The organism is Xanthobacter sp. SG618, from assembly GCF_012932745.1.
GTDB lineage: Bacteria > Pseudomonadota > Alphaproteobacteria > Rhizobiales > Xanthobacteraceae > Xanthobacter > Xanthobacter flavus.
On sequence record NZ_JABBHL010000010.1, the window covers coordinates 115344 to 223687 of the forward strand.

99 protein-coding genes and 1 tRNA gene (1 of these 100 only partly in view) are annotated in these 108344 nt (G+C 68.7%); 51 read left to right on the forward strand and 49 right to left on the reverse strand.

Features of this window, described 5'->3' with window-relative positions:
* On the forward strand, positions 1 to 1293 hold the 3' portion of the coding sequence (locus FHT36_RS22395) for a heavy metal translocating P-type ATPase (protein ID WP_169124677.1). Its footprint begins 591 nt before the window's first position; 1293 of the gene's 1884 nt are visible here — the last part of the coding sequence; its start codon lies beyond the left edge, outside the window; it ends in the stop codon at positions 1291 to 1293.
* A gap of 3 nt (positions 1294 to 1296) precedes the next feature.
* On the opposite strand, the gene FHT36_RS22400 is transcribed toward FHT36_RS22395, so the two are convergent.
* From FHT36_RS22400 to FHT36_RS24620, 4 genes are all read right to left on the reverse strand, one after another.
* Entirely contained in the window at positions 1297 to 2412 is a 1116-nt protein-coding gene (locus tag FHT36_RS22400; protein WP_169124678.1) for a tryptophan 7-halogenase, read from the reverse strand.
* Positions 2409 to 4520: a LodA/GoxA family CTQ-dependent oxidase gene (locus FHT36_RS22405; RefSeq protein WP_169124679.1), complete on the reverse strand. Its 2112-nt coding sequence runs from the start codon at positions 4518 to 4520 to the stop codon at positions 2409 to 2411. Before FHT36_RS22405 ends, FHT36_RS22400 begins: the two co-directional genes overlap by 4 nt.
* Positions 4521 to 4622: 102 nt before the next feature.
* Positions 4623 to 5852: an argininosuccinate synthase gene (locus FHT36_RS22410; protein WP_024280917.1), complete on the reverse strand. Its 1230-nt coding sequence runs from the start codon at positions 5850 to 5852 to the stop codon at positions 4623 to 4625.
* A gap of 85 nt (positions 5853 to 5937) precedes the next feature.
* The gene (locus FHT36_RS24620; RefSeq protein WP_169124680.1) at positions 5938 to 6687 is read right to left on the reverse strand and encodes a phosphatase PAP2 family protein; all 750 of its coding nucleotides are present in this window, start codon (positions 6685 to 6687) and stop codon (positions 5938 to 5940) included.
* Between the two features lie 110 nt (positions 6688 to 6797).
* Here FHT36_RS24620 and FHT36_RS22420 point away from each other — a divergent pair, with 110 nt between their 5' ends.
* The 5 genes from FHT36_RS22420 to FHT36_RS22440 all read left to right on the forward strand — a co-directional run bounded on the left by FHT36_RS22420 (position 6798) and on the right by FHT36_RS22440 (position 11832).
* Positions 6798 to 7412 carry a 2-hydroxychromene-2-carboxylate isomerase gene (locus FHT36_RS22420; protein WP_169124681.1) on the forward strand — a complete coding sequence of 205 codons (615 nt, stop codon included), beginning with the start codon at positions 6798 to 6800 and terminating at the stop codon, positions 7410 to 7412.
* Positions 7413 to 7673: 261 nt separating this feature from the next.
* Positions 7674 to 8804: a glycosyltransferase gene (locus tag FHT36_RS22425; protein WP_169124682.1), complete on the forward strand. Its 1131-nt coding sequence runs from the start codon at positions 7674 to 7676 to the stop codon at positions 8802 to 8804.
* A gap of 138 nt (positions 8805 to 8942) precedes the next feature.
* Positions 8943 to 9641, forward strand: coding sequence for an orotate phosphoribosyltransferase (locus tag FHT36_RS22430; protein WP_169124683.1), 699 nt, complete (start codon positions 8943 to 8945; stop codon positions 9639 to 9641).
* 8 nt (positions 9642 to 9649) lie between these two features.
* Entirely contained in the window at positions 9650 to 10720 is a 1071-nt protein-coding gene (locus FHT36_RS22435; protein ID WP_169124684.1) for a quinone-dependent dihydroorotate dehydrogenase, read from the forward strand.
* 83 nt (positions 10721 to 10803) lie between these two features.
* Complete coding sequence (locus tag FHT36_RS22440) at positions 10804 to 11832, forward strand: proline iminopeptidase-family hydrolase (RefSeq protein ID WP_169124685.1); 1029 nt, start codon at positions 10804 to 10806, stop codon at positions 11830 to 11832.
* 24 nt (positions 11833 to 11856) lie between these two features.
* Here the strand turns inward: FHT36_RS22440 and mscL are convergent, their stop codons facing one another.
* Positions 11857 to 12321, reverse strand: a complete 465-nt coding sequence (gene mscL, locus FHT36_RS22445; RefSeq protein ID WP_169124774.1) for a large conductance mechanosensitive channel protein MscL — start codon at positions 12319 to 12321, stop codon at positions 11857 to 11859.
* A gap of 301 nt (positions 12322 to 12622) precedes the next feature.
* Between mscL and fabA the strand changes: the two genes are divergently transcribed.
* From fabA to FHT36_RS22475, 6 genes are all read left to right on the forward strand, one after another.
* The gene (gene fabA / locus FHT36_RS22450; RefSeq protein ID WP_024280910.1) at positions 12623 to 13165 is read left to right on the forward strand and encodes a 3-hydroxyacyl-[acyl-carrier-protein] dehydratase FabA; all 543 of its coding nucleotides are present in this window, start codon (positions 12623 to 12625) and stop codon (positions 13163 to 13165) included.
* Positions 13166 to 13220: 55 nt separating this feature from the next.
* On the forward strand, positions 13221 to 14438 hold the full coding sequence (gene fabB / locus FHT36_RS22455) for a beta-ketoacyl-ACP synthase I (RefSeq protein ID WP_024280909.1): 1218 nt from the start codon (positions 13221 to 13223) through the stop codon (positions 14436 to 14438).
* 135 nt (positions 14439 to 14573) lie between these two features.
* Positions 14574 to 15422, forward strand: coding sequence for an enoyl-ACP reductase FabI (gene fabI / locus FHT36_RS22460; protein ID WP_169124686.1), 849 nt, complete (start codon positions 14574 to 14576; stop codon positions 15420 to 15422).
* An 11-nt stretch (positions 15423 to 15433) separates the two neighbouring features.
* Positions 15434 to 16057, forward strand: coding sequence for a DsbA family protein (locus tag FHT36_RS22465; RefSeq protein ID WP_169124687.1), 624 nt, complete (start codon positions 15434 to 15436; stop codon positions 16055 to 16057).
* 180 nt (positions 16058 to 16237) lie between these two features.
* Positions 16238 to 16969 carry a DUF4239 domain-containing protein gene (locus FHT36_RS22470; protein WP_169124688.1) on the forward strand — a complete coding sequence of 244 codons (732 nt, stop codon included), beginning with the start codon at positions 16238 to 16240 and terminating at the stop codon, positions 16967 to 16969.
* Positions 16970 to 17119: 150 nt separating this feature from the next.
* Complete coding sequence (locus tag FHT36_RS22475) at positions 17120 to 18010, forward strand: cation diffusion facilitator family transporter (protein WP_169124689.1); 891 nt, start codon at positions 17120 to 17122, stop codon at positions 18008 to 18010.
* A gap of 6 nt (positions 18011 to 18016) precedes the next feature.
* On the opposite strand, the gene mog is transcribed toward FHT36_RS22475, so the two are convergent.
* Positions 18017 to 18550, reverse strand: a complete 534-nt coding sequence (gene mog / locus FHT36_RS22480; RefSeq protein WP_169124690.1) for a molybdopterin adenylyltransferase — start codon at positions 18548 to 18550, stop codon at positions 18017 to 18019.
* Between the two features lie 202 nt (positions 18551 to 18752).
* Here mog and FHT36_RS22485 point away from each other — a divergent pair, with 202 nt between their 5' ends.
* Positions 18753 to 19664, forward strand: a complete 912-nt coding sequence (locus FHT36_RS22485; RefSeq protein ID WP_169124691.1) for a helix-turn-helix transcriptional regulator — start codon at positions 18753 to 18755, stop codon at positions 19662 to 19664.
* A gap of 100 nt (positions 19665 to 19764) precedes the next feature.
* Here the strand turns inward: FHT36_RS22485 and FHT36_RS22490 are convergent, their stop codons facing one another.
* Positions 19765 to 21471, reverse strand: a complete 1707-nt coding sequence (locus FHT36_RS22490; protein ID WP_169124692.1) for an ATP-binding protein — start codon at positions 21469 to 21471, stop codon at positions 19765 to 19767.
* A gap of 439 nt (positions 21472 to 21910) precedes the next feature.
* Here FHT36_RS22490 and FHT36_RS22495 point away from each other — a divergent pair, with 439 nt between their 5' ends.
* From FHT36_RS22495 to FHT36_RS22525, 7 genes are all read left to right on the forward strand, one after another.
* Entirely contained in the window at positions 21911 to 22783 is an 873-nt protein-coding gene (locus FHT36_RS22495; protein WP_169124693.1) for a branched-chain amino acid ABC transporter permease, read from the forward strand.
* Positions 22783 to 23619 carry a branched-chain amino acid ABC transporter permease gene (locus FHT36_RS22500; protein WP_168461421.1) on the forward strand — a complete coding sequence of 279 codons (837 nt, stop codon included), beginning with the start codon at positions 22783 to 22785 and terminating at the stop codon, positions 23617 to 23619. The genes FHT36_RS22495 and FHT36_RS22500 overlap by 1 nt, the downstream gene beginning before the upstream one ends.
* Entirely contained in the window at positions 23619 to 24380 is a 762-nt protein-coding gene (locus tag FHT36_RS22505; protein WP_169124694.1) for an ABC transporter ATP-binding protein, read from the forward strand. The genes FHT36_RS22500 and FHT36_RS22505 overlap by 1 nt, the downstream gene beginning before the upstream one ends.
* 3 nt (positions 24381 to 24383) lie before the next feature.
* Positions 24384 to 25109 carry an ABC transporter ATP-binding protein gene (locus tag FHT36_RS22510; RefSeq protein ID WP_169124695.1) on the forward strand — a complete coding sequence of 242 codons (726 nt, stop codon included), beginning with the start codon at positions 24384 to 24386 and terminating at the stop codon, positions 25107 to 25109.
* Between the two features lie 89 nt (positions 25110 to 25198).
* On the forward strand, positions 25199 to 26371 hold the full coding sequence (locus FHT36_RS22515) for an ABC transporter substrate-binding protein (protein WP_169124696.1): 1173 nt from the start codon (positions 25199 to 25201) through the stop codon (positions 26369 to 26371).
* 89 nt (positions 26372 to 26460) lie between these two features.
* Complete coding sequence (locus FHT36_RS22520) at positions 26461 to 27144, forward strand: DUF2848 domain-containing protein (protein ID WP_169124697.1); 684 nt, start codon at positions 26461 to 26463, stop codon at positions 27142 to 27144.
* 53 nt (positions 27145 to 27197) lie between these two features.
* Complete coding sequence (locus tag FHT36_RS22525) at positions 27198 to 27887, forward strand: GntR family transcriptional regulator (RefSeq protein WP_169124698.1); 690 nt, start codon at positions 27198 to 27200, stop codon at positions 27885 to 27887.
* A 128-nt stretch (positions 27888 to 28015) separates the two neighbouring features.
* On the opposite strand, the gene FHT36_RS24915 is transcribed toward FHT36_RS22525, so the two are convergent.
* The gene (locus tag FHT36_RS24915; RefSeq protein WP_169124699.1) at positions 28016 to 28723 is read right to left on the reverse strand and encodes a 4'-phosphopantetheinyl transferase superfamily protein; all 708 of its coding nucleotides are present in this window, start codon (positions 28721 to 28723) and stop codon (positions 28016 to 28018) included.
* On the reverse strand, positions 28716 to 29417 hold the full coding sequence (locus FHT36_RS22535; RefSeq protein ID WP_169124700.1) for an alpha/beta fold hydrolase: 702 nt from the start codon (positions 29415 to 29417) through the stop codon (positions 28716 to 28718). Before FHT36_RS22535 ends, FHT36_RS24915 begins: the two co-directional genes overlap by 8 nt.
* Before the next feature lie 293 nt (positions 29418 to 29710).
* Here FHT36_RS22535 and FHT36_RS22540 point away from each other — a divergent pair, with 293 nt between their 5' ends.
* The 5 genes from FHT36_RS22540 to FHT36_RS22560 all read left to right on the forward strand — a co-directional run bounded on the left by FHT36_RS22540 (position 29711) and on the right by FHT36_RS22560 (position 35133).
* Positions 29711 to 30520 (forward strand): ABC transporter permease, encoded by an 810-nt coding sequence (locus FHT36_RS22540; protein ID WP_169124701.1) that lies wholly within the window; start codon positions 29711 to 29713, stop codon positions 30518 to 30520.
* Positions 30521 to 30530: 10 nt separating this feature from the next.
* Complete coding sequence (locus FHT36_RS22545) at positions 30531 to 31355, forward strand: ABC transporter ATP-binding protein (RefSeq protein ID WP_169124702.1); 825 nt, start codon at positions 30531 to 30533, stop codon at positions 31353 to 31355.
* A gap of 88 nt (positions 31356 to 31443) precedes the next feature.
* Positions 31444 to 32856: an enolase gene (locus FHT36_RS22550; protein ID WP_169124703.1), complete on the forward strand. Its 1413-nt coding sequence runs from the start codon at positions 31444 to 31446 to the stop codon at positions 32854 to 32856.
* Between the two features lie 31 nt (positions 32857 to 32887).
* Positions 32888 to 34081, forward strand: a complete 1194-nt coding sequence (locus FHT36_RS22555; RefSeq protein WP_169124704.1) for a dihydrodipicolinate synthase family protein — start codon at positions 32888 to 32890, stop codon at positions 34079 to 34081.
* Positions 34082 to 34164: 83 nt separating this feature from the next.
* A complete protein-coding gene (locus FHT36_RS22560; RefSeq protein ID WP_169124705.1) occupies positions 34165 to 35133 on the forward strand; it encodes a hypothetical protein in 969 nt (322 codons plus the stop codon).
* 6 nt (positions 35134 to 35139) lie between these two features.
* Here FHT36_RS22560 and FHT36_RS22565 read toward each other — a convergent pair whose 3' ends face one another.
* Positions 35140 to 35868, reverse strand: coding sequence for an SGNH/GDSL hydrolase family protein (locus tag FHT36_RS22565; protein ID WP_169124706.1), 729 nt, complete (start codon positions 35866 to 35868; stop codon positions 35140 to 35142).
* 334 nt (positions 35869 to 36202) lie between these two features.
* Between FHT36_RS22565 and FHT36_RS22570 the strand changes: the two genes are divergently transcribed.
* The gene (locus FHT36_RS22570) at positions 36203 to 36634 is read left to right on the forward strand and encodes an OsmC family protein (RefSeq protein WP_169124707.1); all 432 of its coding nucleotides are present in this window, start codon (positions 36203 to 36205) and stop codon (positions 36632 to 36634) included.
* 147 nt (positions 36635 to 36781) lie between these two features.
* Here the strand turns inward: FHT36_RS22570 and FHT36_RS22575 are convergent, their stop codons facing one another.
* Both FHT36_RS22575 and FHT36_RS22580 read right to left on the reverse strand, forming a co-directional pair.
* Positions 36782 to 37801, reverse strand: a complete 1020-nt coding sequence (locus FHT36_RS22575) for an LLM class flavin-dependent oxidoreductase (protein WP_169124708.1) — start codon at positions 37799 to 37801, stop codon at positions 36782 to 36784.
* 74 nt (positions 37802 to 37875) lie between these two features.
* Positions 37876 to 38772 (reverse strand): LysR family transcriptional regulator, encoded by an 897-nt coding sequence (locus FHT36_RS22580; RefSeq protein WP_169124709.1) that lies wholly within the window; start codon positions 38770 to 38772, stop codon positions 37876 to 37878.
* A 78-nt stretch (positions 38773 to 38850) separates the two neighbouring features.
* Between FHT36_RS22580 and FHT36_RS22585 the strand changes: the two genes are divergently transcribed.
* Complete coding sequence (locus FHT36_RS22585; RefSeq protein WP_169124710.1) at positions 38851 to 39627, forward strand: MBL fold metallo-hydrolase; 777 nt, start codon at positions 38851 to 38853, stop codon at positions 39625 to 39627.
* Between the two features lie 3 nt (positions 39628 to 39630).
* Here the strand turns inward: FHT36_RS22585 and FHT36_RS22590 are convergent, their stop codons facing one another.
* On the reverse strand, positions 39631 to 41790 hold the full coding sequence (locus FHT36_RS22590) for a histidine kinase dimerization/phosphoacceptor domain -containing protein (RefSeq protein ID WP_169124711.1): 2160 nt from the start codon (positions 41788 to 41790) through the stop codon (positions 39631 to 39633).
* 279 nt (positions 41791 to 42069) lie between these two features.
* On the opposite strand from FHT36_RS22590, the gene FHT36_RS22595 reads away from it, so the two are divergent.
* Positions 42070 to 42759, forward strand: a complete 690-nt coding sequence (locus tag FHT36_RS22595; RefSeq protein WP_169124712.1) for a gamma-glutamylcyclotransferase — start codon at positions 42070 to 42072, stop codon at positions 42757 to 42759.
* Positions 42760 to 42816: 57 nt separating this feature from the next.
* Here the strand turns inward: FHT36_RS22595 and FHT36_RS22600 are convergent, their stop codons facing one another.
* Both FHT36_RS22600 and FHT36_RS22605 read right to left on the reverse strand, forming a co-directional pair.
* Positions 42817 to 43581 carry a helix-turn-helix transcriptional regulator gene (locus FHT36_RS22600; protein ID WP_169124713.1) on the reverse strand — a complete coding sequence of 255 codons (765 nt, stop codon included), beginning with the start codon at positions 43579 to 43581 and terminating at the stop codon, positions 42817 to 42819.
* 746 nt (positions 43582 to 44327) lie between these two features.
* Positions 44328 to 44567, reverse strand: a complete 240-nt coding sequence (locus FHT36_RS22605; RefSeq protein WP_169124714.1) for a hypothetical protein — start codon at positions 44565 to 44567, stop codon at positions 44328 to 44330.
* Here FHT36_RS22605 and FHT36_RS22610 point away from each other — a divergent pair.
* The 3 genes from FHT36_RS22610 to FHT36_RS22620 all read left to right on the forward strand — a co-directional run bounded on the left by FHT36_RS22610 (position 44542) and on the right by FHT36_RS22620 (position 54589).
* A complete protein-coding gene (locus FHT36_RS22610) occupies positions 44542 to 51810 on the forward strand; it encodes a hypothetical protein (protein WP_169124715.1) in 7269 nt (2422 codons plus the stop codon). The genes FHT36_RS22605 and FHT36_RS22610 overlap by 26 nt on opposite strands.
* A gap of 297 nt (positions 51811 to 52107) precedes the next feature.
* A complete protein-coding gene (locus FHT36_RS24630; protein ID WP_169124717.1) occupies positions 52108 to 52755 on the forward strand; it encodes an invasion associated locus B family protein in 648 nt (215 codons plus the stop codon).
* 286 nt (positions 52756 to 53041) lie between these two features.
* Positions 53042 to 54589 carry an adenosine deaminase gene (locus tag FHT36_RS22620; RefSeq protein WP_169124719.1) on the forward strand — a complete coding sequence of 516 codons (1548 nt, stop codon included), beginning with the start codon at positions 53042 to 53044 and terminating at the stop codon, positions 54587 to 54589.
* 10 nt (positions 54590 to 54599) lie between these two features.
* Here FHT36_RS22620 and bchE read toward each other — a convergent pair whose 3' ends face one another.
* A complete protein-coding gene (bchE, locus tag FHT36_RS22625; RefSeq protein ID WP_169124720.1) occupies positions 54600 to 56123 on the reverse strand; it encodes a magnesium-protoporphyrin IX monomethyl ester anaerobic oxidative cyclase in 1524 nt (507 codons plus the stop codon).
* A gap of 124 nt (positions 56124 to 56247) precedes the next feature.
* Between bchE and FHT36_RS22630 the strand changes: the two genes are divergently transcribed.
* Positions 56248 to 57324 carry an SAM-dependent methyltransferase gene (locus FHT36_RS22630; protein ID WP_169124721.1) on the forward strand — a complete coding sequence of 359 codons (1077 nt, stop codon included), beginning with the start codon at positions 56248 to 56250 and terminating at the stop codon, positions 57322 to 57324.
* A gap of 10 nt (positions 57325 to 57334) precedes the next feature.
* Here FHT36_RS22630 and FHT36_RS22635 read toward each other — a convergent pair whose 3' ends face one another.
* The 7 genes from FHT36_RS22635 to FHT36_RS22665 form a co-directional block, all read right to left on the reverse strand.
* The gene (locus FHT36_RS22635) at positions 57335 to 60049 is read right to left on the reverse strand and encodes an EAL domain-containing protein (RefSeq protein WP_169124722.1); all 2715 of its coding nucleotides are present in this window, start codon (positions 60047 to 60049) and stop codon (positions 57335 to 57337) included.
* Positions 60050 to 60121: 72 nt separating this feature from the next.
* A complete protein-coding gene (locus tag FHT36_RS22640; RefSeq protein WP_246702384.1) occupies positions 60122 to 61162 on the reverse strand; it encodes a TRAP transporter substrate-binding protein in 1041 nt (346 codons plus the stop codon).
* A gap of 214 nt (positions 61163 to 61376) precedes the next feature.
* Positions 61377 to 61883: a peptide deformylase gene (locus FHT36_RS22645; RefSeq protein WP_169124725.1), complete on the reverse strand. Its 507-nt coding sequence runs from the start codon at positions 61881 to 61883 to the stop codon at positions 61377 to 61379.
* A gap of 201 nt (positions 61884 to 62084) precedes the next feature.
* Positions 62085 to 63449 (reverse strand): H(+)/Cl(-) exchange transporter ClcA, encoded by a 1365-nt coding sequence (gene clcA, locus FHT36_RS22650; RefSeq protein WP_348644549.1) that lies wholly within the window; start codon positions 63447 to 63449, stop codon positions 62085 to 62087.
* Positions 63450 to 63567: 118 nt separating this feature from the next.
* A complete protein-coding gene (locus tag FHT36_RS22655) occupies positions 63568 to 65310 on the reverse strand; it encodes an ABC transporter ATP-binding protein/permease (protein ID WP_246702385.1) in 1743 nt (580 codons plus the stop codon).
* A 237-nt stretch (positions 65311 to 65547) separates the two neighbouring features.
* Complete coding sequence (locus tag FHT36_RS22660; RefSeq protein ID WP_024280870.1) at positions 65548 to 65760, reverse strand: alkylphosphonate utilization protein; 213 nt, start codon at positions 65758 to 65760, stop codon at positions 65548 to 65550.
* Positions 65761 to 65775: 15 nt separating this feature from the next.
* On the reverse strand, positions 65776 to 67401 hold the full coding sequence (locus FHT36_RS22665) for an acyl-CoA synthetase (protein WP_169124728.1): 1626 nt from the start codon (positions 67399 to 67401) through the stop codon (positions 65776 to 65778).
* Between the two features lie 237 nt (positions 67402 to 67638).
* Between FHT36_RS22665 and FHT36_RS22670 the strand changes: the two genes are divergently transcribed.
* A complete protein-coding gene (locus tag FHT36_RS22670) occupies positions 67639 to 69555 on the forward strand; it encodes a propionyl-CoA synthetase (RefSeq protein ID WP_169124729.1) in 1917 nt (638 codons plus the stop codon).
* Positions 69556 to 69641: 86 nt separating this feature from the next.
* Here FHT36_RS22670 and FHT36_RS22675 read toward each other — a convergent pair whose 3' ends face one another.
* Together FHT36_RS22675 and FHT36_RS22680 are read right to left on the reverse strand one after the other, a co-directional pair.
* Positions 69642 to 69962, reverse strand: a complete 321-nt coding sequence (locus FHT36_RS22675) for a hypothetical protein (RefSeq protein WP_348644550.1) — start codon at positions 69960 to 69962, stop codon at positions 69642 to 69644.
* Between the two features lie 41 nt (positions 69963 to 70003).
* Entirely contained in the window at positions 70004 to 70321 is a 318-nt protein-coding gene (locus FHT36_RS22680) for a hypothetical protein (protein WP_169124730.1), read from the reverse strand.
* 331 nt (positions 70322 to 70652) lie between these two features.
* On the opposite strand from FHT36_RS22680, the gene FHT36_RS22685 reads away from it, so the two are divergent.
* From FHT36_RS22685 to FHT36_RS22695, 3 genes are all read left to right on the forward strand, one after another.
* Positions 70653 to 71360, forward strand: a complete 708-nt coding sequence (locus FHT36_RS22685; RefSeq protein ID WP_024280865.1) for an outer membrane protein — start codon at positions 70653 to 70655, stop codon at positions 71358 to 71360.
* Between the two features lie 204 nt (positions 71361 to 71564).
* Positions 71565 to 72479, forward strand: a complete 915-nt coding sequence (locus FHT36_RS22690) for an MBL fold metallo-hydrolase (RefSeq protein ID WP_169124731.1) — start codon at positions 71565 to 71567, stop codon at positions 72477 to 72479.
* Positions 72480 to 72496: 17 nt separating this feature from the next.
* Positions 72497 to 73219, forward strand: coding sequence for an SOS response-associated peptidase (locus tag FHT36_RS22695; protein ID WP_169124732.1), 723 nt, complete (start codon positions 72497 to 72499; stop codon positions 73217 to 73219).
* A gap of 3 nt (positions 73220 to 73222) precedes the next feature.
* On the opposite strand, the gene FHT36_RS22700 is transcribed toward FHT36_RS22695, so the two are convergent.
* Positions 73223 to 74002 carry a DUF1499 domain-containing protein gene (locus tag FHT36_RS22700; protein ID WP_169124734.1) on the reverse strand — a complete coding sequence of 260 codons (780 nt, stop codon included), beginning with the start codon at positions 74000 to 74002 and terminating at the stop codon, positions 73223 to 73225.
* A 41-nt stretch (positions 74003 to 74043) separates the two neighbouring features.
* Positions 74044 to 74787, reverse strand: coding sequence for an HAD family hydrolase (locus FHT36_RS22705; protein ID WP_169124735.1), 744 nt, complete (start codon positions 74785 to 74787; stop codon positions 74044 to 74046).
* Positions 74788 to 75365: 578 nt separating this feature from the next.
* On the opposite strand from FHT36_RS22705, the gene FHT36_RS22710 reads away from it, so the two are divergent.
* Positions 75366 to 76343, forward strand: coding sequence for an extensin family protein (locus tag FHT36_RS22710; protein ID WP_246702401.1), 978 nt, complete (start codon positions 75366 to 75368; stop codon positions 76341 to 76343).
* Between the two features lie 154 nt (positions 76344 to 76497).
* On the opposite strand, the gene FHT36_RS22715 is transcribed toward FHT36_RS22710, so the two are convergent.
* Positions 76498 to 77100, reverse strand: coding sequence for a L,D-transpeptidase (locus FHT36_RS22715; RefSeq protein ID WP_210257932.1), 603 nt, complete (start codon positions 77098 to 77100; stop codon positions 76498 to 76500).
* Between the two features lie 313 nt (positions 77101 to 77413).
* On the opposite strand from FHT36_RS22715, the gene FHT36_RS22720 reads away from it, so the two are divergent.
* Entirely contained in the window at positions 77414 to 77617 is a 204-nt protein-coding gene (locus tag FHT36_RS22720) for a hypothetical protein (RefSeq protein WP_024280859.1), read from the forward strand.
* A gap of 254 nt (positions 77618 to 77871) precedes the next feature.
* The gene (locus FHT36_RS22725) at positions 77872 to 78846 is read left to right on the forward strand and encodes a magnesium transporter CorA family protein (protein ID WP_169124738.1); all 975 of its coding nucleotides are present in this window, start codon (positions 77872 to 77874) and stop codon (positions 78844 to 78846) included.
* Between the two features lie 9 nt (positions 78847 to 78855).
* Here the strand turns inward: FHT36_RS22725 and FHT36_RS22730 are convergent, their stop codons facing one another.
* Together FHT36_RS22730 and pdxH are read right to left on the reverse strand one after the other, a co-directional pair.
* Positions 78856 to 79572: an SDR family NAD(P)-dependent oxidoreductase gene (locus tag FHT36_RS22730; protein ID WP_169124777.1), complete on the reverse strand. Its 717-nt coding sequence runs from the start codon at positions 79570 to 79572 to the stop codon at positions 78856 to 78858.
* Positions 79573 to 79677: 105 nt separating this feature from the next.
* Positions 79678 to 80319 (reverse strand): pyridoxamine 5'-phosphate oxidase, encoded by a 642-nt coding sequence (gene pdxH / locus FHT36_RS22735; RefSeq protein WP_169124739.1) that lies wholly within the window; start codon positions 80317 to 80319, stop codon positions 79678 to 79680.
* 96 nt (positions 80320 to 80415) lie between these two features.
* On the opposite strand from pdxH, the gene FHT36_RS22740 reads away from it, so the two are divergent.
* From FHT36_RS22740 to pap, 4 genes are all read left to right on the forward strand, one after another.
* Complete coding sequence (locus FHT36_RS22740) at positions 80416 to 80823, forward strand: RT0821/Lpp0805 family surface protein (RefSeq protein ID WP_169124740.1); 408 nt, start codon at positions 80416 to 80418, stop codon at positions 80821 to 80823.
* Between the two features lie 127 nt (positions 80824 to 80950).
* Positions 80951 to 81901, forward strand: a complete 951-nt coding sequence (locus FHT36_RS22745; RefSeq protein ID WP_169124741.1) for a DnaJ C-terminal domain-containing protein — start codon at positions 80951 to 80953, stop codon at positions 81899 to 81901.
* A gap of 121 nt (positions 81902 to 82022) precedes the next feature.
* Positions 82023 to 82475: a MaoC family dehydratase gene (locus tag FHT36_RS22750; RefSeq protein ID WP_029555753.1), complete on the forward strand. Its 453-nt coding sequence runs from the start codon at positions 82023 to 82025 to the stop codon at positions 82473 to 82475.
* A gap of 42 nt (positions 82476 to 82517) precedes the next feature.
* Positions 82518 to 84005, forward strand: a complete 1488-nt coding sequence (gene pap / locus FHT36_RS22755; protein ID WP_169124742.1) for a polyphosphate:AMP phosphotransferase — start codon at positions 82518 to 82520, stop codon at positions 84003 to 84005.
* On the opposite strand, the gene FHT36_RS22760 is transcribed toward pap, so the two are convergent.
* Positions 84002 to 85009, reverse strand: a complete 1008-nt coding sequence (locus FHT36_RS22760; protein ID WP_169124743.1) for an MBL fold metallo-hydrolase — start codon at positions 85007 to 85009, stop codon at positions 84002 to 84004. The genes pap and FHT36_RS22760 overlap by 4 nt on opposite strands.
* Before the next feature lie 61 nt (positions 85010 to 85070).
* On the reverse strand, positions 85071 to 85445 hold the full coding sequence (locus FHT36_RS22765) for a helix-turn-helix domain-containing protein (RefSeq protein ID WP_169124744.1): 375 nt from the start codon (positions 85443 to 85445) through the stop codon (positions 85071 to 85073).
* A gap of 178 nt (positions 85446 to 85623) precedes the next feature.
* Between FHT36_RS22765 and FHT36_RS22770 the strand changes: the two genes are divergently transcribed.
* Entirely contained in the window at positions 85624 to 86640 is a 1017-nt protein-coding gene (locus tag FHT36_RS22770; RefSeq protein ID WP_169124745.1) for a zinc-binding alcohol dehydrogenase family protein, read from the forward strand.
* Between the two features lie 15 nt (positions 86641 to 86655).
* Here FHT36_RS22770 and FHT36_RS22775 read toward each other — a convergent pair.
* The 6 genes from FHT36_RS22775 to meaB all read right to left on the reverse strand — a co-directional run bounded on the left by FHT36_RS22775 (position 86656) and on the right by meaB (position 92197).
* Positions 86656 to 86730: transfer RNA gene (locus FHT36_RS22775), tRNA-Gln, on the reverse strand.
* A 769-nt stretch (positions 86731 to 87499) separates the two neighbouring features.
* Positions 87500 to 88282, reverse strand: a complete 783-nt coding sequence (locus FHT36_RS22780) for an enoyl-CoA hydratase-related protein (protein ID WP_169124746.1) — start codon at positions 88280 to 88282, stop codon at positions 87500 to 87502.
* A 473-nt stretch (positions 88283 to 88755) separates the two neighbouring features.
* Positions 88756 to 89571, reverse strand: a complete 816-nt coding sequence (locus tag FHT36_RS22785; RefSeq protein ID WP_169124747.1) for a TIGR02186 family protein — start codon at positions 89569 to 89571, stop codon at positions 88756 to 88758.
* Positions 89568 to 90494 (reverse strand): sulfite exporter TauE/SafE family protein, encoded by a 927-nt coding sequence (locus FHT36_RS22790; RefSeq protein WP_169124748.1) that lies wholly within the window; start codon positions 90492 to 90494, stop codon positions 89568 to 89570. The genes FHT36_RS22785 and FHT36_RS22790 overlap by 4 nt, the downstream gene beginning before the upstream one ends.
* Before the next feature lie 88 nt (positions 90495 to 90582).
* Complete coding sequence (locus FHT36_RS22795) at positions 90583 to 91206, reverse strand: peptidase C15 (RefSeq protein ID WP_169124750.1); 624 nt, start codon at positions 91204 to 91206, stop codon at positions 90583 to 90585.
* Positions 91207 to 91210: 4 nt separating this feature from the next.
* Positions 91211 to 92197: a methylmalonyl Co-A mutase-associated GTPase MeaB gene (gene meaB / locus FHT36_RS22800; RefSeq protein ID WP_169124751.1), complete on the reverse strand. Its 987-nt coding sequence runs from the start codon at positions 92195 to 92197 to the stop codon at positions 91211 to 91213.
* Between the two features lie 93 nt (positions 92198 to 92290).
* On the opposite strand from meaB, the gene FHT36_RS22805 reads away from it, so the two are divergent.
* Complete coding sequence (locus FHT36_RS22805) at positions 92291 to 92497, forward strand: CsbD family protein (protein WP_168457651.1); 207 nt, start codon at positions 92291 to 92293, stop codon at positions 92495 to 92497.
* A gap of 64 nt (positions 92498 to 92561) precedes the next feature.
* Here the strand turns inward: FHT36_RS22805 and folK are convergent, their stop codons facing one another.
* The 5 genes from folK to FHT36_RS22830 form a co-directional block, all read right to left on the reverse strand.
* Entirely contained in the window at positions 92562 to 93059 is a 498-nt protein-coding gene (folK, locus tag FHT36_RS22810; RefSeq protein ID WP_169124753.1) for a 2-amino-4-hydroxy-6-hydroxymethyldihydropteridine diphosphokinase, read from the reverse strand.
* Positions 93056 to 93892, reverse strand: coding sequence for a dihydropteroate synthase (gene folP, locus FHT36_RS22815; protein ID WP_169124755.1), 837 nt, complete (start codon positions 93890 to 93892; stop codon positions 93056 to 93058). Before folP ends, folK begins: the two co-directional genes overlap by 4 nt.
* Before the next feature lie 151 nt (positions 93893 to 94043).
* A complete protein-coding gene (msrA, locus tag FHT36_RS22820) occupies positions 94044 to 94700 on the reverse strand; it encodes a peptide-methionine (S)-S-oxide reductase MsrA (RefSeq protein WP_169124756.1) in 657 nt (218 codons plus the stop codon).
* Between the two features lie 139 nt (positions 94701 to 94839).
* Entirely contained in the window at positions 94840 to 95154 is a 315-nt protein-coding gene (locus FHT36_RS22825; RefSeq protein ID WP_169124757.1) for a hypothetical protein, read from the reverse strand.
* 89 nt (positions 95155 to 95243) lie between these two features.
* Positions 95244 to 96608, reverse strand: coding sequence for a bifunctional diguanylate cyclase/phosphodiesterase (locus FHT36_RS22830; protein WP_169124758.1), 1365 nt, complete (start codon positions 96606 to 96608; stop codon positions 95244 to 95246).
* Between the two features lie 376 nt (positions 96609 to 96984).
* On the opposite strand from FHT36_RS22830, the gene ssuD (FHT36_RS22835) reads away from it, so the two are divergent.
* The 3 genes from ssuD (FHT36_RS22835) to FHT36_RS22845 are packed head-to-tail and all read left to right on the forward strand — an operon-like array spanning position 96985 to position 100020.
* Positions 96985 to 98154 (forward strand): FMNH2-dependent alkanesulfonate monooxygenase, encoded by a 1170-nt coding sequence (gene ssuD / locus FHT36_RS22835; RefSeq protein ID WP_169124759.1) that lies wholly within the window; start codon positions 96985 to 96987, stop codon positions 98152 to 98154.
* Between the two features lie 20 nt (positions 98155 to 98174).
* Positions 98175 to 99188 (forward strand): ABC transporter substrate-binding protein, encoded by a 1014-nt coding sequence (locus tag FHT36_RS22840; protein WP_169124760.1) that lies wholly within the window; start codon positions 98175 to 98177, stop codon positions 99186 to 99188.
* 10 nt (positions 99189 to 99198) lie between these two features.
* A complete protein-coding gene (locus FHT36_RS22845; protein WP_210257933.1) occupies positions 99199 to 100020 on the forward strand; it encodes an ABC transporter ATP-binding protein in 822 nt (273 codons plus the stop codon).
* Positions 100021 to 100107: 87 nt separating this feature from the next.
* Here FHT36_RS22845 and FHT36_RS22850 read toward each other — a convergent pair whose 3' ends face one another.
* Positions 100108 to 100503 (reverse strand): hypothetical protein, encoded by a 396-nt coding sequence (locus FHT36_RS22850; RefSeq protein ID WP_210257934.1) that lies wholly within the window; start codon positions 100501 to 100503, stop codon positions 100108 to 100110.
* Between the two features lie 205 nt (positions 100504 to 100708).
* On the opposite strand from FHT36_RS22850, the gene FHT36_RS22855 reads away from it, so the two are divergent.
* The gene (locus tag FHT36_RS22855) at positions 100709 to 101578 is read left to right on the forward strand and encodes an ABC transporter permease (RefSeq protein WP_169124761.1); all 870 of its coding nucleotides are present in this window, start codon (positions 100709 to 100711) and stop codon (positions 101576 to 101578) included.
* A gap of 67 nt (positions 101579 to 101645) precedes the next feature.
* Here the strand turns inward: FHT36_RS22855 and FHT36_RS22860 are convergent, their stop codons facing one another.
* From FHT36_RS22860 to FHT36_RS22875, 4 genes are read right to left on the reverse strand one after another with little or no spacing between them, the layout of a single operon-like run.
* Complete coding sequence (locus tag FHT36_RS22860; RefSeq protein ID WP_169124762.1) at positions 101646 to 102461, reverse strand: ATP-binding cassette domain-containing protein; 816 nt, start codon at positions 102459 to 102461, stop codon at positions 101646 to 101648.
* The gene (gene ssuC, locus FHT36_RS22865) at positions 102461 to 103342 is read right to left on the reverse strand and encodes an aliphatic sulfonate ABC transporter permease SsuC (protein WP_169124763.1); all 882 of its coding nucleotides are present in this window, start codon (positions 103340 to 103342) and stop codon (positions 102461 to 102463) included. The genes FHT36_RS22860 and ssuC overlap by 1 nt, the downstream gene beginning before the upstream one ends.
* Before the next feature lie 21 nt (positions 103343 to 103363).
* Positions 103364 to 104323 carry a sulfonate ABC transporter substrate-binding protein gene (locus FHT36_RS22870; RefSeq protein ID WP_169124764.1) on the reverse strand — a complete coding sequence of 320 codons (960 nt, stop codon included), beginning with the start codon at positions 104321 to 104323 and terminating at the stop codon, positions 103364 to 103366.
* A gap of 25 nt (positions 104324 to 104348) precedes the next feature.
* Positions 104349 to 104921: a flavin reductase family protein gene (locus FHT36_RS22875; RefSeq protein ID WP_169124765.1), complete on the reverse strand. Its 573-nt coding sequence runs from the start codon at positions 104919 to 104921 to the stop codon at positions 104349 to 104351.
* Between the two features lie 221 nt (positions 104922 to 105142).
* On the opposite strand from FHT36_RS22875, the gene ssuD (FHT36_RS22880) reads away from it, so the two are divergent.
* A complete protein-coding gene (ssuD, locus tag FHT36_RS22880) occupies positions 105143 to 106366 on the forward strand; it encodes an FMNH2-dependent alkanesulfonate monooxygenase (RefSeq protein ID WP_169124766.1) in 1224 nt (407 codons plus the stop codon).
* A gap of 27 nt (positions 106367 to 106393) precedes the next feature.
* Positions 106394 to 107878: an FAD/NAD(P)-binding protein gene (locus FHT36_RS22885; RefSeq protein ID WP_169124767.1), complete on the forward strand. Its 1485-nt coding sequence runs from the start codon at positions 106394 to 106396 to the stop codon at positions 107876 to 107878.
* A 283-nt stretch (positions 107879 to 108161) separates the two neighbouring features.
* On the opposite strand, the gene FHT36_RS24235 is transcribed toward FHT36_RS22885, so the two are convergent.
* On the reverse strand, positions 108162 to 108344 hold a 183-nt coding region (locus FHT36_RS24235; RefSeq protein ID WP_210257936.1), incomplete at its 5' end, for a hypothetical protein.

Consider the following 108344-nt stretch of genomic DNA (forward strand, 5'->3'; position numbering starts at 1 on the left):
AATGCTGGCGATGCCTTCGATCTCGCCATCGTCAGGCCGGCGGCGGAAAGCACCTATGCGGGCATCGTGCGCCTCGTGGAGGAGGCTGCATCCAGCCGCGCGCCCATGGTGCGCCTCGCCGACCGCTACGCGCTCGCCTTCCTTCTCGTCTCTTTGGCCCTCGCCATCGGTGCCGCGGTGCTGGCGCACGATCCGCGCCGGGCGCTGGCGGTGCTGGTGGTGGCGACGCCCTGTCCGCTCATCCTCGCCGTGCCGGTGGCGCTCATGGCCGGCCTGTCGCGGGCGGCCAAGCGCGGCGTGCTGGTGAAGAGCGGCGGCGCGCTGGAGAAGCTCGCCCGCGTCCGTGCCCTGGTGGTGGACAAGACCGGCACCCTCACCCACGGGCGGGCCGAGCTGGAGGAGGTGCGCACCGCGCCGGAGTTCGAGCCGGACGACGTGCTGCGCCTTGCTGCCTCCCTCGATCAGGCCTCGAGCCATGTGGTGGCGCAGGCGCTGGTCGGCGCCGCGCAGGGCAGTGGCCTTGCGCTCTCGCCGCCCCTCGGGGTGAAGGAGGATGGCGGCGCGGGGCTCGAGGGATGGGTCGAGGGCCGGGCGGTCGCGGTGGGCGGCACGGCCTATGTGGCCGCGCGTTCGTCCGGCGACTGGAGCGAACTCAGGGCGCAGCTTCCCTCCGCGAGCGCAGTGGTTGCGGTGGCCGTGGATGGCCGGCCGGCGGGGCTGCTGCTGTTCGCCGATCCGGTGCGCGACGATGCCCCGGAGATGATTGCCGCGCTGCGCCGGGGCGGCGTCACCTATGTGGCGCTGGCCTCGGGCGATCGGTCGGAGGCGGTGGATGCGGTCGGGCTGGCCCTCGGCCTCGACGCCTGGACGGGAGAGCTGACGCCGCAGGGCAAGATCGAGCACATCGCCTTGGCGCGGGAGACGGTCAACGGCGGCGGCGTGATGATGGTGGGCGACGGCGTGAACGATGCTCCCGCCCTCGCCGCCGCCGACATCGGCGTCGCGCTGGGCGCGCGGGGCGCGGCGGCCTCCGCCGAGGTGGCGGATGCGGTGCTGCTGGTGGACCGGCTCGACCGCCTCGCCGAGGCCATGGCCATCGCCCGCCGGTCGCTCGCCATCGCGCGGCAGAGCGTGCGCTGGGGCATCGGCCTGTCGCTCGTGGGCATGGTGGCGGCGGCCTTCGGCTATCTCCAGCCGGTGCAGGGCGCGCTGCTGCAGGAGGCCATCGACGTGGTGGTCATCCTCAACGCTCTGCGCGTGCTCATTCCGGGGCCGGGGGAGGGCGCGGACTGAGCCCTATGCGGCGGCCTGAACCTGCCGTCGGCGCCAGAACCGGGCGTCGGGCCAGCGCGCCTCCGTTGCATAGAAGGCCGCGCGCAGCCGCACGCCGGCGGTGAAGCGGGCGAATACGCGGTCCTGATAGGCGCGCAGCGCGCCGTCCTCCCCCGCCCGCGCCCCGGCGATGGCGTCGGCGGCGGCGATGCCGTCCTCCAGCGCGCGGGTCAGGCCCTGCGACAGCAGGGGATCGAGGCAGGCGGCGGCATCGCCCACGGCGAGCCATCCGGGTCCCGCGACGGCGCTGAGGATGGCGGTGGGTGCGATGGCGATGCGCGGCGGCGCATCCGCGCCCTCAGGGCGGCCGCGCAAGATTTCGGGACCGATGAGGCGCGTGCCAGCGAGGGCGGCGCGGAAGGCAGCAGCGTCGGCGAAGCGACCGCCGGCATCCGGATCTGTGGCGAGGCCCACCACCGCCCGACTGCCGGGAATGCGGCTCGCATACCACCAGCCGTCCGGCGCGGCTTCCAGGAAGGTGCGGGCGGGGACGGCCTCGGGCTCTGTGAGAGCGAGAAGGGTCCAGTGGAAGACGATGGCATCCACGCTGTTGCGCGCCACCTTGAGGCTGCGGAGCGCCGCCGCGCGCACGCCGCTGGCGTCCACCACCAGCCCGGCGGTGACCTCGAAGGGACCATCCGCGCCCTCGAAGCGGAGGCGGTGGCCCGCCCCCTCCGGCGCCATCATCCGCAGGCGGCCGGAGTGGAGCGGCACGCCCGCAGCCTGCGCCTCGGCCCTCAAATCGGCATCGAAGCCGGCGCGGTCGAGATGCCAGCCGCCGCCGAACGGATTGGCGAAGCCGTCACTGTGGTGGGGCTCCGCCTTGCCCCACACGGCGGTCGATCCCAGCGCCGGCAGGTGGCCGCGCGCGACGAAGCGGTCCATGAGGCCGAGGCGGGAGAGCAGCGGCAGGGCGGCGCCGGGAATGGTCTCGCCGATGCGCGGGCCATCCCCCGCGCCGGCCTCGAACAGCGTGACATCGCCGATGCCGTGCCGCGCCAGCGCGATCGCCGTGGCGCAGCCGGCCGGCCCCGCGCCGACGATGGCGACGCCCACACGACTTGATGTCGGGCCGCTCACGGTGCCGGCGGGCTGTTGAAGGTGGGCCAGGGGGCGACCATCTGGCTCGTGTCATTCTCGAAGAAGCAGGCGACTTCGAGGAAGGGATCCTCAGGCGCGGCGGGGCGGGCGTCCGGGTTGATCCGGCTCGCCTGCACCACGAAGCCGACCTTCTGCCAGTTGACGAGGAAATCCGCCGCCCGCTGGAAGCGCCCGGCATTGGCCGGATAGATCGTGGTCGTCCCCGCCCCGCGCACGGCGAAGAGCTGGCGCCCCGGCACCCAGCCGGTGGCGGGATCGAAGCGCGCCAGCCCCTGCGGATACACCACCACCGGCCGCTCGGCGGGCCACGACCAGTAGAGCGTCTGGTCAGTATTGGAGGGGCTCTCCGGCGGGTGGGAGGCGCAGTGGTTGTAGTCCGTGTGCCAGGGCGCGGCCATGAACTTGGAGAAGTCGCCCGGCTCCAGCGGGATGGGGCGCAGGGGGATGTAGCCCACCGTGAGGAACGCCCGGTCGGCACGGGCCTTCGTATAGTCGAGCGGGGCGGCGTTGATGCGGAACGGGCCGCCCGGCGTGCTCGCCCAGTCCTGGATGAACAGGTTGCGGTCGCGCACCGGATAGGACACCTCGATGCCCGGGCTGAAGCGTCCGCCGAGGCAATTGGCCAGCGCCACTCGGTCCATCTCCTCGCCGTCGCCCAGCTTCAGGCGCCGCTCGGGGGTGAACACGCCTTTGTGCCACTGGCGCAGTAGGTAATGCTGCGTGGGCGTGAGGGTGAGGAACGGCCGGTCCGTGTCGCCCAGCGCCAGCGGCATCATGGGCGTGCCCGCGGCGAGGCTCTTGGGATTGTCCGGATTGCGGATGAGGCCGTCGAAGTCGGGGATCTTGTCGGTGGGCCGGTCCGCCGGGGTGATGGCGCCGATGCGGTTGTGGGCGGCGATGGCGGGCGCCGGCAGATTGGTGTTCCAGCGCTGGAGCATCACCGCATGGAACAGCGGGCGGGCATCGTCCGCGAAGGAGGCGGCAAAGCGCGGGCTGAACACGCCTCCGGCGTAAAGCTCCGGCTCCAGCGCCAGCTGGCGGACGAAGGTGTCGTAGACCTCGTCCCAGGCGGTGACGACATTGCGCGTCTGCGGCGCGAAGCCCGGATCGCCGCACATCACCCAGGCCGGGGCGGCCATGAGCGCGGAGCCGTCCTCGAAGATGAGGCGCGCCGAGACCGGCCCGTCGCCGATATCGTCGAACCAGCTGGTGTTCTCCGCCCCGCTGCGCTCGTTGACGTTTGGCGGACCCTTGGGGGTGGAGATACCCACCGTCGCGCCGAAGCCGCCGGCGAGGATGAGGCGGCCCGTGCCCGCCTCCACCCGCATGTCGCCCAGCCGGGTGAGGGGATCGGCCGGCACGTGCAGGGTGAAATGGTCCCCGGGGAAACTCACGGGATAATCGGGCAGCGTCCGCACCGGCGTCGCGCCCTCGCCGAGGCAGCTCGCGGGCGTCGCGCGGTCGAAGATGGAGATACGGCCCTGATCGGCGCGGGCGGAAAGGGCGCGCGGGCCGGGATCGATGACGAGGCGCCTCAGGCGCTCGGGGCTGTCGAGGGGGCCGTCATGCGGGCGGCGGATGGGCATCAGCCGGCCATCGGCGAAGCCGGCGAGGGCGGGGAAGTGGCCCGGCGTGTCCTCCATGGAGAAGCAGTTCAGCTTCTTGTTGGCGAGGTGCGCCTGCCAGACGATGTCGGCCACGCGCTTGCCGCCGATGACCGCGCCGAGCGTGACCTCGGTGCTCTCGCCGGTGGGCCAGCCCGTGCGGGTATAGGCATAGATGCGGAAGCGCGCGGCCTGCCGCTTGAGCCGGCCCTGGCCGTCGCGGAAGCCGTCTGCGGTGATGGGCTGGCCGGTCGCGGCGTCGAGGGGGAGCCCGCCCCACAGCCCCGCGCCGGAGGCGGGCAGCTCGCCGGCCGCGGTCTCGGGGGCGAGGTAATAGTCCGGGCTGTTGCCGACGCGCGCGATGCCGATGGCGGGATGGATGCGCAGCACCGGGGCGGGGGCATCATCGGCCGCCGCAAGGCCGGAGGTGGCGGCGAGCAGCGTGGAGCCCGCAGCGCCTTTCAGAAGGTCCCGACGATCCATGATTCCGCCCCCAAAGCGGGACGGAGTGTGTCCGTTTGAAAGTCTGGCGCAAAGCGCAAAATGCGCCTCGCGCCAGATGTATTTCAGCCCTTTAGGCGATCCCTATTCCGAGATCTTGCGGGCGCGGCTGCCCAGCGTGCGCAGGCGCAGCGCGTTGAGCTTGATGAAGCCGGCGGCGTCGCGGTGGTCGTAGGCGACGGCGCCTTCCTCGAACGTGACCAGCTCCTGGTTGTAGAGCGAGTAGGGGCTCTTGCGGCCGACCACGGTGGCGTTGCCCTTGTAGAGCTTCACCGTCACCTCGCCGGTCACATAGGCCTGCGAGTGGTCGATGGCCGCCTGCAGCATCTCGCGCTCGGGGGAGAACCAGAAGCCGTTATAGATCAGCTCCGCATAGCGGGGCATCAACTCGTCCTTGAGGTGCGCCGCGCCGCGATCGAGCGTGATGCTCTCGATGCCGCGGTGGGCGGCCAGCAGGATGGTGCCGCCGGGGGTCTCGTAGATGCCGCGGCTCTTCATGCCGACGAAGCGGTTCTCCACGAGGTCGAGGCGGCCGATGCCGTTGGCCTTGCCCAGCTCGTTGAGCTTGGTGAGCAGGGTCGCGGGGGAGAGCGCCTCGCCGTTGATGGCCACCGCGTCGCCCTTGTCGAAGGCGATGGTGATGAGGGTCGCCTCGTCCGGGGCTTCCTCCGGCGAGATGGTGCGCTGGTAGACATATTCCGGCGCGTCGTCGGCGGGGTCTTCCAGCACCTTGCCCTCGGAGGAGGAGTGCAGGAGGTTCGCGTCCACCGAGAAGGGCGCCTCGCCGCGCTTGTCCTTGGCGATCGGGATCTGGTGCGCCTCGGCGAACTCCAGCAGGCGGGTGCGGGAGGTCAGGTCCCACTCGCGCCAGGGGGCGATGACGGTGATGTCCGGCTCGAGGGCGTAATAGCCCAGCTCGAAGCGCACCTGGTCGTTGCCCTTGCCGGTAGCGCCGTGGGCGACCGCATCGGCGCCCATCTTGCGGGCGATCTCGATCTGCTTCTTGGCGATCAGCGGGCGGGCGATGGAGGTGCCGAGCAGGTACAGGCCCTCATAGACCGCGTTGGCGCGGAACATGGGGAACACGTAGTCCCGCACGAATTCCTCGCGCACGTCCTCGATGAAGATGTTCTCGGGCTTGATGCCGAGCAGCTCCGCCTTCTTGCGCGCCGGCTCCAGCTCCTCGCCCTGGCCGAGGTCGGCGGTGAAGGTGATGACCTCGCAATTATAGGTGGTCTGGAGCCACTTCAGGATGACCGAGGTGTCGAGCCCGCCGGAATAGGCCAGCACCACCTTCTTCACGTCACGCGCCATCACGTCTCTCGGCTGTTTGGGGAAAATCGGCGCGGACTATAGGCGCGCGGGGCGGCGTGGCAAGCCGTCTCGGTCAAGGATCGGCTCAGGCCCTGCCGGCAAGCCGGTGGATGCCCGCCTTCAGGGCGAGGCCGGCATTGCCGATGGCGTCTTCCACAGAGGCATCGGTGGGGCTGCGCGCCCGGTCGTAGAGCCAGAGCCGCATGCCGACGATGAGCAGGATGACCAGCACGCCGGAAAACACCACATCGGTGAAGAAGTGCCCGCCGAAGGCGATGCGCAGCCCGCCGGCCAGCGCGCCGAAGGAGACCGCCGCCACCATCGCCACCGCCCCCGCCGGGCCGGACACGAGGCTCGCCGGCGCCACCAGCCAGAAGCCGAGGGAGCCTTCGCCGGAGACGAAGGAGCAATTGGTGGGGCAGGTGCCGTCGGTGGCGTACCAGGGGCGGAAGGTGTCCTTGCCGCCGAAGGTATCCACATGCACCGGACGCGGCCGGCCCCAATGCTCCTTGAGGATACCGTTGACCAGAAGGCCCGGCCCCAGCGCCATGGTGACGGCGAGCAGCACCGCCGCCCGCGCCGGCATGAACATTTTTCCCCGGGGAAAAATGAACTTGAGGATGATGGCGGCGAAGGCCGGGCCGGCGAAGACCCAGGGCAGCCAGTTGGCGAGGGTGCGGATATTGGCCGCCCAGCCGAGGCCGGCGACGCCGAAATTGCGCCGGCTGGCGTTCCAGAACAGGCTGGAGATGGCCATGTCCCACTCGGGGAACACCGCGAACAGGATCGCCACCGCGGCCCCGATCACCAGCGCGAAGAACAGCACCCACTTCACCGCGTCGCCAGCTCCGATCCGGGATTGATCCAGCCTGTTGATCCAGACCCTTGCACGCGGGGCTTCCCCCGCCGCACTCTTCCGCCGCGATGTACAGGCCGGAGGAGCCCATGGCCAGCGGCACCCTCGATTTCTATTACGAGTTCGCCTCGCCCTATTCATATCTCGCCGCCTGCCGCATTGCCGCTTTGGCCGAGCTTGCGGACGTGCGGGTGAACTGGAAGCCGTTCCTGCTCGGCCCCATCTTCGCCGCGCAGGGCTACACAAGCTCGCCGTTCAACGTCTATCCCCTGAAGGGCGCGCATATGTGGCGGGATCTCGACCGCCTTGCCGCCGCCCAGCGCCTGCCGCCCATCACCAAGCCCGCGACCTTTCCGGCCAACGGCCTTCTGGCCGCGCGGGTGGCGATCCACCTCAACGATGCCTGCCGGCCCTCCTTCACCCGCGCTCTGTTCTCCGCCGAATTCGCGCAGGGCCGCGACATTTCGGACCGGGAGACCATCCGCCAGGTGCTCGCCGGCCTCGGCCATTTCTGGGACGAGGTGATCTCCGACGCCGAATCCGAGGTGAACAAGGCGCGCCTGCGCGCCCAGACCGAGGAGGCGCAGGCCCGCGGCGTGTTCGGCGCCCCCACCTTCTTCACGGCGGACGGCGAGCTGTTCTGGGGCAACGACCGGCTGGAAATGGCGCTGGACCACGCCCGGAGTCTCGCCCGGGCGGCGTGAGGGGCGACCATCTGCCCAGGCGGCGACCTGCGGGAGCCGCATCCCGGAATGCGGTCCAACGCGGCTGCCCCTTTTCGGCCCGGACTTGGCGGTACGGCGTTCGTCTTCGATGAGCATGCCGTGCGTCAGCATCAAGGGGGAGCGGTGGACGTTGTATTTCTGGACGGTGGTCTGAATGCCCGCGGCGGGCATAGCTACAGCCTGGTCAAGAAGGTGGGGGCCGCGGTCGCGGCGCGCGGCCATCGCGTGCGGATCTTCGGCATGCGGACCATGGATCGGGAGATCGCGGACGAACTGGGTGCCGTCCCCCATTTCAGCGCATCGCTTTATGACAGCGTCCAGCCGACGCCGTTGGAACTGGCCAGGCACCGCTTCGGGGGTGCGCTGCGCCTGCAACGCGCCCGCTCCCACCTTCTGCGGGAGCGGATCAGCGCGGAACGGCTCAATGCCGGCTTCCGCGCCGATCTGGAGGCCCTGCCTGCCGGGGTGCTGGCGCGGGGAACCCTCGTCGTCCTCCCCAACGTGATGCAGAACCAGATCATGGGTGTCGTCCAGGCGCTGAGCGCGCTGCCGGAGGCCGGGCGCCCCCGCGTCGTCTGCCAATTGATGTTCGCGCCCGACTGGATTCCCTGGCGACGGTCCGGCCAGCTGGGACCGGGCATTTACGCGCAGGCGTTCGCGCTAGCGCGCCCTTTGATCGGCCGCTGCCTCGTCTTCGGAACGGAAAATGCTGCCATCGCCGCTCTCTATCGCGACGGCTACGGCATCGAGCCCATCCGCCTGCCGGTTCCGTTCGGCAACGTGGAGCGGGCGCGGCCGGTGCCGGAGCGACCGGTGTTCGGTTTCTTGGGCGTTTCCAAGAACGACAAGGGGTTTCATCTCCTGCCCGACGCCATCCGGCAGTGCCGGGAGCAGGGGCTCGCGGGGGATTTCGTGGTTCAGGTGCAGCGGGACGGGCACGAGGCTGAAACGGCGGTGGCCGAACAGGCGCTGCGCGCGCTCCCTTATGTGCGCCTCATCGACCGGGTTCTGACGGACGAGGACTTCGCCGCCGAAACCCGCAAGGTGGATGCCATGCTGCTGCCCTATGACCCGCAGGTGTTCGGCATGCGCGGCTCGGGCATCTTCACCCAGTCTGCCGCCGCCGGCCGGCCGGTGGTAGCCTCGGCCGGGACCTACGCCGCGGCGTCCATCGCCGGCGGCGATGCGGAGGGAGAGGTGTTCGCCCCCTACGACGCCGCCGCTTTCGCGGCCGCCATCCTCAGGCTGGCCGGCCGGCTGGAGGACAGCCATGCGCGCGCCGCAGGTCTCGCCGACCGGTTCGCGCAGGCGACCAGCGCGGAGGCCTATGTGGATGCGCTGCTGGCGCAGGCAGGTGCTCCGTCCGCCTGACCGGGGCCGGGCCGGGGGCCTGCGGGCGGGGTGCGGCGCTTTTTGTCGTCGCGCGTCGCCGGGCCTGTCGCAATGCCGCTCCGCTCTGATATATGCGCGTCACACACAAGCGACGAAACCGCGACGAAGGCTTTCCCCATGGCGAATGTCACTGCTTTCCCGGACAAGGCTACCATCGCCGAGCAGACGGCGCGGATGCTGCTCGAGGTCGAGGCGGTGCGCTTTTCCTCCGGCGAGCCCTTCATCTTCACCTCGGGCTGGGCGAGCCCGGTCTATATCGACTGCCGCCGCCTCATCTCCTTCCCGCGGGTGCGCCAGACGCTGGTGGATTTCGGCATCTCCACCATTTACCGCGAGATCGGCTACGAGCAGTTCGACACGGTGGCGGGCGGCGAGACGGCGGGCATTCCCTTTGCCGCCTGGGTCGCCGACCGAATGATGCTGCCCATGCAGTATGTGCGCAAGAAGCCCAAGGGCTTCGGCCGCAATGCCCAGATCGAGGGCCACCTCGCCCCCGGCGAGCGGGTGCTCCTGGTCGAGGACCTGACCACCGACGGCAAGAGCAAGGTCAATTTCGTCAATGCCTTGCGTGAGGCCGGGGCGGAGTGCCAGCACTGCTTCGTATTTTTCTATTACGACATCTTCTCCGAGGCGGCGGGCATCCTGGACAGCGCCGGCCTCAGCCTCCACCGCCTCGCCACCTGGTGGGACGTGCTGGCGCAGGTGAAGAAGATGAACCGCTTCGAATCGAAGCAGGTGGCCGAGATCGAATCGTTCCTCAACGACCCGCACAGCTGGTCCAAGGCCCACGGCGGCACCGCCACCACCGGCGAGTGACGCCCTAAATGGACCTCTACGCCCTCGTTCGGCCCTTCCTCGGGCTGGTGACCCCCGAGCGGGCGCACGGCTATGCCGTCCGCGCCCTTGCGAAGGGGCTGATGCCGGACCTCTCCGGCCATGACGACCCGGTGCTCGCGACCCGCGTCTGGGGCCTCGATTTCCCCAATCCCGTGGGCCTCGCCGCCGGCTTCGACAAGCATTGCGAGGTGGCGGACGGCCTGTTGAAGATGGGCTTCGGCTTCGCCGAGATGGGCACGGTCACGCCGCGCCCCCAGCCCGGCAACCCGCAGCCGCGCCTGTTCCGGCTGGAGGAGGACGAGGCGGTCATCAACCGCTTCGGCTTCAACAGCGAGGGCCTTGCCCCCTTCGTCTACCGGCTGGCCAAACGCCGCTCGGCGGGCGGCAAGGGCATCCTCGGCGCCAATGTGGGGAAGAACAAGGAGAGCGAGGACACGCTGGAGGACTACGCCGCCGGCGTTTCCGCCACCTGCCGGCTCGCCGATTATATCGTGTGCAACATCTCCTCCCCCAACACGCCGGGCCTGCGCGCCCTGCAGGCGCGGGCGGAGATGGAGGCGCTGCTCGCCCATCTCGTCGGCGTGCGCAACGCCTCGGTGCCTGACCCTGCGGAACGCCCGCCGCTGCTGGTGAAGGTGGCGCCCGACCTGGACGACGCCGGCCTCGCGGACGTGGCCGAGGTGGCGCTGGAGACCGGGATCGACGGCATCATCATGGGCAACACCACCCTGTCGCGCCCGGCGAGCCTGCACAGCGCGCACAAGGGTGAGGCCGGCGGCCTCTCCGGCAAGCCGCTGATGACGCTCTCCACCGAGCGGCTCGGGGCGCTCTACCGCCTGGTGGGTGGTCGCCTGCCGCTGGTCGGCTCCGGCGGCATCAGCTCGGGCGCGGACGCCTATGCCAAGATCCGGGCCGGGGCGAGCCTCGTGCAGCTCTATTCGGCGCTGGTGTTCCACGGCCCCGGCCTCGTCGGCCGCATCAAGACGGACCTCGCCGCCCGCCTCAAGGCCGACGGCTTCGCCCATGTGTCGGAAGCGGTGGGCGCGGACGTCCGCTGATCGCCGTCCGGCGGCGCGCCGCGCTTGACCGCGGCGGCTACTCTGTTACCCCTGATGCTCCTTCCTCCTCACGGTAGGGCATCATGGCCGGGCTGGATCGACGCGCCTTCCTCTCTCTCCTCGGCGCGGCGGCGCTAGTCCCAGCCGCAACGCCCGCGCTGGCGCGGCCGGTGGTGTTCCCCCCGGCGGACCGGGAGCTGATGGTTCCGGTGAAGGGCGGGCGCCTCTATGTGCGCACCAACGGGGTGAGCGCGAACGGCAGGCTGCCGGTGCTGCTCCTCCATGGCGGGCCGGGCGGGATGCATTCCACCTTCCACGACCCCCTGGAACTCGCCGACGAGCGCATGGTGGTGCTCTACGACCAGCTCGACAGCGGCCGCTCCGACCATCCCGACGATCCCGCCAACTGGACCGTCCCCCGCTTCGCCGACGAGATCGACGCCATCGCCGCCGCTTTGGGCCTCGGGCGCTTCCATGTGCTGGGGCACAGCTGGGGCGCCACCATCGCGCTGGAATGGGCGGCGCGGCGCCCCGCGACGCTGGCCGGGCTGGTGCTGGCGAGCCCCTTCGTCTCCGGCAAGAGCTGGATCGCGGATGTGGCCGCCCGCCGCGCGGCGCTGCCGCCTGACGTGCAGGCGGTGATCGACGCCTGCGAAGGCAGCGCCCCGCCGCCGCAGGCTACCTGCGATGCCGCCGCCGGCGCCTTCTACGCCGCCTTCAACCGGCGCGAGCCGCTGCCGGCCATGCGCAAGGCCTATGAGGCGGCGCAGAACCTCAAGCTCAACGAAAAGCTCTATGTGGCCATGAACGGCGCTGGCGAGTTCACCCAGACCGGCACCCTCAAGGATTACGATGGGGAACCGCTGCTGGCGCGGCTCGACGGCGCGCGCACGCTGTTTGTCATCGGCCAGTATGACGAGACGCGGATCGCGACCGTCGCGGCCTTTGCCGAGCAGGTGCCGAGCGCCGAGTTCGCGGTGATCCCCGGCGCCGCCCACGGCATTTTCAACGACCGCCCCGACGAGTCGGTGGCGGTCGTCCGCGGCTTTCTGCGGCGACAGGATGCCTTGGCGCAGAAGGATGCGCCGGCGTCCCAGCCCGTCAAGCCCTGAAACCCGTGAAGCCCTGAGGCCGGTTCAGGCCGTGGGCGGGGCGGGGGGCGCGGGCGTCACCGGCGGGCGGGCGGCGGGCCGTTCGGAGGCGAGCAGGTCGCGAATCTCCATCAGCAGCACCTCCGTCTTGGTGGGCGCGGCCGGCGGCTTGCCGGCCTCGGCCCGGCGCAAGGCGTTGATGCCGCGCACCACGAGGAAGAGAACGCCCGCCACGATGATGAAATTGATGGCGATGGTGATGAATGATCCATACGCCAGTACCGCACCCTGCTTCTTCGCGTCCGCGAGGTTGGCGGCGGTGACCGACTTGGAGAGCGGAACGAAATAGTTCGAGAAGTCGAGCCCGCCGGTGACGGCACCGATGATCGGCATGAACACGTCGCCCACCAGCGAGGTGACGATATTGCCGAAGGCGGCGCCGATGATGACGCCCACCGCCAGGTCCACCACGTTGCCGCGGACCGCGAACTCCTTGAACTCCTTGAGAATCGGCATTGCGTACTCCCGCCCGATGTCGCGACCGGGGCGCCGATGCGCCCCACCCTTTGGCGATACCATAGCCCAGCGCCCCAAGGGCAACGCCCGAGTTGCCAATCCGGTTCGCCGGGCGCGGCCGGATATCGCGCGCATCGTGCCACCCGTGACGCTTTCATGACTTTGAGCGCGCCCTTGCCTATGTTAGGGAGTGCCCGCCACCGATGGCGGGGGCGGCCCTTGCGGGCTCATCAACAGCAACCCTCGGCTGCCCTTGCGGGCGGTGCAGAGGCGGCAAATGGCGACACTGGCAAGAATGGCGGACCGGCAGACCAGCTTCGATTATGAGGATCTCCTCGCGTGCGGACGTGGCGAGCTGTTCGGGGCCGGAAACGCGCAATTGCCGCTGCCGCCCATGCTGATGTTCGACCGGATCACCGAAATCTCGGAGACGGGCGGCGAGTTCGGCAAGGGCATGGTGCGCGCCGAGCTGGACGTGAACCCCGACCTCTGGTTCTTCGCCTGCCACTTCAAGGGCGATCCCGTGATGCCCGGCTGCCTCGGCCTTGACGCCATGTGGCAGCTCGTGGGCTTCCATCTCGGCTGGCTCGGCTCGTCCGGCCGCGGCCGGGCGCTGGGCCTCGGCGAACTGAAATTTTCCGGCCAGGTTCTGCCCGGCGTGAAGAAGGTGGTCTACGGCATCGAGTTCAAGCGCGTCATGCGCTCCAAGCTCGTGCTCGGGATCGCCGACGGCTGGCTGGCGGCGGATGGCGAGGTGATTTACCGCGCCAAGGATCTGAAGGTGGGCCTGTTCCAGGCCGAGACGGCACCCCAGCCCGCAGGCGCCGCGAGCGCCTGACAAGGCCTCGCCACGATCTGCGGCGACACTGGGTGCACTCCAATGGGGATTTGACATGCGGCGCGTCGTCGTCACCGGGATGGGCATTGTCTCGTCCATCGGCAACAACACGCAGGAGGTTCTTGCCAGCCTGCGCGAAGCCAAGAGCGGTATTTCCTTCGCCGAGGACTATTCCCGGCTCGGATTCCGCTCTCAGGTGCACGGCGCGCCGACCCTGAATGCGGAAGAGGTCGTTGACCGGCGCGCCATGCGTTTCCACGGCGGCGGCACCGCGTGGAATCACGTGGCCATGGAGCAGGCCATCCGCGATTCGGGCCTTGAGCCGAACGAAGTCTCCAACATCCGCACCGGCCTGGTGATGGGCTCCGGCGGCTCCTCCACCAAGACCATCGTGGATTCGGCCGACATCACCCGCGAGAAGGGGCCGAAGCGCGTCGGCCCGTTCGCGGTGCCCAAGGCCATGGGCTCCACCGCCTCGGCGACGCTCTCCACCTGGTTCAAGATCAAGGGCCTGAGCTATTCCATCTCGGCCGCCTGCGCGACCACCAACATCTGCATCGGCAACGCCTACGAGCTGATCCAGTACGGCAAGCAGGACATCATCTTCGCCGGCGGCTGCGAGGATCTGCACTGGACCCTCTCCGTGCTGTTCGACGGCATGGGCGCCATGTCCTCCAACTTCAACGACCGTCCGGCTGTGGCCTCCCGCGCCTATGACAAGAACCGCGACGGCTTCGTCATCTCCGGCGGCGCCGGCGTCCTCGTGCTGGAAGAGCTGGAGCACGCCAAGGCCCGCGGCGCCCGCATCTATGGCGAAATCGCCGGCTATGGCGCGACCTCCGACGGCGTGGACATGGTGGCCCCCTCGGGCGAGGGCGCGGAGCGCGCCATGAAGCTCGCCATCTCCGGCATCAAGGCGCCCATCGACTACATCAACCCCCATGCCACCTCGACGCCCATCGGCGATCTCAAGGAGATCGAGGCGATCCGCGCGGTGTTCGGCGACAAGTGCCCGCCCATCTCGGCCACCAAGTCGCTCACCGGACACTCGCAGGGCGCCACCGGCGTGCACGAGGCGATCTATTCCATCCTCATGATGCAGAACGGCTTCATCGCCGAGAGCGCCAACATCGAGGAGATCGACCCGGCCTTCGCCGACATGCCCATCGTGCGCAAGCGGGTGGACAACGTGACGCTCGGCCATGTGCTGTCGAACGGCTTCGGCTTCGGCGGCACCAATGCCAGCCTCGTCATCAAGCACGTCGACGCCTGAAGCGGATGGACGCCTGCTGCTCCGATAGGGCGGCGTTCAGGATTGGTCATCAATGGTGAGCCGGCGCCGGCCGAAACGCGATGGCGTGGCCGGGCGCCGTCTGCTATCGGCGTCTCAGGCGCGAGAGGGTAGGTTATGCAGGACCTGATGAAGGGCAAGCGCGGCCTGGTGATGGGTGTCGCCAACGATCATTCCATCGCCTGGGGCATTGCCAAGGCGCTGGCGGGTCAGGGCGCGGAACTCGCCTTCACCTACCAGGGCGAGCAGGTGGCCAAGCGCGTGAAGCCGCTGGCGCAGAGCGTCGGTTCCTCCCTCCTGCTGCCGTGCGACGTGGAAGACCTCGCCAGCGTGGACGCGGTGTTCGCCGCGCTGAAGGAGAGCTGGGGCAGCCTGGACTTCCTGGTCCACGCCGTCGCCTTCTCCGACAAGTCCGAGCTGAAGGGCCGCTATGCCGACACCAGCCGGGAGAACTTCTCCCGCACCATGGTGATCTCCTGCTTCTCCTTCACCGAGATCGCCAAGCGCGCCGCCGCGCTGATGACCGAGGGCGGCTCGCTGATCACCCTCACCTATGGCGGCTCCACCCGCGTCATGCCCAATTACAACGTGATGGGCGTGGCCAAGGCGGCGCTTGAGGCCTCCGTGCGCTATCTGGCGGCGGATTTCGGCCCCGTGGGCATCCGCGTCAACGCCATCTCCGCCGGCCCGGTGCGCACGCTGGCGGGCGCCGGCATCGCCGACGCGCGGGTGATGTTCAACTACCAGAAGCGCCACGCCCCCCTGCGCCGCACGGTCAGCATCGAGGAGGTGGGCGGCTCGGCCCTCTATCTCCTCTCGGACCTCTCCGCGGGCGTCACCGGCGAGGTGCATTTTGTCGATTCCGGCTACAACATCATCTCCATGCCGCACCCCGACGTGCTGAAGGCGCAGGAAGATGCGGAGGCGCAGGCCGCCTCCGAGGTGCCGACCAAAGCGGCCGAATAGGGCCCGGCGGGATGGGCGCCCCGGATCGTCAGCTGACCCGCCGGGGGCTTCTGGCCGCCGGTGCCGGCCTCCTTGCCGCGGCGGCATCCCCCGCCCTCGCGGATCCCGTCACGCCCGAGGCGCGCAAGCTGCTCGACGCCATGCCCGGCAAGGCCGTGCTGGGCGCGCAGAAGACCAAGCCCCTCGTCACCGAGCTGGTGGATTTCAACGCCCCGGACTGGCGCCGCTCCGCCTTCGACATGCGCGAGCTGCTCGCCGGCGATGCCAAGCTCGCTTATGCCATCGTGCAGACGCCGCGCGTGGACGTGGGCTCCATCGAGGCGGCGCGGGTGGCGCTGGCCGTGCTCGCCATGCAGCCGGCCAAGTTCGGCGACTTCTACCTCGCGCTTGCGGCGACCAGCGGCGACATCGACGGGGTGAAGGCGCTCAACGTGGTGCGCAGCGAGGGGCTCGACCACTACAAGGTGTTTCGCGCCGCCAACCAGCCGGATATCACCGACATCCTCACCAAGGGGGTGGCGCTCGCGGCCGCGCTCCGGGTGCTCGATACGCCGGCCTATGTGATCGGGGCGGACGTCGTCTCCGGCTATGCCGACCTGGCCCGCAAGCGAACGCTGATCGCCGCCGCCCGCTGATCGCCGCGCGGTTTCGCAGCGGCAGGGCGCCGGCGCGCGATTTTCTCCCTTTACGCTGCAAAGCCGGCGTCGTATCGGGCGAACATTCGGTCGCCTGCGTCGATAATCCAGCAATATTCGGACGGGAGTGCAGGCTGGGGGGAAGCCATGGAGGCGTGGCAGGTCGCGATACTGGTCTTCTTGGCGCTCGAGTGCGGCGCGCTGTTCGGCATGGGCTCGCAGCGCTGGCTGAAGGCCCATCACCTCTCCAAGGACACGCAGGAGGCGGTGAAGCTGGGTGTCGGCATGGTCGCGGCCATGGCGTCGCTGATCCTGGGCCTGATGACGGCCTCGGTGAAGGGCAATTTCGACACCACCGGCAAGGACGTGCAGCAATATGCGACGCTCCTCACCATCCTCGATGCCACGCTCCAGCATTACGGACCCGCCGCCAGGCCGGCGCGCGATGCGTTGCGGGTCTACACGGTGCACGCCATGAACGAGACCTGGCCCGCCGCCGGCAGCGCGCCGGTGATGGTCGCCAGCTTCGATTCGGAGCAGAAGCTGGAGCGGGTCGGCCACGAGATCCGCATCCTCGAGCCCTCCGGCCCCGAGCAGACCGATCTCAAGGCGGAGGCGCTCGACCGGTTCAAGTCGCTCAACGCGTTGCGCTGGACGCTGATCGCCGAGGCGGTCACCGAGATCCCGCCGGTGTTCATCGTGGTGCTGATCGTCTGGCTGACGCTGATCTTCGCCAGCTTCGGGCTGTTCTCGCCGGTGAACCTGGTCTCTCTCATCGTCTTTCCCCTGTGCTCGCTGTCGCTGGCCGGCGCCATCTTCCTGATCCTGGAGATGAGCTCCCCGTTCGACGGCGTCATCATGGTGGGGCCGGAAGCCATCCAGCGCTCGCTGGAGCACATGAAGCTTCCCTAAGGGGCGGTGTAAGGCGGGTGTAACCTCCAGCTTGTCCGGGAGTGCGACCCTGGCGCGGTTGCGCCGGGGCGCGCGGTTCGGTACGTCCTGCCGACCGCCGGGGACGGACCCGCGGGACCGCCCCCGACGGTTTGCAGAATGGAGGCCGACATGAGCCGCAAGGTGCTCTGGATCGCGGCGGCGAGCGTGCTCGTCGGTGCCATCGTGCTCGGCCTGAAGACGCTGGCCTGGTGGGTCACCGGCTCGGTGGCGCTGCTGTCGGATGCGCTGGAAAGCATCATCAACGTCGCCGCCTCAGCCGCCGCGCTGTTCGCCATCACGGTGTCCGCGCGTCCCGCCGACGACAACCACCAGTTCGGCCACCACAAGGCGGAATATCTTTCCGCCGTTCTGGAAGGCGTGCTCGTGGTGGTGGCGGCCGTCACCATCATGCGGGAGGCCTATTACGGCTTCCTCGACCCGCATCTGCCCGACCAGCCCTTCACCGGCATGCTCATCAACGGCGCGGCGACGGTCATCAACGCCATCTGGTGCCTGGTGCTGCTGCGGGTGGGCAAGAGCATGCGCTCACCGGCCCTCGTCGCCGACGGCAAGCATGTGCTGACCGATGTGGTCACCTCGGCGGGCGTGCTGATCGGCTTCGTGCTGGTGCCTGTCACCGGCTGGCCGGTGCTCGATCCGCTGATCGCCGGCCTCGTGGCGCTCAACGTGCTGTGGACCGGCTGGAGCCTGATGAAGGAATCCGTGGGCGGCCTGATGGACGCCGCGCCGCCGCCGGACGTGGTGGCGCGCATCCGCGAGCTGGTCTCGCTCCATGCCGCCGGCGCCATCGAGGCGCACGATCTGCGCACCCGCCATGCCGGGCGCATCACCTTCGTGGAATTCCATCTGGTGGTGCCCGGCGACATGACGGTGGCCGCCGCCCACGACATCTGCGACCGCATCGAGAACGCCTTCGAGCGCGACATGGATGATGCGATCATCACCATCCATGTGGAGCCCGAGGGCGAGGCCAAGCACCGCGGCGTGGTGGTCGTCTAAGTCCTGTCAGGCGCCTTTGGGCCGGAACGCGGCGCAGACCTCCGGATCGGTCTCGATGCGCCCGGCGCCGATCAGGTCCAGGCAATAGGGGATGGCCGGGAACACGGCCGCGAGGCACACGGCGATGGACGCCGGCTTGCCGGGCAGGTTCACGATCAGCGTCTTGCCGCGCACCCCCGCCTCCTGCCGTGACAGGATGGCGGTGGGCACCTCATTGAGGCTGATGCGCCGCATCTGCTCGCCGAAGCCGGCCAGCGGCTTCTCGATCACCGCCGCCATGGCCTCGGGCGTCAGGTCGCGCGGGGAGGGGCCGGTGCCGCCCGTGGTGCAGATGAGGTCCATGTGCTCCGCATCCGCGAGGGTGATGAGGGTGTCGCGCACGCTCTCGAACCCGTCCGGGATCACCCGATAGTCGGCGACCCACGGGCTGGTGATGGCGCGGCGTAGCCAGGCCTCGATGGCCGGGCCGCTCAGATCCTCATAGGTGCCGGAGCTGGCGCGGTCCGAGATGGTGACGATGCCGATGCGGGCGGGGGTCATGTGGCAAATCCGGCTGGAAAGCATTCCGCCTGTGCTGGCGTGCCAAGCATCCTAAAGCAAGCGCCGCACCAGCGGTGCCCCGTCGCAGGGTACAATTTGGGCTTGCGACGCGGCGGCCATGCCGTATTCATGTGAACATAAGAGAAAAGTGTCGTTTCCTCCGGCGCGCCCTGCGTCGCGGGGGCCAATCGGGCCGGGCCGGATGTCGGAATATCTCACCACCCGCGAACTCGCGGCGCTGCTGAGGGTGCGCGAACGCAAGGTCTATGACCTCGTCGCCACCGGCAGCCTTCCGGTCCGGCGGGTCACCGGCAAGCTGCTGTTCCCGCGCCGGGAAATCCAGGACTGGATCGCCGGCTCGGCGGAAAGCGCCCCGGCCCACGCCGCCGCGCCGGATGGCGCCCACCATTCAGCGCCTTCGGACCATCACGCCCCGCCGCCGGTGATGACGGGCGGGCATGATCCGCTGCTCGAATGGGCGCTGCGCGAATCGCGCTCCGGCATCGCCTGCCTCATGGACGGCGCGCTCGACGGCCTCGACCGGGCGGACCGGGGCGAGTGCATCGCCGTCGGCCTGCATGTGCCGGAGGGCGACGACTGGAACGCTTCCGTGGTGGAGCAGCGCTTCGGCCGGGCGCCTTGGGTGCTGGTGGAGTGGGCGCGGCGCGTGCGCGGGCTGATCTGCCGGCCGGGCCTTCCCCGTCCGCCCACCTGCCTCGCGGAGGTCAGGGGCTTCCGATTCCAGATGCGCCAGAAGGAGGCGGCGAGCGAACTGGTGCTCGACCGCCTGCTCGCGGCGGAAGGGATGGGGCGCGCCGACCTCACCTGCGCCGGCACGGTGGAGCGATCGGAAACCGACCTGGCCCTCGCGGTGGCCGCCGGGCGGGCCGATGTGGGCCTCGGCATCGCCGCCGCCGCGCGCCTGCACAATCTCGATTTCGTGCCGCTGGTGGAGGAGCGCTTCGACCTCATGGTCTGGCGCCGGGCCTATTTCGAGCCGTCGTTCCAGAAGCTCGTCGCCTTCTGCCGCGAACCCGCCTTCCACGCGCGGGCGGCGGAGCTGGGCGGCTACGACGTCTCCGGCTTCGGCCGGGTGCATTTCAACGGGGCGTGACGCCCTCTCGTCATTTCAACGGCGTGAGAGACAAAAAAGACCCGCCCGAGGGACCGGGCGGGTAAGTCAAGGGCAATGGGGGTGCCCTATGGGAGGCCGCTCAGGCGAGCGGCGGCACGTCCAGCGCGCGGAAGATGGCGCAGCGGCGGAAGGCGTCGATGGAGGGCGGTTCGCCCTTCTGCGAGCAGTATTTCGCCACCAGCTTGGCGAGGCCCTTGATGTCGCGGCCGGAGGTCTCCGGGAACATCTCCACCAGCGTATCGATGAGCTCGTTGGAGAGGATGAGGCCGAACTGGTCGCACATGACGCGCCAGATCTTCCGCCGGTCGTCCGGGCCGGGGGAGTGATATTTGATAAGGGCGATGCAGCGCGAGACGATGGCCTCGTCGATGTCGTCCACCCGGTTGGTGGTGAGGAACAACAGGCCGTTGAAGTATTCGAGCACGCGCAGGAACACGCCCACCACCGCATTCATGGTGAGGTTGTCCTGCCGGCGCTTGATGTAGACGTCCGCCTCGTCGATCAGCATCACCGCGCCCCAGCGCTGGGCGCGCGTCAACGCATCTTTCAAGGCCTGCTCCATGTGGGCCACGTCGAGGCCGAGCTGGCCGGAATGCACCCGGTAGAGCGGGCGCTGGATGATCTCGGAATAGACTTCGGCGGTGAGCGTCTTGCCGACGCCGGGCGGGCCGGCGCAGAGCACGGTGGTGCCGCCGGATTTGCCGGCCACCACGTCGTCCATCAACGTGTTCATCTCGGCGGTGAGAATGTCGATGAGGTCGGTCTGCTCCGGCGGCAGAACCAGCTTCTGCTTCAGCTCCGGGTGGTATTCGTAAGGCCGGATGTCGTCCACATGCACCCACACATGGTGGTGCAGCTCCAGATGGAACATCAGGATCAGCGGGTGGACCGGCATGTCGGTGAAGGCACCCTTGGGGATGCTGTCCTTCGCCGCGCGCAAGGCCTCGTCCACGGCCATGTGGAAGAGGTTCTGCTTGTCCGCCTTCTTCACGATCTTGTCGAGGAAGAAGCCGGAGGTCTCCGTCCCGAGCGTGCGCTCGCCCAGCAGTTCCTCGTCATTGACGAGCCGCGCCTCGCTGCCGGAGGAGGAGAGGACCACGGTGGACTTGCGCGCCCAGTCGGTGTCGCGCCGGTTGGCGGTGGGGTCCTCGGCGAACAGGCCCGTGCCGCGGCCGGAGAACTGCTCGCCATAGCGGCCGCGCCACTCGAAATAGCGCACCATCTGGTCGTCGAAGGACTTGAGCAGGCCCTCGTCCTCCATCAGCCAGCCCTTGGCGGCGAGCGTGCCGGGGATGGTGAGGCCGCGCAGGTCCTTGGAGCGGATCAGCAAATTCTCCACATGGGTCTTGCCGCGGTTGTTGGCCTTCAGTTCCACGATCAGCCGGCCGGCCTCCTCCTCGCCGGGGGGCGTGTAGTCGAGGCGGGTGATGAGATAGGGCTCGGGCTTGCCCGAGGGGTTCATGCGGAACAGCCAGCCGCGGATGCAGTGCTTGACGAAATAAAGCGCGATGGCGCCCGCCAGATCCTCCAGTTCGTCCGCGCCGAAGCGCTTGCCTTCGTCGCGGAACACGCCGACGAGGTTGGCGAGCTGCTCCTCCTGCCCGCGAATGGTGGTGCCGCCCGTCCTCAGCACCAGCTCGTGCAGGTGGGCCAGCTCGTCGGGCTTCAGCGCATCGAGGCCCAGCTCCATGCGGCTCGAAAGACGCGGCTGGGCGAGCAGGTGCGCCTGGTCCGGGAAGGCGTCCACCAGGCTTTCGACCACCAGGCGTTCGACGATGAGTTTCATGGGGCAGCCTCATGTCTCGAACGATGTCGGGGCTTCGACAATTTGGTCGACCTGTGACACGCCCTGGCATCGCGAACGGGGATGAAAGGGCGATAGCAAGATCGGGGCCGGAGCCGGGCTGGGCCTTTTTCCGGCGCCCGCCTGCCGCCCCGATGGGCAATACGTCGCCTCCCCGACGGGCAGTCCGGCCTGGTCCCGGCGCGCGGAAATCCCCGCAAAAGATTGCCAGCACAGGCTGGAAGGGGTAGGTCCCTTATGCTGCAATGCAGTGAAATCCGCCTGAAATTTCAGCTTGAAGCCACGTCAAAAATAGCTTTGTATCAAAACTAATCGCTGCCCCGCTTCCGTGCCGTCCGCAATCGTCGGAGGGCGACGCCTCAGGCGGAAGGGGAGGGGCAGTGCCTGCGTCCGGCGTTCGAGAGGAAGGTTGCCCCGGCCCATGCTCGCGCAGCAGATCGTCAACGGCCTCATGCTCGGGGCCATCTACATGCTTGTGGCGGTGGCCTTCACCCTCGCCATCGGCGTGCTCAACTTCCTGAACTTCTCGCTGCCCGGCCTGTTCATGGTGGGCGGCATGCTCGCCTTCGGGCTGATGAAGGCGGGCTGGCCCTTCCTCATCGCCGCGGCCGGCGCGCTGGCGGCGGCGGCGTTCGTCTCGCTGCTGGTGGAGCGCTTCGCCTACCGGCCCATGCAGGGGGGCGATCCCGAGGTGCCGCTGGTCTCCTCCCTCGGCTTCCTGGTGCTGCTCGAGAATTTGATGCTGATCCAGTACGGCTCGGACCAGCAGGCATTCCCGGCCCTGCTGCCGGACCTCAACATCCGCCTCGGCGGCCTCGTCATCGGCATCGCGCAGCTCATCTCGCTGGCGCTCTCCCTCGGCCTTGTGACGTTCCTGTCCTGGTATCTGTCCTCCACCGCCGGCGGCCGGCGCATCCGCACAGTGGCGGAGAACCGCGAGACGGCGCTGCTCATGGGCATCGACATCTCCCGCCTCGTGCCGCAGCTCTTCATCGCCTCGGCGCTGCTGGCGGCGCTGGCCGGCATCCTGTTCGCGGTGAACTACCAGCAGGTGTCGCCCTTCATGGGCGAGGGCGTCGGCTTCAAGGGCGTCGCGGCCATGATCGTCGGCGGCATGGGCTCCATCTGGGGCGCGGTGCTGGGCGGGCTGGTCATCGGCCTCGCGGAGGTGCTGTCCATCTCCTTCATCGGCGCGGACGTGGTGAACATCTCCGTCTACGGCCTCTTGCTCCTCATCCTCATCGTGCGTCCGCAGGGCCTCATGGGCCGCGCCGCCAGCCGGGAGAAGCTGTGATGAGCGGCTATCTGACGGGCGTCCTCGTCGTCCTCGCCTTCAATGTCATCGCCGCCTATGCGGTCTATCTGCCGCTCGCGGCGGGGCAATTGAACCTCGGCATCGCCGGCTTCATGGCCATCGGCGCCTATGCCTCGGCCTTCCTCACCAACGAATATATGTGGCCCATGTGGGCGGCGATCCCGCTCGGCGCTGGGCTTGCGGGGCTGGTGGGCCTCCTCATCGGCGTGCCGGTGCTGCGCACCCACGGCATCTATCTCGCCATGGCCACCTTCGCCCTCGGGCAGGTGATCTCCGCCGTCTTCCTCAATCTGGAAGTGGTGGGCGGCGCCGCGGGCTATCCCGTCACCGATTATGCCGGGCCTTATGTGGTCTATGCGGCGGCGGCGGGCGTGGTGGTGCTGATGCTGCTCGTGTCGCGCACCCGCTTCGCGCTCTGCCTCACGGCGGTGAAGAGCGACGCGACGGTGGCGGACCTGCTCGGCGTCTCCGTGCGCGGCATGAAGGTCGCGGCCTTCGCGCTGGGCGCGGCGGTGGCCGGCTTCGGCGGCGGGCTCTACGCCCACCATTACAGCTTCGTAGAAGCCCAGCACTTCAACGTGCTGCTCTCGGTCTTCACCGTGCTCTACGTGCTGTTCGGCGGCACGCAGACGGTGTGGGGACCGCTGGTGGGCGCTGCCTTCTTCACTTTGGTGCCGGAGCTGCTGCGCGCATCCGACCAGTGGCGCTACGCCCTCTTCGCCGTCTTCATCATCCTGTTCATGGCGGTGCGGCCGCAGGGGCTGGTGACGTCCTCCCTGTTCCGCCTGTTCCGGCGCAAGGCGGAGGCCGCGTGATGTCCGCTGCTCTCGCCATCTCCGGCCTGTCGAAATCCTTCGCCGGCGTGCGCGCCATCCGCGATCTCTCCTTCACCGTGCCGAAGGGCGTCACCACCGCCCTCATCGGCCCCAACGGGGCGGGCAAGACCACGGTGTTCAATCTCGTCAGCGGCGTCTATGGCGTCGATGCCGGGCGCATCGAGGTGAACGGGCAGGACGTGACGCACATGCCGTCGCGCAAGCGCATCTCCACCGGCGTCGCCCGCTCGTTCCAGAACATCCGGCTGATGCCGCACCTCTCGGTGCTGGAAAACCTGCTGGTGGGCCAGCACGTGCGCGCCTCCTCGCTTGGTGCGCTGCTCACCCCCTACCGCCTCTTCCCCAATCATCGCTGGAAGCGCGAGGCGCGGGCGGCGCTGGAGGAGAGCGGCCTCGGCCGCTGGGCGGACGAGATGGTCTCCGCGCTGCCCTATGGGGTGAGGAAGCGCATCGACCTCGTGCGCGCGACGCTGGCCGGCGCCAGCCTGCTGATGCTGGACGAGCCCGCCGCCGGCCTCAATCCCAGCGAGACCAACGCGCTGCGCGATCATCTGAAAGCGCTGATGGCGAAGGGCGTCACCCTCCTCGTGGTGGAGCACGACATGCACTTCGTGGATTCGATCTGCGAGAACGTGGTGGTGCTGAACTTCGGCGAGAAAATCGCCGAGGGCCCGCTCTCCCGCGTGCGGCAGGAGAAGCTGGTGCGCGAGGCCTATATCGGCACGGACGAGGAGGCCTGAGCCATGGCGCTGCTCGAAGTCTCCGGCCTCTCCGTCTCCTACGGCCGCGTCGCGGCGCTCTCGGACGTGTCGCTGACCGTGAACGAGGGCGAGGTGGTCACCGTGCTCGGCGCCAATGGCGCGGGCAAGTCCACCCTGCTCAAGGCCATCCTCGGAGCCGTGCCGGCCAAGGCGGGGGGCATCGCCTTTGCGGAAACCGACGTCACCCGCCTGCCGCCGCACCGACGCATGGGGGCGGGGCTGGTGCTGGTGCCGGAAGGCCGGCGCATCCTCATCACCCTGACCGTGGAAGAGAATCTGCGGCTCGGCGCCCACATGCGGCGCGACACGGCGGCAGTGGAGCGGGAGATGGCGGCCATCTACGACCGCTTCCCCAACCTCGCCGAGCGCCGCCACATGGCCGCCTCCTGCCTCTCTGGCGGCGAGCAGCAGATGCTGGCCATCGGCCGCGCCATGATGGCGAAGCCCCGCCTGATGATGCTGGACGAACCCTCTCTGGGCCTCTCGCCGCTGTTCGTCTCCAAGCTGTTCGATCTCATCCGCGAATTGAACATCGAGGGCCTCTCCGTGCTGCTGGTGGAGCAGAACACCGGCAAGGCGCTGAAGGCGGCGCATTCCGCCACCGTGCTGGAACTCGGCCGCGTGGCCATGGCCGGCGCGCCCGACGTGCTCGCGGCCGATCCCCGTTTGCAGGACGCGTATCTCGGCGGCGGGTCGGCCGCCCATTGAACCAGGGTCCGAGGGCCCATGGGCCCTCGGGTGAAGCCCGCGCGGCGATTGAGCGTGCGGAAAACAAGAGCCACAGAGGAGAACGGGACATGAAGAAGAGCGTGCTGTTCGGTGCCGGCCTTCTGGCGGCGCTGGTCGCCTCCGGCGCCGCGCGGGCCGAGGGCGAGCTGGTCCTCGGCTACATGATGGCCAAGAGCGGCCCCTATGTGAGCCTCGCCAACACCAATGAGGTGGCCGTCGACATGGCGGTGGAGGAGATCAACGCCAAGGGCGGCATCAACGGCAAGAAGATCAAGGTGGTGAAGTTCGACACCGCCGGCGATCCCAAGCAGGCGACCACCGCGCTGCGCTCCTTCGCGCAGGATGCCGGCGCGCTCGCCGTCATCGGCCCGTTCTCGTCCTCGGAAGTGCGCACCACCTTCCCGGTGGGCGAGCGCGAGGGCCTCGCGCAGATGTCCATGGCCTCCTCGGCCCCGGGCCTCACCAAGGGCTTCACCTACGGCTTCCGCAACACCACGGACGAGGGCAAGGTCATCGACCAGGTGCTCGCCGCCATCAAAGACAAGAAGCTGCCCATGGCCTCGGGCGCGGCGGCCTATGCCACCGACGACGTGGTGTCCAAGTCCATCGGCACGGTGGTCGTTCCGAAGATGTTCGAGAAGTATGCGATCCCCTCCAAGGGCTCGGTGGACTTCCAGCTCGCAGCCTTCGACCTGTCGCCCCAGGTGGCGCAGCTGAAGCAGATGGCGCCGGATATCGTCGGCCTCGGCTCGCCGCCCGAGGGCGCGGTGAACCTCGCCAAGGAGCTGAAGCGCCAGGGCGTCTCCACCCGCATCATCGGCGGCACCACCATCGCCGATCCCGAGCTGCCCAAGCGCATGGACGGCGCCGGCGACAACCTCACCATCGGCACCACCTTCTTCCCCGAGGTGAACGACAAGACCAAGGCCTTCACCGCCGAGTTCGGCAAGCGCACCAAGGCCGCTGGCCTCAACCGCACCGACCCGAACCAGATGGACGCCTCGGTCTATGACATCGTCTACCTCTATTCGGAGGCGATGAAGCGGGCCAACGTGACCGGCGACAAGGCGAAGCTCGCCGAGGAGCGCGCCGCCATCCGCGACCAGCTCGCCAAGCTGAAGGACTACCAGGCCCTCGAAGGCGCCATCTCCTTCACCGACGGCGACGCCGTGAAGCCCGTCTACATCCTCGAGGTGAAGGGCGGAAAATGGACCCTTCTCGACACGCGCACGCCGAACTGACCTCGGCCGAAGCGTGCGGCCGGCGCCTCCTTTCCCTCCCCCTTTCGGAGGCGCCGGTCTCTTCTCCTTTTCCTGAACGAGAGATCCCGATGGGCACCGAGCTCACCTTCACCCTCCATGCCGGCGGCGAGAGCCGCACGGAGACGCTCGCCATCCGCCACGCGGTGATCGCGGGCTGGACCGGCCGCGACAAGGTCGCGCTGGAAAAGCACATCGTGGAGCTGGAGGAGCTGGGCGTCGCGCGCCCGGCCTCGACGCCCATCTATTACCGCGTCGCCGCCGCCCGCTTCACCACCGCCAGCGAGATTGAATCCACCGGCGCGGAGTCGTCCGGCGAGGTGGAGTTCATGATCCTTCAGGCCGATGGCCGGCGCTGGCTCGGCGTCGGCTCCGACCATACCGACCGCAAGGTCGAGACCTACGGCATCACCGTGTCCAAGCAGATGTGCGACAAGCCCGTCGCCGCCACCCTCTGGGCGCTGGACGAGGTGCTGCCGCACTGGGACAGGCTGCTCATCCGCTCCTATGCGGTCATCGACGGCGCGCGCGTGCTCTACCAGCAGGGCTCGGTGGCCGCCATGCTGCCGCCCGAGGAGATCATCGCCGGCTACGAGCCGGGCTTTGCGGACGGCACTGCCATGTTCTGCGGCACGCTCGCGGCCATTGGCGGCATCCGCCCGGCCGAGCGGTTCGAGTTCGAGATCGAGGACCCGGTGCTGGGCCGGATCATCCGTCATGGGTATGATGTGACCGTCCTTCCCGTCGCCGGCTGAGCGAGGGGCGGGGCCAAGGCAGAACGACCGGCACCGGTCAGGGGAGAGGCGCCATGCAGCTCGATGCGCGCGACGTGGGTCAGGAGATCGCCGAGGATGTCGGTCCGCCGCAGGTCCGCTCCCTCCGCGACACGGCCTATGACGTCATCAAGCAGCGCATCATCATGTGCGCCTTCCGCCCCGGCGAGGCGCTGAGCGAGGCGCAGGTGGCGGCCTCCCTCGGCCTCGGCCGCACGCCGGTGCGCCAGGCCTTCGACCGGCTGATGCGCGACGGCCTCGTGGAGGTGCTGCCGCGCAAGGGTATCATCGTGCGGCCCATCTCGCAGGACGAGGTGCGCGACATGGTGGAGGTGCGCCTGCTCAATGAGAGCTTCTGCGCCCGCCTCGCCGCCGAGCGGGCGGACGCGGCCGTCATCGCCGCTTTGAAGGAGAATGTGCGTCGGGGCTCCGCCGCCGCGGGGTCCGGGGACATCGTGGAACTGATGGCCCTCGACCGCGAATTCCACCTCACCATTTCCGGCGGCGCGCGCAATCCGGTGTTGGGCGAGATCCTGCGGAACCTGCACGAGCGGGCGCAGCGCGTGTGGTTCGTTTCGCTCCGCGACGTCGCCCACCATCGCCGCGTGGTGGACGAGCACGCCGCCATCGTCGACACGCTGGCCGCCCGCGACGCCGATGCCGCCGAACAGGCCACCCGCGCCCACATCCTCTCCTTCGCCGAAAACCTGACGCGCCAGCTCTAGGGCTTTCCGGGCGATCCACAGCTTGGCCGGGCGGGGTGTTCGCGGCCATTCACCGGGCGAACGGACGGGTGGATGCCCCGGACGAGCCGGGGCATGACGGTGTTGGTGGGAAGGGGTCGAAGCGCCCCCTACATCCGCTCCCACCCCGCCCCGGCGGAGAGGAACAGCATCGGCGCCTCCACCTCCACGGCGAAAGCGTAGGCGGCGGCGGGCAAAGCGCCGCTGCCGGCGAGGAAGGCGCGGCCGGCGCGCACCACGAGGCCGCCACCTTCGGGCAGGCGCACGCCGCGGGCGTCGCCGGCGAGGCCCTCGCCCGTCGCCTTCAGCACCGCCTCCTTGCCGCACCACTGGCGCAGGGCCGCTGCGGCGCGGTCGCCCTCGGGGAGGGCCGACCAGCGGGCGCGGTCGTCATCATGCATGAAATCGGGGGCGAGGCGGGTCCACAAATCGAGCCCGCGCGCCTTCTCTACATCGACTCCGATGGTGCCGCCACGGGCGAGCCCCACCGCCACCCAGCTTCCGGAATGGGTGAGGTTGAAGTCGAGATCCGACGCGATGCCCAGCCCCGGCCGCCCGTTCGCGCCGCGCACCACCGGCACGTCGGCGGGGGGAAGGCCGAGGGCGGCGCCCAGAAGGGTGCGCGCAAGGCTCCAGGCGGCGGTGCGGGCGGCGCGGTCGTCCGCCTTCACGTGGCGGGCGATGCGCGCGGCCTCCCCCGCCGGCAGCGCGATGGAAAGGTCGGGATTCACAGGCGCATCGGCGACCCGCGCGATGGCGAGGAGGCTCGCGGCCGGTGCGAGGCGCGCGGCGTCCACCGGCGAGGACGGATCAGGCACGGGCGGCGCGCCAGACGGAGAGGGTGCGCTTCAGCAAAGTGAGAAGGCGCTCCTCGTCGGAGCGCGTGAAGAAGTGCCCGCCGGGCCAGACCTCCACCGCCACCGGGCCGGCGATGTGCTCGCGCCAGGCTTCGAGGCTGGCGGCGGGGGTGGCGGGATCATCGGCGCCGCCGAGGATCACCGCCGGACAGGCCAGTGCCGGGCCGGGGGTGAAGGCATAGGTGTCCACCATGCGGAAGTCCGCCTTCAGCGCCGGCAGCGTCATGGCGAGGATGTCGGGGCGGCGGAACAGCACCTCGGGCGTGCCGCCGAAGCGCTTCAGCTCCTCGATGAGCGCGGCATCGCTCATCAGATGCCGGTCGAGCCGGGGAAACGGCAGATGCGGCGCCGCGCGGCCGGAGAGCACCAGCCCGGCTACGGTGACGCCGTGGCGGGCGAGCGCACGCGCCATCTCGAAGGCGAGCAGCGCGCCCATGGAATGGCCGTAGAGCGCCACCGGCACATGGCGATGGGCGAGAGGGGCGGCGATGTCCTCGGCCAGCGCCGAAAGGCTCGCTGGCACCGGCGCGCCGTGGCGGGAACCGCGGCCGGGAAGCTCGGGGCTGTCCACGGTGGCAAGGCCCGCGAGCGCGGCCTTCCAACTGCGATAGAGCACGGCGGAGCCGCCGGCATGGGGCAGGCAGACGAGGCGCACGGCTCAGGCGTCCCCGTTCCGGGGCGGTATCGTCCGTGTGTCTGGACAGCGACGCGGCATCGTGGAAGCCTCCCCTACCGAGATAAGCGGGAAAGGGCTGGCGGCTCAAGGCTCACGCTGCAGTGCGGCAAGAAAAGAAGCGGAAAAAGCGGCCCCCGCGTTACTGCGGTGCCGCCTCGACTTGGCCGGCATGGGCTTGACAACGGACGCGCCGGGAAATGTAATTCACTAGTTAGTTAAAACGGGACCACAGAGTCCCGGCCGGGACAAAACGCTAAAGGGAGGAAGCCAGCATGGCGTCGCCGCGCCACAGGAATCCCGTGCTCGCCGTCATCGACGCGCCGTGGGCGCGGCCGGTGGGGCTGCTCGTGATCCTCATCGCGATCTGGGACATCTCGGTCCGCATCTTCCAGATCCCGGCCTATCTCATTCCCACCCCGTGGGACGTGATGATCGCCTTCCGCAACGATGGCGCCATGCTGGCGCGCGAGGCGGTGCCCACCACCATCGCGACGCTGGCCGGCTTCGCGCTCTCGGCGGCCATCGGCATTCCGCTCGCCATGCTGATCGCCGGATCGCGCACCATCGAGGCCTATCTCTACCCGCTGCTGGTGTTCTCCCAGTCCATCCCCAAGGTCGCCATCGCGCCTTTGTTCGTGGTGTGGTTCGGCTTCGGCATCGTGCCGAAGGTCATTTCCGCCTTCCTGCTCGGGGTGTTCCCGGTGGTGGTGGCCGGGGTGCAGGGCTTCAAGTCGGTGGAGGCGGACATGCGCGACCTCGCCCGCTCCATGAAGGCCTCGCGGCTGCAGACCTTCGCCATGGTGAGCCTGCCCCACGCCATGCCGGCCATCTTCGCCGGCCTGAAGGTGTCGGTGACGCTGGCGGTGGTGGGCGCGGTGGTGGGCGAGTTCGTGGGCTCGAATTCCGGCCTCGGCTTCGTGCTCCAGCGCTCCATCGGCAATTTCGAGCTGCCCACCATGTTCGCCGCCCTCATCCTGCTCGCGCTCATCGGCGTGGTGCTGTTCTGGGTGATCGACCTGGTGGAGCGCCTGGTGGTCCCGTGGCATGCGAGCCAGCGCCATGACGTCTTCGTCACCGTCTGAGGAGGGCGCCATGGCCAGACCCAACACCCTGCGCGTGATCTCCCGCAACGAGGGTCCTTCGACCCGTCGCCGTCTCATCGACATCCGCGGCCTCGCCAAGACCTACCAGACCCGCGACGGCGAGGTGCCCTCGCTGAAGCCCATGGACCTCGACATCTCCGAGGGCGAGTTCATCTGCGTGGTTGGCCCCTCCGGCTGCGGCAAGTCCACCCTGCTGAAGCTGGTGGCCGGCCTCATCCCGGCCTCGGCGGGGGAAATCCTCATCGACGGCAAGGCGGTGACCGAGCCGCCGGACGATGTGGGCATCGTGTTCCAGAGCCCGGTGCTGCTCGCCTGGCGCACCGTGCTGCGCAATGTGATGCTGCCGGTGGAGGTGCGCCGGCTGGACCGCGCGAGCCATCTCGAGCGGGCGCGCCAGCTGCTCAACACGGCGGGGCTCAACGGCTTCGAGAACAAGTATCCCTGGCAGCTCTCCGGCGGCATGCAGCAGCGCGCCGCCATCTGCCGGGCGCTGGTGCACGACCCGAAGATCGTGCTCATGGACGAGCCCTTCGGCGCGCTCGACGCCATGACGCGCGAGAAGATGAACCTGGAGCTCCAGCGCATCCAGTACGAGACGGGCAAGACCATTCTGCTCATCACCCACTCCATCCCGGAAGCGATCTTCCTCGCCGACCGGGTGGTGGTGATGACCGATCGTCCGGGCTCGGTGGCCGCCATCTATGACGTGCCGCTGCCCCGCCCGCGCGCGCTCGACATGATGGCGAGCCCCATCTTCGCCGAACTCGCCAAGACCATCCGCGGACATTTCTACGCCCGCGGCCATCTCGATTGAGGTGCCGCCGGCGCCGGTCGCACCGGTACCGGCGGACCTCGCTCAATCGCCGCGCGGGCCTGAGGCCCGCAGGACTGAGAGGACGAACATGCCCTTTCCGCGCATCACCATCCGCGAGGTGGAGATCGGCGAGCGGCTGATGCCCTTCGTCCGCCCGTTCCGCTTCGGCTCCTCGGTGGTGGAGACGGCGCCGCAGGCCTTCGTGAAGGTCGCGGCGGAGGTGGAGGGCTTCGGCCCCGCCACGGGCATGGCCGCCGAGATGATGATGCCGCGCTGGTTCGACAAGGCGCCGCACAAAAGCCCCCTCGACACCGTGGACGACCTGCGCCGGGGCCTCGCCCAGGCGGCGCGGGTCTATGCCAATGCGCTGCCTTCGAGCGCCTTCGGCCTGTCGGTGGCGGCGCGGGCGCCGCAGCTCGTGTGGGGCAAGCGCGAAGGCGTGCCGCCGCTCGCCGCCGGATTCGGCCCGGCGCTGCTCGACAAGGCGGTGCTGGACGCGCTGCTGCGCGCCATGGGCCTCGGCCTCGTGGCCGGCCTCAAGGCCAATGTGATGGGGCTCGACGGGCGCCTCTCGCCGGACCTTTCCGCCGGGCAGATCGGCGGCTTCCTCGCCGCGCTCACGCCGGCCCCGGCGGTGGCGCTGCGCCACACGGTCGGGCTCATGGACCCGCTCGACGGCCCGCACGGCCTCGCCGCCGAGATCGCGGCGGCGCGCCTCGCCTTCTTCAAGATCAAGATCGGTGGGGATCTTGCCGCCGACATCGCCCGGCTGGAGGAGATCGCCGCCATCCTCGCCGCCGCGGCGCCGGGCTATGTGGCGACGCTGGACGCCAACGAGCAATACGACCCCGACCGCCTCATGGCCCTCGCCGAGGCGCTCGACGGCCCGCGCCTTGCCGCCTTCCGCGCGCGGCTCCTCTATGTGGAGCAGCCGTTCGACCGGGCGCAGACCTTCGCCGCGCCCCTGCCGCCGCTGGATGGACTGCCGGTCATCATCGACGAGGCGGATGATGCGCCGGACGCCTTCCCGCGCGCGGCGGCGCTGGGGTATCGCGGCGTTTCCTCCAAGAGCTGCAAGGGGCTCTACAAGGCCATCCTCAACGCGGCGCGGGTGAAGGCGTGGAATGCGGGCGGGGCGCGCGCGCCCTTCCTCATCTCGGCGGAGGATCTCACCTGCCAGCCGGGCCTCGGCATCGAGCAGGACACCGCCCTCGTCGCCGCTCTGGGCCTCGCCCATGGCGAGCGCAACGGCCACCATTATGTGGAGGGCTTCGGCCCGGCGCCGGAGCGCGAGGCGCGCGCCTTCTTCGACGCCCATCCTGACCTCTACACCCAGCGCGGCGGGCGGCTGGGCCTCGATGTTTCGCGCGGGCTCCTGCCCACACGCAGCCTTCTGGAGACGCCGGGCTTTGGCCGCGCCGCCGAACCGGACTGGGCCAGCCTCACCCCCATCGCGCCGGCCGCGGTGCCCGAACCCATCCCGCACGGGACGCTCGCCTGAGCGCCCGCGCCGCCTTTTCAGGATCGACACCATGAACGAGCACGCCCGCGCCACCGCCCTCTCGATCCGCCTGCCCGTGGCAAGCGGGAGCCTTGAGACCTTCCGCCTGTCCGCCCCGCGCGATTTTCCCTCCCGCGCCTCCGGCCCCATGAACCGCATCGCCTTCTCCGCGGCCCATGTGGTGGCGGACCCTCTGAAAGACTGCGACCCGTGGCTCGACGCGGCCATCGACTGGGACCGCACCATCGCCTACCGCGCCCGCCTGTGGGACCTCGGCCTCGGCGTCGCCGAAGCCATGGACACCGCCCAGCGCGGCATGGGGCTGGACTGGCCGACCTCGCTGGAATTGATCCGCCGTTCGGTGGAGGCGGCGAAGGCGCACGGGCCGGAGGCGCTGGTCTTCTCCGGCGCCGGCACCGACCATCTCGCCCCCGAGGCGGCGACCTCGCTGGACGACGTGATCCGCGCCTATGAGGAGCAGATCGCGGCGGTGGAGAAGGTGGGCGGGCGCATCATCCTCATGGCCTCGCGCGCGCTGGCCCGCGTGGCCAAGTCGCCCGACGACTATGAGAAGGTCTATGCCCGCGTGCTGTCGCAGGTGTCCGCGCCGGTCATCATCCACTGGCTCGGCGACATGTTCGATCCCGCGCTCGCCGGCTACTGGGGCACGCGCGATCTCGACGCGGCCATGGACACGGCCGTCTCCGTCATCAACGCCAATACCGCGAAGATCGACGGGGTGAAGATCTCCCTCCTCGACAAGGACAAGGAGATCGTCATGCGCCGCCGGCTGGACCCGGCCGTGCGCATGTATACGGGCGACGATTTCAACTATGCGGAGCTGATCGCGGGCGACGCGCGGGGGTATTCCCACGCTTTGCTCGGCATCTTCGACGCCATCGCCCCGGCCGCCTCCGCCGCGCTCACCGCGCTGGCGGCGGGGGACACCGCGCGCTTCCACGACATTCTCGGGCCGACCGTGCCGCTGTCGCGGCACATCTTCAAGGCGCCGACGCGCTTCTACAAGACGGGCGTGGTCTTCATGGCCTACCTGAACGGCCACCAGGACCACTTCACCATGGTGGGCGGGCAGGAGAGCACCCGCTCCACCCAGCACCTCGCCGAGCTGTTCCGCCTCGCTGACGCGGCCGGCCTCCTCACCGATCCCGACCTTGCGGTAACGCGCATGAAGGCGGTGCTCGCCGTGCGCGGTGTGGAGGGATAATCCCCGCAACTTCAGGCGCTTCCGTCGCGCTTGTGCCTGTGCCACCTTCCCCAACGCCATCGAAAGGCAGGGGAGGGGCGGTCATGCGCATCAACCTGGATGCGGACCAGCAGGACGCGGCGCTTGGTGCCATGCTCTGGGTATCGCAGGCGAAGGGCGCGGCGGCGGTGACGCCGGCCGACCGCCACACCATCGCCGCCGCCGCCGAGGTGGTGTTCGGCCGACCGCCCGGTGGGACCTTGCCGGGCCCTGTCGATCCGACCGAACTCGCGGCGCGGCTCCCGGGCCCCGCTGCGGCCGAGGCCATGCGGCTCATCACCGTGGTTGCGCTGGTGGATGGCAGCATCGATGCCGCCCGCATCGACCGGCTCGTCGCGTGTGCGCAGGCCACCGGGCTCGGCGGCGCAGACTATGTGCGCGATCTCGCCGAGGCAGCCCACGGCCATCTCCATGCGGCGCTCGGATGCATGATCCGGGCGAACATGGAGAGCGTCACCGGTCGCCCCTGGAGCGGCAACGTCACGAGCGACGTGGCCGCCTATCTCCTGCCCTACACCGCCAAGCCGGACCCGGCGCTCGCCGCCCGCTTTCACGCGCTGGAGCATCTGCCGCCGGAGAGCTTCGGCAACCACTTCTTCCACCACTTCCGCGACAATGGATACGCCTTCCCCGGCGAGCCGAACGGCCTGTCCGCCGTGTTCTGCGTGCCGCACGATTCCTGCCACGTGCTCGCTGGCTACGACACGACCCCGCCCGGGGAGATCCTGGTCTCCACCTTCACCGCCGCCATGCACCCGAAGAATTCCATGGCGGCCCACGTGCTGCCGGTGATCGTGAGCTGGCATCTCGGCATCAAGCTGAATGATGTCGCCGCCTCGGCCACCGGCGCGCTCAAGCCCGGTGCCTTCTTCGAGGCGTGGGAGCGCGGGGCGGGCATGAATACCGACCTCTTCAAGCCGGGCTGGGACTTCTTCGCGGTGGTGTCGGAGAACATCGACGCCCTGCGGGCCCGCTACGCCATCGTGCCCCGGCGCTTCCCCCTCGACGCCTGAGCCGGATCAGCGGCACGCGGCCGAGAACAGGCGGGCGCGCCACAGCAGGGCGCCGGCGCGGCTGGGATGGATGCCGTCCGTGGTCGAGACCGATTGCGGCGCCGGCACCACCACCGCGCCCGTCTCGGCGCCGATGGCGCGGATGGCGGCGTTCTGCTGCGCCACATAGGTTTGGTCCAGCATGTCCGCATAAGGCGAGCGGCCGTGCTCCACCGGGTTCACCTCCACCAGCACCAGCTGGCTGCCGGGAAAGCGGGAGATGATCTCGCGATAGAGCGTCCGCCACTCGGCGATGGAATGCTTCGGCTTCACGGCATCGTTGGCGCCGATGGCGATCACCACGCGGGCGGGCTGCAGGTGGCTTTCCAGCGATCCGGCGCGGGAGACGAGATCGTCGATCTTGTCGCCGGGCACGGCGGCGTTCAGCACCTCTTCCCCGCACAGGCTGCGCGGGGCGGCCTGATAGGTGATGCTGTCGCCGATGGCGAGCACCGGGGCACTGCTCAAGCGGGCGCGCACATCCGCCTCCAGGGCGATGCGGGCGCGCAGGGGAATCTGGTGCAGGGCCAGCGCCACGAGCGCGGCCGCAAGGCCTGCCACCGCGAGGGCCACGAGCCAGGGCCTGAGGCGCGCCCGTTGGCGGGCCGAGAGGGTGGGCGCAAGAGCGAGAGCGAAACGGCTGCGGGCGGGCAAAGGCCGGCTGCCAGCATCCTGCTGGCCGGGACAAAAGCTCATGGGGCTTCACCTTTCATCTGGAAGGCAACGCCCGAAACACCGTTTGGTGTCCGGTCGCCGCGCCGGGTGCCGCCCCTCTGGTCCAAACAAATCCGCCTGTGTCCCGTGCCGCGCCGTCGCAAAGCGGAGCCCCTCGGAACACCCCCCATTGTCACGGCCGAGATGTCGCAAGTTGGACCGCGCTGCGACTTTTGATGTCACGGGTGTGAACGAATGTTTCCGTTTCGCACGATGGCGAAATGAACGTTTTGGCCCCTTCGGACGTTCCACCCTCCGCAGGCACTGCAAAGCCCAAGCGCACCCCTGCGCGGGCCATCAGAGCGAGGAGACGACCATGGCGATCGTGCGCAGCGGTTCGGCGGAATGGAGCGGCGGCATCAAGGACGGGCGGGGCAAGATCTCTACCGAGAGCGGGGCGTTGGCCGGCTTCCCCTACGGCTTCGCCAGCCGTTTCGAGGGCCAGCGCGGCAGCAATCCCGAGGAACTGCTCGGCGCGGCCCATGCCGCCTGCTTCACCATGGCGCTCTCCCTCATCCTCGGCGAGGCGGGCCTCACCGCCACGCAGCTGGAGACCACGGCGAAGGTGTCGCTGGAGAAGCAGGACGCCGGCTATGCCATCACCCAGGTGGATCTCACCCTCGTGGGGACCGTGCCCGGCGCGACGCCGGAGCAGTTCGCCGAGCTGGCCGGCAAGGCCAAGGCCAATTGCCCGCTCTCCAAGGTGATCCGCGCCAACATCACGCTGGACGCCAAGCTGGCGGGGTGATGCCAATAGATTGAGCCGTCATCGCCCGGCGCGTCCGGGCGATCCACGGTTGGGCTGGGTCGGTCTTCGGGCATCGCGCAGGCGGACGGGTGGATCGCCCGGACGCGCCGGGCGATGACACGCGTCAGGCGTATCGGCCTAATGAGCTCACACCACCGCCGCCGCGTCCGCCTCCGCCTCCGCCCTTTCGCCCGCCACCTCCGCGATCGTGCGGTAGGAGGCGAGGCGCTTGTCGTGGTCGAACACGTCGGAGACGATCATCACCTCGTCCACTCCGGTCTCGCGCACGAAGGCGGCGACGCCCTCGCGCACGCGCTCCGGGCCGCCCACCACCGAACGCGCGAGGAAGCGCTGGGCCTGCGCCTTCTCCATGGGGGTCCAGTAGTCCTCGATGTTGTCGATGGGCGGCTTGGAGAGCCCGCGCGCGCCGCGGAAGATGTCGGCCACGGACATCTGCTGGGTGGTGGCGAGGCGGCGCGCCTCGGCGTCCGTCTCGGCGGCAATGACGTTCAGGGCGGCCATGGAATAGGGCTTCTGAAGCACGTCCGAGGGCTTGAAGCGCGCGCGGTAGATGTCTAGCGCCGGCAGAAGGTCGGCCGGGGCGAAGTGGGAGGCGAAGGCGTAGGGCAGTCCCAGCGCCGCCGCGAGCTGCGCGCCATAGGTGCTGGAGCCGAGGATCCAGAGCGGCACCTGCGTCCCCGTCGCCGGCACGGCAAACAGGGTCTGTCCGGGCTGGGCGGGGCCGAGATAGGCCTCCAGCTCCTGCACGTCCTGGGGGAAATTGTCGGAATTGGTGAGCGAGCGGCGCAGCGCCCGCATGGTCATCTGGTCGGTGCCCGGTGCGCGGCCGAGGCCGAGGTCGATGCGGCCGGGGAAGAGATGCTCCAGCGTGCCGAACTGCTCGGCGATGACGAGGGGCGCATGGTTCGGCAGCATGATGCCGCCCGCGCCCACCCGGATGCGCTTGGTGCCCGCCGCGATATGGGCGATCACCACCGCCGTGGCGGCGCTGGCGATGCCCTGCATGTTGTGATGCTCGGCCACCCAGAAGCGGCGATAGCCCCAGTCTTCCGCATGGGCGGCGAGGTCGCGGGCATTGTCCAGGGCCTGGCGGGGGCCGAACCCCTCCCGCACCCGGACGAGATCAAGAATGGAAAGCTGGGCCATCAACTGCCTCGTCCGCCCCCGAACGACATATGGCCGTGAGATAGGGAGCGCGGGGGCGAAGCGGAAGGGGCGGCTCAGGCCCCGTCCGGCGCGAAAAGGCCGGCCTCGGCCGCGAACAACGCCGCCAGCGCATCGCGCACCGCCCGCACCGCGCCATCTTCCGGCTGAAGTGGCCGCGTCAGGGCCACAAGCGGCCGCGCCGGGCAGGCCGGCGCCAGCGCCACAGGGACGAGGCCCGGCAGCGTGGCGCCGATGAAATGCGGCAGCAGCGCCACCCCCAGCCCGGCAGCGGCGGCCTGCGCCTGGGTGAACTGGCTGTTGGCGCGAAAGGCGAGCCGGGCGCGCGGGAAGTGGCGGGCGAGGAAAGCCGCTTCCGGCAGGTGCGCATTGGCGGCGTCGAAGCCGACGAACACCGGGGCAGCGCCTTCCGCCAGCGTCGCGGCATGGGCGGGCGCCGCATAATAGCCGAAGCCGATGGTGGCGAGCCGCCGCGCCACCACGGCGCCATCGCCGGGCATGCCTAAGCGCAGCGCGATGTCTGCCTCGCGCCGGGAGAGGCTTGCCAAGCGGCGCTCGGAGATGATCTCCACGTCGATGGCCGAATAGCGCGCCGCGAGGGTGCCGAGCCGTGGCACGAGGAAGCCGTCGGCGAGGCTGGGCGTCGCGCTGATGCGCACCAGGCCGGAGAGCGACGGCTCGCGCGGGGCGCGGGCGAGGCGGGCGGCCGCCTTCTCCATGGCCTCCGCCGACTCCAAAGCGTCCATGCCCGCCGCCGTCAGGCCGTAGCCGTCACTGCGCCGATCGAACAGGCGCGCGCCGAGCGTCGTCTCCAGCGCCGTGATGCGCCGGGCGACGGTGGCATGGTTCACGCCCAGCGCCCGCGCCGTGGCCGAGAGGCTGCCGTGGCGGGCTAGCGCCACGAACACGCGGGCGTCCTCCCAGTCGAGGGCTGTGCGAAAACGATCGATCATTGAGAAAGAATAGGGAATTTTCGCTCAGGGAAGAAGTCTGGATACTGGCGGCGACAGGACAAATCGAAGGAAAGCCCCATGACGTCCGCTTCCGTCACCCTCACCCTCATCGGTGGCCCGACCGTGCTGATCGAGATCGGCGGCTTCCGCCTCCTCACCGATCCCACCTTCGATCCGCCCGGCCTCTACCGCACCGAGCCAGTGCGCTTCGAGAAGACCGCCGGCCCCGCGCTGGCGGTGGAGCAGGTGCTGCCGCTCGATGCCGTGCTGCTCAGCCACGACCAGCATCTCGACAATCTCGATGCCTCGGGTCGCGCCCTGCTGCCTCAGGCGCGCGCCGTCTTCACCACCCCCGTGGCCGCCGCCCGGCTCGGTGGCAATGCGGTGGGGCTGGCGCTGTTCGAGACGCGGGAAATCGAGGTGCCGGGCAAGGGACGCCTGCTCGTCACCGGCGCGCCGGCCCGCCACGGCCCGCCCGGCATCGAGCCCATCTCCGGCGATGTGGTCGGTCTGCTGATCGGCGTGGAGGCGCCGGGCGACGCGGTCTACGTCACCGGCGATACGGTCTGGTATGAGGGCGTGGCCGAGGTGGCGCGGCGGTTTTCGCCGAAGGTGGTGGTGGTGTTCGCCGGCTCGGCCCAGCCGCGCGGCGCGTTCCACATGACCATGGATGCCAACGACGCGCTGGAGACAGCGCGCGCCTTCCCCGGCGCGACGCTGTTTGCCGCCCATACGGACGGCTGGGTGCACTTCAAGGAGAGCGCGGAGCGCCTCGCCGCGGCCTTCGCCAGCCTCGGCGTCGGGCACAGGCTGGCGGCGCCGGAGCCGGGGCGGCCCGTCGCCTTCGCGCTGTGAGCGTCAGGCCCCCGACGGGCAGAGGGGGGCGGTGACGATGGTGCGCAGGCCGGGGGCGTTCTCCTCGTCGGCGATCACGCCGTCGAGGCCCTGCACCATGGCCTTGATCATGAGCGTGCCGAAGCCCTGGCGCTCGCCCACCTTGCCGCTGCCGTGGTCGGCGACGATGAGGCGGAAGCGGTCGCGGTGCTGCTCCAGCGCCACGCGTAGCGGGCCGGGGGCGCCGCCATAGGCGTATTTGGCGGTGTTGAGCACCAGCTCGGTGAGGATCAGCCCCAGCCGCACCGCGCGGTCGGCCGCCATCAGCACCGGCGCCACATCGAGCATGATGTGGGCTTCCCACTCCTTGCCGAGGGCGCTCGTGACCTCGTTGGTGAGGTCGATGAGATAGCGCGAGAGGTCCACCGCCTCCACCTGCTCGCCGGCATAGAGCTGGCGATGCACGAGGCCCACCGCCGCCACCCGGCGCTCGGCCTCCGCCAGGGCCGAGGCCGCCTCGCTCTCGCCGAGGCGGCGCGATTGCAGGCGCAGGAAGGAGGACACCAGCTGCAGGCTGTTCTGCACGCGGTGGTTCACCTCCCGCATCAGGAAGTCCTTGTGCTGCAGCAGCTGCTCGTTCTCCACCACGGTGGCGGAGAGACGGCGGTTGAGGTCGCGCACGCGCCGGTTCTGGCGCGCCTGCAGCACGGCGTGGCCGAGGCGGTTGATGGTCTCCACCTCCGCCAGAGACCAGGCCCGCGCCTTGCCGCGCACGGTCTCGCTCCACGCCTCGAACGAGGCGCGCGGGGTGAGCTGGGCATTGGGATCGGCCGGGTCATCGCGATGCGGATTGCCGGCCCAGTTGACCACCTCCACCTGCTCGGCCCGCAGCCACAGCAGCACCAGCGGCGCGTCGCCGGGAATGTTCACCGCCGCGACGCCGCTGGCCAGGGGCGCGACGTCGGCGGCGGCCGGCAGCAGGCTGGGCAGGGCGCGGGTGCTGAAGGCCCGCGTCTGCGCCTTGCCCTCCACCCAGCGCGCGATGCGCCGGAGCGCCGTCTCGTCCGGGCAGTGGCCGCAGGTGCGCACGCGGTCGGCCTCGACCACGGCGAAGCCGTCGGCGCCCAGCGCCCGGCGCAGGTCGTCTCCGTGGCGGGCCAGCACGTCCTCCACCGGGGCGTCGGCGGCGAGATAGTCGGCGAGGGAATCCTCGGCGCCGCGCAGCCGGATGCGGTCGCGATACTGCATCGCCTCCTCGCGGGTGCGGATCTGGCGGGCGAGGTTGGCGGCGAGCGACTGGCAGGCCATCCGCAGTTCGTAAGGCAGGCGCCGGGGCGTGCGGTGATGGCAGGCGACGAGCCCCCACAGCACTCCGTCCTTGACGATGGAGACGGAGGCCGAGGCGCCCACCCCCATGTTCTGCAGATACTGGATGTGGATGGGCGAGACCGAGCGCAGCATCACATCGGACAGATCGAGCTGGGCGAGCCCCGCCTCGGCCGGACGCAGCGGCGCGGGCTCGTAGGCCACGTCCGGGATCACCCGCACGCGGTTGCGGACATAGAGCGCGCGCGCCTGCCGGGGGATGTCGCTGCCGGGGAAATGATGGTTGAGGAAGGAGCCCATCTCCTTCGCCTTCGCCTCGCCGAGCACCGTCCCCGCCTCGTCGTCGAGGAACTGGTAGATCATCACCCGGTCGAAGCCGGTGATGCGGCGGAACACGGAGGCGGCTTCTGCACACAGATTGCGCAGATCCGGCGCGCGCTCGAAGCTCACCGCCGCGGCGTCGAGCCCGGCCAGCACCTCGGCCGCGCCGAGCCGCACATCGGGTGCCGGCTCCAGCTCCACCAGCAGGCCCTGCGGGGCGCGGTGCAGCAGCACCTCGAAGGTCTCGGCGCGCCCGGGCACGAGGCCGACGCGGGTGACGCCGCTCTGCGGCGCCTCGCGCAGCTGCGCCGACAGGTCCTGTCCGAGCAGGGTGTCGAGCGTGGCGCCGAGCCAGTCTTCGGCCAGGCGGCCTTCGATGTCGCCGGCGCCGCCCACCACCGTGCGGGTGCGCGAGTCGGCCACGAGCAGAAGGCCGTGCGGCTGGATGGAGCCCGGAATGTGGATGGGTTCGCGATCGCAGGCGCCGAGATCCGGCGTGGTGCGGGGCGCGGTGCTGCTGACGGAAGCGTCTTTCATGGGGGCAGTTCGCGCTCGTCCTCTCTCGTCGCAGGAAACCCCGCGCCGCCGATGATCGGAGCCGGCCGCGCCCCCCGGCGAGCCCCCGACGTCCGCGCCCGCCGCCGCCGTGGCGGACGGTGGTGGTCGCGGTTCATTTCCCCTTCATCGCACGGCTTTTGCTGCCAAGCCAAATGCCCAGCCTTATGCCCCATGGGAATGCGGTACCCCGGGAGGGTGCGTCGCCGATGGGACGCAGGCATGGGAATTGGCGCGGTTCCTGCTTAAATAGGGGCAGCCATGAAGATGCATGCTCTGACCCGTGAACTGATCGAGGCCGGCGGTATTGACGCGCTGGTGGCGCGCGATGCGCCGGATCTGGCCGTGCTGACCGAGGCCGAGCGCGCCGCCTCGCTGCAGGCGACGCTGGCCGAACGGCCGGAGGGGCCGGCCTGGCTGTTCGCCTACGGCTCGCTGATCTGGAACCCCACCGTGCGGGTGGAGACCTGCCGCGTCGGCCGCATCGACGGCTGGCATCGCGCCTTCTGCCTGGAGACGGTGGTGGGGCGCGGCTCGCCCGCCTATCCCGGCCTCACCCTCGCCCTCGATGAGGGCGGCGACTGCACCGGCGTCGCCTTCCGCCTGCCGGAGGAGGGGCTGGAGCACGAGCTTTCCCTGCTGTGGCGGCGCGAGATGCTCTCGGGGGCCTATGTGCCGCGATGGCTGGATGTCATCGACCTCGACGGCGGGCGGATCGGCTCGGCCATCGCCTTCACCATGGACCGCACCAGCGTGCAGTATGCCGGCGGCCTGAGCGAGGAAGAGGTGGTGGACCGCCTCGCCACCGCCCGGGGCGCCATCGGCTCGGCCGCCGACTATCTGTTCGCCACCTGCGAGGGGCTGGCGGAGCACGGCGTGCGCGATTGCGCCCTCGACACGCTCGCGGCGGCGGTGCAGCGGCGCCGGGAGGCGCTCGACCGGCAAGGGTGAGCGCGGCAGGGGTGAGCGCGGCAGGGGTGATCGCAAGAGGCGTGATCGCGGGAGGGATCAGCCCGTCTGGCTGACGTCCGCTTCCTCGGCGCGGGCGACTCCGGCGGCAGCCTGGTTGGCCTCGGTGCGGAACGCCGAGGGGGCGCGGCCGAAGGTGCGCCGGAACAGCCGGTTGAAGGTGGCGATGTCGTTGAAGCCGGCCTCGAACGCAATGTCCGACACCTTCTTCGCAGTATTGGCGGGATCGAGCAAAGCGGCGCCCGCATATTTCAGGCGCGCGGCGGTGATGTGTTCCCGCAGCGTGGTGCCGTGCTTCTGGAACATCTTCTGGAGCGTGCGCACGTTGAGCTTGTAGCGCTGCGCCACCTGGGCCACGCCGTAATCCTGTTGGCGGCAATTGGCGGCGATGTCGGCGAGGATGTCGCGGAAGAGATGGTCGCCGGCGGGCGTGCTGCCGAGCTCGTCCTCGCGTGCAACCGAGATGAGCGCGAGCAGACCGGCCTCGCAGGCCCGCGCCAAAGCCGGCGGCAGCTCGCGCCCGACGATGTACTGTGCCTGCGTGATGAGCAGTTCCACCGACGCATCCGGCGTCGTGGACAGCGCGCTGCCGCCCGCGCCCGCCGCTCCGGCGCCCGGCGTGCGGTCCGGGGCCGCCACCAGAATCACCGACCCCGCGGGGAAGCGGATATCCGCGCCGCGGCGCACCGTTGCTAGAAAAGGCACGTTGGCGGGGATTGGTTGTGCCGGCCCCTGATCAAGCGCGATGGTAGAGGATTCGCTGGCCCGCCCCGCCAGAGTTAACGGCAGCTCCAGTGCGCTCATGCGCAGGGCGCCCAATTGTGGCGCCTCCGCACAAATAATGGCCACATTCGGTAACAGCGTCTGACGCACGGTTAACCGCTTGTTAACCGCTGTGACCTTGGGGACGGGTGCATCGCTACCTTGTAACAGCGCACGATGAGACTGTGAGTCTGATGCAGAGCAATCATGAATACTCAAATATTGCGTCTGCGAAATCTTTTGAAATCCCTCCATGACTGGCCGCCACGCCTCCCTTGATCGGCGCTACAACACGGCAAACAGAGTCTAAACGCAATCCACGCTACTAAATTACCGTCAACTATTCTGTCTTTGACTGAGCTGTAGGGTGGTTGCAGGCAACCGCCAAACGCCGGATTTATGGTTAATGCATTGAAATAACGACACAAATCAAACTATGGCAGAAGTGCAACACCTCACGCGAATATGAAGAAGTTCGCTTTTTGAGCAGTGATGATTCGCGCCCTGCGGAGAGGTGATTGCAGACGCTGGGTAAGTTCGCCTCAGTTCGAGGAGTGTGAAAATCGCTCCACAACCGACGGTCGCAGATTGTGGCGGTCAAAACAGGTTCAGCCGGCGGAGGGTTCCTCCTGTCGCTGCATGTTGGGGGTGAAGATGGTCAATACGGGCGGCACCATCCTGTCTGGCGCGAATGTTCGGTCTTCCGCGAAGGGGGCATCCGTAACCCGCGGCCGGGCACGGGCGCTTCTCCTCAGCTCCGCACTGGCGACGGTGCTTGCGGGCGTCATTCAGCCGGGAACGGCGAATGCGGCGTGCAACGACGCGTTTAATCCGGTCGGCAACGCGACGCTGAACTGCGACACCACTAAGAACAGCGGTGTCTCTGGCAACGCCTTGGGCAACCTGACGATCAACCTGCTGAACGGCGCCAACGTCAATAATGGCAGCGGCACGGGCCTTTCGGGCAATGCGGGCGGGACGATCACGGTCAACTCGTCGGGGTTGAACAGCGTCACCGGATCGAGCAACGGCATTTCGCTGCTGGCCGCGACGGGCTCCGTCTCCATCGTCAATTACAACGGCTCGGCTACCGGCACTTCCGGCAACGGCTTCAGCGCCACCGCGACCCTCGGGTCCGTGACCGCCAACAACTTCTCCGGCTCCGCCATCGGTGGCACGAACGGCTTGGTGCTGAATGGCACCACCGGCGTCACCATGAACAATTTCTCTGGGACTGCCACCGGCACGACCGGGGATGGCATTCGTCTCCTCTCGGGGGCCGGCATCTCGGCCACCGGCTTCACCGGTACGGCCACCGGCGGCGACAACGGCATTTATGGCCTCGCGGCCACCGGCAACATCACCATGACCGGCTTCGGCGGCTCCGCCACCGGTACCGACGCGAGCAGCAACGGCATCAACCTCACCGCCACCCTCGGCAATATCACCTTCTCGTCCACGCCCGCCGCCTTCGTCAGCGGCGGCACGAACGGCCTGACCCTCAACGCCCTGGGCACCGTCAACGCGACCACCAACGGCGGCTTCTTCACCGGCACCACCGGCAGCGGTGCGAGCCTGAACGCCAGCGAAGTGGACCTGACGGCCAACAACAGCTTCTTCACCGGCGGCACCAACGGCGTCGCGGCCCTCGGCACCAACCTCGATCTCAATTTCGTCGGCGGCACCGCCATCGGCACCTCGGGCGATGGCATCAACGCCACCGCGGTGGGCTTCTCCCTCGGCGGGACGCAGATCCCGGCGGTGGCTGACGTCAGCACCAGCGGCACCTTCGTTCAGGGCGGCACCAACGGCATCAACGCCACCGCCACTTCTGTCGGCCTCACCGGCGTCGGCGTGGACGCCACCACCACCGTGACCGCGAATGGCGGGTCGGTGACCGGCGGCACAGGCGCCGGCATCTTCGCATCGGCCATCACCGCGCCCGTCTCGGGCGGCCCGAACACCGCCACCACCACCGTGCAGGGCTCCGCCGACGTCACCGGCGGCTCCAACGGCATCTTCGCCCTGGCCGGCAGCCTCAACGGCAACGCCAACACCACGGTGAACGTCTCCGGCGACGTGGAAGGCACCAGCGGCAACGGTGTCTTCGCCCTCGGCGCCAGCGTCGGCTCTTTCTCCGGCTTCGACCCGAACGATCCCTCCACCTGGAACTCGGCGGTCGGCACCGGCAAGGCCACCGTCGACGTCACCACCAAGGACAATGTCACCGCCGGCAACGGCACCGGCATCCTCGCGGTGGGCATCGGCACCGGCAATGAAGTGACCGTCGACGCCCGCGACAATGTCGACGCCACCGGCGGCTTCGGCGTCATCGCCGGCTCCATCGGCACCGGCGGCACGGTGGATGTCACCACGAAGAACGTCTCCGGCACCCAGGGCGGCGTGCTCGGCTTCAACACCGACGGCAACGTCAACGTGCACACCACCGGTACGGTGGAAGTGGCCTCGGGCGGCCTGATCGGCGTCGGCGCCATCGCCAACAACGGTAATGCCACGGTCAACTTCTCGGGCGTGATCGACCCGCCGCTGATCGGTGTCGGCGCGATCGCCATCGGCAACGGCACCGCCACTGCCAACACCGCCGGCACCATCGATGCCGACCTGATCGGCGTGGTCGCCCTGAACGTGGGCAATGGCCGCGCGGTGGTGGACAACAACGCCTCGGTCCAGTCCAGCGTGGGTGCCAACCCGCTGCTCGGCGTCGGCGGCATCAAGGTCGGCAACAACAATGCCGGCCTCGACGTTGACGTCCAGAACAACGGCGTCGTCACCGACTATGCGGTGGGTGTGCTCGGCCTCGCGGTCGGCAACGGCAACGACGTCTCTGTGAACAACAAGGGCGTGGTCGATGCCGGCTTCCTCGCCGTCGGCGGCATCGTCGTGGGTGAAGGCACCGGCGTCGAGACGGTCAAGGTGCGCAACTCCGGCGCCATCGAGACCGGCGGCATCGGCGTGCTGGGCGCGGCCCTCGATCTCAACGGCACCGGCGCCGGCACCAATGTCGACGTCAACAACTCCGGTACCGTCACCGGCGGCTTCCTCGGCGTCGCGGGCATCGCGGTGGGCGAGGGCTCCGGCACCACGGTGAAGGTGGTCAATTCCGGCGCCATCTCGGACAATTCCGGGATCGGCGTGCTCGCCGGCGCATTCGGCGACAACCACACCGTCACCCTCAACAATCAGGGCGCGATCACCGCTGACCTCGGCGGCGTGATCGGCGTGGTGGGCGGCGACAACGGCAAGCTCGACGTCACCAACTCCGGCGCCATCTCCACCCAGGGCGCGGCCGTCGCCGGCCTCGTGGTGGGCGATGAAGGCCAGGTGAAGGTCACCAACACCGGCGCCATCAACGGCGGCCTGCTCGGTGTCGGCGGCATCGTCATCGGCGACAACACCACCGGCATCGCCACCACCGTGGAGGTGAAGAACTCCGCGGCCGTCACCAATGACGGCATCGGCGTGCTGGGCGGCGGCATCGGCGACAACCAGGTGGTGAAGGTCTCCACCTCCGGCGCCATCGACTCGGGCCTGCTCGGCGTGGGCGGCTTCTCCATCGGCGCCAGCGGCAATGTGGACGTGAAGACCACCGCGGCCGTCACCTCCGGCGGCGCTGGCGTGGTTGGCGCCGGCATCGGCGACAACTCGGTGGTGAAGGTCACCACCGGCGAGCAGGTGGACGGCACCTTCCTCGGCGTCGGCGGCCTCATCGGCGGCGCGGGCTCGCAGCTCACCATCGTTACCGAGGACAAGGTGACCTCCTCCGACGGCTTCGGCGTCGCGGCCCTCGGCCTCGGCACCGGCCAGACCATCAACGTGACCACCCAGCAGGAAGTCTCCGGCGACCTGCTCGGCGTCGGCGCGCTGAACCTCGGCGGCGGCGGCACCACCGTGAATGTCGAGACCCAGGCCAAGGTCACTTCGGCCTCCGGCTTCGGCGTGCTCGGCGGCTCCATCGGCACCGGCGCCAACACCGTCACCGTCCTCACCCAGAAGCAGGTCTCCGGCGACCTGCTCGGCGTGGGCGGCATCATCGGCGGCACGGGCGGCAGCCTCACCATCGAGACCAAGGACACGGTGGACAGCGCCAACGGCTTCGGCGTGGCGGCCCTCGGCCTCGGCTCCAACACCATCGACGTGACCACCGACAAGGCGGTCACCGGCCGCTATCTCGGCGTCGGCGCCCTGGCGCTGGGTGACCAGAACACCGTCACTGTCCACACCAAGGACACCGTGACCTCCTCGGATGGCTTCGGCGTCCTCGGCGGCGCCATCGGCGCGGGCCCGAACGTCGTCTCCGTCACCACCGACAAGGCGGTCGCGGGCGACCTGCTCGGCGTCGGCGGCGTCATCGGCGGTACGGGCGGCAGCCTCACCATCGAGACCAAGGACACGGTGGACAGCGCCAACGGCTTCGGCGTGGCGGCCCTCGGCTTCGGCTCCAACACCATCGACGTGACCACCGACAAGGCGGTCACCGGCCGCTATCTCGGCGTCGGCGCCTTGGCGCTGGGTGACCAGAACACCGTCACTGTCCACACCAAGGACACCGTGAAGTCCGCTGATGGCTTCGGGGTGTTCGGCGGCGCCATCGGCGGCGGCGCCAACACCGTGAAGGTCACCACCGACCAGACGGTCGATGGCCGCCTCCTCGGCGTCGGCGGCATCCTCGGCGCCACCGGCGGCTCGCTGGACATCAACACCAAGGCGGCCGTGACCTCCACGGACGGCTTCGGTGTCGCCGGCCTCGCCTTCGGCAACAACAACACCGTGAAGGTGCTCACCGAGAGCACCGTGAGCGGTGACCTGCTCGGCGTCGGCGCCCTCTCCATCGGCGACGGCGGCACGGTGGACGTGCACACGCTGGCGGCCGTGACCTCGGCCAACGGCATCGGTGTCCTCGGCGGCAACATCGGCGCGGGCCAGAAGGTGACCGTGGTCACTGACGGCACCGTCAACGCCGCCATCGCGGGCGTGGTCGGCTTCAACACCGGCGGCGACACCGACGTGACGGTGAACCAGAAGGTGTCGGTCGCCCCCGGCGGCTTCATTGGCGCGGCCGCCATCTCCGGCGGCACCGGCAACGCCACCCTGACCATCAACGGCGTGATCGATCCGCCCGCCATCGGCGGCGGCGCGCTCACCATCGGCTCGGGCACCGCCACGGTGAACGTCAATGCCGAGGTCCAGGCCACCACCATCGGCATCGTCGGCGCCAACATCGGCAACGGTGCCATCGACGTGAACGTCAATGCGGGCGGCACCATCAAGTCCGACGGCATCGGCATCCTGACCTTCAAGCTCGGCGACGGCCCGACCAACATCGACGTGGATGCGGCGGTCGGCGGCCTCAGCGGCGCGGCCACCGGCGGCGACGGCATCTTCGCCCTCGCCTTCGGCGAAAGCCCGGTGACCATCAACACCACCGCCAACGGCACCATCACTGCCGGTGACGACGGCATCTCGGTGGGCCACATCGGCGGCGGCAACATCACCATCACCACCAATGCGGCGATCACCGCCGGCGACGAGGGCATCCAGGTGCTCTCGGCGGCGCTGACCACCGGCGACGTGACGGTGACCAACAACGCCGGCATCACCGCCACCGACAACGGCATCTTCATCCTGAAGGGCGGCGACGGCGCCGTGGTGGTGAACGCCAACGCCAACATCACCTCCACCACCGCCAACGGCATCGAGGCGAACGCCGTCCTCGGCACCGGCAACGTGACGGTGGCGCAGGCGGGGCTCACCACGATCACCGCGCAGGACTTCGGCATCATCGCCTCGAAGACCCTGGGCACGGGCGACGTGACGGTCACCACGGGTACGCTCTCGGCCATCAACGCCACTGCGGGCGGCATCTTCGCCGGCCGGTTCGGCGGCACGGGCAATGTGGTGGTCTCCACTGGCATCGCCAGCGGCATCACCACCTCCGGCAACGGCATCAATGCCCAGTCCATCGGCGCCGACGGCAACGTCACCGTCACCACCGGTCTCGCCAGCGGCATTACCGCGGGCAATGACGGCATCGTGGCCAACAAGTTCGCCGGCTCCGGCGACATCTTCCTCACCACCGGCTCCTCCAGCACGGTGGCCGCGGGCGATGACGGCCTCACCGCCACCAACTTCGCCTTCGGTGCCGGCAACGACATCTTCGTCACCACCGGCCTCAACTCCTCGGTCGTCGCCAACGACAAGGGCATCCGCGCCGGCGGCTGGGACAATGTCAACATCACCACCTCCGACCTCAGCCTCATCCGCGGCGACGCGGATCAGAGCGGGGTGGGCAACGCCATCCGCATCTTCGAGGCCGACTTCGCCACGGTGAACATCGGCACCAACAATGCGGTGATCGGCTCCGGCAAGAGCTGGGGCGAGGCGGTGATCTCGGTCAACAGCGACGACGGCACCATCATCAACGTGGGCGCCGGCACGCTGGTCAGCTCCTGGAGCTACCTGGGCGGCAACAACCTGCCCGGCCTGATCGTGGCGGCGAGCGACATCGTCATCGACACCGATGGCGGCGCCACCACCATCACCAACAACGGCACCATCGTCGGCCGCATCGGCCTCACCAACAACGACGACACGTTCAACAACCTGTCGTCGAACACCTGGATCACGGTCGGCAACAACTACTTCGGGGGCGGCACCGACACCCTGAACAACACCGGCCGCATCGTCACGGCGCTGCAGGGCGCGGTGGCCGAGAACACCAACTTCTTCAGCCTTGAGACCTTCAACAACGGCGACCCGCTCTTCCTGCAGAGCGGCCTGCTGACCATGATCGACGAGGTGCCCGGGCAGATCGCCTTCAACGGCGCCCGTGACGTGACCTACGTGAGCGGCACCTGGAACGGCGTCGGCAACAGCCGGGTGGGCCTCGACAGCTTCCTCGGCGCGGCCGGCTCCACCTCGGACCAGCTTGCGGTTGGCGGGCTCGACGTGAACGGCGTGGAGATCGCCGGCCTCGTCACCACCGGAACGACCGGCCTCGTCATCCACGACGTCAACCCCGGCCCCGGCGCCTTCAACCTCACCGGCATCCGCGTGGTGGACGTGCAGAGCGTGGCCGGCACCACGAACCCGGCGAGCTTCTACATCGATCCCAGCTCCACCAACTACGCGCCGAAGTTCGGCGGCGTGATCGACAAGGGCCTGTTCTTCTATGACCTCACGGTCATCGGCAACGACCAGTACCTGATCGGCCTGCCGGACCAGGAAGTGTTCGAGCTGCCGAAGCTCGTCACCGGCGCCCAGGCCATCTGGCACGAGACCACCGGCGTGTGGCTCGACCGCCAGGCCGACCTGCGCACCTACCTGCAGGGCACGCCCAAGCAGCTCGTCACCAAGGAAGGCGTGAAGACCATCGACGGGGCTCCGGCCTCCGTCACCCCCGGCATCTGGGGCAAGGTGGTCGGCAGTTGGGGCTCTCGCGACGCCTCCAACACCTTCGCGGCCGGCGGCGGCCTCTACGGGTTCGACACCGGCTACAACCAGAGCATCTACGGCTTCATGGCCGGTGCCGACTTCGGCAAGGAGAGCGTGTTCGCCACCAATGACGCGGTGGTGTTCGGTGTCCTCGGCGGCTATGTCGGGTCCAACCTGAACTTCAGCAATTCGCCCACCTCGGCGGATTACTCGGGCGGGACGGTCGGTGCCTATGCCACCTACATCACCGGCAACTGGTACTTCGACGCCCTCATCAAGGCCGACTTCCTCTCCATGGACTACAACGCGCCGACGCTCGCGGGCATCGGCTACTTCGGAAAGTCCACGGACGCCCGGAACGTCGGCTTCGCGCTCGATACCGGCTACCGGCTCTACACCTGGGCCAATGGCGGGTTCGTCGACGGCCTCGCCACCCTGTCCTACGTGAACACCAACATCTCCAACCTCGCCATTGCCGGAAACACCTTCGTGGACTTCGGCAACAATGACAGCCTGCGCGGCAGCCTCGGCGCCCGCGTCGGTGGCCAGATCTACGACGCCGCCACCTACAAGGTGCAGGCGAGCGTGACCGGCCGCCTCTGGTACGAGTTCCTGGGTGACAACGCCGTCACGATCTTCAATCCGGGCGTGCCCTTCGGCACCGTCGACAACTTCGACGGCCTGTTCGGTGAAGTCGGCGTCGGGTTCAACGTCTTCGCCAAGGACTCGGGCTGGAACAGCTTCGTGAATGCCGACGTGAAGTTCGGCGACAACTACACGGCCGGCAGCGCCAAGGGCGGTGTCCGCTACCAGTGGTGAGCGGCGCCTGATCCTCGATCAGTCCAGCGGGCGGCGTGCCTTGAAGGTGCGCCGCCCGTTCCTTCTCCGGGGACAAGATCGCGACGGAGCTTGGCTTTCGCGCCGTGCCGTCCCATCCTCGCCCGCCGGGTGCGGGGCCCTGCCAGGGGTGCCGCAGTCCGCGTGTCCGGGACCGCACCGCAGCCGGTCCGGCCGCCTTTGTCCGGTCTTTCCTCGGGTTTCTTCATTCGCGTCATCTGATACGGCCCTTTCGTCACCGCCCTTCTGTCCCCGGGTCCTTGTCCACGGAGGCGTCTCGTGATCCTTCCCCGTCCGTTCCGCTCCACCTCCTTCCGCGCCAGCCCGTTCCTGGCCATCGCCGCGCTACTCGCGGCGACGCCGTTCGCCGTGCTGTTCTCCGAGGATACGGGCGCCGTCACCGTGGCGCAGACCCAGCAGGCGCCCGCCCAGAACCGCACCGCCCAGAGCCAGCCGGCCGCGCCCGCCGCGCCCGCCGGCCCGGTGAAGACGGAGACCCAGTCGTTCGACAATTGGGTGCTCACCTGCCAGGAGCTGCCGCCGGCGGCCGGCGCCAAGACTGGCAAGAAGACCTGCTTCGGCGTCCTGCGCATCACCGACAATCAGTCGAAGCGCGTGGTCGTGGTGTGGAAGATCGGCCGCGACGGCAAGGACGTGCCGACCATCGCCATCACCACCCCCACCGGTGTGCTGGTGCGCGACGGCGTGGACCTCGTGCTCGGCCAGAACACCCGCAAGCTCGCCTACCAGTGGTGCAACGGCACCGAGTGCGAGGCGAGCATTGCCTACGACGCGGCGCTCGCGAAGGAGCTGTCCGCGGCCAAGGAGGCCACCATCGCCTTCCGCCTGCAGGACGGCCGGCAGGTGAACGTGAAGGTGGGCGTCACCGGCGTGGACAAGGTGCTGGCCGGGCTGGCCAAGAGCTGAGGTTCGGCCGGGCTCCTGCCGCCCCCGCATTCCGCGCGCATCCGCACCCGCGTCATCCCCCGGCGCGTCCGGGGGATCCACCACGCCGCGCGTCCGCGACCTCGGGCTCGACACCCGTCTGGCGGAGGGGGGGATCGCCCACTCACGGCGGCGATGACGGCGTCGGTTCGTGTGAGGCGCGCCCGAGGCGGTCGATGACCGTTCCCGGTCCGTTTCCCGGATTCCGTGAATCGGAGAAACCCTCTACCCTCCCGCTCGAGTTGAGACCCGCGCCCCGGAGGCCCAGTTGCGTCGCCGTATCCTGATCGCCGCGTTCGTCCTGATCGCGGCTTTTGTCGCCATCCGGGCCGCCGTCGTCGCCAGCCATCTGCCCGAGGCGCTCACCGCCGCGCATTTCGAGGCGCTGCGGCCGGAGCCCAACCGCCAGCGCGCCTTCCTGCACCGCATGCCCAAGGGCGGTGACCTGCACACCCACCTTTCCGGCGCTGTCTATGCCGAGCGGCTGATCGCCTGGGCCATCAAGGATGGCCTGTGCCTCGATCCCGTGGCCATGAACATCCTCTCCCCGCCCGCCGATGCGAGCGCGGAGAAGCCGTGCAGTGCCGATCCGAAGATCGTCCCCATCGCCGACGCGGTGGCCGGCTGGCGCGGCCAGACCACCTTCGACCTCTTGGTGGACGCCCTCTCCTTGCGCTGGTTCCTGCCCACCCCGGCGGTGCCCTCGGGCCACGACCAGTTCTTCGCCTCCTTCTCCAAGTTCAACCCCGCCGCCGGCGGCCCGGACTGGACGCGCACCATGGAGCGCACCGCCGAGATGACGGTGGACCAGCTGCGCCAGTACCGCGCGGACAACGTGCAATATGCCGAGCTGATGGTGACGCTGCTCGAGGGCGAGGACCGCCGCCGCCTCGGCCAGGCCATCGGCACCGAGCGCGATCCCAAGGCCATGCTGGCGGCGCTGGAGGCGGCCGGCATGGCCGAGGTGGTCCGCCGCCGGGTGGAGGACATCAAGGCCCTCGTCGCCCGGGTGGAGGCGCTGCGCGGCTGCGCGGCGGACGCCACCCGACCCGGCTGCGGGGTGGATTTCCGCTATATCGCGCAGGTGAACCGCAACGGCGCGCCGGCCGAGGTGTTCGCCCAGACGGCGGTTTCGGCGGCGCTGGTGCGGGCGATGCCGGACATCGTGGCCGGCTTCAACTATGTCGGCCCGGAGGATTACCGCACGGCCCGGCAGGATTACCGCACCCACATGCAGTGGATCGGCTTCCTCGCCGGCAAGGACGTGCCGGTGGCGCTCCATGCGGGCGAATTGTGGCTCGGGCTGGTGCCGCCGTCCGATCTCGACTTCCACATCCGCGATGCGGTGGAGACGGCGGGCGCGCGCCGCATCGGCCACGGCACCGCCATCGGCTTCGAGCGCGACATGGACGGGCTGCTGGCGGAGCTGAAGGCGCGCGGCGTCGCCATCGAGATCGCGCTCACCTCGTCCGACGTGATCCTCGGCGTGCGCGACCGCCGCCACCCCATCCGCACCTATCTTTCCGCCGGCGTGCCGGTGACGCTCGCCACCGACGATGCGGGCGTCTCGCGCATCGACCTCACCAACGAATATGTGCGCGCCGCGCAGGACCACGGCCTCGGCTATCGCCGGCTGAAGGGTTTCGCGCACACCGCCATCGAAAAGGCCTTCCTGTCGCCGCCGGAAAAGGCCCGCCAGCAATCCCGCCTCGATGCCGCCTTCACCGCCTTCGAGCGCGAGGTCTCCGACGCCCTCCCCCTCGGCACCCGCATCGCCGCCTTCTTCCGCGCGCTGGTGGGCGTGCAGGGGCGTTGAAGGCGGGGCCTCAGGCGGGCTCGTGCGCTTCCGCCGGCCTGCGGGGCAAAGGCGCCATCGCATATTCCTCCCGGTCCTGCGGCGGCCCCCACATATCCGCGACCGTCGCTCCGGTGTCGCGCGGGGGACGGCGCAGGAAGCCGAGGATTTCGTGCGGCCACACCCGCCGTCCGATCTGCGCATACCAGCGCATGGCATGGCGCAGGCGCGCGTCGCGCTCCAGATAGGTGCGCCGGAGCGCCTTCGGCCGCAGCTGCAGCACCGCCTCGGTGAACTTGACCCAGGCGAGCGTGCGCCACGCCGGCATGTGGCGCGTGGCGAGCACCTGGTGCTTGTAGTCCCAGCGCTGGCGATCGGCCTCGATCACCCGCCGGCTGGCGGCGAGCTGGTAGTAGGGCGTCCAACGATGCGGCGTCACGTACAGCATCTGGATCTGGTCCGGATCGTGGGCGAGAAGGCGCCGGAGGCCGCGCCAGTGGTCGCGGTCGGTCTCCTCCTCGAAGCCCACCACCCAGGTGGCCATCGAGAGGATGGAATGGCGGCGCAGCAGGCGGATCGCCTCCCGGTCGGTATCGACGCCGCCGCCCTTGCGGATGAGGGCGAGTGTGGCCGCATCCGTATTCTCCAGCCCGAGCAGGAAGCGCACCCAGCCGGCCTTGCGGTAGAGGTGAAGGATATCCGCATCACGCACGATGTCGTCGGCGCGGGTGGAGCCGACGAGGATGAGGTCCACATCCTCCGCGATCAGCGCCTCCAGAAACGTGCGCCAGGCCTTGCGCGACGAGGTGGGGTTCTCGTCGGCGAAGTTGATGACCCGGACGCCCTGCTCGCGGTGGAGCCGCGCCAGTTCCTTGGCGAACAGCACGGGATCGCGGTGGCGCCAACGGCTCCAGAAGCCGCGCTGGCCGCAATAGGTGCAGGGATGTGGGCAGCCGCGCGAGAACTGCACCACCACGGCCCGGAGGCCGCCCCAGTAGGAATAGCGGGCGTGATCGATCAGCTCCCAGCCGACGCGGTAGGCATCGAGATTCGGGATCATCGGCGCGGGCGGGGTGGCGTGCGGGCCGGTGGCGTCGTGAAAGGCGATGCCGGGGATGTTGGCGAGCGGCGTGCCGGATGCCAGGGCCGTCATGAGGCGCCGGGCGGTCTCCTCGCCTTCGCCCCGGACGATGGCCGTCACATGGGGTTCGGTGGCGAGGATGTCGCGCCAGTGATAGGTGGGGAACACCCCGCCATAGACGATGAAGGCTTCGGGCAGCGCCTGCGCGATGCCGGCCGCCGCAGCCGCGATCACTGGATGGCCGGAGGTGGAGCCGGAATGGCCGAACAGCACCGCATCCGGCTGGAAGGCCGCCGCCGCCGCGACGAGTTCGGCCACCGTCATGGGCTTCAGCTCGCCGTCCACGAGACGCACCGCGTGCCCGTCATCGATGAGCGGCCCGCCGATGGCGAGGAGGCCCAGCGGCGGCAGATGATCGTCGGGGATGCGGCTGCCGATGGAGGGGTGCGGCACGTTGATGAGCAGGATGCGCACGGGACCTTGCTTCCTCCGCCCCGGGATGGCCGTGGCCCGTGTCGCCGCGGCCTGCCTTCCGATGGGTCAATGCTTACCGCGTCGCCCTCGGATGTGCCATCCTCCGCCGGAGGGGAGATCCAGGATGGCCGGGGATGACGAGCGGGCTGCGGGCCCGGCGCCCATGCAGGGGGGCGGGTTCTACAATGACCATGCCCAGCATCAGGCGAAGGGCGGCGCCCATGGGCTGCCGCTGATCGACCGGGCGTTCGAGGGGATGGGGCTGCACGGCCCCGTCACGCTGGCCGACTATGGCAGCGCCACCGGGCGCAATTCGCTGGCGCCCATGGGGCTCGCGCTCGGCCATGTGCGCCGCCAGCTGGGGCCGGACGTGCCGGTGAGCGTCGTCCACACCGACCAGCCGGGCAATGATTTCTCCGGCCTGTTCCAGCTGCTGCGGGACGATCCCGAAAGCTATCTCCGCCGCGACGGCCGGGCCTTCGCGTCCGCCGTGGGGCGCACCTTCCATGAGCAGGTGCTGCCGGATGCCAGCGTGGATTTCGGCTGGTGCTCGTTCGCCGCCCACTGGATGAGCCATGCGCCGGTGATGCCGGCCGGCCATGTGTGGCCGCGGCAGACGGCACCGGAGGTGCGGGCCGCCTTCGCCGCGCAGGCGGCGGCGGACTGGCGGGCTTTCCTCGCCGCCCGTGGGCGGGAGCTGAAGCCGGGCGGCGCCCTCGTGGTGGTGCAGCCGAGCCTGCCGGAGGCGGAGCCCACCACCTTCCCCGTGCTGATGGCCTGGGTGGAGGCGGAGCTGGACGCACTGTCGCTCGGCGGCATCCTCACGCCCGACGAGCGCGGGCGCATGACCATCCTCGTGTTCGAGCGCACCGCCGCCGACGCCCGCATCCCGTTCGCCGACGGCACCTTCGCGGGGCTGACGCTGGTGGCCGAGGAGGCGCGGGAGATGCCGGACCCGTTCTGGCCGGCCTATGGGTTGGATGGCGATGCGGCGGCGCTGGCGGACAAGCATCTCGGCTTCTTCCGCGCGCCGTTCCTGCCCTCGCTGCTGGCGGCGCTCGATCCCGGGCGCGATGCCGGCTTCCGCGAGGCGTTCACCGTGCGGCTGATGGAGGCGCTGGGCCGGCGCATGCGCGCGGCGCCGCAGCCGCTGCTCTCCCCCATGGTGATCCTCACCACTCTGTATCGGAAGGCGGGGTAGGGGCGCGCTGTCAGGCCAGCGGGGAAAAGCGCTGCGCCAGTGCCACCGGCACGCCGGCACCGGCGCGGGCGAGCGCCGCGGCCTCGGCGATGGGGAGGGGCCGGCCGAGCAGGAAGCCCTGCGCCTCGGCGCAGGAGGTGCGGGCGAGCAGCGCCCACTGTTCCTCGGTCTCGATGCCCTCGGCGACGGTGGCGATGCCGAGCCGGCCGGTGAGCACGGTGACGGCCTCGATGATGGCGGCGCTGGCGGAGCCCTCGGTGGCGTCCAGCACGAAGGAGCGGTCGATCTTGATCTTGTCGATGGGCAGCAGGCGCAGCCGGCTGAGGCTGGAATAGCCGGTGCCGAAATCGTCGAGGACGATCCTCACTCCCAAGTCCCGCAGGCGCTGGAGCACGGCGAGGCTGGTCTGCTCGCTCTCGAACAGGGCGGTCTCGGTGATCTCGCATTCGAGCCGCGCGGGCGGCAGGCCGCTGTCGCGCAGAGCCGCCTCCACCGTGCCGATGATGTCGCCGAAGGCGAGCTGCACCGGCGAGAGATTCACCGCCACCTTCAGATCGCCGGGGAGCGCGGCGATGTCGGCCACAGCCTGCCGCATGGCGAAGGCACCGATCTCCACGATGCTGCGGGAATCCTCGGTCAGCGGCACGAAGATGGAGGGGTCGACGAGGCCGCGGCGCGGGTGGTTCCAGCGCAGCAGCGCCTCGAACCCGGTGATCGCGCCCGTCACCACCGAGAAGATCGGCTGGTAGGCCAGCTCGAACTGGTCCTGCGCCAGCGCCTGCCGGAGGTCCTGCTCCATCTCCAGCCGGGCGCGCAGATGGACGTCCATCTCCGGCTCGAACACGCACAGGGTGCCGCGGCCCCACGCCTTGGCGCGGTAGAGGGCGAGGTCGGCCTGCTTCAGCAGGGTGTCGGCGTCGGTCCACGCCGCCTCGGCCACGGCGATGCCGACGCTGACGCTGACGGAGATGGTGTGGCCGAGGGCCGAATAGGGCTCCCCGAGCAGGGCGATGATGCGCCCGGCCAGCTCGGTGGCCGCCTCCGGCTGCTGCGGCCCGATGCTGATGATGGCGAACTCGTCGCCGCTGAGGCGCGCCACCGCGCCGGGGGCCTGGACGCAATTGGTGAGGCGGGCGGCCACCGTCCGCAGCAGGGCGTCGCCGACGGGATGGCCGAGGGTGTCGTTGACGTCCTTGAAGCGATCGAGGTCGAGATAGAGCAGGGCCATTTTCTCGCCCAGCTCGGCGGCCTGGTGGAGCGACTTGCCGATGCGCTCGCGGAACACCACCCGGTTGGGCAGGCCGGTGAGGTCGTCGTGGTGGGCGAGGAAGCGGATGCGCCCCTCGCGCTCGATCAGCACCATGTTCTGGCGCTGCGCCTCGGCGGCGGCCTCGGTGGCCCGCAGGTTGGCCTCGGCCAGCTCCGCCTGCACCGCCTTGAGCGCGGTGATGTCGGTGCGGATCGCGACCACGCCGCCGTCCGCGGTGCGCCGGTCGGTCATCAGCACCCAGCGCCCGGTGGACATTTGTCGCTCGACGGGACTGTTTTCGGGACGATGCCAGCGCTCCCGTTCCGCGACGGCCTCTTCAGTCACCGGGCCGGGCAACGGAAGTTGTTGCGCATGGGTGCTCGCCCGCATGATGTCCTGGAAGCGCGCACCCGGGATGAGAAAAGGCGCGGTGATGGCGAACATCTCGCGATAGCGCTGGTTGCAGGCGACGAGCCGGTCGTCGCCGTCCCACAGGGCGAAGCCATCGGACATGGCCTCTACCGCATTGGCGAGCACGGCCGTGGCGCGGGCCCGCTCGGAATCCACCTTCTCGCGCTGGCGCAGGGCGATGAGCAGGGCGCCGGCGAAGGCGGCCACGAGCGTGCCGCCCAGAGCGGCAGCTGCGGCCAGGCGATCGCGGAAGCGCCGCCACGGCGCGAGGGCATCGGCCAGATCGGTGGTCAAGATCACGCGCAGGTCGCCGGGCAAGGAGGACCGGACCACGGCGAGTTCCGGCTCGCCTTTGTCGTTGGCGGCGACGAAGGCCTTGCCGTCGGGCGGCCGGGTTCCCAGCGCACCGTGCCGCCACTCGCCGATGGCCAGCTCGTCATGGGGCAGTGAGGCCACCAACTGGCCGGTTGGCCGTTCGATGCGGATGCGCGTTCCCGGGGCGAGGCCGGTCTCCGCCAGGATCTTCATGAGGGACAGGACCGGCACGTCGGCGACGGCGACCACACCGCCCCAGCCGGGGACGGCCCGCACGGCATAGAGCGACCAGTCGCCGTTCACCGGGCTCTCCACCGGCCCGACCATGGAGGCGGGCTGGATGCTGGTGGGCTGGGTGGCCACGGGCAGCGTGCGCAGCGCGCCACGCGGCCGGGCCGACGCGAGGATGGCGCCGTCCGGGGCGACCAGCATCATGTCGCGATAGGCGATGGTCTGCAGGTTGAATCCGCGCAGCAGCTCGTTGGCGGCGGGCGAGGAGGCCGTGACCCCGGCGGCGGCGAACATCGGCCGGATGGCGGCGAGGGCACCGTGGATCTGCAGCAGCTGACGGTTCAGCGCGTTTTCCACGCCCTGGGCGGAGCGCTGGAGTTCCGCCTCGGCGGCGTGCCGCGTCGTGACAAGGCTGCGATGGGCGAGCAGCAGGGTCCCGACAGCCAGAAGGCCCAAGATCACGATGGTCCCGGCAATGACGGAGAGCTTGAGGCGGTGCCAGATCATCGTCGGCGTCATTCGCCAGGCTCGAGGGCGCCGCGGGTAGTCCTGATGGATACCCTTCCATCCGAACTGAGCGGCCGACTGCGATCACTCGGCCTTTGCAGTCGCATCATGCAGCTTCGCAAGATAGGCATTCCATGCATCGGCGCAAGCCGCGCCACACCGCTGGATCCAGCGCGGCAGGATGGTCCCGGAGATAAGGTTGAGGCGGCGGGCGGCGTCGGCCTCGGATTGTGGCACCACCGCCAGCCGATGGGTCATCTGCCGGCCGCAGGCGATGGCGCCGGTGTTGCAGTCGAGCCCCCGGGCGGTGTCCGCCTGGGCCTGCTGCCAGATGCGGCTTTCCAGATCGCCGAGGCTGCTTCGGATCTGCTCCCGCACGTCCGTCGGCAGGGCCTGCCAGGCATTGACGTTGGCGCCGAAGAAGGAGAGCCCCCAGCTGATCGCCATGCTGTGGACATGGGTGGTGACGTCGCCGAGGCCGATCTCATAGCCGCTGAGGGTGCCGGTGATGGCGCAATCCACCACGCCCTGCCGCACGGCATCCACCACATCCGCGAACGGCACCACGACGGGAATGGCCCCCAGCGCCTTCATGAGGTCGGACTGGGCCACCGAGGAGGTGCGGACCCGGCGGCCGGCGATGTCATCGAGGCCGCGGAAGGCGGAGCGACAGAAGAGCACCTGCGCCGGATAGGCATAGATGGCCAGCAGCTCGATATCCCACCGGTCGCGCAGGATGTTGATGAGATGCACGCGGAAGGCGGTGACCGTCTTCTTCAGGGTCGCCATGTCCGGGTTGAGGATGGGCAGGTCGACGGCGTTGAGCTCCGGCTCCTCCGCCGAGACCACGGAGAGGAGGCCGGTGCCGAACGGCACCACGCCCAGCTGCATCAGCTGCAGCATCTCCTGCCCGCGCAAGCCGCCGCTGTCGTTGGGGATGATGGTGGCGACCACCCTCCCGCCGGTGCGCTCGGTGATCTCGCGTTCCCAGAACGGCTGTTCCAGCCGGGTGAACTGGGTGACGCCGCCGAGCCCGCCCACCACCTGCAGCCGGATGGGCTCATCCTTGGCGCGTGCGGGAGAGGTCAGGCACAGTGCCGTGAGGAGCAAAGCGAGGGCGGGCAAGAGCTGCCGCAGGCATGCCTGCGGCGTCCCGATTCGCCCGTGAACCGCCTTTCGCCCGCGTCGCGCCCGCATCTTCCGGCCCCGCCTTCAGGCCAGCCGCCCGCCCCGAACCGCAACGCCGGGGAGGGATATTCCTGTGAGAGTGAGCGCATGGGCGGGGGATGTGCAAGCACAAGCTTGGCCGAGGAGGCCGCTTTCCGCATGGCCGGAGTCATCAGCCCGCGTCGGAACGTTGCGCCTTCTCGTATTTGCGGATGACCCGCTCCCGCTTCAGCCGTGACAGGCGTTGCAGCCAGAAGATGCCGTCGAGCTGGTCGCACTCGTGCTGATGGCAGATGGCGCGCAGTCCCTCGGCCTCCTCCTCCTGAAAGGCGCCGGCAAGATCCTGGTAGCGCATCCGCACGCGCGCCTGACGCTCCACCTCCTCGATGGCGCCGGGCATGGAGACGCTGCCCTCGGCATGGCGGATCGTCTCGGGGGAGGACCACACGATCTCGGGATTGATGTAGGTGCGCGGCCCTTCCTCTGGGGAAAGCTCCAGCACCACCACCCGCGCGAGCACCCCCACATGGGGCGCCGTGATGCCGATGCCCGGCGCGGCGCGCATGGTGTCGAGGAGGTCGGCGGCGAGCGTCGCGAGCGCCGCGTCGAACGCCGTCACCGGCGCCGCCGGCTGCCGCAGCCGCTGGTCGGGGAACTTCACGATCTGCCGCACCGCCATGGGCGTCCTCCGTGTCGCATCCCGATGCCTCCCGCCCCGATGTGGAGCGGGGACCAGAGGCGAGCCTAGGGATGTAATTTGATACCGTTCGGTGGGGGCGGCGTGAGGGTGTCGATTTTGGACTGGGCACGACCTGAACCGGTGCCGAGTCCCGCCGATACCCCCGGTGCTACCCCCACCTGAACCTGCCGATATCGGCCTCTATTGCGGCCGCCGCTCCCGCTCGTCCCAGCCGCCGATGACATCCTGTTCCGGCTCCGGCGGGCGGGGCATTCCGGCGAGGCGCAGGGTGCGGTCGAGCAGCACCTCGTAGATCGGCTTGCCGCCGAGTCCTTCTGCCACAAGGTTTGCGGTGACGCAGGTGAGGATGGTCGGCAGCAGGAGATCGTAGGCCCCGGTCAGCTCCGCCACCAGCACCATGCCCACCAGCGGCGCCCGCACCGTGGCCGAGAACAGCCCGCCCATCGCCGCGATCCCGCAAGCCGCAAGCATCTGGGGCGGAAGGGAAAAAAGGCTCCCGAGCAAGGTCGCGAACAAGACGCCCACAGCCGTCGCCAGCGCCAGGATGGGCGCGAAGATACCGCCGGGAATCCCCGTGGAATAGCTCGCCATGGTCATGGCGAACCGGATCAGGACGATCCCCGCCAAAGTGAGCGCCGGCAATCCCATGCCCGGCAGCGACACCGCCAGCATCTCCCCCCCGAACGTCGCCTCCGGCCGCAGCACCAGAAGCGGCCCCACCGCCGCGCCGACCACCACCGGCAGGACATAGGGCGAGACCTTCAAAGCCAGTCCCCGTGCGGCATCCAGCGAGAAGACCAGCGCCGCGTTGAAGGCGATCCCGACCACCCCGAGCACCCCTCCGAGCCCGATGAATGCTGGCAAGAAGTGCAGGGGAACGGCGGCCACATCCATCTGCATGTCCGGCTCGGTGCCGCCGATGACCTGGGCCACGATGGCGCTCGCCGCCGAGCAGATGATGACTGCGCTATAGGTCCGCAGCCCATAGGGAAACTGCCGCCGCGTCTCCTCGATGACGAACAGGATGGCCGCCAGCGGCGCGTTGAACGCCGCCGCCAGACCCGCCGCGGCACCAGCCGCCAGCAGGCCCCGACTGTCGCGGGTGCTCAGGCCGGCGGCATCGGAAATGGCCTTGGCGATGGAGGCGCCCATGTGGATCGTCGGGCCTTCCCGGCCCGCCACCAGCCCCGATCCGAGGGCCAGCACGCCGCCGACGAACTTCACCGGCAGCACCCGCTTCCAGCGCACCTCGCGCAGGCCCTCCAGTGCGCCCTCGATCTCCTGCACGCCGGAGCCCGCCGCCTCGGGCGCGAAGCGCCGCACCAGAAAGACCGCAAGCGCCACCATCAGCGCGGCGCCGACCGAGAGCGCGGCATAGAGCTCCGGACCCTGGAAATGCTCACGCAGCAGCAGCGGCCACTCGCCGGCCTTGACCGTCGCCCAGTGGAAGCCGGCGCCGACGCCGCCCCCGATGAAGCCCACCAGCGCGGCGAGGGCGTAATAGACGATGTCACGGGGCTTCTGGGCGGGCTCGGCGGATGTCACGCGGGACCTCGGGGCGGGGCAGCTGGGCAGCCTGATGCACTGCAACACCAGACTTAGCTGACGCGCGCGGTGAGGGGCAAGGACCGACCGTCTCGCCCCGTCCCGCGCCCGCCTGCCCTCACACCGCCTTGAGCGCCGGCGGCGCGGCCGGCCCCAGCATTCGCGGCGTCTCCTCGCCATGGAGATGCAGCACCCGGTCATGCAGGTCGACGAGGGTGTTGCGGTGGCCGATGGAGATGAAGGTGCTCTCCGGCAGACGCTCCCGCAGCAGGCGGTAGAGCGCCGCTTCGGTCGCCTCGTCGACGGCGGAGGTGGCCTCGTCCAGCAGCAGCACCTCGGGCGCTTCCAGCAGCGCGCGGGCGATGGAGATGCGCTGCTGCTCACCCAGCGAGAGCTCGTGCGGCCACAGGGCTTCCGCATCCAACCGCCCGGCGAGGTCTGAGAGCCCGACGGCGGTCAAGGCTTCGGCGATCTGGTCCCGCGGCACATCGGCGACGGGGCGGGGATAGGCGAGGGCGACATCCAGCCGCCCGGCCGGGACATAGGGCTTCTGCGGCAGCACCATGAGGCGATGCTCCGCGTGCCGATGCACGGAGCCCGTCGAATAGGGCCAGATACCCGCGATGGCGCGCAGCAGCGTGGTCTTGCCGGCGCCGGAAGGGCCGGTGATGAGCACGCATTCCCCGTGCGCGATATGGAGTTCGTCGGTGGCGATGAGCGGCGCGCCGCCCGGCAGGCGCACATCAAGCCCGCGCAGCGCCAGGGCCTTGGTGGCGGGAAGGGAGGCGAGGCTCTCGGTGGGACGGCTCGCCTGCGCCGCCGCAATGGCCTTCTCGAACCCGGTAAGCCGCTGCACGATCGAAGTCCATTCCGCCAGCGTCACATAGCTGGAGATGAAGAAGGAGAACGAGCCCTGTACCGAGGAGAAGGCGCTCGCCGTCTGCATCAGCTGGCCGAGCTGGATCTGGCCGGAGAAATAGGCCGGCGCCACCACCACGTAGGGGAAGATGGTTGAGATCTGGTTGTAGCCGGCGGTGAACCAGGTGAGGCGCTTCTGCGCCTTCATCAGCTCGACGAAATTGCCGAAGATGTGGGAGAACCGCCCCTCGAGCTTGCGCTCTTCGGCCTGCGCGCCATCCAGGAGGGCGATCTGCTCGCCATTCTCGCGCACCCGCACGAGATCGACGCGGAAGTTCGCCTCATAGCGCTGCTGCTCGAAATTGAGCTTCACCAGTGGGCGGCCGATGAAATGGGCGAGGAGCGTTCCGCCCGCGGCATAGATCAGCGCCGCCCAGAACAGGTAGCCCGGCACGTTCAGCTCCCGCCCGAACAGGTTCAGCGGCAGTGAGCCGGACAGATTCCACAAGATGACGGAGAAGGAGACGAGGGACACCACGGTGCCAAGCAGGCCGACGCCCACGGAGATGGTCCGGCTGATGAAGGATTGCACATCCTCGGCGATGCGCTGGTCGGGATTGTCAGCCTCATCGCCGCCGAGCCGCAGCCGGTAGTGCACGTCGTCACCCAGCCACGCGGCGAGATAGCGCCGGGTGAGCCAGCGCCGCCAGCGGACCTCCAGCCATTGCTTCAGGTAGATCTGGTAGACTGCCACCACGATGGCGCCTGCGGCGATGGCGCAGAAGATCAGGATCTGCGTCTTGAACGCGGCGAAGTCCTTCTCCTGTATGGCGTTGTAGAACGCGACATTCCACTCGTTCAGCATCACCGTGGCGAATACCCAGGCGAGCTCCAGAGCGATCACCGCGGCGAGGAGGCCGATGGCGATCCAGCGTTCCTCGCTCTTGAAATACGGCACGGCGAGGCGGCGGATGTCGCCGAGTAGGGATAGAAGGGGGCGCAAGGCCGGGCTCTCCGGAAGGGGCTTCGCGGCAAGCATTGAACCTCCGCGCATGGCTGAACCATGGCCGCAGGATGAAGGATTGGAAAGGTGCCGGTGGGGCAGGGGGAGGCGGGGTTACAGACAGGATTGCAAATCGTGTCTGTAACCCCGGGTCATCGGGCAATCACGTAAGCGGAGCCTGACCAGTCCTCCCGAAATGGGCCGCACTGGACTTGGCGCATTGTCCAAGTGACGCGCTCAGGCCTTCTTCACGAACTCCGTGCGCAGCACGAGGCCCTTCACCTTCTCGACCTTGCAGTCGATCTCTTCGGGATCGCCGGTGAGGCGGATGCCCTTGACCAGCGTCCCGCGCTTCAGGGTCACCGAGGTGCCCTTCACCTTCAGGTCCTTGATGAGGGTGACATTGTCGCCGTCCTTCAGGACGGCGCCATTGGCGTCGCGGACTTCGATATCGGACATCTTTCCTCAAACCTCCTTGGCCAGCTCGCGCAGGCGGAACTTCTGGATCTTGCCGGTGGAGGTCTTGGGGATTTCCTCGAAAACCACGTGGCGGGGGCACTTGTACGCCGCAAGATGAGCGCGGCAATGGGCGATGATGTCCTCGGCCGTCGCGCTCATGCCGTCGCGCAGCTCGACAAAGGCAACGGGTGTCTCGCCCCACTTCTCGTCGGGCTTGGCCACCACGGCGGCGGCGGCGATCGCCGGATGCTTGTAGAGGGCATCCTCCACCTCGATGGAGGAGATGTTCTCGCCGCCGGAGATGATGATGTCCTTGGAGCGGTCCTTGAGCTGGATATAGCCGTCGGGATGCTTCACCCCGAGGTCACCGGAGTGGAACCAGCCGCCCGCGAAGGACTTCTCGGTGGCCGAGGGGTTCTTCAGATAGCCCTTCATCACCACGTTGCCGCGGAACATGACCTCGCCCAGGGTCTCGCCGTCGGCGGGGACGGGAACCATGGTCTCAGGGTCCATCACGTCGAGGGCTTCCAGCGCGCTGTAGCGCACGCCCTGCCTGGACTTGAGGAAGGCCCGCTGCTTGGCGTCGAGCGCATCCCACTCCGCGTGCCAGTCGTTGACGACCGCCGGGCCGTAGACCTCGGTGAGGCCGTACACATGTACCACGTTGAAGCCGGCGTCCTGCATGGCGGCGAGCACGGCCTCCGGCGGCGGGGCGGCGGCGGTGATGAATTCCACCCGGCTGGGCAAGGGGCGCTTGTCCGCTTCCGCCGCGTTGAGCAGCGTGGACATCACGATGGGCGCGCCGCACATGTGCGTCACCTTGTGGTCGGCGATGGCGTCGAACATGGCCTTCGCCCGGACCTGGCGCAGGCACACATGGGTGCCGGCCACCAGCGTGATAGACCAGGGGAAGCACCAGCCGTTGCAGTGGAACATGGGCAGCGTCCACAGATAGACCGGATGCTTGCCCAGCCCGCACGTCACCACGTTGCCGACCGCCAGCAGATGCGCGCCGCGGTGGTGATAGACGACGCCCTTCGGATCGCCCGTGGTGCCGGAGGTATAGTTGAGGGCGATGGCGTCCCATTCATCCGCCGGCGTCTTCCATGCGAAGTCCTCGTCGCCGGTGGCGAGAAAATCCTCATATTCCATCACCCCGATACGCTCGCCGGCGCCGGTGAACTCGGGGTCGTCATAGTCGATGACCAGCGGCTTGCGGACGGCGAGGGCGAGGGCCGCCTTGATGACGGGAGAGAATTCCCGGTCGGTGATGAGCACCTTCGCCTCGCCGTGGTCGAGGGTGAAGGCGAGGATGGCGGCATCGAGCCGGGTGTTCAGCGAATTGAGCACCGCGCCCACCATGGGCACGCCGTAGTGGGCTTCCAGCATGGCCGGTGCATTGGGCAGCATCACCGCAACGGTGTCGCCCACCCCCACGCCCACCTTGGCCAGCGCCGAGGCAAGCCGCCGGCTGCGGGCATAGAATTCGCGGTAGTTGCGCTTCAACTTCCCGTGCAGGATGGCGGTGTGGTCCGGGAACACGCTCGCCGCCCGCTCCAGAAAGCCGAGAGGTGTCAGCGGCTGGAAATTGGCTGCGTTCCGTTCGAGATCCTGGTCGTAGATGCCGGCCATCGTGTCCCCCTCTCGCCCGAAAGCTTGTGTTCGCGCCGGGATTCCGGTCGAATTGGAGCGCGAACCTAGCCGAGGGCGGCAGGGCGAAGCAATCGGCCGAGCCCGATACCAAAGTACCAGTTCGCAGCATGTGGTTGCGGACCCGGGCGACAAACGTCTTACGCATTTGTGCGAGCTTGCGCCGTAAAAACGGTCCCGGCACTACCGGGCCAAAGAAGACCCTTGAGGGAGACGTCCATGTCCATTGATGGCGCGAGCCGCTACGCGCAGGCCTATGCCGGTTGGAAGACCGATCCATCCGCCTTCTGGGCCGAGGCCGCCCGGGGCATCGACTGGGCCCGGCCGCCGCAGGCCATCTTCGACGCCGACGCCGGCGTCTACGGCCGCTGGTTTCCCGATGCGGTGGGCAATGTCTGCCACAACGCGCTGGATCGCCACGTCGCGGCCGGCCGTGGCGATCAGGCGGCGCTGATCTATGACAGCCCCGTCACCGGCACCAAGCGCACGCTGACCTATGGCGAGATGCTGAAGGAAACGGCGACCCTTGCGGCCGTGCTGCAGGACATGGGCGTCGGCAAGGGCGACCGGGTGCTCGTCTACATGCCGATGGTGCCGGAGGCGATCTGCGCCATGCTGGCCTGCGCCCGCATCGGGGCGATCCATTCGGTGGTGTTCGGCGGGTTCGCGGCCAAGGAGCTCGCCACCCGCATCGAGGACGCCGAGCCGAAGGTGATTCTTGCGGCGTCGTGCGGCATCGAGCCGAACCGTGTCGTGCCCTACAAGCCGCTCTTGGACCTCGCCATCTCCATGTCGGCGGTGAAGCCGGAGCGCTGCCTCGTGCTGCAGCGGACCCAGGGGCCGGGCACGCTCGTGGAGGGCCGCGATCTCGACTGGCAGGCCGCGGTGGATGCCGCGGCCGCAGCGGGCAAGGGCGCCCCCTGCGCCGACATGCTGGCGACCGACCCGCTCTACATCCTCTACACCTCCGGCACGACCGGTAAGCCCAAGGGGGTCGTGCGCGACACCGGCGGCTACATGGTGGCGCTCGATTGGAGCATGAAGAACCTCTACGGCATCAAGCCCGGCGAGGTGTTCTGGACCGCCTCCGACATCGGCTGGGTGGTTGGCCATTCCTACATCGTCTATGCCCCGTTGATCCTGGGCGCGACCACGCTGGTCTACGAGGGCAAGCCGGTGGGGACACCCGATGCGGGCGCCTTCTGGCGTGTGATCGAGGAGCATGGCGTCGTCGCGCTGTTCACGGCGCCGACCGCGCTGCGCGCCATCAAGAAGGAGGATCCCGACTGCCTCCTGAAGCACGGGCGCGACCTCTCGCGCTTCCGCACCCTGTTCCTGGCCGGCGAGCGGGCCGATCCCGATACCGTGGTTTGGGCACAGGAGCAGCTGAAGGTGCCGGTGGTGGACCACTGGTGGCAGACGGAGACCGGCTGGGCGATCGCCGCCAACCCCGTGGGCCTCGGCCTGCTGCCCATCAAGCTCGGCTCGCCCACCGTGCCCATGCCCGGCTACGACGTCCAGATTGTGGACGAAGCGTCGAAGCCCGTTCCCGCCGGCACCATGGGCTCCATCGTGGTGAAACTGCCGCTGCCTCCCGGCTGCCTGCCCACCCTGTGGCAGCAGGACGACCGCTTCGCCGAAAGCTACCTCGCCGAGTTCCCCGGCTACTACAAGACCGCCGACGCCGGCTTCCTGGACGATGACGGCTATGTCTTCGTCATGGGCCGCACCGACGACATCATCAACGTTGCCGGCCATCGCCTGTCCACCGGCGGCATGGAGGAGGTGCTCGCCTCCCATCCGGACGTGGCTGAGTGCGCCGTCATCGGCGTGAAGGACGAGCTGAAGGGTGAGGTGCCGTGCGGCTTCGTCGTGCTCAAGGCCGGAGAGCGGCGGGCACCGGATGTCATCGAGAAGGAACTGGTGGGGCTGGTGCGCGACCGCATCGGGCCGGTGGCGGCCTTCAAGCTCGCGGTCACCGTGAACCGCCTGCCCAAGACCCGCTCCGGCAAGATCCTGCGCGGCACCATGAAGAAGATCGCCGACCATGATCCCTGGACCGTGCCCGCCACCATCGACGATGCCGGTGTGCTGGAGGAGATCGAGGGGGTGCTCAAGGAGCGCGGCATCGCCTGAAGGGGTGCCGCTTTTTGACCCTATCGAGGCCGGGCAAATGCCCGGCCTTTTTGCGTTCGGCTACCGGGATTTTCGGGCATCCAAAGTCAACGCCGCCCGCCATCGCGATAGGGGACGTAGCAGCTGTAGCCGATGAAGCACTGGGGATTGTCGCGCGTCGGCACCCATTCCGGACGGGTGTCCTGGTCATAGACGCAGAAGGTCCGGTCGCGCACGTAGCGATCATAGAGGGTGGGGGAGGTGGCGAGCACCACGGCGCCCTTCGATTGAATGAGGGCCGCGGCCTGGTTGCAGGTGAAGGAGCGGCTCTGCGTCTGCGCCGCCGCCGGCCCCGCGAGCGCGGCAAGGCCGGCCACAATCACAAGGCCGAGAGCCGGGCGGACCCGGCGGGTGGTGCAAGTCTTCACGGCATCCTCCTTCACGACAGACGGTTCCGGCCGGTCGTTCCTCACCGGAAGGAATTCTCCCGGGTCGGCACGTAGCAGGTATAGCCCACGAAGCATTGCGGATTGTCCTTCGTCTTGATCCATTCCGGCTTCAGCTGCTCGAAGCCGGAGCAGTAGCGCAGGGAATTCACGTAGCGGTCGAAGATGTTGGGCCCCGTGCCTATGACCACGGCGCCATTGGAGGCGACCATTCTGGCCGCCGCAGCGCATGTCATGGTGAGGCTGTCGGGCCGCGCCCATGCGGCGCCGGAGGTCATTATGGCGAGCGCCGCCCCGGCCGCGACCGACCGCGCGAAAGGGGGGAATCGGTAAAGTTGCATGGCGTCCTCCTTCGGGACCAACGAACCCAGTCTACGTTCGGGCCCATGAGAACGGCTTGAAGGCCGTTGTTTTTACGAACAATTTACCTTTTGGGTCCGGTGAGAAGGCCGATAGGCGGCGAAGGGGCGGGCATCACCCCTATGTAGCGGTAGCATACTAGGAATTTGGCTCCGGGTTGTGCTGATTTGAGGTGACTGTGGCAAGAATGTTACGGCATTCCGGCGAGACCCCTGCTAAATAAACCTCACTGGACGAAACGACTCGTGGCTCTCCGCAGCTGCCGACGATTTCGCCCAAAGCACGAGTTACCCAAGCAAGGGGGTTTTGGTCATGAAGCGGTTCCTTCTCGCCACTGTCGCGCTGGCGGCGCTCTCGGCTCCGGCCGCGGCTGCTGACCTGGCGACGAAGTATCCCGTCAAGGCGGTGGCCGTTGTCCCGGTGTTCTCCTGGACCGGTTTCTACATCGGTGGCAACGTTGGCTACGGCGGTGACTCGTTCACCTACGACGTCAACTACTTCGGCTCCCCGGTCGCCTCGGCCAGCCTGAACTCCTCCGGCTTCTACGCCGGTGGCCAGATCGGCTACAACTACCAGTTCGCCAACAACGTCGTTCTCGGCATCGAGACCGACCTGCAGTGGTCGAACATCGCTGGCAACGTCAGCGCCTCCGTGCTCGGCCTGCCGGTCGTGAGCGCTGGCACCACCATCGACTACTTCGGCACGATCCGCGCCCGCCTCGGCTACGCGATCGACCGGTTCCTGCCCTACATCACCGGTGGTGTGGCCTACGGCAAGACCGCGACCTCTGCCTCGGTCCTCGGCGTGCAGGTGTTCGACAAGTCCAGCACCAACTGGGGTTGGACCATCGGTGCCGGCGGCGAGTTCGCCATCACCAACAACTGGACGTTCAAGGCCGAATACCTCTACGTCGACCTCGGCTCTGCGAGCGTGGACGCCGTTGCGATCGCGCCCGGCCTGAGCGCCAGCACGGACTCCAAGTTCAACTCGTTCCGCGCGGGTGTGAACTACAAGTTCTGATCGAAGCTCTGCTTCATCGCGAAGCCCGCTGCCTCGGCAGCGGGCTTTTCTTTTGCCTGCGCGGCCTCGGCTTGGAGACCCGAGCCAGTTCCGGTCCGGGCCGCCGTTTCCGACCCATCCAAGCGCATCAGCACGCACCGATCCGCCGGAGCCCGCCACCGCCGCGGTTGTCGCTGATGCCTCAACTGGGCTAGCGTTGCCCCCATGAGCGACGAAATCGCCTTCGACCGCAGCTTCGATGTTCCAGCCGGCCGCCTCGATCAGGTGACGCCGCTTGTCCGGCGCATCGTGGCGCCCAATCCTTCGCCCTTCACCTTCACCGGAACCTGCTCCTACATCGTGGGCAGAGGTACGGTGGCGATCATCGATCCAGGGCCGGACGATCCCACTCATATTGCCGCGCTCCTCGATGCGGTCCGGGGCGAGACCGTCAGCCACATCGTCATCACCCACACCCATCGCGACCATTCCCCCGCGGCGCGCGCCATTCAGGCCGCCACAGGTGCGCCGACTGTTGCGGAAGGGCAACATCGTGCCGCCCGCCCGCTCGCCATCGGCGAAGTGAACCCGTTGGACGCCAGCGCCGACATGGATTTTCGACCGGACGTTGTCCTGCCCGACGGCGAGGCGGTCGCTGGCCAGGGCTGGACGCTGACCGGCATCGCCAGCCCTGGCCATTGCGCCAATCACATGGCCTTCTCGCTGGCCGAGGAAGATCTCATCTTCTCCGGCGACCATGTGATGGCCTGGGCCACCTCCATCGTCGCGCCCCCGGACGGCTCGATGGGCGACTACATCCGATCGCTCGAGCGTTTCGCGGCACGCACCGAGGCGGTCTACCTCCCCGGCCACGGCGGGCCCGTGCGCGACGCCCCGGCGTTCGTGCGGGATTACCTCGCCCATCGCGTGGCGCGGGAGGCCGCGATCCTGCGTGCGCTGGATCGCGAGGTGGAGACGATTCCCGATCTGGTGCGGGGCATCTATATCGGCCTCGATCCTCGGCTGGTGGGGGCGGCATCGCTCACTGTTCTGGCGCATCTCGAGCATCTGGTGGCCAGCGGCCGGGTCGTCACCGACGGAACGGCAGCCATCACTGGCCGATTCCGCCGGGCGGCCTGACGCGAGAGACGGCAGCCATGTGCGGGCGGTTCGTCCAGCTGACGCCCCCGGCGGCCCTTGCCGCTCTGTTCGGGGTTGATCCGACGCTGTCGCCTCTGCCCAACGTCCCGCCCCGCTACAACGCGGCGCCGACACAGGATCTCATGGTGGTCCGCCGAAATCCGGAGACGGGGCGACGCCATCTCGATCTGTTGCGCTGGGGATTGGTGCCGTCTTTCGCCAAGGGGCCATCCGGCGGCGCCAGTCTCATCAATGCACGCTCGGAGACTGTTGCCGAAAAGCCCACCTTCCGCGCCGCCTGGCGGGTCCGGCGCCGCTGCATCGTTCCTGCCGACGCCTTCTATGAATGGAAGGCCGTGGACAAGCGGCGCCAGCCCTTCGTCATTTCCCGCGCCGATGGCTCTCCCATGTCCTTCGCCGGCCTGTGGGACGGCTGGAAGGATCCCGGCACCGGCCAATGGCTCCGCACCTTCACCATCCTCACCTGCCCGGCAACGGAACGCCTGCGCCCCCTGCACGAGCGTATGCCGGTGATCCTGCCCGACACGGACATCTCGGCCTGGCTGGAGGGGGAGGAGGGCGCAGCGCTGATGCGCTCCTACCCCGGTGAAGCGCTTCGCCTGACCCCGGTTTCTACCGACGTTAATTCCGTACGCAACGAAGGTCCGAATTTGGTGGAGCCGTTGGCACCGGACGAGGCGGCGGCCGCCGCCGCGCTTTTGGCGCCATCTGCGGTCTGAGACTCAGCGCCGCCGACGCTCGGCCGCCAGGTCCGCCATCAGCGCCTCGATGCGCTGGGCGTTGGTGCCGAGGTCATGGATGCCGTAGCGCGCCGAGGAGCGCACATCGACCCGCGCCCCCTTCGCGGTCGGACGTATGCGGATCGAGACGTCGCTGCGGAAGCCCATGACGGGTGAAACGGCCACGGCCTCGATCTGCCCGTCGCGCCTGGTTCCGCGCGGGGGAATCGCATCGAGGATGTGCCAGCGCCGCTTCTGCACCAGGGCGAGGACCGTATTGAACGCCTCCTCCGGTGTTGCCGTGAGGTCGACCGGCTTGATGCCGGGATAGGCAATACGCTGGGCCTCGGCCGCCGCGGACCCACCGAAGGCGAGGCCGTTGGCATCCCGGGGATGGGCGAGCATGAGGGCACGAAAGCGGGGCGGATCAGTGGGGTCGGTGGCGATATCGGTGAGTTTCGGCAGCATCATGCCACGCGCGAGAACGGCGGCAGGACCAGCCAGGACCAGCCCGCCGATGGCCACGGCGGCGATGGCGCGGCCGATACCCAGCCACCCCGTCTCCCAGGTGATGAAGAAGGCGACGATGCCCATGGCGGCAGCGACGAGGGCCAGAACAAGGCCAGCCCCCAGCGTGGCGATCGCCGGCTGGAAGTCGAGCATGCCCGCGCGATAGAGCAGCGCAGCCAGTGCCACCACCGGCACCGAAAACAGCGCCAGCCGGAAGCTCCAGCGGGCCAGAGGCGAATAGCGCTCCTCGGTGTAAAGCCGGCGTCTGATCATCCTGCGGCCTGTGGTGCGCGTTCTGCGCCGTTGCCGGTTGGTTAGACCGCGTTTTCGCCGGCGAGGGAAGAGGCTTTGCCCCCCGAGGCGAGGAGGACATCGGGCAGGTCGTCCACGCTGTCCACCACGAGGTCTGCGTCGGTGACGAGATCGTCCACCGGTGCCGGGCCACTGCGCACGAGGATGAAGTGCGCGCCCGCTCCACGCGCGGACGCGAGGTCGTGGGCACTGTCGCCGATCACCGCCATGGCGTCCGGGCGGTGGCCGAACCGCGCGGCGAACGCCGCCACCATTCCCGGGCCGGGCTTGGAGCCGAAGCCGGAATCGTAGCCGTGAACTGCATCGAGAAGGTCGAGGAAGCTGAGGGCCTCGGCCTGCTGGCGAGCATTCTCCTCGGCGTCGTTGGTGACGATGGCGAGGGCGAAACCCGCCGCCTTCAACCGCTGTAGCGCCCGGGCGGGATGGCCGATGGGCGTGAGGTTGGCGAGCCCCTCGGCCGCGAACAGGCGATCGATCTCCGCAAGGAAGTCGCCGTCGGCGGGGCGGCCCAGAGCATGAGCCCAGAGCGGGCCGTAATGGGCCGACGAGCCGGAAACGAGGGGCGAGGTGGGCAGGAAGCGCTCCTCGTCGGGGAGATAATGGCTCACCGCCTCCAGCCGGGCGACGGCATGGGCGTCATCGCGCGCCATCTGCCGCATGACTGCACCGGCCGCTCGGCCCCAGGTGCGGTCGAAGTGCACCAGGGTGCCGTCCTTGTCGAAAAGCAGCGCGGTCAGATCCTGCATGGGTTCATTCGCTGGGCGGGGAGGGGCCCCCGCAGGCCGGCTCGACCGCGGCGGAGGACGTCTTTAGTATCACGTGCATGTCATCCAGACGACCCGCCGTTCCGAGCCGTTGCCAGACCAAGCCCGATGCAGCGCTGCGGAGGGCGGTGCCGTGGATGGCCGGGTTGCCGGTTGCCATGTGCATCGGCTTCGCCGCATTCACAGCGCCCGGCCCAGCAAGCGCGGCGACCCCGCTGCCACCCACCAAGCCCAAGGACATGAAGGCGTCCTCTGCCGTCGTTGCGCGGGTCCCGTCCCTGCGCCCGGCACCGCTTCCACCCCGACGACCGCCCGAACTGGCGGAAGAGGACAGCGAGGCGGAGACCGAGGGGCAGAGTGCGGCGCAGCCCGAGGGACCGGTGGACATTGGCACGGCCGATGGGTTCGTGCGGGATCCCGCACGGCCCCCGCCGCGGCCGCAGGTGGCCTCGCGGGAGACGGCGCCCGACGCAGCGTTAGCCCCAGGCGGCCCGAGGGGGGCCTCTCCATCGGCCGTACCCCCCATCGTCGCGCCCTCGGTGCCGGCAGGTCCCATGGTGATGCCTGCCGCCTGCGCCGATCTGGTGGCGGAAGGCGTGATCGAGGCCAGCCTCGAGACGTCCCTCTCTCCCAATCCAGTCTGCGGCACGTTCATCCCGGTTAGGCTGACCGCGGTGCGGCTCGCTGATGGACGGATGATTCCGCTGAAACCGGCTGCGATCTCACGATGTGAAATGACCGTGGCAGCCGCGGCGTGGATGAGTGAGGCGCTGGCCCCCGCCGTGGCTGCGGCCGGCGGGGTGCTGTCGGCGATCCGCATCGCCGATTCCTATAATTGTCGCCCGCGCAACCGCGTGGCGGGCGCCAAGATGAGCGAGCACGGCCGCGGCAATGCGGTGGATGTGGGCGGCTTCGAGCTGGGCGACGGACGTGTGTGGACGGTGGCGAAGGGTGGCCTGCCGACGGCGCTGCGCGCGTCCATGAAGGACAGCGCCTGCACCCGCTTCGCCACGGTGCTCGGCCCAGGCTCCGACGGCTATCACGAGGACCACATCCATGTGGACCTCGCCCAGCGCCGGAACGATTTCAAGCTCTGTCACTGGAACCTCGACGCAGGTTCGGCTGTGGCCTCGCGCAAGGATAAGCCGGGGGCGAATGCTCCGGCGGCGTCTGCCGAAAGCGGAGCTGGCGGGGCGTCTGAGGACAAGGAGGCGGCGGACAAGGAGGCGGCTGCTGCCGCTGGGACTGCCGAGACCGAGCCGGAGAGTGCTCCGGCGCCTGCGCCCAAGGGCAGTGCCGCGGCGGGGAAAGCCGCTCAAGGCAAAGGCACGGCTGCCAAAGGGACGGATGCGAAGGGAACGGCTACCAAGGGCGCGGCCGAGAAGGGCGGGCAGTCCACAAACGGCCAGGCAAAGACCGGCCAGACCATCGGCTCCAAGCCCAAGAGTGCCCAGGACAAGAGTGCCCAGGACAAGAATGCTCAGGACAAGGGTGGTGGTTCAAAGAGCACCCAGCCGAAGCAGAGCCAGTCAAATTGAGCGTTGCTCAGCTGAGCGCAGATGGGTCGGCCATCCGATGCATCGACTTCAAAGGGCGCTACGGCCGGCAGGCTTCGTCGTGTTCGTCGGGCGATGCCCAAACAAAAAGGGCGCGGCCAAGCCGCGCCCTTTTTACGTCTGAAGATAAATCAGCTCAGAGCACCACGACCTCGGCGCCCACCGGAACGCGGCTGTAGAGGTCGATGACGTCCTCGTTGAGCATGCGGATGCATCCCGAGGAGATCGCCTGGCCGATATATTCCGGCTGGTTGGTGCCGTGGATGCGGAACAGGGTGTCCTGATTGCCCTGGTAGAGGTACAGGGCGCGGGCGCCCATGGGATTGTGCGGGCCGGGCGCCACGTAGGACGGCAGGCCGGCAATGCGCTGGTGGATTTCCGGAGTGGGAGTCCAGCTCGGCCATTCGGTCTTGCGACCGACCTTGGCCTGGCCGCGGAAGGCGAGGCTTTCCTCGCCGACGGTCACGCCGTAGCGGATCGCCTTACCGTTGCCTTCCACATAGTAAAGAAACTTGTTCGGAGTATCGACGACCACCGTGCCCGGCTTCTTATTGGTCGGATACTCAACGATATGCCGCGCAAAATCGCCCGAAGGCTTCACATTCGGATACGGCTTGTTGGCAAGAAGCTGCTTGTCCCGCGCCGTCATTGCCGTGTCCGGCGCCGGCGCCACCGTTCCGGAGATGCAGCCGCTGAGCATCAAACCTGTCAGCAGTGCCCCGACCGCTCGCCACATCATGTCTCGCCTCTTAACTCTGCCCTTGACGCACAAGGAGGATTCGACCCGCGAGAATGAATTAACCCAATGTCCGCTTCGCTAGAAGGGTGTTCGGATGGGGCGGTGTTGCTTGTGCGAAGGCGTTGCAGAAATGCCTCACAGATTGACCTTTCGGCACCCTATTTGGAGTTTCGCAAGCTTTGGGGCGCCTACTCTTCGTATGACCGCGGAGAAGACGCATCGGCTGCACAGTTTTGACGCAGTTGATCGCCATCTCTGAAGGGGTCACGCGAAGGTGCCGCTGCGTAACGGCGCACCACACAGGAGTTGGGACATGTCTACCGGACACCAAGGGCTCAGCCCCCGGGAGGAATCGGATCTGAAGCGTACGGCGCAGAGCCAGCAGTGGCGCGACATCGGCATCTCCGCCGTCGCCGCGGCTGCGCAGCAGGCGAGCGACAAGAAGGCGGTCGAGGCCAAGGCGGCCCAGGCCAACAAGGTCGTCACCCTCAAGGACATCGACTTCCTCGCCGCCTGAGGCAGGAGCGATGGTCCACCCGGAACCGGCGCGGGGGCCGGACCGGGGTGGTGAAGGCGGTGCGCTGGCCGCAAGGTGTCACGCATCGACAACCCCACGTCCCGATCGGCGGCGACACTGCTTTGCCGCCGGACGTCCGGGTGGGTGGTATCCGCAGCTGCAAGTGGACGCGACGGCGGTCGCACCTCCCGATCGGCTCGGTTCCCACGCGCCTCGCGGCGGGCTAGAAGGGCGGGCCGATCAAGGACCGCCGCATGATCTTCGCCTACATCTCCAGACAAGGAAGCCTCGAGGCCGTTCCGATCACGGACGGACCCATCCCCGAGGCTGCGGTCTGGGTCGACCTGATCTCCCCCACCGAGGCCGATGACACTCGGGCGGAAGCGTTCGCCGGCATCTCCGTTCCCACGCGGGAGGAGATGGGCGAGATCGAGCAGTCGAGCCGCCTCTATATGGAGGGCGGCGCGCGCTACATGACTGCCACCATCCTCTGCGGCGCCGATACCGAGACGCCGGTGATGCTGGCCGTCACCTTCATCCTCACGCGCGGCCGCCTCATCACCGTGCGCTACGGCGAGCCCCGTGCATTTCCCTCGGTCTCGAACCGGCTGGGCAAGTCATGCCCCGCGACGGTGAAAGGCGAGGATATCCTTATCGAGCTTCTGGAAGCCGTGGTGGATCGCTCCGCCGACGTGCTGGAGCAGATCGGCGCGGACGTGGAGCGCATCTCCCGGCGCATCTTCGAGCGTTCCGACGGACGGGAGAATGCCAACCAGCGCTACCGCGCCATCCTCTCCCATATCGGCCGCAAGGAAGGGCTCGTCTCCTACGCCCGCGAGAGCCTCGCCTCGCTGCAGCGGCTCATTTCCTTCCTGGGGGCGGATTCTGATGGCTCGACCATCGCCAAGGACGGCAAGGCCAATATCAAGTCCATGAGCCGGGATGTCGCCGGCCTTTCAGACTATGCCGCCTTCATCGGCGACAAACTGCAGTTCCTGCTGGATGCCACCATCGGCATGGTGGGGCTCGAACAGAACAACATCATCAAGATCTTCGCCGTGCTCTCCGTGGTGCTGATGCCGCCGACGCTCATCGCCTCGATCTACGGCATGAACTTCCAGCACATGCCGGAATTGGCGGAGACCTACGGCTACCCGCTCGCACTTTGCGCCATGGTGGTATCGGGCATCCTGCCCTACGTCTTCTTCAAGTGGCGCCGCTGGCTCTAGGCCGCAGCGTCAGACGTGCTGGCCGCCATTGATGTGGATCTCGGCGCCATTGAGGTAGGAGGAGGTCTCCGTGCACAGCACGTAGATGATCTTCGCCACCTCGTCCGGCGTGCCGAGGCGCTGCATGGGGATCTGCGCGACGATCTTGTCCGTGCCCGGCGAGAGGATGGCGGTGTCGATCTCCCCCGGCGCGATGGCGTTCACCCGGATGCCGCGGCGGCCGAAATCGGAAGCCATCTCCCGGGTCAGGGAGGCGAGCGCTGCCTTGGAGGTGGCATAAGCCGCCCCTGCGAAGGGATGCACCCGCGAGCCGGCGATGGAGGTGACGTTCACCACCGAGCCTTGCGCCTTCTCCAGCTCGGCTGAAAGCCCGCGCGCGAGGATGATGGGGGCGAAGAAATTCACCTGGAACACGTCTACCCAGGTCTCGAGATCGGTATCCAGCGTGCCGAGGCGCGCACCGCCCTCGCCCTTGGGTGAGATGGCGGCGTTGTTGACGAGGGCGTCGAGCTTGCCCTCGGGCAGTCGGCTCTTCACTTCGGCGATGGCCGCCTTGGTGCTGGCTGGGCTCGAAAGGTCCACCTGCAGATGGTCCTCGGGGCCGGCACCCCACGGGCATTGCTCGGGGAAGGGATGGCGCGAGCAGGAGATGACGCGCCAGCCGGCCGCGGAGAAGCGCTTCACTGTGGCGTGGCCGATGCCGCGCGAGGCTCCGGTGAGGAGCATGATGCGCGGCCGGTCTTCGGTTTCCGATGTCATGTGTGAGCCTCGGCCACAGCCGGTAAGGTGAAGTTTCAGCCCGTGTCCGGGTCCAGCCCGGCCGGTCCCGGATCAGGGATAAAGCCGGGTCTTCGTCCAGGCCTCGCCTTCACCCGCGCGGCGGAACACCACGCGATCGTGCAGGCGGAACGGCCGATCGTGCCAGAACTCGATGGCCACGGGCAGGATGCGGAAGCCGGTCCAGTGGGGCGGGCGCGGCACGCTGCCGAGGGCATATTTCGCGGTGGTCGTCGCTACGGCGGCCTCAAGCGCAAAGCGTCCTTCCAGCGGGTGCGACTGCTTCGAGGCCCAGGCGCCGATCTGCGAGAGGCGGGGGCGGGTGGCAAAATAGGCGTCCGCTTCCGCGTCGCTCACCAGTTCCACCGGCCCACGCACTCGCACCTGACGGCGCAGCGACTTCCAGTGGAACACCAGCGCCGCCTTCGGGTGGGCGAGGAGCTCGCGGCCCTTGGCGCTGCCGGTGTTGGTGAAGAAGACGAATCCGCGCTCGTCCAGCCCCTTGAGCAGCACCATGCGCGCGTCCGGCAGCCCGTCCTCGTCCACGGTGGCGAGTGTCATGGCGTTCGGATCGTTCGGCTCGGACTTGCTGGCCTCCTCCAGCCACTCGGAGAAAAGACGGAAAGGCTCGGAAGATTCGGTGAAATCACCGGATGTTAAGGGATCACGGGGTTCCATGGTGTCGCTCGCCGTCATGTGGAGCCCCTCGTGTCTGACCGTTCGCACGCCTCTCGGGGCGGCTTCATCGTTCTATATAGAAGTGTCGGGCGCCCGCGCGAAGGGCTCGCCGCCATGGCAGGCGCGTGTCTTCTAGCCGCGCTCCTGTCCGGTTGCGCCAGCGCGCCGTTCCACGACGACGATTCGCTCGTCACCGGCTCCATCAAGGCGACGCCGGCCTCCCTGCCGGTGCCGGAAGGGCCGGCCCCCAAGGGCATCACCGCCAGCGACTGGACGCAGGCCAAGCTCGCCCTCGATCAGGCGCTCGCCGCCCGTGATGGCGATGTCTCGGTGCCGTGGGACAATCCGGAGACTGGCACCCGCGGAACGGCGACCCCGGTCGGCCCGACCCAGGCCGGCTGCCGCGGCTTCATGATCTCACTGGTGGACGGCAAGTCCGCCGATCGCTGGGTGCAGGGCGAGGCCTGCAAGGGCCGTACCGGCACGGTGCTCAATCAGGTCCGCCTGCTCGGGCGCGCCTGAGCCTCATCGAAAGGCATGGCGCGAAAAAGCGCAGGCCGTTTGAGCGGTGCCGTTGCATTTTTTGCGCCGCGAACCACATGTTCCGTGCGGCTGGCCGCCTGAGTGCCGGCCGGCGAGGTGACAATTCATGCGTGATCCCTACGACGTCCTCGGTATTTCCAAGACCGCCGACGAGGCAGAGATCAAGCGCGCCTATCGCAAGCTCGCGAAGAAGCTCCACCCGGACGCCAATGCGTCCGATCCCAAGGCCCAGGACCGCTTCGCCGAGCTGAACACGGCGCACGAGATTCTCTCCGACAAGGAGAAACGGGGCCAGTACGACCGCGGCGAGATCGACGCGGAGGGCAAGCCGCGCGCGCCGGAATTCACCGGCTTCGGCGGTGGCGGCCCCCGGCGCGGCCCCGGTGGCTTTTCCGGCTTCGACGGTGACACGATTTTCGAAAGCTTCTCCTTCGGTCCCGAAGGGGCCCGGCGCACGTCCCGTGGTGGCGGCGGCGGGTTCGAGGATATCGGCGACATCTTCGGCTTCGGCCGGCAGCGCCGGTCCGCCGGTGGCGGCTTCGCGCCCCAGCCGGGCGCCGACATGGAAATCACGCTCCCCGTCTCCTTTGAGGAGGCGACGCAGGGGGCGTCGAAGCGTGTCGGGCTGCCCAACGGCAAGCAGATCGACATAAAGATCGGCCCCGGCACCCGCGAGGGGCACCGAATGCGCCTGAAGGGGCAGGGCGAGCCGAGCCCCATGGGCGGCCCGGCCGGCGATGCCTACGTAACCATCTCCTATGCCCCGCATCCGCTGTTCGAGCGTGATGGCGACGATCTCAGGCAGTCTCTGGACGTGCCGCTCGCCGATGCGGTGCTTGGGGCCAAGGTGCGGGTGCCGACGCTCACCGGCGCCGTGGAACTCGCCATCCCGGCCTGGACCTCCGGCGGGCGCACCTTCCGCCTGCGCGGCAAGGGCCTGCCCAACGCGACAGGCGGCCACGGCGACCTACTGGCGCGGGTGAACGTGGTGTTGCCGGCGGAGAAGAGCGCGGAGCTGGAAGAGCTGATGCGCAAGCTGAAGGGGGAGGCGGCCTGACGCCGCCTCTGCCCTGGTCCGCCGCCCCTGCGACGTTCCGGCTTACCATTTCGGCCGACTTTCCACCCGTGCGGCTGGCTTCTAGAGTGCGCGCCCCGACAAGCATAACGGAAGCGCGCCCATGTTCCTCGAATTGCAGAACCTCTTTTTTGAAGACCTGACGGTTGGGCGCATCGAGCGCATGTCGAAGACGGTGTCTTCCTCCGACATCGTGGGCTTCGCCGAACTCACCGGCGACCGCAATCCCATCCATCTGTCCCAGCATTTCGCCGCGCGCACGCCCTTCGGCGGTCGGATCGCCCACGGTCTTTATACGGCGAGCCTGATCTCCGCCGTGCTCGGCACACGTCTTCCGGGTCCGGGCGCGGTCTACATCTCCCAGACGCTGAACTTCCGTGCCCCCGTGCGCATCGACGACACGGTGGAGGTGGAAGTGCGCGTGGTGGAACTGATCCCCGAGCGTTTCCGCGCCCGCCTCTCCTGCATCTGCACCGTGAAGGGCGAGGTGGTGCTGGATGGCGAGGCGTGGGTGAAGGTGCCGTCCGCCGCCACCCAGAAGGTTGCATCGGCCTGAGCGGTCGTACACGCTGCCTCCCCCGGCACGAGGAGAGGCGGCATGTTCGAATCCGCGACGTTCGCGCATCATCTCGACAAGGCCGCCTTCAAGGCCATGGAACCCAGCCTGCGCGAGGATTTGCTCACCGCGCAGTTCCAGCTCATCGAGCAGAAGCGGCGCAGCCTGATCGTCCTCATCCACGGCCCCGACGGCGCCGGCAAGGGCGCGGTGCTGAACCGCCTCTACGGCTGGCTCGATGTGCGCAAGCTCCAGACGCTGACCTTCGACATGCCCTGCGCGCGGGAAGACCGCCCGGCCATGTGGAAATACTGGCGCGAGCTGCCGCCCTTCGGCCAGATCGGCATCATGCTCGGCTCCTGGTACCACGCCCCCCTCTGCAAGCGGGCGCTGGACGAGATGAAGCGCGGCGACTTCATGGCGGCGCTGGAGGATATCCAGCGCTTCGAGGCCATGCTCCACGCCGAGGGCGTGAGCCTGCTCAAGATCTGGCTCTATCTCGACCCGGAGGAGGCGCGCACCCGCCTCAAGGGTGTCACCAAGGGCGAATGGCAGCGCCCGGTCGTGCGGGAGTGGGAGGAGCTGAAGGGCTCCGGTCCGCGCAAGCGGCTGCTCGCGATCTCCGAGGATGCCGCCCGGGCCACTTCCACCGAAACGTCGCCCTGGCATGTGGTGCCGGCCGCCGACGAGGAGTATCGCGACGCCATGGCCGGCAGCCTGCTGCTGGAGAAGCTGCGGTCCATGGTCGCCGAGCCGGAGCCTGCGCCCCAGCCGCTCGCGCCCAACCCGACTCAACTGCCATCGACGCTGCCGACCTTCTCCATCCTCTCGACCCTCGACCTCTCCAAGTCTCTCGATGAGGACGATTACGATCGCCAGCTGGCGCAGGAGCAGAGCCGCATCACCCGCCTCACCAATTCCCCGCGCTTCGCCGATGCGGGACTGGTGGTGGCCTTCGAAGGTTCGGATGCGGCCGGCAAGAGCTCCACGATCATGCGGCTGCGGCGAGCGCTCGATCCCCGGCACTTCCGGGTCCACCCCATCGCCGCCCCCACCGATGAGGAGCGCGCGCGGCCCTATCTCTGGCGCTTCTGGCGGCACATCCCGACCCAGGGGCGCACCGCCATCTTCGACCGATCCTGGTATGGCCGCGTGCTGGTCGAGCGGGTGGAGCGCCTGTGCGGACCGGACGACTGGGGCCGCGCCTATGGCGAGATCAACGATTTCGAGGCCCAGCTCTCGGCGGCGAACTATGTGGTGGTGAAGTTCTGGCTGGCCATCAGCCAGCAGGAGCAGGCGCGCCGCTTCGAGGAGCGCGAGACCGTCGCCTACAAGCGCTTCAAGCTGACTCCGGAGGATTGGCGCAACCGGGAGAAGTGGCCGCTCTACGAGGCGGCCGTGACCGAGATGGTGGATCGCACTTCCACCCGCATCGCCCCGTGGACGCTGGTGGAATCCGAGGACAAGCGCTACGGCCGGGTCAAGGTGCTGAAGACCATCGCCGACCGGCTGCAACAGGCGCTCGGCTAGACGCCGGGCGCGTCCCACACCTGCCCGGGGTGCAGCGGCAGAAAGCGGTGCCGCGCGATCCCGGCGGCGTCGAGCGCCTCGCCGAGTGCCCGCTTCGGGGCATCCTGCCCCTCATCTGTGAGGCGGAACGTGCCCCAGTGGATGCCGAGGCCCTGGGTGGCGCCAGTGTCCTCCAGGATGCGCACGGCCTCCTCGGGATTGGTGTGCTGGGGCGCCATGAACCAGCGCGGCTCATAGGCGCCGATGGGGATCAGCGCCACGCGCGGCGCGCCGAATTCGCTTCTCACCGACCGGAAGATGGCGCCGGTGCCGTAGCCCGTATCGCCGGCGAAATAGATCAGCCCCTCCGGCGTCGCCAGCACGAAGCCGGCCCACAGGGCGAAGCGCCGGTCCCGGATGCCACGGGCCGACCAGTGGTTGGCGGGATGGAGGATCGCGTCCACGCCCGCGCCGAGATCAAAGCGAGCGCCCCAGTCGCCGGTGGTGATATCGAGGGCCTTGAGCCGTGGGTGCAGGATCTTGTCGTTGCCGAGCGGCGTCAGCACGCGCGGGCGATGGGTGCGCTGGAGGCGACGCAGCGTCGCAAGATCCATGTGGTCGTAGTGGTTGTGGCTGAGCAGCACCCAGTCGATGGGCGGCAGGGCGGTGAAGGCGATGCCGGGCCGATTGTGCCGCTTCGGTCCCAGAAAGCGGAGCGGGCCTGCGCGCTCCGACCAGACCGGATCGGTGAGGATGTTCAGCCCCGCCACCTGGATCAGCACACTGGCGTGCCCGACCATGGTGACGCGGATGCCGGACGAGACGCGCGGAGGCGGCGTCTCCTGCCGCGTCGGGATTGGCCGCTCGGCTGGCCAGCCCACGGGCGCGGGCTCTTCCTCCCGCTTGGCGCGGCGCCAGGCTAGGAGATCCTTCAGGCTCTTGTCGGTGGAGGGGTGGTCGGGATTGAAGAAGCGCGTGCCGTCGAAATGATCCGAGGGCGGGCCATGATGATACGGACGGGGCATGGCCCGACACTAGCCGAATTTCCCGGAACTGGCGCGCGCGGCGAAGCGGCGCGCCGCGGCATTATTCGGCCGCCATCACATGCCCGGCGTCGGGAAACGGGCAGGCCGCGCCCTGCAGATGGCCGCGCCCGAAATCGGCCAGCGCCTCGACGACGCCGCGCAGGGCCTCGCCCTTCTGCGTGAGCCGGTAGCCGACCTGCGGTGGCACGGTGGGATAGACCCGGCGCAGCACCAGTCCGTCTGCCTCCAGTTCGCGCAGCGCCTTGGAGAGGATGCGCTGGGTCACGTTCGGCATCCTCCGGCGCAGCTCGGAGAAACGCAGCTCGCCGCCCATGAGGTGATGGAGGGTCGCGCCCTTCCACTTGGCGCCGATCAGCGCCAGCGCCGCCTCGACGGGGCATCCCGTTCCCGGATAGGTCACGTGGCGCCTTGCCAATGCTCGCTCCTCCAATCGCCATTGTGGCGGCGAAGTATGGCGGAGGGCGATCGCCCACGCCACACGGCGTATCATGACTGATACCAGCCCACCCGATTGTGCCGTCTTGCGCCGCGCGCCGGGCGATCAAGATTAGGGGACACCGGCGCGCCCTGCGCCAGCTTCGAGAGAGATCGTCATGAAGGCCATCGGTTACGTTGCCTCCCATCCCGCCGACAGTCCGGATGCCCTGTTCGCCTTCGAGGCGCCGACCCCCGTTCCGGGCCCGCGCGACCTGCTGGTGCGGGTGAAGGCCATTTCGGTCAATCCGGTGGACACGAAGGTGCGCATGCGCCGCCAGGGGACGGCCGAGGCGCCGGTAATCCTCGGCTGGGATGCGGCCGGCGTGGTGGAGGCGGTGGGCGCCGATGCCGGGTCGTTCGCGGTGGGCGACGAGGTCTATTATGCCGGTGCCATCACCCGGCCCGGAACCAATGCCGAGCTCCATCTGGTGGATGCCCGCATCGCCGCGCGCAAGCCGCGAACCCTCTCCTTTGCCGAGGCCGCTGCCCTCCCGCTCACCGCGCTCACGGCCTATGAGAGCCTGTTCGACCGCCTGCGCCTGCCGCGCGGTGTCGCCGACGACAAGACGGTGCTCCTGATCGTCGGGGCCGCCGGCGGCGTCGGCTCCATGGCGGTGCAACTGGCGCACCGGCTCGCCTCCGCCACCATCGTCGGTACCGCCTCCCGCCCCGAGAGCATCGCCTGGGTGAAGGAACTGGGCGCCGACCATGTGATCGACCACACCAAGCCGCTCGCGGGTGAGCTGAAGGCGCTCGGCCTTGGCGGCGCGCACCGCATCTTCAGCATCACCGGTACCCACCAGCATTGGCCGCAGTTGGTCGAGGCGCTGGTGCCCCAGGGCGCCATCTGCGTCATCGACGATCCCGCCGCGCTCGACGCCACCCTCCTGAAGCCCAAGAGCGGGGCGCTCGCCTGGGAGTCCATGTTCACCCGCTCCATGTTCGAGACCCCGGACATGGACGCCCAGCACCGCATCCTCTCCGAAGTCGCCGGACTGGTGGACGAAGGCCTCCTGCGCACCACCCTCGGCGCCCATTTCGGCCCCATAAACCCGGACAACCTCAGGCGCGCCCACCTCGTCCTGGAGAGCGGGCGGTCCATCGGCAAGATCGTGCTGGAAGGCTGGGCGTAAGGGGAGGCGTCGCGGTGGCTGGGGCGCCTGGATTCGAACCAGGGAATGGGGGAATCAAAATCCCCTGCCTTACCACTTGGCTACGCCCCAACGCGGCGGCGGAACATATAGGCGTGGGGGGCTCATGTCCACGGATCGGCGTGTGATTGCCGATGCGAATGGAGGGAGCCGTGCGCGTCGGTTGATGCGCCCGGCACACAAGCGGCGTGGCACCTGTGTATGGGCATGAAATTACGCAGCGTCATCAATCATTTGCGCCGCGATTTTGCCGTTGTCGCGTGGCGTGCTGACGTTGTGTCCGCGACCGGACCGTGTGCCGCGCCGCTTCGCGCGGCCCCTTTGGAGGCCTGCACCATGCGTGCACGTACTGCCATCCTCGCCTTGACGTTCGCCGCCGCTTTCGCCGCCCCTGGTTTCGCGCAGGGAACGACGGCACCCGCCACGACCAAGCCGGCCGCAACCACGCCGCCGGCTGCAACGACTACGACTCCTGCCGCCACGACTCCTGCGACCACCGCGCCGGCGGCCTCGACGCCAGCCAAGCCGGCAGCGACGGCTCCGGCCGCCACGGGTGCCGGGACTGCGGCCAAGCCGGGTGCGAAGCCCTCGGCCGGGGCGACCGCTGCGCACCAGCGTCAGGAGGCCTGCGGCGCAGAGTGGCGCGCGGCGAAGGCTGCGGGGAAGATTCCCGCCGGCCAGACTTGGCCTAAATACTGGAGTGCCTGCAATACGCGCCTCAAGGCGCAGGGAAAATGACGGGGTCTAGCCGGGCGCTTCGCGCCTGAGCGATGCCCATCAGCGCTGCGCATGCCCCAGATCCAGCCGACCTTCGTGCGTCGGCTGGTGAGCCCAAGCCGCGTCAGCTGCCCGAGAATCGGGGCGCCCGCTTCTCGGAGAAGGCGAGGCGGCCTTCGCGATAGTCGGAGCTGGCATTGGCAAGGGCGGTGGCGCGCTTCGCCTCGCCGGTAAGCGATTGGCTGCCGCTTTCCGCCGCGCGGATGGCGAGCTTTGCGGCCTTGAGCGTCAGGGGGGCATTCTCGGCAATGCGGTGGAGCGTGCGCTCGGCCAGCCCGTCCACTTCGGCCGCCGGGGCGATGAGGTCGACCGCGCCGGTCATGTAAGCGCGCTCGGCCGGCAGGCGGTCGGCGGTGAAAAACAACTGGCGCGCACCTTGGCTACCGAAGGCCCTGAGCACCCGGCCGAGGCCGCGCGGATCGTAGCCGAGGCCGAGGCGCGCGGCGGGAATGGCAAAGAAGGCGTCGTCGGCGGCGATACGCATGTCGCAGCTCGCCGCCAGCGCGGCCCCCGCGCCGACGCAGGCGCCGCGGATCACGGCGACCGTCGGGAAGGCCAGGCCCTCGATGGCCGAGCACGCCTGCTCCACCAGATCATCATAGCTCTGCGCCCCGGAGGCATCCGAGCGGGCGCTGTCGAAGTCCGAGATGTCGGCGCCGCCGGAGAATGCGAGGTCACCGGCGCCGCGCAGCACCGCCACGCGGATGTCCGTTCGCCGGCCCGCCTCCTGGGCGAAGGCGGAGAGCGCACGCCACATGGTGCTGGAGATGGCATTGCGGCGCTCGGGATTGGTCAGCGCAAGGCGGGCGATGCCCCCCTCGACGGTGATGGCGATGCTACCGGCCAAGGTCGTCTCCCTGCTCCGCCGGCGCTCCTTGCGGGCGCGGCTCCTTGCCTGCCGACGATTGCCGGTGGCTTGGACGTTCCTAGAGCACGGGCCGATGGGATTGCAACGCCATCGGAGAATCCGGCGCGCCTCCGAGAGCGGGCCGGGTTGGGTGCGGCACTGGCACGACGAGAGGGTGTCGGGTGGTAAAGGGGTTCGGGGCGGCGCGAGTGCGCCACCCCGTCCCCTACGGGCGCCGGTCAGGGCTTGGCACCCGAAGCACGTCCTCCAGGCCGCGCGCGGGCGCCGCAAATGCCTTTCGGAAGGTATTATAGTATTTTATCTATCGTCGTCTCTGTGTGGACGGGGATGGAAGCAGATTCAAGGAAAAAATGTTAGAACAGTTTTAAATTTGGGTGTTGGTATTCGCATCCGTCTGTTGATCTTCGCACCGGTTGCATACCAAAGCGCATCGGATGCCCGCTCTTCACAGCTCATTCCTTGCGGAACAATATGTTGGCGATGAAGCCTACAATCAGACTGCCTAGGGCCACCGCCAGTCCATATAGCAACGCATCGTTGAGGGCGAACTCTGCTACGCGTTGCTCGAAGCCGATCTTCCGCACCTCGAACGTGGCTTGTTCCGTTGCGGAAATCAGCCCGTTTCGCAGCAGCTTCACCTCGATCTGATACGCGCCGATGGGCGCGGCGCCGGGGATTCGGACCTCGGCGCGAAAGACGCGGGGCGCAAGGAAGGTGACGCCCTTCGGGTTCTCCTCGTAGAGCCCGTGCGCCGATTGCAGGCGGAGAAAGGCGGCCCGGAAGGGGTCGGAAGGCACGACGTCGGCGAAGTCGCCGCTCACCCGCTGGACAAAGATGTTGCGCGCGAGCCCGATCTGCTCCCGGCGCAGGATCGCGAGGCTCGCCATCTCGTCCGTCGGACGGTTCGACAGCACGGTCAGAAAGGCCGGCACGCCGATGAAGGTGCGGCTGTCGGTGTTCACCCACAGGCCGAGCACCTGGGCCTTGCGCCAGGTGGTGAAATCCTCCGCCGGCCCGCGCACGGTGACGACCACGTCGGGCGCGTCATCGATTGGGGCGCCATCGGTGGCCTCGGCGACGCCGAACAGGACAAGCTCGGCGCCGGAGAAGCTGGAGGAGATGCTGACCGTCTGCTGCGAGACGGAGAGCACCAGCCGGTCTGCGCGCGCGGGCCCGGTGACGAGACTCACCAGCAGCGCCAGGGTGAGGAGAACGAACCGAAGGAGCCATGCCGGCCCGGCCCCGACGCAGTTGCGGATCGGGCTCATCGGACCGTCTCCACCATGGTGACGGCGAAGGTGTCGCCCGGCGCGGTCACCAACTCGGCGCCTACCCGCAGCGCGACCGACAGCACCAGGAGACCCAGCAGCAGCCGCAGGTTTTCCGCCTTCAGGGTCTGCCCCGTGCGGGCGCCGAACTGGGCGCCGACCGTGCCCCCGATCATCATCACCAGCGCCAGCACGGCATCCACGGTGCCGTTGGCCACCGCGTGGAGCACGGTGGCCGCCGCCATGGTGACGAGGGTGAGCACGAGGGAGGTGCCGACCGAAGTCTGGGTCGGCACCCTCAGCAGATAGATCAGCGCCGGCACCAGGATGAAGCCGCCGCCGACGCCCAGCACCGCGCCGAGCAGGCCGATGACATAGCCGATGGCGATGACGGGCAGGGCCGAGATGTAGATGCGCGAGCGGCGAAACCGCATCTTCAGCGGCAGGCGCATGAAGGCGGGGCGCGTTCCCGGCCGCCGCACGGAGGGAGGTGCGCCGGATCGCGCCCTGAGAATGGCGCGCACGCTCTCCACGAGCATCAGGAGGCCGATGGCGCCCAGCAGCAGCATGTAGGAGAGGCGGATGGCGAGATCCACCTGCCCGATGGAGCGCAGCCAGAGGAAGAGAAGGACGCCTGATACGGTGCCCACGAGGCCGCCGGAAAGCAGCACCCACGCCAGCGTCGTATCCACCAGGCCCTTGCGCCAATAGGAAAGAGCGCCGGACAGGGACGAGGCCGCCATGTAGGGCGAGACGCTGGCCACGGCCACCGCCGGCGGCACACCGGTGAAGATAAGCAGCGGCGTCATCAGGAAGCCGCCGCCCACCCCGAACATTCCGGAGATGAAGCCCACCGCAAGGCCCATGGCGAGGATCGTGAAGATGGCGACGGGCAGCTCGGCGATGGGCAAATAAATCGTCACAGGCCGGCCTTGGGTACGTGGGGGTGGGCGAGCCTATAGCGGTTCGTTTCCCAAGGCGAAAGCTGTAGCTATCCCATCGACTTAGGTGTCAGACTGGGCACCGGGCCTCGGTGGCGAGGGCAAGAAGGATGGAAGACAGGCCTCGCCCCATCCGCATCCGCGATACCCCGGCCGGCCGGCCCTCGCGCCGTGGCAGGTGGACGAACAGCACCGGCCGCTGGCGCCCACTCTGCCGCGCAGCCCAGGCGAGGGCGTGGAAATAGCTGGCATTGCACAGATATCGCCCGGCATCGCGAGATGGGGCGGCGGCGATGCCGGCCCGGCGCAGGGCGTTGGCCTGCGGCCCGGCTGGGACACGCGATCGCAACAGATGCGGCCCGTCAGCGGCAAGACGGCGGGCCGGGGGATGGCGCCGGGCGGCGTCGGGCGCGGCTCGCGTGGCGTTGACTGCCTGCATCTCGATGGACACACGGCGGCGGCGGGCCGCGACGCCGAGGAGCAGCACCGCATCCGGGTCGAACGCATGGAGGCGGGCATCGAGCCGCGCCAGCGCATCCCATCGGGTGGGCAGGATCTCCAGCGCGATCTGGATGCCGCAGAGCGCAGGGCGGCGCAGGCGCAGCAGATCCGCCGCGAGCTGTTGCGAGGGGTTCACCGGCACTCCCGGAAACGGGCCGAAGGCGCAGACAAGGATGCGCAGCGGCCGGTTCATCGCCCTAGAGCCCGATGAGCCCGGCGATCTCGGCCGCCGCGAGGGCGGGCGAGAGGGCGCCTTCGGCCACTTCCCGCTCCAGCGCCGGCAACCGCGCCTTGACGCCGGGATCGTGGGCGACCTTCTCGGCGAGGCGCTCGTTCAGCAGGGTCCACATCCAGCGCACCTGCTGGGCACGGCGGGTGGCGGCGAAGGTGCCGGCCGCCTCGCATTTCTGCCGATGGAGCACCACCTGCTCCCACACGCCGGGAATTCCGTCCCCGGTCAGCGCGGAATAGGTCAGCACCGGCGGCGACCAGTGGGCCTCCCGCGCGCCGAGGAGGTGCAGCGCGGTCCGGTATTCGCCGGCGGCGGCGCGGGCGCGGTTGATGTTGTCGCCATCGGCCTTGTTCACGGCCACGATGTCCGCCAGCTCCAGCACGCCCTTCTTGATGCCCTGCAACTCGTCGCCGGCACCGGGCAGCATGAGCACGAGGAAGGTGTCGGTGAGATCGGCCACCGCCGTCTCCGACTGGCCGACGCCCACCGTCTCCACCAGCACCACGTCGAAGCCTGCGGCCTCGCACAGGAGCATGGTCTCGCGCGTCTTGGCGGCGATGCCGCCCAGCGTGCCGCCGGAGGGGGAGGGGCGGATGAAGGCGGCAGGGTCTACCGACAGGCGGGCCATGCGCGTCTTGTCGCCGAGGATGGAGCCGCCCGTGCGGGTGGAGGAGGGGTCCACCGCCAGCACCGCCACCCTGTGGCCGAGCCCGGTGAGGTAGGTGCCGAGCGCGTCGATGGTGGTGGACTTTCCCACCCCCGGCACGCCGGTGATGCCGATGCGATAGGCATTGCCTGTCTTCGGCAGAAGCGACTGGAGCAGAGCCTGGGCGCGGCGGCGATGGTCCGAGCGGCGGGATTCCACCAGGGTGATGGCGCGCGCCAGCGCGGCCCTCTCTCCCCGCGCGACGCCGGCGGCCAGTTTCTCGTCGTCGTGCACCGCGGCGGTCATCGCCTCTCCCCCATTCTGTAAAACTCAGCGGAACTCCGGTTCAAGCGTGAACGTTGTTGTCGCATCTTTCCACTCTATACGGAGGACGACGCGATGAACTGGGATCGCATCGAAGGTAACTGGAAGCAGTTCACGGGCAATCTGAAGGCCCAGTGGGGCAAGCTTACCGACGACGACCTCACCGAGATCAACGGGAACCGCGAGGTTCTCGAAGGCAAGCTGCAGGAACGCTACGGCTATGCGAAGGACGAGGTGAAGCGCCAGGTCGATACCTGGTCCACCAACATCCGAACCATGTGAGCCGAACGCTCCTGCAAGGACGGGCCTCGCGCCCCGGCCCCGCGTCTCTCGGCGCGGGGCATTTTCATGCGTGGGACGCGCTGTCTTCGTGGCGCGTGATGCCGCTCTGGTCCAGCTTGGCCAGCGCCTCCGCCGCGCGGACGCCACCGACCACGATGTCGGGCGCGATCTCGGTGAGCGGCACCAGCGCGAACGCGCGCTCCATGAGGCGGGGATGGGGGATTTCGAGATCCTCCTCCCGCACGGTCTCATCGCCGAACAGCAGAATGTCGATGTCGATGCGGCGCGGGCCGAACCTCACCTCATTGGGTCGGTCGCGCCCCAGCATCCGCTCGACCTCGAGGCCAAGCGCCAGAAGGCTTTTCGGCCCGATGGGGCTGTCCACCTCCACCACTTGGTTCAGATAGGGCCCCTGCGGCACCGGCCCCCAGGGAGGAGTCTCGTAATAGGAAGAGCTGCGGCGCAGGGTGAGACCGGCGCGGCACAGGGTGGCCAGCGCCTGCGCCATGGTCTCAGTACGATCGCCGACATTGGAGCCGAGGCAGAGATAGGCAACGGTCATGATGCGTCCCGGATCGCCTCGGCGACACGGGCCGCCTGCACATGGGCCGCCACGTCGTGGACACGGATGATCTCCACCCCATCCATGATGGCGATGACATTGGAGGCGATGGTGCCCGGCACCCGCTCCTGCGGCGTTGTCTGGATGACCTTTCCGATCAGCGACTTGCGCGATGTGCCGAGGAGGATCGGCAGGCCCAGCACACGCAGCTCCGGCAGGCGTCGGATGGCGGCGAGGTTCTGCGGGAAGCTCTTGCCGAAGCCGATGCCGGGATCGAGCACGAGCTTCTCCCGCTTCACGCCGGCGCGGTCGGCGATCTCCAGCACCCGCTCGAAGAAGCCCAGCATCTCCGAGATGATATCGAGGGATTCGTCCACCTCGGTGCGGTTGTGCATCACCACCGCCGCGGCATCGTAATCAGCCACGACCTTGGCCATGTCGGGATCGTGGGTGAAGCCCCAGACGTCGTTGACGATGCTCGCCCCTGCCTCCAACGCGCGGCGGGCGACCTCGGCCTTGTAGGTATCCACCGAGACCGGCACCCCCATCTCCGCCACGAGGGCGGGAATGACCGGGGCGATGCGCGCCCATTCGTCCTCCGCCGCAACCGGCGTATGGCCCGGCCGCGTCGATTCGCCGCCCACGTCGAGGATTTCGGCTCCTTCGGCGACGAGGCGCCGGGCATTGGCCAGGGCGTCGTCCGGCGCAGCGCTGCGGCCGCCGTCCGAGAAGGAATCGGGCGTCACATTGAGGATGCCCATGATGAGGGTGCGCGGCCCAAGGTGAAGGGCGTGGCCACGCGCGAGGAGGGTTCGGGAAGGAGCAGCGGGCATGATCGGGACCAAATGAGAGGCGCCCACTCAAGCCCGCCGCGTGTCGATTTGGCAAGGCGGCGCATGAGCGCCGCCAACTTGGGGATGCACGGCGCGTCATCGCCGCCAAACCCGTCGAGGCCCAGCGCGTCAGCGCGGCTTCGCGTTTGCCCTACTGCGCGGCGACGCCGGTGCCGATGGGGCAGGCGACGCCCGTGCCGCCGAGGCCGCAATAACCATTGGGGTTCTTCGCCAGATACTGCTGGTGATATCCCTCGGCGAAATAGAACGGCCCGAGATCGGCGATCTCGGTGGTGATGGCGGGGAAGCCCCGCGCCTTCAGCGCCGGCCCATAGGCCGCCTTCGCCGCCTCCGCCTCCGCCCGCTGCTCGGGGCTCGTCGCATAGATGCCGGAACGGTATTGTGTTCCCACATCATTGCCCTGCCGCATGCCCTGGGTGGGGTCGTGGCTCTCGAAGAACAGCTTCAGCAGTTCTGCGTAGGACACCACGGCCGGGTCGTACACCACCAGCACCGCTTCGGTATGGCCGGTCTTGCCGGAGCAGACCTCCTCATAGGTCGGGTTCGGCGTATGGCCGGCGACATAGCCGACCGCCGTCGCCCAAACGCCGTCCTGCTGCCAGAACTTGCGCTCCGCGCCCCAGAAGCAGCCGAGGGCGAACACGGCGGTCTCGAAGCCCTGCGGATACGGACCCTTCAGGGCATGGCCGTTCACGTAGTGGACTTCGGCGGTGGGGATGGTGGTGGCGCGGCCGGGCAGGGCCTCGGCGGCGGTGGGCAGGTCGAGGGACTTCTTCAGCCAGAACATGGCAGGCTCCTCGTCTCGCGGCCGGAGGGCATCGGACCCTCGGGCCACGGCATGGTGTTGGATGAGGCAGGGGGAAATCCCCGCTGGATCCCCAATATGGGGATGCGGCCGTGCTTGCGCGAGGGGAGGGGTCGGGAGATCAGCCGATCTCGAAGCGCGAGCGCTCGCGTACCCGGCCGAGGCCCATCAGGATCAGCCCGATGAGCAGGAGCAGCGCGAAGGCCGGCATGGAGAGGAGCGGGAGCAGCACCGTGTTCCACACGGCCGGCACCCCGGCCTTTGCCGAGGTCTCCGCCCGCTCCAAGCTGCCCGGCGCCAAGGCGAACCAGGCATCCCCCGCCGAGGTCAAGACGAGGCCGGAGGCCGCGATGGAGCGCGTGCCATCCACGATGAGAGCGACAAAGCCGCCGGCGAGCAGCCAGAATCCGGTGAAGCGGAGCAGGAAACGGATCATGGGGCGGCGCGCGGCTCCTTGCAGCGAAGGCTCAACGGCACCCATTTAGGCAGGATCGCGGGCAAATGCACCCCGGTACGTCGCCCTCCCTATCGCGCGTGGGGAGCGCTGCCGCCGTCCATGATGCTGGCCATCGCGTCGGGTGCGGGCGCGATGAGCGCATCGAAGCTGTCGATGTCCATGGGGCGGCCGAACAGATAGCCCTGGAATGCCTCGCAGCCGGCCTCCACCAGGCACCTGAACTGTTCCTCCGTCTCGACGCCCTCGGCGACGGACATGAGGGAGAGCGTGTCGGCCAGGGAAATCATGGCCTCCACGATGCGTAGACTCGACTCGTCCGCCGGCAGGCCGCGCACGAACGACTGATCGAGCTTGATCTGCGCGAAGGGAAACTGGCCGAGCGCCTGAAGCGATGAGTAGCCCGCACCCAGGTCGTCGAGGGCCCAGACGAGGCCGATGTCGCACAAAGCCTGCATGCGGGCGGCCATGTCTGGCATGTTCTCGGCCAGCATGCTCTCCGTCAGCTCCAGCTTCAGACGTGACACGTCGCAGCCGCTCCGCGTCAAGATGTCGGTGACGTTTCGGACGAAGTCGGGCTGCAGGAACTGGGCGACGCTGATGTTGACCGAGAGTGTGAGATGCGCGGTGCCGGGCTGCGCGTTCCACTTGGCAAGCTGTGCGCAGGCGGCGCGCAGCACCCAGTCTCCGATGGCGACGATCTGGCCGGTTTCCTCCGCCAGCGGAATGAACTGGCCGGGCGGAACGTTGCCGCGTCGGGGACTGTGCCAGCGAACGAGCGCTTCCGCGCCCACCAGATGGCCGTCGCGATCAACCTGCGGCTGGTAGGCAAGGCGGAACTCGCCCCGGGCGATGGCCCGCCCCAGGTCGTGTTCCCAGCCGCGACGGTCGGTGAGATCGGCGTGCATCAGCCCGAGGGTGAAGACCAGGGCGATAAGGGCCAGCACGGTGTTCACCCACGCCGCCACGTGTGCCGCCTCGGCCGGGACGAGCAGGGTTGGGTCGCTGATCGCCAGCGGTAGGAGGCTGAAGGCGATAAAGGCCAGCAGATAAAGGATCGGTAGCACGATGCGCAGGTAAAGGCCGTCGCGCTGGAATGCGAAATAGCTCCCGGCTGCGATCGGCAGGAAGTACAGGACCGTCGCCTTCGGCACGCCGAGCGGAGGGTTATCGAACAGACAGGACGCCGCGACGGCGAGCGGCGCGAGGTGAACGGCGAGGAGCGTCGCCAGACGAAGCTGCCCGCGCCGCAGCAGGACCAGCAGGCATGCCCCGAGGGCGGCCATGGCGAAATTGATCCCGGCCAGCAGCGGCCTGTCGATCATCAGCAGGCCAACACACCAGAGGCCGCCGATGCCCATCAGCAGAACGGCTTCAAGCAGCGTCAACGCGCTGACGCGCCGACTGTGACTGTCATCCCAGGACGGGTGTGCCATCGGACCGCCGATCTGTTCCGGTCGTGCCAACCCTGCGCAGCTGGAGCTGACACTGCGGACGGTGCTGGGCGAGCCGCGCTCTCTCTCTGCCCGAGGGCAGTGCCCACCGTCGGCAAGACAGTCCTTAGGATGCCTTGGCGCCAAGAGGTTCCCTAGAGTTGTACCGCGCATTGGTCAAGGCAGCTTGAACGGGGCCATGGACGCCTTGACCGACGTGGACCGGGGCTTTCTTCGCGCCGTCATGACGGCGTCGGTCTTTGGGCCCGCCAGTCCCACTCAAATCACATTGAAAAATCGACCAATTTTTAAAAAGCATAAAATCCATTGACTTTATGTGGTGATGGCCGCTTTCTGATGTGGAATAACGGAGTTCCACATGAGCGTGTCCCAGTCTCCTGTCGCCCCCGACCTGTTCTGGTTCATCCCGACCCATGGGGATGGCTCCTATCTCGGCTCGGAAACGCAGCAGCGGCCGCCGGAATTCGCCTATTTCCGCGAGGTGGCGCAGGCGGTGGACCGGCTCGGATTCAAGGGCGTGCTTTTGCCCACCGGGCAGAGCTGCGAGGACAGCTGGATCACCGCGGCGGGCCTCGCCACCGCCACCGAGCGCCTGAAATTCCTCGTGGCGCTGAGGCCGGGCGTCACCTCGCCGGCTTTCGCTGCGCGGCAGGCGGCCGCCCTCGACCGTCTCAGCGACGGCCGGCTGCTGCTCAACGTGGTGGTGGGCGGTCATCCTGCGGAGCTCGGCGCCGACGGCATCTTCCTGGAGCATGACGAGCGCTATGCGCAGGCGGACGAGTTCCTGACCATCTGGCGCGATCTCGTGGCCGGAAAGACGGTGGATTTTGAGGGCGAGTATTATCGTGTCGCGCACGGGCGGCTTGATTTCCCGGTGGTGCAGAAGCCCCACCCGCCTCTGTGGTTCGGCGGCTCTTCCGAGGCCGGCCACGAGGTCGCGGCCGAGCATGTCACCACCTATCTCTCCTGGGGCGAGCCGCCCCACATCCTGAAGGACAAGCTGGCCGACGTTCAGGCCCGCGCCGCCAAGCGCGGGCGCAAGCTGAAGTTCGGCCTGCGCATCCACTTCATCGTGCGCGAGACCGAGGCGGAAGCCTGGGCCGCCGCCGACAGGCTCATCTCCCGCATCTCCGACGAGCAGATCGAGAACGCGCAGAAGCGCTTCAAGGTGGAGATGGACTCCGTCGGCCAGGCGCGCATGGCCGCGCTCCAGCCGGGGGATCGCAACAAGCTGGAGATCGCGCCGAACCTGTGGGCCGGCATCGGCCTCGTGCGCCGCGGCGCCGGCACTGCGCTGGTGGGCGACCCCAAGAGCGTCGCGGCCCGCATCCGCGAATATCAGGAGATCGGCATCGAGACCTTCATCGGCTCGGGCTACCCGCATCTGGAAGAGGCCTACCGGGTGGCGGAACTGCTGTTCCCCGAACTCGGCATCGACGGCCGCCGCCGCAAGGTTTCCGACAACATCGTCAACGAATTCGCCGTGGGCTCCCACAGCGCCGAGCGGCGCCTCGCCGCCGTCTCCTGAGCATTCGAGAGGTCTTCGAGATGAAAACCCGTCGCACCGTCCTCGGCCTTGCCGCCGCTCTCGCCCTTGCGCCAGCGCTGGCCGCCGCCCCCGCTCAGGCGGAGGGCGTGCTGCGCATCGCCCAGCAGTTCGGCACCCTCTACACGCCCTTCCACGTGATGAAGGAAAAGGGGCTGGTGGAGCAGCGCGGCAAGGCGCTGGGCATCGACATCAAGGTGGATTGGATCCAGCTTTCCGGGGGCTCGGCGGTGAACGACGCGCTGCTCGCCGGCAACATCGACATCGCCTCCGCCGGCATCGGGCCCTTCCTCACCTTGTGGGACAAGACCCGCGGCACCTCCAACGAGGTGAAGATCGTCGGCGCCTTCGGGGCACAGCCCAACTATCTGCTCACCAACAATCCCAACGTGAAGAACATCAAGGACTTCACGGAGAAGGACAAGATCGCCATGCCGGTGGCCGGCGTGTCGGTCCAGGCGCGCATCCTCCAGCTCGCCGCCGAGCAGACCTTCGGGCCGGGCAATGCCAAGAAGCTCGACGCCCTGATGGTGACGCTGCCCCATCCGGACGCCACGGCGGCCCTTCTCTCCGGCTCCACCGAGATCACCGGCTATCTCTCCAACGCGCCGTTCCAGAACCACGCGCTGAAGGATCCCAAGATCCACAAGGTGTTTTCCTCCTACGACATCTTCGGCGGCCCGGTGACGCCCACGGTGGCCTATGCCACCGTCAAGTTCCGGCAGGAGAACCCGAAGACCTACAAGGCCTTCCTCGAAGCCTTCGAGGAAGCGACCAAATGGGTGGAGCAGAACAAGAAGGAGGCGGCGGACATCTATGTGAAGGTCGAGAAATCCAAGCTCGATCCCGCCTTCGTCGCCGAAGTGCTGAGCGATCCGGACACGCAATACACGCTTGTTCCGCTGGGCACGCTGAAGTTCGCGGATTTCATGAACCGCATCGGGGCCATCAAGGCGAAGCCGACGAGCTTCAAGGACTTCACCTTCGAGGACCTGCATTCCGCGTCGGGCAGCTGAGGGGGATGCGATGACGGTCCACTCCCCCGTTTCCGCCGCCATGCCCACCTTGACGCCCGCCGCCCCGGCCGTGCTGGAGGCGCGCGGCATCACCCTTGACTATGCCGGTCCGGCGGGCCGGCACCGGGCGGTGGAGGATGTGAGCTTCACCGTCCATGCGCGGGAGCGCCTGGTGCTGCTCGGCCCCTCGGGCTGCGGGAAGTCCTCCATCCTCAAGGCGCTGGCCGGCTTCCTGAAGCCCGCCGCCGGTACGGTGAGCCTGCGCGGCAAGGAGGTTCGCGGGCCGGGGCCGGACCGCATCGTGGTGTTCCAGGAATTCGACCAGCTGCTGCCCTGGAAGAGCATCACGGACAACGTCGCCTTCCCGCTGCGCGTCGCCCGCAAGGTGCCCCTGAAGGAGGCCCGCGAGCGGGCGCGTGCGGCGCTCGCCAAGGTTGGCCTCGCCCGCGCCTTCGATGCCTATCCGCACACGCTGTCCGGGGGCATGAAGCAGCGCGCCGCCATCGCCCGGGCGCTTGCCGCCGAGCCGGACGTTCTGTTGATGGACGAGCCATTCGCGGCGCTCGATGCCCTCACCCGGCGCACCCTTCAGGAAGATCTGTTGCGGCTTGCCGAGGAACAGGGCTTCACCCTCGTCTTCGTCACCCATGCCATCGACGAGGCGGTGCTGATCGGCACGCGACTGCATCTTCTCGCCGCCCATCCCGGCCGCACCATCGCCAGCTTCGATACGTCCGGCCTCGGCCTCGCCGAGCGCGGCTCGCCGGCCTTCGAGGGCGTGGTGCGGGAGGTGAGCGACCTGCTCTTCGCCGACGGAGCCCGCCATGACTGACGTTGGGGGCAGGGGCCGAAGGCCGTGGAGATGAGCGGAGCGCGAGGGGAGCCGGCGACGGTGTGTGTTCCGCCGCCGGCCCATGGCTCAATCGTAGGTGATGTCGTTGTCGTGCAGGTAGACGTTGCTGGCCTTGCAGATGTCGATGCGGATCGGATCATCCTTCACTTCGCCGCCCGACTTCCCGCGCCAGCCCACACGCAGCGTTTGCTGGCAACGGCCGCTGGTCTTGGTGAAGACGAGGGCGGCGTTGTCGCCGGGGCCGACCGGCTCGCTCAGCCAGTTGGTGCTCCAGCCGGTCCCGTCATTTGTATAGAAACCGACGACAGTATTTGCCTCGGTCTCGTTATGGATAGTGAATTCGCCGCTCTTTCCGGTTTGAGCTGACGCAACGTCAATATAAAGGGCGCATGTAAAAAGCAGAAATACGGAGCTGAATACGCTGATGTTTCTTCTTTTCCCCATTTTACCCCACTCCCCCATGTGAATTTACGCGTGGGACTGTCGCAAGGCTTTTGAAGAATATCAAGCCGACATCCGGTTGTGTTTCCGGCGTCTCGTGAAGTTAGTCGAGACCTGCGGCTTTGACGCTCTGATCCGGAGCGTTGGTTGCGCCCGGAACGCGTTGACGAACACCAATTGGCATTTCTCCACCCGTGAGCTGCCTGACAAGACCATGAGGTCCGCCATGTCCGACATCGATCTCAGCCGGCAGCCTGCCCTGTTCCGGGTGGCCCACGCCACGACCCGCACAGCGCCGGCACAATGGCTCGCCACGGCCGGCGCGGGCCTCTGGCGCTTCACCGTGGTGCGCCGGCTCGTGGTGCTCGCGGGCCTTGCTGTTTTGTGGCAGGTGGCGGCGACGTGGCAGAACAGCCCGCTTCTTTTTCCCACCTTCACCGACACCATCTCGGCGCTGGTCGAGGCGCTGCGCCATGAGGATCTGTTCCCGGCCTCCATTGCCTCGCTGACTGTGCTGATAAAGGGCTATGTGCTGGCGCTGGCCCTCGCGCTGGTGTTCGTCTCGGTGGCCATCGCCGTGCCCTTCGTGAAGGAAGTGCTGCTCACCCTCACCGCAATGTTCAATCCGCTGCCGGCCATCGCGCTGCTGCCCCTCGCTATGTTGTGGCTCGGCCTCGGCGAGGCGAGTCTGCTGCTGGTGATGGTACATGCGGTGCTCTGGCCGTTCGCGCTCGCGGCGCTGACCGGCTTCGAGCAGGTGCCGGAGACGCAGCGTCTCGTCGGCCGCAATTACGGGCTGAAGGGGCCGGCCTATGTGGCGCTCATCCTCATTCCAGCGGCGCTGCCCTCGCTCCTGTCGGGCCTGAAGATTGCTTGGGCCTTTGCCTGGCGCACGCTGATCGCGGCGGAGCTGGTGTTCGGCGTCTCCTCCCGCTCGGGCGGACTCGGCTGGTTCATCTATCGCAACCGGAATGAACTGCTCACAGACCGCGTGTTCGCCGGCCTCGTCACCGTCATCCTGATTGGTCTTCTGGTGGAGGTGCTGTTCCGCCTCGTGGAGCAGCGCACCGTGCGCGCCTGGGGCCTCCAGCGCTGAGGCTTCACGCAGAAACGGAAAGGGCGCCCGGCTCGTCACCGGGCGCCCTTTTCGTTTGTCGGGGTGTTCAGACGGCGGCGAGAATGCGCCGCTGGAGGTCGAGTGCCTCGGCGGACGCGATGCCGGTGCGCGGGCGGGGCAAGTCCACCGGCACGTCGAGGGCGATCTCGCCCTGCCGCAGCACCACCACCCGATCCGCCAGCGCCACCGCCTCGGCCACATCATGGGTGATGAGCACCACGGTAAATCCGTGCTCGGTCCAGATGCGCTCGGTGAGGCGGTGCATCTCGGTACGGGTCAACGCGTCGAGGGCGCCGAACGGCTCGTCCAGCAGCAGCACGCCGGGGCGTGATACCAGGGCGCGGGCCAGCGATACGCGCTGCTTCTGCCCGCCGGAGAGGACCGACGGCCAGTCCCGGCCCCGATCGGCGAGGCCCACGTCGCGTAGCGCCGCATGGGCCTCCTCGCGCCAGTGCGGACCGCGCGCGATGCCCACATTGGCAAGCACGCGCTGCCATGGCGCAAGGCGCGCATCCTGGAACAGCAGGCGCACCTGCGGCATCAGGCCAGTGACCCGGCTTTCACCGACCCGCACCTCGCCGGAGGTGGCGAGGTCGAGCCCGCAGATCAGGCGCATGAGCGTGGTCTTGCCACCGCCCGAGCGGCCGACCACGGCGAGGAACTGCCCGGCCGGAACATCGAGATCCAGTCGGCGCAGCACGGGGCGGGCGCCGAAGCTCTTGGTGACGGCGGAAAGATGGATGGGCTCGCCCTTCCAGCGCGGGGCGCTCGCGCGCGGCTCGGGCGGGGTGAAGGTCGCGCGGATTTCGTCGGCGCGCACCTTCGCGGCGACGTCGGCGTCGGCGGCGGCGAAGATTTCCATCAGGCCGCTCCTTCCGAGCCGTGCTGATAGGCGGGATGCCAGGCCAGCGCCCGCCGCTCGATGGCGCGGGTGAAGCTGTCGGCGAGCTTGCCGAGGAGGGCATAGGCGAGCACGCCCAGCACCACCACGTCGGTCTGCAGGAACTCGCGGGCGTTCATGGTCATGTAGCCGATGCCCTCGGTGGAGGAGATGGTCTCGGCGACGATCAGCGTCAGCCACATGATGCCGAGCGCATAGCGCAGCCCCACGAGCACCGAGGGCAGCGCCCCCGGCAGCACGATGCGCCAGAACAGTGCGGTGCTGGACAGGCCATAGACGCGCGCCATCTCCACCAGGCCGCGGTCCACCGTGCGGATGCCGTGGAAGGTGTTGAGATAGATCGGGAAGGCGACGCCAATGGCGACGAGGAAGATCTTCGCCTCCTCGTCGATGCCGAACCACAGGATCACCAGCGGGATGATGGCGAGATGCGGCACGTTGCGCAGCATCTGCATGGTGGAATCGAACGCCGTCTCCGCCGGCCGCACGATGCCGTTCAGCACCCCCAGCGCAAAGCCGATGGAGCCGCCGATGGCGAGGCCTATCAGCGCCCGCCGGGTGGAGACCGCCACATTGGTGAGGAGCGAGCCGTCGCCCAGCGCCCGCCAGAAGGCGACCGCCACGTCGCTCGGCGCCGGCAGCACCCGAGAGGACAGGAAGCCGAGGCTGGCCGCCGCCTGCCACAGGGCCAGCACCCCGAGGGGCAGCGCCCATGGCAGGAGCGCACGGCCGACCGCGGCAGCGCGGGCACCGGCGAGGCGACGGATATCCGCGGTTTCCGCGGCGACGGACACGGCCGCCGCCGGCAGAAGGGCGGCCTCACTTTGGGCGGGCGGGCTCATGGCAGGCTCCTCGCGTCCCGGTCACGACTTCGGCGCGCGCAAGGCGTCGGCGATGCGGATCGGCTTGGGGATGAGGCCGAGGGCCAGGAAGGCGTCCGCCACCTTCTGCTGCGCCGCCGCCACCTCGGGGGTGATCGGCTTCACGTCATACTGCTGGCGGGCGAGGGCGACCTCCAGGATCGGGGCGGGGATGCCGATGAGCGGCGAGAATTCGGCGGCGGCCGCCTTCGGGTTCGCCTTCACCCACGCGCCGACTTCGGCGACGCCCTTCAGCAGCACGTCCACCACCTGCGGCGCCTGATCCACGAAGGATCTGGTCGAGAGATAGAACTGGTAGTTGGAGACGATGCCGGTGCCGTCGGCGAGCTGGCGCGCGTCGATGGTCTTTTCCGCCGCCGCCTGGAAGGGGTCCCAGATCGCCCAGGCGTCCACCGAGCCGCGCTCGAAGGCGGCGCGGGCGTCGGCCGGGGTGAGATAGGCGGTCTTGATGTCGGAATAGGGCACGCCCGCCTTCTCCAGCGCCTTCACGAGGAGATAGTGGACGTTGGAGCCCTTGTTCAGCGCCACCGTCTTGCCCTTGAGGTCGGCGACGGTCTTCAGCGGGCTGTCCTTGGGCACGAGGATGGCCTCGCCCTGCGGGGCGGCGGGCTCGTAGCCCACATAAACGAGGGGTGCGCCGGCCGCCTGAGCGAAGATGGGCGGGGCCTCGCCGGTGTTGCCGAAGTCCACCGCGCCGGCATTGAGCGCTTCCAGCAGCTGCGGGCCGGCCGGGAACTCCGCCCATTTCACGCTGTAGCCGAGCGGCTTCAGGAGGGGCTCCAGCAGACCCTTGTTCTTCAGCAGGATGAGGGTGCCGTATTTCTGGTAGCCGATGCGCACCACCTTTTCCTGAGCGCGTGCCGGGCCCGCGCCCAGGGCAAGCGCCCCCGCGAGGCTGGAGGCGAGGACGGCGAAGTGTCGGCGCGTGATGCCCGTGCTCATGTCTCGGTTCCTTGGAATGGGGGGATCAGAAGGAGAGGCCGCGATAGCTGCCGGCCCAGTAGAGGAGGGGTTCGGCGCTCTCGGTGATGCGGGAGGCCACCACCCGGCCGATGACGATGAGGTGCGAGTGCCGCTCGATGACGTCTTCCAGCTCGCAGTCGAAAGCGGCGAGCGCGTCGGCGAGCACCGGCGCGCCGGTAGAGAGGCGGGTCCAGTCGGCGCCGTCATAGCGGGCCGGGCCCTTGAGGCCGCCCTTGCCGGCGAAGCGATCGGCCACCGGCTCGTGATGCGGCCGCAGCACGTTGATGGCGAAGGCGCGTTCCTTCAGCAGCGGCACGACCGAAGAGGTGGCGCGGTTGACGCAGATGAGGAGCGTCGGCGGCTCCACCGAAAGGGAAGTGACCGACGTCGCGGTGAGGCCGGTGCGCTCGTCGCCCTGGCCCACCGTGAGCACGCTCACGGCACCGGCCAGCTTGCGCATGGCGCTGCGAAAGGCGAGCGAGGCGGCGGAAAGCTCGGGAGCGGGGGAGGGAGCCGGGGCGGGAGCGGGCGAGACTTGGGTCGGCTGGCTCAGGGCGGCGGCGACGTGCGCGTTCATCGATCTGCCTTCTTCGAACGTGCGGGCGAAAAGGTCCTGCCCGCGGGTTCAGCCCCTCAGGGCAACACGTTCCAGCGCGCCTCCGGAGGAATCCGGAGGGGGTGGATCGGAGAAAAGAATAGACAGGCCGATCAAAGGCGGTCAATAAATTCTATCAAGTTTATCGAATTAAAGCCGGAGGGCGTGGGCCCGACGCTTCCGGCCCCATCTGGAGCCTGTCGATGACCAGTCCCGCGTCGTTCTTTGCCACGTCCGCTGTCGCTGATCCGACCCCGCCCGCTGCGACCGAAGCCAACGTCCTGTGGTTCCTGCCCACCCATGGGGATGGCCACTATCTCGGCACGTCGCACAAGGCGCGCGAGGTGAGCCTCGGCTATCTCCGGCAGATCGCCCAGGCGGCGGACCAGCTCGGCTATTTCGGCGTGCTCATCCCGACCGGCCGCAGCTGCGAGGACAGCTGGATCGTGGCCTCCGCTTTGGCCGGCCTCACCGAACGCCTGCGCTTTCTGGTGGCGGTGCGCCCCGGCCTGCTCTCGCCGGCCGTGGCCGCGCGCATGACGGCGACGCTTGACCGCATCTCCGGTGGTCGCGCCCTGATCAATGTCGTCACCGGCGGCGACCCGGTGGAAAACAAGGGCGACGGCTTCTTCGCCGACCATGCGGAGCGCTACGAGATCACCGCCGAGTTCCTCGACGTCTACACCCGCCTTCTGAAGGGTGAGGACGTGAACTTCGAGGGCAAGCACTTCAAGGTGGAGGGTGGCAAGCTTCTCTATCCGCCGGTCCAGCAGCCGCATCCGCCTTTGTTCTTCGGCGGCTCCTCCGCGCCGGCCCATGATGTGGCGGCGCGGCAGGTGCAGAAATATCTCACCTGGGGCGAACCCCCGGCGCAGGTGGCGGAGAAGATCCGGGACATCCGCGCCCGCGCTGCCGCGCTGGGCCGCGAGGTGACCTTCGGCGTGCGCCTCCATGTCATCGTTCGCGATACGGCGGCCGAGGCCTGGGCGGCAGCGGACGACCTGATCCGCTATGTGGACGACGCGACCATCGCCGAGGCGCAAAAGGTGTTCTCCCGCATGGATTCCGAAGGCCAGCGCCGGATGAGCGCGCTGCATGGCGGCCGGCGCGACAAGCTGGAAGTGGCGCCCAATCTGTGGGCCGGCGTGGGCCTCGTGCGCGGCGGCGCCGGAACCGCCCTCGTGGGCGATCCGGAGACCGTGGCCGAGCGGTTGAAGGAATACATGGCGGTGGGCGTCGATACCTTTGTTCTCTCGGGCTATCCTCACCTGGAGGAGGCCTATCGCTTCGGCGAAAGCGTGCTGCCGCTGCTGCCGCGTGCAGCCGGAACCGGCGCGCCGGGCGTTGTCACCAATCATCGCGGTCCGTTCGGGGAGATCATCGGCAATGCCATTGTACCTGAGGCACGCCGCGTCTCCGCCTCCTGACCGGACCGCCTCGCGAGGAGCAACGCCATGCTGAATGCCTGGGAAGCGCAGGGCGGGGACCCGCAGCGGGACGCGCGCACCAACGTGGTGGTCGTCGGCGGCGGCTTCAGCGGAACCCTGTTCGCGCTGGCGGCCGCTGCCGCGCGGCTCGACGTGGTGCTGGTGGAGCGGGAGGCGAAGGCCGGTCCCGGCCTCGCTTATGGCGCCTGTGACCCGCGCCACCTGCTCAACGTACCGGTGGCGCGCATGGAGGTTGGCCTCAAGCCCAGCTTCGCCCAATGGCTGAAGGCGAGCGGCGCCGATCTTTCCGCCGCCATCGAGGAGGCGGGTGGCGATCTCGCCCGCGCATTCGTGCCGCGCGCCTTGTTCGGTGCCTACCTCGCGGAGCGGCTGGAAACGGCGCTCGCGGCGCGCAATGGGCGTCTGCGCCGCGTTCGTGGCGAGGTGGTTCGCGTCTCCGATCGCCCGGTGCCCAGCGTCACCCTCTCCGATGGGCGGCGCATCGAGGGCACCCATGTGGTGCTCGCCACGGGCAATCTCCCGCCCCGCCCACCGCGCACCCGAGACGGCGGTGTCTATGACAGCCCGCTGTTCGTGCCGGACCCGTGGCGATGGCAGGACATCGACACCCTTTCGCCCGATGCCCCGGTTCTCCTCATCGGCTCGGGCCTCACCATGGTGGACGTCGCGCTGATGCTCGAGGCGCGCGGCCATCGCGGACCGATCTGGAGCGTGTCCCGCCACGGCCTGGTGCCCCATGTCCATGCGGATGTGGCGGGCCGGCTGGGGGGCGTGGAGCCGTTCCTCGATCCAGCGGAGGCTCGCGACCCGATACGGGCGCTGCGCCTCATCCGCGGGGCGGTCCGGCAGGCGGCCGTGCGCGGAGTGCCGTGGCAGCGGGTGATGGACGCCGCGCGCCCTGCTCTGGCGGCCGTCTGGGCCGGCTGGCCGCAAAAGGCGCGTGAGCGTTTCCTGCGCCATGGGCGCACCTGGTGGGACATTCACCGGCACCGCATGGCGCCGCGCATCGCCGATGCCTTCGGCGCGCTCGTTCAGTCCGGGCAACTCACGGTCATCGCCGGCCGTATCGCCAGCCTCGACCTCGTGCCCGGCGGCGTCGCCGCGACGCTGCGCAGGCGCCATTCCGGCCGCGCGCTGTCGCTTGAGGTGGCGCGGGTCGTGAATTGCACCGGACCGCGCTCGGATTTCGCCGGCCTTGCCGTTCCGCCGTTCGACGGGCTGCGGGAGACTGGCCGCATTCGGCCTGATCCCTTGGGCCTGGGCCTGGAGACCCGCGGAACCGCGCTGCTGGATCGCTATGGCCACGCCTCCACGTGGCTGCACGCGCTCGGGCCCTTGTCGCGTCCGGCCTTCTGGGAGGTGACAGCGGTGCCGGAAATCGCGGTGCAGGTGCACCAGCTCGTCGAGGAATTGGCGCGTCCGGCGAGCCGTCGCCAGCGCCCCGATGCGCGCCTGATCGCGGAATTCGTCGATCTCGGCGAAGGAATTTGAGACGGATCGGCCGCTTTCGGCAGTGGTCGGTGGTAGACGGGTGGGGCGTCGATGCCCATGTGGAAGATCTTATCTTCTTGATTTTCATCGGGTTTTCGTCAAAGTCGGCGCTTTAGAGGCTGAGTTTTCCACAGCCGGCAACAGATCCCAGCGGGCTCCAAAACAAGGGTGTTGACAGGTCTGAGGGGCCCCCTTATAAGCCACATCACTGACGGGGCGCCGCCGCATGGCGGGACGGCGCTTCCCCGGAGCTCTCCTCTCCACTGTCCGTAGTGGCAGCCGGTCAAAAGCCGGACGGAAAGGTGTTCTCTGGACCCTCCCAAGGGTGTGAGGCTCTCGCTTCGGCGAGGCAGAATTTGCCCGACAGGGCGCGCTGTTTGACATGTATGACAGAAGAAAGAGAAACGTGGACGGCGGAGTCCTTGCGGGGTCTCTTCTGGCTGAGAAGCTGGAACTGACCTGTGAG

What these genes read in the sequence shown, in the direction of transcription:
- FHT36_RS22690 (WP_169124731.1), top strand. Translation starts at nt 71,565, where the DNA reads ATGAGCGACGAAATCGCCTTCGACCGCAGCTTCGATGTTCCAGCCGGC.
- FHT36_RS22710 (WP_246702401.1), top strand. Translation starts at nt 75,366, where the DNA reads ATGCCTGCCGCCTGCGCCGATCTGGTGGCGGAAGGCGTGATCGAGGCC.
- ssuC (WP_169124763.1), bottom strand. Translation starts at nt 103,342, where the DNA reads ATGAGCCCGCCCGCCCAAAGTGAGGCCGCCCTTCTGCCGGCGGCGGCC.
- FHT36_RS22715 (WP_210257932.1), bottom strand. Translation starts at nt 77,100, where the DNA reads ATGATGTGGCGAGCGGTCGGGGCACTGCTGACAGGTTTGATGCTCAGC.
- FHT36_RS22870 (WP_169124764.1), bottom strand. Translation starts at nt 104,323, where the DNA reads ATGAGCACGGGCATCACGCGCCGACACTTCGCCGTCCTCGCCTCCAGC.
- FHT36_RS22490 (WP_169124692.1), bottom strand. Translation starts at nt 21,471, where the DNA reads ATGAAACTCATCGTCGAACGCCTGGTGGTCGAAAGCCTGGTGGACGCC.
- FHT36_RS22595 (WP_169124712.1), top strand. Translation starts at nt 42,070, where the DNA reads ATGAAGATGCATGCTCTGACCCGTGAACTGATCGAGGCCGGCGGTATT.
- FHT36_RS22570 (WP_169124707.1), top strand. Translation starts at nt 36,203, where the DNA reads ATGGCGATCGTGCGCAGCGGTTCGGCGGAATGGAGCGGCGGCATCAAG.
- FHT36_RS22410 (WP_024280917.1), bottom strand. Translation starts at nt 5,852, where the DNA reads ATGGCGCGTGACGTGAAGAAGGTGGTGCTGGCCTATTCCGGCGGGCTC.
- FHT36_RS22795 (WP_169124750.1), bottom strand. Translation starts at nt 91,206, where the DNA reads ATGAACCGGCCGCTGCGCATCCTTGTCTGCGCCTTCGGCCCGTTTCCG.
- FHT36_RS22630 (WP_169124721.1), top strand. Translation starts at nt 56,248, where the DNA reads ATGGCCGGGGATGACGAGCGGGCTGCGGGCCCGGCGCCCATGCAGGGG.
- FHT36_RS22545 (WP_169124702.1), top strand. Translation starts at nt 30,531, where the DNA reads ATGGCCAGACCCAACACCCTGCGCGTGATCTCCCGCAACGAGGGTCCT.
- pdxH (WP_169124739.1), bottom strand. Translation starts at nt 80,319, where the DNA reads ATGACGGCGAGCGACACCATGGAACCCCGTGATCCCTTAACATCCGGT.
- FHT36_RS22575 (WP_169124708.1), bottom strand. Translation starts at nt 37,801, where the DNA reads ATGGCCCAGCTTTCCATTCTTGATCTCGTCCGGGTGCGGGAGGGGTTC.
- FHT36_RS22585 (WP_169124710.1), top strand. Translation starts at nt 38,851, where the DNA reads ATGACGTCCGCTTCCGTCACCCTCACCCTCATCGGTGGCCCGACCGTG.
- FHT36_RS22635 (WP_169124722.1), bottom strand. Translation starts at nt 60,049, where the DNA reads ATGACGCCGACGATGATCTGGCACCGCCTCAAGCTCTCCGTCATTGCC.
- FHT36_RS22560 (WP_169124705.1), top strand. Translation starts at nt 34,165, where the DNA reads ATGCGCATCAACCTGGATGCGGACCAGCAGGACGCGGCGCTTGGTGCC.
- FHT36_RS22670 (WP_169124729.1), top strand. Translation starts at nt 67,639, where the DNA reads ATGTCCATTGATGGCGCGAGCCGCTACGCGCAGGCCTATGCCGGTTGG.
- fabB (WP_024280909.1), top strand. Translation starts at nt 13,221, where the DNA reads ATGCGGCGCGTCGTCGTCACCGGGATGGGCATTGTCTCGTCCATCGGC.
- FHT36_RS22425 (WP_169124682.1), top strand. Translation starts at nt 7,674, where the DNA reads ATGCGGACCATGGATCGGGAGATCGCGGACGAACTGGGTGCCGTCCCC.
- FHT36_RS22885 (WP_169124767.1), top strand. Translation starts at nt 106,394, where the DNA reads ATGCTGAATGCCTGGGAAGCGCAGGGCGGGGACCCGCAGCGGGACGCG.
- FHT36_RS22420 (WP_169124681.1), top strand. Translation starts at nt 6,798, where the DNA reads ATGGCCAGCGGCACCCTCGATTTCTATTACGAGTTCGCCTCGCCCTAT.
- FHT36_RS22785 (WP_169124747.1), bottom strand. Translation starts at nt 89,571, where the DNA reads ATGAGCCCGATCCGCAACTGCGTCGGGGCCGGGCCGGCATGGCTCCTT.
- FHT36_RS22805 (WP_168457651.1), top strand. Translation starts at nt 92,291, where the DNA reads ATGAACTGGGATCGCATCGAAGGTAACTGGAAGCAGTTCACGGGCAAT.
- FHT36_RS22580 (WP_169124709.1), bottom strand. Translation starts at nt 38,772, where the DNA reads ATGATCGATCGTTTTCGCACAGCCCTCGACTGGGAGGACGCCCGCGTG.
- FHT36_RS22510 (WP_169124695.1), top strand. Translation starts at nt 24,384, where the DNA reads ATGGCGCTGCTCGAAGTCTCCGGCCTCTCCGTCTCCTACGGCCGCGTC.
- FHT36_RS22520 (WP_169124697.1), top strand. Translation starts at nt 26,461, where the DNA reads ATGGGCACCGAGCTCACCTTCACCCTCCATGCCGGCGGCGAGAGCCGC.
- FHT36_RS22665 (WP_169124728.1), bottom strand. Translation starts at nt 67,401, where the DNA reads ATGGCCGGCATCTACGACCAGGATCTCGAACGGAACGCAGCCAATTTC.
- FHT36_RS22705 (WP_169124735.1), bottom strand. Translation starts at nt 74,787, where the DNA reads ATGCAGGATCTGACCGCGCTGCTTTTCGACAAGGACGGCACCCTGGTG.
- FHT36_RS22685 (WP_024280865.1), top strand. Translation starts at nt 70,653, where the DNA reads ATGAAGCGGTTCCTTCTCGCCACTGTCGCGCTGGCGGCGCTCTCGGCT.
- fabA (WP_024280910.1), top strand. Translation starts at nt 12,623, where the DNA reads ATGGCGGACCGGCAGACCAGCTTCGATTATGAGGATCTCCTCGCGTGC.
- FHT36_RS22725 (WP_169124738.1), top strand. Translation starts at nt 77,872, where the DNA reads ATGATCTTCGCCTACATCTCCAGACAAGGAAGCCTCGAGGCCGTTCCG.
- msrA (WP_169124756.1), bottom strand. Translation starts at nt 94,700, where the DNA reads ATGTTCTGGCTGAAGAAGTCCCTCGACCTGCCCACCGCCGCCGAGGCC.
- FHT36_RS22695 (WP_169124732.1), top strand. Translation starts at nt 72,497, where the DNA reads ATGTGCGGGCGGTTCGTCCAGCTGACGCCCCCGGCGGCCCTTGCCGCT.
- FHT36_RS22830 (WP_169124758.1), bottom strand. Translation starts at nt 96,608, where the DNA reads ATGGCACACCCGTCCTGGGATGACAGTCACAGTCGGCGCGTCAGCGCG.
- FHT36_RS22855 (WP_169124761.1), top strand. Translation starts at nt 100,709, where the DNA reads ATGTCCGACATCGATCTCAGCCGGCAGCCTGCCCTGTTCCGGGTGGCC.
- FHT36_RS22475 (WP_169124689.1), top strand. Translation starts at nt 17,120, where the DNA reads ATGAGCCGCAAGGTGCTCTGGATCGCGGCGGCGAGCGTGCTCGTCGGT.
- FHT36_RS22600 (WP_169124713.1), bottom strand. Translation starts at nt 43,581, where the DNA reads ATGAGCGCACTGGAGCTGCCGTTAACTCTGGCGGGGCGGGCCAGCGAA.
- FHT36_RS22750 (WP_029555753.1), top strand. Translation starts at nt 82,023, where the DNA reads ATGTTCCTCGAATTGCAGAACCTCTTTTTTGAAGACCTGACGGTTGGG.
- FHT36_RS22860 (WP_169124762.1), bottom strand. Translation starts at nt 102,461, where the DNA reads ATGGAAATCTTCGCCGCCGCCGACGCCGACGTCGCCGCGAAGGTGCGC.
- FHT36_RS22515 (WP_169124696.1), top strand. Translation starts at nt 25,199, where the DNA reads ATGAAGAAGAGCGTGCTGTTCGGTGCCGGCCTTCTGGCGGCGCTGGTC.
- FHT36_RS22590 (WP_169124711.1), bottom strand. Translation starts at nt 41,790, where the DNA reads ATGAAAGACGCTTCCGTCAGCAGCACCGCGCCCCGCACCACGCCGGAT.
- FHT36_RS22825 (WP_169124757.1), bottom strand. Translation starts at nt 95,154, where the DNA reads ATGATCCGTTTCCTGCTCCGCTTCACCGGATTCTGGCTGCTCGCCGGC.
- FHT36_RS22730 (WP_169124777.1), bottom strand. Translation starts at nt 79,572, where the DNA reads ATGCTCCTCACCGGAGCCTCGCGCGGCATCGGCCACGCCACAGTGAAG.
- ssuD (WP_169124766.1), top strand. Translation starts at nt 105,143, where the DNA reads ATGACCAGTCCCGCGTCGTTCTTTGCCACGTCCGCTGTCGCTGATCCG.
- FHT36_RS22540 (WP_169124701.1), top strand. Translation starts at nt 29,711, where the DNA reads ATGGCGTCGCCGCGCCACAGGAATCCCGTGCTCGCCGTCATCGACGCG.
- FHT36_RS22505 (WP_169124694.1), top strand. Translation starts at nt 23,619, where the DNA reads ATGTCCGCTGCTCTCGCCATCTCCGGCCTGTCGAAATCCTTCGCCGGC.
- mog (WP_169124690.1), bottom strand. Translation starts at nt 18,550, where the DNA reads ATGACCCCCGCCCGCATCGGCATCGTCACCATCTCGGACCGCGCCAGC.
- FHT36_RS22740 (WP_169124740.1), top strand. Translation starts at nt 80,416, where the DNA reads ATGGCAGGCGCGTGTCTTCTAGCCGCGCTCCTGTCCGGTTGCGCCAGC.
- FHT36_RS22565 (WP_169124706.1), bottom strand. Translation starts at nt 35,868, where the DNA reads ATGAGCTTTTGTCCCGGCCAGCAGGATGCTGGCAGCCGGCCTTTGCCC.
- FHT36_RS22840 (WP_169124760.1), top strand. Translation starts at nt 98,175, where the DNA reads ATGAAAACCCGTCGCACCGTCCTCGGCCTTGCCGCCGCTCTCGCCCTT.
- folK (WP_169124753.1), bottom strand. Translation starts at nt 93,059, where the DNA reads ATGACCGTTGCCTATCTCTGCCTCGGCTCCAATGTCGGCGATCGTACT.
- FHT36_RS22760 (WP_169124743.1), bottom strand. Translation starts at nt 85,009, where the DNA reads ATGCCCCGTCCGTATCATCATGGCCCGCCCTCGGATCATTTCGACGGC.
- fabI (WP_169124686.1), top strand. Translation starts at nt 14,574, where the DNA reads ATGCAGGACCTGATGAAGGGCAAGCGCGGCCTGGTGATGGGTGTCGCC.
- ssuD (WP_169124759.1), top strand. Translation starts at nt 96,985, where the DNA reads ATGAGCGTGTCCCAGTCTCCTGTCGCCCCCGACCTGTTCTGGTTCATC.
- FHT36_RS22645 (WP_169124725.1), bottom strand. Translation starts at nt 61,883, where the DNA reads ATGGCGGTGCGGCAGATCGTGAAGTTCCCCGACCAGCGGCTGCGGCAG.
- FHT36_RS22525 (WP_169124698.1), top strand. Translation starts at nt 27,198, where the DNA reads ATGCAGCTCGATGCGCGCGACGTGGGTCAGGAGATCGCCGAGGATGTC.
- FHT36_RS22435 (WP_169124684.1), top strand. Translation starts at nt 9,650, where the DNA reads ATGGACCTCTACGCCCTCGTTCGGCCCTTCCTCGGGCTGGTGACCCCC.
- FHT36_RS22745 (WP_169124741.1), top strand. Translation starts at nt 80,951, where the DNA reads ATGCGTGATCCCTACGACGTCCTCGGTATTTCCAAGACCGCCGACGAG.
- FHT36_RS22720 (WP_024280859.1), top strand. Translation starts at nt 77,414, where the DNA reads ATGTCTACCGGACACCAAGGGCTCAGCCCCCGGGAGGAATCGGATCTG.
- folP (WP_169124755.1), bottom strand. Translation starts at nt 93,892, where the DNA reads ATGCCCGCTGCTCCTTCCCGAACCCTCCTCGCGCGTGGCCACGCCCTT.
- FHT36_RS22440 (WP_169124685.1), top strand. Translation starts at nt 10,804, where the DNA reads ATGGCCGGGCTGGATCGACGCGCCTTCCTCTCTCTCCTCGGCGCGGCG.
- FHT36_RS22485 (WP_169124691.1), top strand. Translation starts at nt 18,753, where the DNA reads ATGTCGGAATATCTCACCACCCGCGAACTCGCGGCGCTGCTGAGGGTG.
- FHT36_RS22850 (WP_210257934.1), bottom strand. Translation starts at nt 100,503, where the DNA reads ATGGGGGAGTGGGGTAAAATGGGGAAAAGAAGAAACATCAGCGTATTC.
- FHT36_RS22500 (WP_168461421.1), top strand. Translation starts at nt 22,783, where the DNA reads ATGAGCGGCTATCTGACGGGCGTCCTCGTCGTCCTCGCCTTCAATGTC.
- FHT36_RS22405 (WP_169124679.1), bottom strand. Translation starts at nt 4,520, where the DNA reads ATGGATCGTCGGGACCTTCTGAAAGGCGCTGCGGGCTCCACGCTGCTC.
- FHT36_RS22430 (WP_169124683.1), top strand. Translation starts at nt 8,943, where the DNA reads ATGGCGAATGTCACTGCTTTCCCGGACAAGGCTACCATCGCCGAGCAG.
- meaB (WP_169124751.1), bottom strand. Translation starts at nt 92,197, where the DNA reads ATGACCGCCGCGGTGCACGACGACGAGAAACTGGCCGCCGGCGTCGCG.
- pap (WP_169124742.1), top strand. Translation starts at nt 82,518, where the DNA reads ATGTTCGAATCCGCGACGTTCGCGCATCATCTCGACAAGGCCGCCTTC.
- FHT36_RS22555 (WP_169124704.1), top strand. Translation starts at nt 32,888, where the DNA reads ATGAACGAGCACGCCCGCGCCACCGCCCTCTCGATCCGCCTGCCCGTG.
- FHT36_RS22550 (WP_169124703.1), top strand. Translation starts at nt 31,444, where the DNA reads ATGCCCTTTCCGCGCATCACCATCCGCGAGGTGGAGATCGGCGAGCGG.
- FHT36_RS22465 (WP_169124687.1), top strand. Translation starts at nt 15,434, where the DNA reads ATGGGCGCCCCGGATCGTCAGCTGACCCGCCGGGGGCTTCTGGCCGCC.
- FHT36_RS22845 (WP_210257933.1), top strand. Translation starts at nt 99,199, where the DNA reads ATGACGGTCCACTCCCCCGTTTCCGCCGCCATGCCCACCTTGACGCCC.
- FHT36_RS22700 (WP_169124734.1), bottom strand. Translation starts at nt 74,002, where the DNA reads ATGATCAGACGCCGGCTTTACACCGAGGAGCGCTATTCGCCTCTGGCC.
- FHT36_RS22680 (WP_169124730.1), bottom strand. Translation starts at nt 70,321, where the DNA reads ATGCAACTTTACCGATTCCCCCCTTTCGCGCGGTCGGTCGCGGCCGGG.
- FHT36_RS22495 (WP_169124693.1), top strand. Translation starts at nt 21,911, where the DNA reads ATGCTCGCGCAGCAGATCGTCAACGGCCTCATGCTCGGGGCCATCTAC.
- FHT36_RS22875 (WP_169124765.1), bottom strand. Translation starts at nt 104,921, where the DNA reads ATGAACGCGCACGTCGCCGCCGCCCTGAGCCAGCCGACCCAAGTCTCG.
- FHT36_RS22770 (WP_169124745.1), top strand. Translation starts at nt 85,624, where the DNA reads ATGAAGGCCATCGGTTACGTTGCCTCCCATCCCGCCGACAGTCCGGAT.